96 protein-coding genes are annotated in these 110,021 nt (G+C 68.5%); 53 read left to right on the top strand and 43 right to left on the bottom strand.

The genetic code is table 11. From position 1 onward, the window contains the following. The first annotated feature begins 1,044 nt into the window (after positions 1-1,044). From VF106_RS14425 to VF106_RS14435, 3 genes are all read left to right on the top strand, one after another. On the top strand, positions 1,045-1,806 hold the full coding sequence (locus VF106_RS14425) for an FkbM family methyltransferase (protein ID WP_330840191.1): 762 nt from the start codon (positions 1,045-1,047) through the stop codon (positions 1,804-1,806). A 78-nt stretch (positions 1,807-1,884) separates the two neighbouring features. Continuing rightward, on the top strand, positions 1,885-2,112 hold the full coding sequence (locus VF106_RS14430) for an RNA-binding S4 domain-containing protein (protein ID WP_330840192.1): 228 nt from the start codon (positions 1,885-1,887) through the stop codon (positions 2,110-2,112). Between the two features lie 129 nt (positions 2,113-2,241). After that, positions 2,242-2,688 carry a hypothetical protein gene (locus tag VF106_RS14435; protein ID WP_330840193.1) on the top strand — a complete coding sequence of 149 codons (447 nt, stop codon included), beginning with the start codon at positions 2,242-2,244 and terminating at the stop codon, positions 2,686-2,688. A 370-nt stretch (positions 2,689-3,058) separates the two neighbouring features. Here the strand turns inward: VF106_RS14435 and VF106_RS14440 are convergent, their stop codons facing one another. Then, positions 3,059-3,409, bottom strand: coding sequence for a VOC family protein (locus tag VF106_RS14440; protein ID WP_330840194.1), 351 nt, complete (start codon positions 3,407-3,409; stop codon positions 3,059-3,061). Positions 3,410-3,470: 61 nt separating this feature from the next. Between VF106_RS14440 and VF106_RS14445 the strand changes: the two genes are divergently transcribed. The 5 genes from VF106_RS14445 to VF106_RS51175 all read left to right on the top strand — a co-directional run bounded on the left by VF106_RS14445 (position 3,471) and on the right by VF106_RS51175 (position 6,861). Continuing rightward, positions 3,471-4,001 carry a TetR/AcrR family transcriptional regulator gene (locus VF106_RS14445; RefSeq protein WP_330840195.1) on the top strand — a complete coding sequence of 177 codons (531 nt, stop codon included), beginning with the start codon at positions 3,471-3,473 and terminating at the stop codon, positions 3,999-4,001. 180 nt (positions 4,002-4,181) lie between these two features. Continuing rightward, complete coding sequence (locus VF106_RS14450; RefSeq protein WP_330840196.1) at positions 4,182-4,331, top strand: hypothetical protein; 150 nt, start codon at positions 4,182-4,184, stop codon at positions 4,329-4,331. A 76-nt stretch (positions 4,332-4,407) separates the two neighbouring features. Beyond that, positions 4,408-5,469, top strand: coding sequence for a class I SAM-dependent methyltransferase (locus VF106_RS14455; RefSeq protein ID WP_330840197.1), 1,062 nt, complete (start codon positions 4,408-4,410; stop codon positions 5,467-5,469). 122 nt (positions 5,470-5,591) lie between these two features. Then, positions 5,592-5,783: a hypothetical protein gene (locus tag VF106_RS14460; protein ID WP_330840198.1), complete on the top strand. Its 192-nt coding sequence runs from the start codon at positions 5,592-5,594 to the stop codon at positions 5,781-5,783. 88 nt (positions 5,784-5,871) lie between these two features. Further along, positions 5,872-6,861: a S8 family serine peptidase gene (locus VF106_RS51175; protein WP_330840199.1), complete on the top strand. Its 990-nt coding sequence runs from the start codon at positions 5,872-5,874 to the stop codon at positions 6,859-6,861. Here VF106_RS51175 and VF106_RS14470 read toward each other — a convergent pair. Further along, positions 6,836-7,963, bottom strand: a complete 1,128-nt coding sequence (locus tag VF106_RS14470) for an alcohol dehydrogenase catalytic domain-containing protein (RefSeq protein WP_330840200.1) — start codon at positions 7,961-7,963, stop codon at positions 6,836-6,838. The two genes, VF106_RS51175 and VF106_RS14470, sit on opposite strands and share 26 nt — an antisense overlap. Before the next feature lie 7 nt (positions 7,964-7,970). Then, complete coding sequence (locus VF106_RS14475; protein WP_330840201.1) at positions 7,971-8,219, bottom strand: 2Fe-2S iron-sulfur cluster-binding protein; 249 nt, start codon at positions 8,217-8,219, stop codon at positions 7,971-7,973. 719 nt (positions 8,220-8,938) lie between these two features. Between VF106_RS14475 and VF106_RS14480 the strand changes: the two genes are divergently transcribed. Beyond that, positions 8,939-10,588, top strand: a complete 1,650-nt coding sequence (locus VF106_RS14480) for a peroxidase family protein (protein ID WP_330840202.1) — start codon at positions 8,939-8,941, stop codon at positions 10,586-10,588. 88 nt (positions 10,589-10,676) lie between these two features. Here the strand turns inward: VF106_RS14480 and VF106_RS14485 are convergent, their stop codons facing one another. Beyond that, positions 10,677-11,024, bottom strand: coding sequence for an MmyB family transcriptional regulator (locus VF106_RS14485; RefSeq protein ID WP_330840203.1), 348 nt, complete (start codon positions 11,022-11,024; stop codon positions 10,677-10,679). Between the two features lie 15 nt (positions 11,025-11,039). Then, positions 11,040-12,104, bottom strand: a complete 1,065-nt coding sequence (locus VF106_RS14490) for a Gfo/Idh/MocA family oxidoreductase (RefSeq protein WP_330840204.1) — start codon at positions 12,102-12,104, stop codon at positions 11,040-11,042. Positions 12,105-12,159: 55 nt separating this feature from the next. Between VF106_RS14490 and VF106_RS14495 the strand changes: the two genes are divergently transcribed. The 3 genes from VF106_RS14495 to VF106_RS14505 all read left to right on the top strand — a co-directional run bounded on the left by VF106_RS14495 (position 12,160) and on the right by VF106_RS14505 (position 16,767). Then, positions 12,160-13,263: an ROK family transcriptional regulator gene (locus VF106_RS14495; protein ID WP_330840205.1), complete on the top strand. Its 1,104-nt coding sequence runs from the start codon at positions 12,160-12,162 to the stop codon at positions 13,261-13,263. Positions 13,264-13,518: 255 nt separating this feature from the next. Further along, entirely contained in the window at positions 13,519-13,977 is a 459-nt protein-coding gene (locus VF106_RS14500; RefSeq protein ID WP_330840206.1) for a hypothetical protein, read from the top strand. 30 nt (positions 13,978-14,007) lie between these two features. Then, a complete protein-coding gene (locus tag VF106_RS14505; protein ID WP_330840207.1) occupies positions 14,008-16,767 on the top strand; it encodes a helix-turn-helix transcriptional regulator in 2,760 nt (919 codons plus the stop codon). A gap of 31 nt (positions 16,768-16,798) precedes the next feature. Here VF106_RS14505 and VF106_RS14510 read toward each other — a convergent pair whose 3' ends face one another. The 6 genes from VF106_RS14510 to VF106_RS14535 all read right to left on the bottom strand — a co-directional run bounded on the left by VF106_RS14510 (position 16,799) and on the right by VF106_RS14535 (position 24,632). After that, positions 16,799-17,410, bottom strand: a complete 612-nt coding sequence (locus VF106_RS14510; protein WP_330840208.1) for a CGNR zinc finger domain-containing protein — start codon at positions 17,408-17,410, stop codon at positions 16,799-16,801. Between the two features lie 73 nt (positions 17,411-17,483). Continuing rightward, complete coding sequence (locus tag VF106_RS14515; protein ID WP_330840209.1) at positions 17,484-18,785, bottom strand: MFS transporter; 1,302 nt, start codon at positions 18,783-18,785, stop codon at positions 17,484-17,486. Positions 18,786-18,935: 150 nt separating this feature from the next. Beyond that, the gene (locus tag VF106_RS14520) at positions 18,936-19,361 is read right to left on the bottom strand and encodes a cupin domain-containing protein (RefSeq protein ID WP_330840210.1); all 426 of its coding nucleotides are present in this window, start codon (positions 19,359-19,361) and stop codon (positions 18,936-18,938) included. Positions 19,362-19,409: 48 nt separating this feature from the next. Beyond that, entirely contained in the window at positions 19,410-21,128 is a 1,719-nt protein-coding gene (locus VF106_RS14525) for an AMP-binding protein (protein ID WP_330840211.1), read from the bottom strand. Between the two features lie 23 nt (positions 21,129-21,151). Beyond that, a complete protein-coding gene (locus tag VF106_RS14530; RefSeq protein WP_330840212.1) occupies positions 21,152-23,110 on the bottom strand; it encodes an FAD/NAD(P)-binding protein in 1,959 nt (652 codons plus the stop codon). A gap of 901 nt (positions 23,111-24,011) precedes the next feature. Further along, entirely contained in the window at positions 24,012-24,632 is a 621-nt protein-coding gene (locus VF106_RS14535) for a hypothetical protein (RefSeq protein ID WP_330840213.1), read from the bottom strand. A 118-nt stretch (positions 24,633-24,750) separates the two neighbouring features. Between VF106_RS14535 and VF106_RS14540 the strand changes: the two genes are divergently transcribed. Together VF106_RS14540 and VF106_RS14545 are read left to right on the top strand one after the other, a co-directional pair. Further along, a complete protein-coding gene (locus VF106_RS14540) occupies positions 24,751-25,245 on the top strand; it encodes a hypothetical protein (protein ID WP_330840214.1) in 495 nt (164 codons plus the stop codon). A gap of 16 nt (positions 25,246-25,261) precedes the next feature. Next, positions 25,262-29,308: an FtsK/SpoIIIE domain-containing protein gene (locus tag VF106_RS14545; RefSeq protein ID WP_330840215.1), complete on the top strand. Its 4,047-nt coding sequence runs from the start codon at positions 25,262-25,264 to the stop codon at positions 29,306-29,308. Between the two features lie 43 nt (positions 29,309-29,351). Here VF106_RS14545 and VF106_RS14550 read toward each other — a convergent pair whose 3' ends face one another. Genes VF106_RS14550 through VF106_RS14560 form a run of 3 tightly spaced genes read right to left on the bottom strand, consistent with a single transcriptional unit; the run spans position 29,352 to position 33,849 of the window. After that, positions 29,352-29,849 (bottom strand): hypothetical protein, encoded by a 498-nt coding sequence (locus VF106_RS14550; protein WP_330840216.1) that lies wholly within the window; start codon positions 29,847-29,849, stop codon positions 29,352-29,354. A gap of 15 nt (positions 29,850-29,864) precedes the next feature. After that, on the bottom strand, positions 29,865-33,410 hold the full coding sequence (locus VF106_RS14555; RefSeq protein ID WP_330840217.1) for a hypothetical protein: 3,546 nt from the start codon (positions 33,408-33,410) through the stop codon (positions 29,865-29,867). Between the two features lie 22 nt (positions 33,411-33,432). Then, positions 33,433-33,849 carry a hypothetical protein gene (locus VF106_RS14560; RefSeq protein WP_330840218.1) on the bottom strand — a complete coding sequence of 139 codons (417 nt, stop codon included), beginning with the start codon at positions 33,847-33,849 and terminating at the stop codon, positions 33,433-33,435. 99 nt (positions 33,850-33,948) lie between these two features. On the opposite strand from VF106_RS14560, the gene VF106_RS14565 reads away from it, so the two are divergent. The 4 genes from VF106_RS14565 to VF106_RS14580 all read left to right on the top strand — a co-directional run bounded on the left by VF106_RS14565 (position 33,949) and on the right by VF106_RS14580 (position 36,819). Then, positions 33,949-34,521 carry an RNA polymerase sigma factor gene (locus VF106_RS14565; RefSeq protein WP_330840219.1) on the top strand — a complete coding sequence of 191 codons (573 nt, stop codon included), beginning with the start codon at positions 33,949-33,951 and terminating at the stop codon, positions 34,519-34,521. Positions 34,522-34,540: 19 nt separating this feature from the next. Next, the gene (locus tag VF106_RS14570; protein ID WP_330840220.1) at positions 34,541-35,194 is read left to right on the top strand and encodes an anti-sigma factor domain-containing protein; all 654 of its coding nucleotides are present in this window, start codon (positions 34,541-34,543) and stop codon (positions 35,192-35,194) included. A gap of 40 nt (positions 35,195-35,234) precedes the next feature. Beyond that, positions 35,235-35,510: a hypothetical protein gene (locus VF106_RS14575; RefSeq protein WP_330840221.1), complete on the top strand. Its 276-nt coding sequence runs from the start codon at positions 35,235-35,237 to the stop codon at positions 35,508-35,510. A gap of 97 nt (positions 35,511-35,607) precedes the next feature. Continuing rightward, the gene (locus tag VF106_RS14580; protein ID WP_330840222.1) at positions 35,608-36,819 is read left to right on the top strand and encodes a cytochrome P450; all 1,212 of its coding nucleotides are present in this window, start codon (positions 35,608-35,610) and stop codon (positions 36,817-36,819) included. 105 nt (positions 36,820-36,924) lie between these two features. On the opposite strand, the gene VF106_RS14585 is transcribed toward VF106_RS14580, so the two are convergent. From VF106_RS14585 to VF106_RS14600, 4 genes are all read right to left on the bottom strand, one after another. After that, positions 36,925-37,893: a peptidoglycan recognition protein family protein gene (locus VF106_RS14585; protein WP_330840223.1), complete on the bottom strand. Its 969-nt coding sequence runs from the start codon at positions 37,891-37,893 to the stop codon at positions 36,925-36,927. Then, entirely contained in the window at positions 37,890-38,159 is a 270-nt protein-coding gene (locus VF106_RS14590; protein WP_330840224.1) for a hypothetical protein, read from the bottom strand. Before VF106_RS14590 ends, VF106_RS14585 begins: the two co-directional genes overlap by 4 nt. Positions 38,160-38,181: 22 nt before the next feature. Further along, positions 38,182-38,907: an AfsR/SARP family transcriptional regulator gene (locus tag VF106_RS14595; RefSeq protein ID WP_330840225.1), complete on the bottom strand. Its 726-nt coding sequence runs from the start codon at positions 38,905-38,907 to the stop codon at positions 38,182-38,184. A 124-nt stretch (positions 38,908-39,031) separates the two neighbouring features. Further along, positions 39,032-39,229 (bottom strand): hypothetical protein, encoded by a 198-nt coding sequence (locus VF106_RS14600; protein ID WP_330840226.1) that lies wholly within the window; start codon positions 39,227-39,229, stop codon positions 39,032-39,034. A gap of 183 nt (positions 39,230-39,412) precedes the next feature. Here VF106_RS14600 and VF106_RS14605 point away from each other — a divergent pair, with 183 nt between their 5' ends. The 21 genes from VF106_RS14605 (at position 39,413) to VF106_RS14705 (ending at position 63,316) form a co-directional block, all read left to right on the top strand. Then, a complete protein-coding gene (locus VF106_RS14605) occupies positions 39,413-39,988 on the top strand; it encodes a Pvc16 family protein (RefSeq protein WP_330840227.1) in 576 nt (191 codons plus the stop codon). Then, a complete protein-coding gene (locus VF106_RS14610) occupies positions 39,985-40,704 on the top strand; it encodes a carboxypeptidase regulatory-like domain-containing protein (RefSeq protein ID WP_330840228.1) in 720 nt (239 codons plus the stop codon). Before VF106_RS14605 ends, VF106_RS14610 begins: the two co-directional genes overlap by 4 nt. A gap of 21 nt (positions 40,705-40,725) precedes the next feature. Continuing rightward, positions 40,726-42,972, top strand: a complete 2,247-nt coding sequence (locus tag VF106_RS14615; protein ID WP_330840229.1) for a phage tail sheath C-terminal domain-containing protein — start codon at positions 40,726-40,728, stop codon at positions 42,970-42,972. Positions 42,973-43,004: 32 nt separating this feature from the next. After that, positions 43,005-43,463, top strand: coding sequence for a phage tail protein (locus VF106_RS14620; protein WP_330840230.1), 459 nt, complete (start codon positions 43,005-43,007; stop codon positions 43,461-43,463). Positions 43,464-43,470: 7 nt separating this feature from the next. Next, positions 43,471-44,937, top strand: a complete 1,467-nt coding sequence (locus VF106_RS14625; RefSeq protein ID WP_330840231.1) for a phage tail sheath C-terminal domain-containing protein — start codon at positions 43,471-43,473, stop codon at positions 44,935-44,937. Positions 44,938-44,998: 61 nt separating this feature from the next. Beyond that, positions 44,999-45,469 carry a phage tail protein gene (locus VF106_RS14630; protein WP_330840232.1) on the top strand — a complete coding sequence of 157 codons (471 nt, stop codon included), beginning with the start codon at positions 44,999-45,001 and terminating at the stop codon, positions 45,467-45,469. Positions 45,470-45,478: 9 nt separating this feature from the next. Further along, positions 45,479-45,667, top strand: coding sequence for a putative phage tail protein (locus VF106_RS14635; RefSeq protein WP_330840233.1), 189 nt, complete (start codon positions 45,479-45,481; stop codon positions 45,665-45,667). Beyond that, positions 45,664-46,332, top strand: a complete 669-nt coding sequence (locus VF106_RS14640; RefSeq protein WP_330840234.1) for a CIS tube protein — start codon at positions 45,664-45,666, stop codon at positions 46,330-46,332. The genes VF106_RS14635 and VF106_RS14640 overlap by 4 nt, the downstream gene beginning before the upstream one ends. 10 nt (positions 46,333-46,342) lie before the next feature. Beyond that, positions 46,343-47,536, top strand: a complete 1,194-nt coding sequence (locus tag VF106_RS14645; RefSeq protein ID WP_330840235.1) for a phage late control D family protein — start codon at positions 46,343-46,345, stop codon at positions 47,534-47,536. Further along, positions 47,533-48,177: a phage baseplate assembly protein V gene (locus VF106_RS14650; RefSeq protein WP_330840236.1), complete on the top strand. Its 645-nt coding sequence runs from the start codon at positions 47,533-47,535 to the stop codon at positions 48,175-48,177. The genes VF106_RS14645 and VF106_RS14650 overlap by 4 nt, the downstream gene beginning before the upstream one ends. After that, on the top strand, positions 48,174-48,578 hold the full coding sequence (locus VF106_RS14655; RefSeq protein ID WP_330840237.1) for a gp25 family contractile injection system sheath assembly initiator: 405 nt from the start codon (positions 48,174-48,176) through the stop codon (positions 48,576-48,578). The genes VF106_RS14650 and VF106_RS14655 overlap by 4 nt, the downstream gene beginning before the upstream one ends. Further along, the gene (locus VF106_RS14660; RefSeq protein ID WP_330840238.1) at positions 48,575-50,455 is read left to right on the top strand and encodes a baseplate J/gp47 family protein; all 1,881 of its coding nucleotides are present in this window, start codon (positions 48,575-48,577) and stop codon (positions 50,453-50,455) included. The genes VF106_RS14655 and VF106_RS14660 overlap by 4 nt, the downstream gene beginning before the upstream one ends. Beyond that, the gene (locus VF106_RS14665) at positions 50,452-52,491 is read left to right on the top strand and encodes a putative baseplate assembly protein (protein WP_330840239.1); all 2,040 of its coding nucleotides are present in this window, start codon (positions 50,452-50,454) and stop codon (positions 52,489-52,491) included. The genes VF106_RS14660 and VF106_RS14665 overlap by 4 nt, the downstream gene beginning before the upstream one ends. Next, positions 52,488-54,407, top strand: a complete 1,920-nt coding sequence (locus VF106_RS14670) for a phage tail protein (RefSeq protein ID WP_330840240.1) — start codon at positions 52,488-52,490, stop codon at positions 54,405-54,407. The genes VF106_RS14665 and VF106_RS14670 overlap by 4 nt, the downstream gene beginning before the upstream one ends. Positions 54,408-54,420: 13 nt before the next feature. Further along, complete coding sequence (locus VF106_RS14675) at positions 54,421-55,668, top strand: hypothetical protein (RefSeq protein ID WP_330840241.1); 1,248 nt, start codon at positions 54,421-54,423, stop codon at positions 55,666-55,668. Continuing rightward, positions 55,665-57,650, top strand: coding sequence for a hypothetical protein (locus VF106_RS14680; protein ID WP_330840242.1), 1,986 nt, complete (start codon positions 55,665-55,667; stop codon positions 57,648-57,650). The genes VF106_RS14675 and VF106_RS14680 overlap by 4 nt, the downstream gene beginning before the upstream one ends. Continuing rightward, positions 57,647-58,777, top strand: a complete 1,131-nt coding sequence (locus tag VF106_RS14685; protein WP_330840243.1) for a hypothetical protein — start codon at positions 57,647-57,649, stop codon at positions 58,775-58,777. Before VF106_RS14680 ends, VF106_RS14685 begins: the two co-directional genes overlap by 4 nt. 2 nt (positions 58,778-58,779) lie before the next feature. Continuing rightward, entirely contained in the window at positions 58,780-59,319 is a 540-nt protein-coding gene (locus VF106_RS14690; protein ID WP_330840244.1) for a hypothetical protein, read from the top strand. Next, a complete protein-coding gene (locus VF106_RS14695) occupies positions 59,316-60,959 on the top strand; it encodes a hypothetical protein (RefSeq protein ID WP_330840245.1) in 1,644 nt (547 codons plus the stop codon). The genes VF106_RS14690 and VF106_RS14695 overlap by 4 nt, the downstream gene beginning before the upstream one ends. Positions 60,960-60,967: 8 nt before the next feature. Further along, positions 60,968-63,013, top strand: coding sequence for an ATP-binding protein (locus VF106_RS14700; protein ID WP_330840246.1), 2,046 nt, complete (start codon positions 60,968-60,970; stop codon positions 63,011-63,013). 6 nt (positions 63,014-63,019) lie between these two features. Beyond that, positions 63,020-63,316: a hypothetical protein gene (locus VF106_RS14705; protein ID WP_330840247.1), complete on the top strand. Its 297-nt coding sequence runs from the start codon at positions 63,020-63,022 to the stop codon at positions 63,314-63,316. A 100-nt stretch (positions 63,317-63,416) separates the two neighbouring features. On the opposite strand, the gene VF106_RS14710 is transcribed toward VF106_RS14705, so the two are convergent. The 3 genes from VF106_RS14710 to VF106_RS14720 form a co-directional block, all read right to left on the bottom strand. Next, positions 63,417-64,196, bottom strand: coding sequence for a transposase family protein (locus VF106_RS14710; protein WP_330840248.1), 780 nt, complete (start codon positions 64,194-64,196; stop codon positions 63,417-63,419). Positions 64,197-64,376: 180 nt separating this feature from the next. Beyond that, positions 64,377-64,964, bottom strand: coding sequence for a HEAT repeat domain-containing protein (locus VF106_RS14715; RefSeq protein WP_330840249.1), 588 nt, complete (start codon positions 64,962-64,964; stop codon positions 64,377-64,379). After that, positions 64,961-69,058: a hypothetical protein gene (locus tag VF106_RS14720; protein WP_330840250.1), complete on the bottom strand. Its 4,098-nt coding sequence runs from the start codon at positions 69,056-69,058 to the stop codon at positions 64,961-64,963. The genes VF106_RS14715 and VF106_RS14720 overlap by 4 nt, the downstream gene beginning before the upstream one ends. 134 nt (positions 69,059-69,192) lie before the next feature. On the opposite strand from VF106_RS14720, the gene VF106_RS14725 reads away from it, so the two are divergent. Further along, positions 69,193-69,636, top strand: a complete 444-nt coding sequence (locus VF106_RS14725) for a hypothetical protein (protein WP_330840251.1) — start codon at positions 69,193-69,195, stop codon at positions 69,634-69,636. 74 nt (positions 69,637-69,710) lie between these two features. On the opposite strand, the gene VF106_RS14730 is transcribed toward VF106_RS14725, so the two are convergent. The 9 genes from VF106_RS14730 to VF106_RS14770 form a co-directional block, all read right to left on the bottom strand. After that, entirely contained in the window at positions 69,711-72,461 is a 2,751-nt protein-coding gene (locus VF106_RS14730; protein WP_330840252.1) for an ATP-binding cassette domain-containing protein, read from the bottom strand. Then, positions 72,461-73,657, bottom strand: a complete 1,197-nt coding sequence (locus tag VF106_RS14735) for an OmpA family protein (RefSeq protein ID WP_330840253.1) — start codon at positions 73,655-73,657, stop codon at positions 72,461-72,463. Before VF106_RS14735 ends, VF106_RS14730 begins: the two co-directional genes overlap by 1 nt. Next, positions 73,654-75,027 (bottom strand): hypothetical protein, encoded by a 1,374-nt coding sequence (locus VF106_RS14740; RefSeq protein ID WP_330840254.1) that lies wholly within the window; start codon positions 75,025-75,027, stop codon positions 73,654-73,656. The genes VF106_RS14735 and VF106_RS14740 overlap by 4 nt, the downstream gene beginning before the upstream one ends. Continuing rightward, positions 74,978-75,856 carry a hypothetical protein gene (locus VF106_RS14745; RefSeq protein WP_330840255.1) on the bottom strand — a complete coding sequence of 293 codons (879 nt, stop codon included), beginning with the start codon at positions 75,854-75,856 and terminating at the stop codon, positions 74,978-74,980. The genes VF106_RS14740 and VF106_RS14745 overlap by 50 nt, the downstream gene beginning before the upstream one ends. A 74-nt stretch (positions 75,857-75,930) precedes the next feature. Next, positions 75,931-77,418 (bottom strand): protein kinase family protein, encoded by a 1,488-nt coding sequence (locus tag VF106_RS14750; protein WP_330840256.1) that lies wholly within the window; start codon positions 77,416-77,418, stop codon positions 75,931-75,933. A 385-nt stretch (positions 77,419-77,803) separates the two neighbouring features. Continuing rightward, the gene (locus VF106_RS14755) at positions 77,804-78,616 is read right to left on the bottom strand and encodes a toll/interleukin-1 receptor domain-containing protein (protein ID WP_330840257.1); all 813 of its coding nucleotides are present in this window, start codon (positions 78,614-78,616) and stop codon (positions 77,804-77,806) included. Continuing rightward, positions 78,613-81,174 carry a CHAT domain-containing protein gene (locus VF106_RS14760; protein WP_330840258.1) on the bottom strand — a complete coding sequence of 854 codons (2,562 nt, stop codon included), beginning with the start codon at positions 81,172-81,174 and terminating at the stop codon, positions 78,613-78,615. Before VF106_RS14760 ends, VF106_RS14755 begins: the two co-directional genes overlap by 4 nt. After that, positions 81,171-84,398: a hypothetical protein gene (locus VF106_RS14765; RefSeq protein ID WP_330840259.1), complete on the bottom strand. Its 3,228-nt coding sequence runs from the start codon at positions 84,396-84,398 to the stop codon at positions 81,171-81,173. Before VF106_RS14765 ends, VF106_RS14760 begins: the two co-directional genes overlap by 4 nt. Positions 84,399-84,466: 68 nt before the next feature. Continuing rightward, on the bottom strand, positions 84,467-85,900 hold the full coding sequence (locus tag VF106_RS14770) for a TIR domain-containing protein (protein ID WP_330840260.1): 1,434 nt from the start codon (positions 85,898-85,900) through the stop codon (positions 84,467-84,469). Between the two features lie 234 nt (positions 85,901-86,134). Between VF106_RS14770 and VF106_RS14775 the strand changes: the two genes are divergently transcribed. Continuing rightward, complete coding sequence (locus tag VF106_RS14775; protein ID WP_330840261.1) at positions 86,135-87,022, top strand: helix-turn-helix domain-containing protein; 888 nt, start codon at positions 86,135-86,137, stop codon at positions 87,020-87,022. Here the strand turns inward: VF106_RS14775 and VF106_RS14780 are convergent. Continuing rightward, positions 86,985-87,428: a DUF397 domain-containing protein gene (locus VF106_RS14780; RefSeq protein WP_330840262.1), complete on the bottom strand. Its 444-nt coding sequence runs from the start codon at positions 87,426-87,428 to the stop codon at positions 86,985-86,987. The two genes, VF106_RS14775 and VF106_RS14780, sit on opposite strands and share 38 nt — an antisense overlap. Between VF106_RS14780 and VF106_RS14785 the strand changes: the two genes are divergently transcribed. Genes VF106_RS14785 through VF106_RS14795 form a run of 3 tightly spaced genes read left to right on the top strand, consistent with a single transcriptional unit; the run spans position 87,337 to position 90,460 of the window. Further along, on the top strand, positions 87,337-87,951 hold the full coding sequence (locus VF106_RS14785) for a DUF4230 domain-containing protein (protein ID WP_330840263.1): 615 nt from the start codon (positions 87,337-87,339) through the stop codon (positions 87,949-87,951). The two genes, VF106_RS14780 and VF106_RS14785, sit on opposite strands and share 92 nt — an antisense overlap. After that, a complete protein-coding gene (locus VF106_RS14790) occupies positions 87,935-88,564 on the top strand; it encodes a PASTA domain-containing protein (RefSeq protein ID WP_330840264.1) in 630 nt (209 codons plus the stop codon). Before VF106_RS14785 ends, VF106_RS14790 begins: the two co-directional genes overlap by 17 nt. Positions 88,565-88,567: 3 nt before the next feature. Further along, positions 88,568-90,460 (top strand): 5'-methylthioadenosine/S-adenosylhomocysteine nucleosidase family protein, encoded by a 1,893-nt coding sequence (locus tag VF106_RS14795; protein ID WP_330840265.1) that lies wholly within the window; start codon positions 88,568-88,570, stop codon positions 90,458-90,460. On the opposite strand, the gene VF106_RS14800 is transcribed toward VF106_RS14795, so the two are convergent. The 7 genes from VF106_RS14800 to ppk2 all read right to left on the bottom strand — a co-directional run bounded on the left by VF106_RS14800 (position 90,457) and on the right by ppk2 (position 98,568). Next, entirely contained in the window at positions 90,457-91,653 is a 1,197-nt protein-coding gene (locus VF106_RS14800) for a nucleotidyl cyclase domain-containing protein (protein ID WP_330840266.1), read from the bottom strand. The genes VF106_RS14795 and VF106_RS14800 overlap by 4 nt on opposite strands. Positions 91,654-91,796: 143 nt before the next feature. Further along, positions 91,797-92,180, bottom strand: a complete 384-nt coding sequence (locus VF106_RS14805) for an iron-containing alcohol dehydrogenase (RefSeq protein ID WP_330840284.1) — start codon at positions 92,178-92,180, stop codon at positions 91,797-91,799. Continuing rightward, a complete protein-coding gene (locus VF106_RS14810; RefSeq protein WP_330840267.1) occupies positions 92,063-92,419 on the bottom strand; it encodes a Rieske (2Fe-2S) protein in 357 nt (118 codons plus the stop codon). Before VF106_RS14810 ends, VF106_RS14805 begins: the two co-directional genes overlap by 118 nt. Then, positions 92,416-94,917 (bottom strand): nitrite reductase large subunit NirB, encoded by a 2,502-nt coding sequence (nirB, locus tag VF106_RS14815; protein ID WP_330840268.1) that lies wholly within the window; start codon positions 94,915-94,917, stop codon positions 92,416-92,418. The genes VF106_RS14810 and nirB overlap by 4 nt, the downstream gene beginning before the upstream one ends. Beyond that, the gene (locus VF106_RS14820; protein WP_330840269.1) at positions 94,917-95,273 is read right to left on the bottom strand and encodes a molybdopterin oxidoreductase; all 357 of its coding nucleotides are present in this window, start codon (positions 95,271-95,273) and stop codon (positions 94,917-94,919) included. Before VF106_RS14820 ends, nirB begins: the two co-directional genes overlap by 1 nt. Then, positions 95,273-97,390: a molybdopterin oxidoreductase family protein gene (locus tag VF106_RS14825; protein WP_330840270.1), complete on the bottom strand. Its 2,118-nt coding sequence runs from the start codon at positions 97,388-97,390 to the stop codon at positions 95,273-95,275. The genes VF106_RS14820 and VF106_RS14825 overlap by 1 nt, the downstream gene beginning before the upstream one ends. Positions 97,391-97,578: 188 nt before the next feature. Beyond that, the gene (gene ppk2 / locus VF106_RS14830; RefSeq protein WP_330840271.1) at positions 97,579-98,568 is read right to left on the bottom strand and encodes a polyphosphate kinase 2; all 990 of its coding nucleotides are present in this window, start codon (positions 98,566-98,568) and stop codon (positions 97,579-97,581) included. A gap of 251 nt (positions 98,569-98,819) precedes the next feature. Between ppk2 and VF106_RS14835 the strand changes: the two genes are divergently transcribed. Then, positions 98,820-100,055 (top strand): acyl-CoA dehydrogenase family protein, encoded by a 1,236-nt coding sequence (locus tag VF106_RS14835; protein ID WP_330840272.1) that lies wholly within the window; start codon positions 98,820-98,822, stop codon positions 100,053-100,055. 38 nt (positions 100,056-100,093) lie between these two features. On the opposite strand, the gene VF106_RS14840 is transcribed toward VF106_RS14835, so the two are convergent. Both VF106_RS14840 and VF106_RS14845 read right to left on the bottom strand, forming a co-directional pair. Continuing rightward, positions 100,094-100,642 (bottom strand): AAA family ATPase, encoded by a 549-nt coding sequence (locus tag VF106_RS14840; RefSeq protein WP_330840273.1) that lies wholly within the window; start codon positions 100,640-100,642, stop codon positions 100,094-100,096. A gap of 70 nt (positions 100,643-100,712) precedes the next feature. Then, on the bottom strand, positions 100,713-101,381 hold the full coding sequence (locus tag VF106_RS14845; protein ID WP_330840274.1) for a SanA/YdcF family protein: 669 nt from the start codon (positions 101,379-101,381) through the stop codon (positions 100,713-100,715). A 122-nt stretch (positions 101,382-101,503) separates the two neighbouring features. On the opposite strand from VF106_RS14845, the gene VF106_RS14850 reads away from it, so the two are divergent. Next, a complete protein-coding gene (locus VF106_RS14850; RefSeq protein WP_330840275.1) occupies positions 101,504-101,962 on the top strand; it encodes a hypothetical protein in 459 nt (152 codons plus the stop codon). 90 nt (positions 101,963-102,052) lie between these two features. Further along, positions 102,053-102,721 carry a DedA family protein gene (locus tag VF106_RS14855; RefSeq protein WP_330840276.1) on the top strand — a complete coding sequence of 223 codons (669 nt, stop codon included), beginning with the start codon at positions 102,053-102,055 and terminating at the stop codon, positions 102,719-102,721. Here VF106_RS14855 and VF106_RS14860 read toward each other — a convergent pair. Both VF106_RS14860 and VF106_RS51180 read right to left on the bottom strand, forming a co-directional pair. Beyond that, the gene (locus VF106_RS14860; RefSeq protein WP_330840277.1) at positions 102,718-103,251 is read right to left on the bottom strand and encodes a PadR family transcriptional regulator; all 534 of its coding nucleotides are present in this window, start codon (positions 103,249-103,251) and stop codon (positions 102,718-102,720) included. The two genes, VF106_RS14855 and VF106_RS14860, sit on opposite strands and share 4 nt — an antisense overlap. A 134-nt stretch (positions 103,252-103,385) precedes the next feature. Then, a complete protein-coding gene (locus tag VF106_RS51180; RefSeq protein WP_524535855.1) occupies positions 103,386-103,637 on the bottom strand; it encodes a hypothetical protein in 252 nt (83 codons plus the stop codon). A gap of 105 nt (positions 103,638-103,742) precedes the next feature. Between VF106_RS51180 and VF106_RS14870 the strand changes: the two genes are divergently transcribed. The 6 genes from VF106_RS14870 (at position 103,743) to VF106_RS14895 (ending at position 108,885) form a co-directional block, all read left to right on the top strand. Beyond that, positions 103,743-104,378: a TetR/AcrR family transcriptional regulator gene (locus tag VF106_RS14870; protein ID WP_330840285.1), complete on the top strand. Its 636-nt coding sequence runs from the start codon at positions 103,743-103,745 to the stop codon at positions 104,376-104,378. 101 nt (positions 104,379-104,479) lie between these two features. After that, positions 104,480-104,677, top strand: coding sequence for a ferredoxin (locus tag VF106_RS14875; protein WP_330840278.1), 198 nt, complete (start codon positions 104,480-104,482; stop codon positions 104,675-104,677). Positions 104,678-104,682: 5 nt separating this feature from the next. Next, positions 104,683-105,870 carry a cytochrome P450 gene (locus tag VF106_RS14880; RefSeq protein ID WP_330840279.1) on the top strand — a complete coding sequence of 396 codons (1,188 nt, stop codon included), beginning with the start codon at positions 104,683-104,685 and terminating at the stop codon, positions 105,868-105,870. Positions 105,871-105,873: 3 nt separating this feature from the next. Then, positions 105,874-107,064, top strand: a complete 1,191-nt coding sequence (locus tag VF106_RS14885; protein WP_330840280.1) for a cytochrome P450 — start codon at positions 105,874-105,876, stop codon at positions 107,062-107,064. After that, on the top strand, positions 107,061-108,236 hold the full coding sequence (locus tag VF106_RS14890) for an NAD(P)/FAD-dependent oxidoreductase (RefSeq protein ID WP_330840281.1): 1,176 nt from the start codon (positions 107,061-107,063) through the stop codon (positions 108,234-108,236). The genes VF106_RS14885 and VF106_RS14890 overlap by 4 nt, the downstream gene beginning before the upstream one ends. A 46-nt stretch (positions 108,237-108,282) precedes the next feature. Beyond that, the gene (locus VF106_RS14895) at positions 108,283-108,885 is read left to right on the top strand and encodes a MerR family transcriptional regulator (protein WP_330840282.1); all 603 of its coding nucleotides are present in this window, start codon (positions 108,283-108,285) and stop codon (positions 108,883-108,885) included. 848 nt (positions 108,886-109,733) lie between these two features. Here VF106_RS14895 and VF106_RS14900 read toward each other — a convergent pair. Further along, the coding region (locus VF106_RS14900) for a CHAT domain-containing protein (RefSeq protein WP_330840283.1) at positions 109,734-110,021 on the bottom strand (288 nt) is incomplete at its 5' end.

Consider the following 110,021-nt stretch of genomic DNA (forward strand, 5'->3'; position numbering starts at 1 on the left):
CATCCAGCCACGGGCCCCCGCACACCGAACTCCGGCACCGCCTGGCCTGGTCCCACTGGCGGCGCAGGCATCACAGCGCAGGCATCAAACCATGGCCCGGAACCATCACCGCCAGCGCAGCCACGCCCGCGCTACCGCACACCCGCCACCTCCGGCGTCCCAGCAAACTGCCACAAAGTCAGCGACCTACGACTGAAGGTTTAGTTAGTACTCCAGCGACACTTTGGACCCTGACGGCTGGAGGGTCACTTTCAACGACCTGCTGGGCCGGATCGCCGGCCGGTTCGGCCGCATCGAGCGACGGCGTTCGCGCGGCGGCAGCAGCGGGCGTCGCGCCGACCACCGCCATGCCGCAGAGCATGAGGGACGCGATCCCGACTCGCAGCAAGGAGGAGCAAGAGGCATTCATGGACATGAGCCTGCCTTTCTCGACGGTGACAATGGCGAAGTACGGGGCATCTCACTCGGGGTGGCTTCGCGATGCGCTCCGGATGTCCACGGTTCGTGTCTCTCTCCCGCCGCTCCGCACCCTGGAACAGAGGCGACGAACGGACGATGGCATCAGCGGAAGGGGTAGTCGGCTCTTCAGGACTGGGTGGCGGACGGCGATACTGTCACCGTCGTCGGGGGGCGGCGGGCAGATCTCCCAGCCCGCCACGAGCGCGTCGATGACGAGGGCCTCGGCTGTCGCGGAGTCACCCACCCGCGACGCCCGAACGAGCGCGCGATGGCTCCCGTAACGATCCGGGAGGACACGGTGCTCGACATCGTCCGGGACCCGGGCCTTGATCCAGTACACACAGCTCTGCCTCCCACAACCGAGTTAGCCGAGGCAACAGTCGGCGCGGTCACGGCCAACCTATTTGGACAGTCAAAAGGGACTCCCCTGATCCGACGACAGCTGTCACACGAATGGCTACGTTCAGTTCCAGTAGTCCTCGGTTGCGCCTCCCACTGGATAGTTTGAGTCGTTGGGCCGGGGCTGAGGTTCAGGGTCTCGGCGACACATGTCAGGCGTTCCGTTCCGCGCGGCAGGGTGAGTGGATGTTTGCTCGTGTCCGGGGGATCGTGCGCTCCCTGGTCATCTACTACGGCGTGCCGGGCAGGCGCCGGCGGGAGTTGCGCCTCTATCGCGAGTTCCTCCAACCGGGAGATCTTGCTTTCGACATCGGCGCCCACGTGGGCAGCCGGGTTCGCACGTGGCGGCGCCTGGGGGCGAAGGTGATCGCGGTCGAGCCGCAGCCTGACTGTCTGAGCGTCCTGAGGCTGTTCTTCGGGCGCGACCGAGGAGTGACCATCGTGCCGAAGGCCGTCGGTGCACGGCCGGGGCGGGCGCGGCTGGCCGTGTCCACGGCGACGCCGACGGTCTCGTCGATGTCGCCCGAGTGGATCGAGTCGGTGACGACGGACCGCGGCTTCGCCAGAGTACGGTGGGACCGCTCCGTCGTGGTGGAGGTGTCCACTCTCGACGAACTGGTCGCGGTGCACGGTGAACCGGCCTTCTGCAAGATCGATGTCGAGGGCTTCGAGGCCGACGTGCTGGCAGGGCTCACTCGACCCATCCGCGCGTTGTCGTTCGAGTATGTGCCGTCGGCGCACGATGCCGCCCTGGTCACGCTGGACAAAGTGGAGCGACTCGGTGGCTACGTCTACAACTACTCGCGTGCCGAAACGATGCGGCTCGCGAGCGAGCGCTGGCTGGACAGGGCTGACCTGGTTCGGCGACTCGAACACGTCCGCCCGCAGGGGCGCTCCGGCGACATCTACGCCCGCCTGCGGCGAACCGACGATGAGCGGCCGGCGTAGCGGCCTTCGCACCAGAGGTCGCAAGCCGCGAGTGAAGGATCGTAGCTCGAGCGGTGTGTTACCTGGGAGGATCGGCTCGTGACACGATCACCGATCCAGGACATTCCCGTTGCCGAGTTGCCGATTCGGCTGGGTCAGTTTCTCAAGCTGGCCGGCCTCGCCGAGCATGGTGCACACGCGCGGGAACTCATCGAGACCGATCAGGTGCAGGTGAACGGTCAGGTTGAGGTGCGAAGGGGAGCGCAGCTGCACGCCGGGGACGTGATCACGGTCGCGGGTCAGCGGGTCCGTCCGGTTGCGGAGTGATCCGGTCCGGACGGAAGGTCCGGACCGCGCCCTGCTGCGCGACCGGCGGTCCAGCATCGCCGGGAGCGGTCCTGCCGGGGCGATCCGTAGCGGGACCGGTCCCCGGGGTGCGGAGCTAGCTTTCGCGGCATGAACCCACTTCGTAATCCTCGGCCGTGGGTGCGGCTGCTGTCCGTCGCCGCACTCGGGTTTGGGCTGTGGCTGCTGCTCGTCCCGCGGATCGTCATGTACTACGTGGACGACGGCGGCGCGCCCTACGAAGTCGACGTCAAATATGCGTGGGGCAAGGGCACCAGCGACCAGACGATGATCCTGCCGCCCGAGTTCTTCGCCGAGACCGACCCGGAGATGGGCAGTGGCGGGACAGACGGGCTGATCACCAGCGTCCGGCTCAACTGCGGTCTCGTCTTCACCGCCGGGGACAATGAGGCGGACACGACCAGCGGCCCTGCGGCGTGCTCGGAGGTCGAGACGCCGCGGTTGATCGGTGGTATCGGGCTCGTCGTGCTCTCCGTCGCCGGTTTCGTGGTCGCCCGCCGGTTGGGGAGGCGCGTGGACAGCGTCCTCGAGACCTGACGACCCGCGGGTGTCGTGATAGCCCGCCTGCTCACATGACGTGGTCGCGCATTCGCTGGCAGTGGTGATCGCGCAGCCCGATGGCGGACGGTATGCCGGAACGCCGGAGGCCTGGACTGACCGCGATCAGCGACCACGCGAGGCGCGCCCTGCGGGGTCGCCCCGGATGCCGGCCCGGTCGCCCGCAGCCGCGTCGACGCCTACCTGATAGGTCCAGGGCAGGAAGAAGCGTGCCCGGTCGGTGGCAGCGTCGCGCACAGCCCGCTCGTCGGCATGGTCGGGCACCGACCGCCGTGTCCGGCAGGGTCGAGGCGCCACCCGGTGGCGCGGAGGGTAATCGAACGTTTCCCGATCAAACCATCCGTCGCTATTACGGAGCGGTCTGGTCTGTCGACTGGTCCATGACGTAGATGGTGCCCCCGCCCGGGTCCTGGTAGGTGGCCAGGAAGCCGCCGGGGATCTCCGATGGCTCCGCGACGACCACGAGTGCCTCCGGGCGCGCGGTGTGGAAGTCCTTGACGCTGTCGACGACGAACAGCGGCCCGACCGGGGCGTCGGGGTCGTTGGCGTCGAGCATGAGCTGCACGTCGGTGCCTGGCATGGCGAGGGCGACGGTCGTGTCGCCTTCGCGCCACATCTCGGTGAAGCCGAGACTGTCGCGGTAGAGGGCGAGGGAGCCCTTCAGGTCGGAGGTGGGGGCGAACAGAAATTCGAGCTTCATGGCCACACGTCCATCCGTCTCGTAACTGGACTACGGCTGAGCATAATCGCATTATGTACGTGTGCGCGAGTGGATCCCGGTATCGACCTCACCGAAGGGCAGGCTCGCGCTCGTCGCGGTCAGGGAGTTCGGTGCGCGCCCTTTCGACGAGGTCACGGTCGCCGAGTTGGCGTCCGCGGCGGACGTCACCACCGGTGCGCTCTACCACCACTTCGGCAACAAGCTCGGGCTCTACACCTTCGTGCGTGAGGACGTCGAGCGGCGCCTGCTGGACCGGATGGAAGGAGCGGTCGCGGCATCGGGGCCGCGGTCGGGTCGAGCGGCAGCAGTGATGTCCGCGTTGCTGGTTGGGCTGGACTTCGCCGTAAGCGAGGGTTTCCTTCGAATCCTGGGCGCCCCGCCCGCCGGTACGGACCACGACCGGCTGGCCGAGATGCTCAGCGGGAGCGTTGTCCCGGCGGCACCGCTTCTCGGCCGGGTGCTCGCGGCGGCCTGGCGTGCGGCATTGGCAGCGATCGCCGAAGGCGCGGAGCCGGAGCACGCCCGCGCCGCCATCGCGGCCCTCGGACTCCACCTGCCTGACGGCGAATGAATCCTCGGCGGTGGCTTCGGCGAACACGCGGTGCCGGACGAGACCTCAGGGTGCGTGTTCTGGTCGTGATCGCATGGGGTGACGAGGTCCTCACTCCGGGTTCGTGCAACCCGTCCGGCTAGGCTCCCCGCGTTCGCGATTGATCACAGCGCGGAGATCACGTATCCGCCCGCGCTCGATGTGGACCTGCTCACCGTGGTCGGGCACAAGATGTACGCGCCCAAAGGCATCGCCGCCCTCCGACTATCAGTGGGCCGCTGGAGCACCGCGGACGAGATCGACCGAGCCGCCGACCACATCGCCGCAGCCGCCCAGCAACTCCGGCTGTGATGTGTTCCCCCTCGGCGTATCGGGTGGGCCCGTGCCAATGTCCCTGGAACCCTGACCTCACTAGTATCCGGCGGATATGGACGCGAATGCGCTGGCTGACCGGCTGTTCCGGAATGCGACCGGGACGCTCGAACTGTATGCGGTCTATCTCGGCGAACGGCTCGGGCTTTACCGCATGCTCGCCGACGGGGAGGCGGTGACCTCCGGCGAGTTGGCCGCGCGGACAGGGGTTGCCGAGCGGTATGTGCGGGAGTGGCTCGAGCAGCAGGCTGTGACCGGGCTGGTCGAGGTCGACGACCCGCGGGCGGACGCGCTGGCGCGGCGCTACCGGTTGCCAGCCGAGCACGTGCCGGTACTCGCCGACGAGGACGACCTGCGCTACGGCACCCCGCTGAGCATTGACCTGGTGCGGACCGCGCGTCGTCTCGCAGCCCTGGTGGACGCCTACCGGGACGGTAGTGCACCGCCGCCGATCCCGTGGGAGCCGGAGGGGCGGGTGACCGTCAACCGCACGCGGTTCGTCAACCTGCTCGGCACCCGGTGGCTCCCGGCGGTGCCCGACGTCGACGCGCGGCTGCGGGCGGACCCGCCGGCCAGGGTCGCCGACATCGCCTGCGGCACCGGCTGGTCGAGCATCGCGATGGCGCAGGCCTACCCGAAGATCGTCGTCGACGGTGTTGACCTCGACGAGGACGCCATCGCCGCCGCGCGGGGCAGTGCCGAGCAGGTCGGCGTCGCCGACCGGGTGCGCTTCTCGGCCACCGACGCCGCGCTGCTGCCGTCGGCGAACCGGTACGACCTGGTGACGATCTTCGAGGCGCTGCACGACATGAGCCGGCCGGTGGCCACACTCCGCACGGCGCGGGACCTGCTGACCGACGGCGGAACGGTGCTCGTCGCCGACACCCGGACCGCCGAGGAGTTCACCGTGCCGGCATCCGAGCATGAGCGCCAGGCATACGGCTGGAGCCTGGTCAACTGCCTGCCCGGCGCGATGGACGACCCCGACACCGCGGCGACCGGCACGATCATGCGCCCGGCCACGCTGCGCCGCTACGCCACCGAAGCCGGCTTCACCGAGGTGCGGGTGCTGCCGATCGACACCGACTACTGGCGGTTCTACCAGCTGGTTCGGTGACCGAGGACAGACTCGGGGTGATGACGTCGAATCGGCGGCCGCTGTCGGTGTAGCCGGCGCTGCTGGCCACGACCCATCCACGCCGTCCGCTCGTGGGGTGTCGCGTATACCGAGCTCGCGGCGTGAGCACGCCGACCATCCGCGTTCTCTCGCTCGGTGCCGGCACGCAGTCGACAACGCTTGCGCTGCTCGCCGTGGTGCTCGCGGCCGGGGTGGTCGGGGCGCCCGGTGGTGGGGCGGCGCCGGCGGGCACGACCGGGCAACCGACCTGGGTCACGTTGATCACCGGGACCGGGTGGCGGTGCGGACCGTGAGCGGGCGGACCACGCTGGCTGTGACACTCGCGCCGAGAGCGAAGCCGGCGCCGTTCCAGAGTTCACCCAGGACGGGGACCGGTACGTCATGCCGGCCGACGCGGCGGCGCTGGTGCGGTCCGGCCGGTTGGACGACAAGTTGTTCAACGTCACCGGGTTGGTGCGGCAGGGGTACGACGACGCGCGCACGCCGAACATCCCGTTGCTGGTGAAGTCCTCCGCGCCGCCGGCCGGTGTGGGCAGGGTCGCGCGCACGCTACCCGCCCTCGGCATCACCGCACTGGAGGAGCTGAAGTCCGACACTTCCCGGTTCTGGCGCGAGCTGGCCGGAGGGCGGCAACGAGCGGCCGGTGTGGAGAAGGTGTGGTTGAACGCCAGGGTGCACGCCAGCCTCGACGAGAGCGTGCCGCGGATCGGCACGCCGGCGGCGTGGCAGGCCGGGCTCACCGGCCAGGGTGTGCGGGTGGCGGTGCTGGACACGGGCATCGACACCGATCACCCGGACCTGGCCGGCAAGGTCAGTGACAGCAAGGACTTCTCCGGGAAGGGGTCGGTCGAGGACGGCGACGGGGCACGGCACGCACGTGGCCTCGACGATCACCGGGTCGGGCGCGGCGTCGAGCGGCAGATACCGCGGCGTGGCCCGGACGCCACGCTCGCCGTCGGCAAGGTGCTCGACGACAACGGCGACGGCACGCTGGACGGCGTCCTCGCCGGGATGGAGTGGGGCCGCGGTCGGCCCATCGGGCTTCCACTCGCACATGTTGCTCGGGACGTCGTCCGCGCCTACATCGCCTTCTGTCCCGAAGGAAACCGCCAAACGGCACCTGCAGGACCTGAGGGCCGCGGTGCAGGAGATCGAGCAGCAGACCGCACAACCGCCCCGCGCCGGCGCGGGGGACGGTCCGGTTTCGGCGCAGTCGTGAGGACGCAGGTCGGTGTGGCAGACACCGCAGGCCTGAACGTCGAAGACGGTCTCGACGCCGACCGGTGTTCCCTTGCCGAGGGTGACGACGCCGCTCACTTCGTACGGCTTGGACAGTCCCTTTCGGTCAGATCTCGACGAGGTAGCTCGTGAAGCCGCCTTCACCGCTGGCGACACCGGAGATCGCGATGTTGATCTCGTCGAGTGGCCAGTTCTTTGGCTGGAGCACGGAAATGTCGATGACTCCGCTGCCCAGCAGCCCGGCGAGTTCGATGCCGTCGGCGGTGGTGAACCAGACCGAGCCGATGAGCTCCATCTGCTCGTCCATCCACCACGTCACGTCTACGCCGAGTACACCGGCCGTGCCGCTGATGTTGACGATGCGGCCGCCGCGTCGTACGCCGCGCATGGCGTCGCTCAGTGAGTCGAGTGAGGCGACGGCGCCCAGCGTGTCGACCATGAGGTCCGCGCCGCGGCCGGCGGTGTGTGACTTCACCCAGGACTCCGTGCTGCCGTCGTGGTTCGAGAAGATCTCGATCCGTTCCGGCGCGAGTGCGCGCAGCCGCTCCAGCAGCGGCACACCGCGAGCGACGGCGAAGACGCGGGAGACGCCGAGGGCCAGGGCTACGAGGGTGACGCCGACGCCGAGCGTGCCCGTCGCACCGTTGATGATCAGCGACTTGCCCGCGAGTTGGCCCAGTTTCTTGACCGCGGCGTAGGCGGTCCCGAGGTAGCCCAGCCGGGTCGCCTGCCGGAACTCGAGGTTGTCGGGGATCGGCACGAGTGCGCCCTGCGGGGCGAGCATGTACTCGCAGAACCCGCCGTACGGGTAGCGTTCGAACATCTCGAGGCTGTTGGGGTTGTAGCCGAAGTAGCCGCCCAACATCCAGTAGTCGCATTTCTGCGGCGCGCCTGACGTGCAGGCGTGGCATGCCCCGCACGAGCGGCCCGGGTTCACGTGGACGCGGTCCCCCGGCCGGACGTTCACGACCTGCTCGCCGACCTCGTGCACGACGCCGACCGGGTCGAGTCCGAAGACCGCCGGGCGTGGCGGCAGCGGCATCTGGGGATACCACGTCTCCCAGTTCGCGAGCACGTTGGCCAGGTTGGGCACCATGCCGCAGCCCTTCACGGCCACCACGACGTCCGTGCCGGCGGCACTCGGCCGTGGCACGTCCTCGACAAGCATCTTGTCGCCGACGGCGTGCAGCCGCGCGGCGCGCATCAGTTCACCCATCATCCTTCTCTCGGTCAAGGGGGGTTCAGTCCTCGGGCGCGATGGTCACGCGCACGCCGTCGAGGGCGGGGCCGAAGACGAGCTGGCAGGACAGGCGGGAGTTCTCTTCGAGGTGGTCGGACGCGTCGAGCAGGTCCTCCTCGTCCCGCGACCTGGGTGGGAGCTCGGCGCCGGCGGGCACGTCATCGATGTAGACGTGGCACGTGGCGCAGGACAGCGAGCCGCCGCAGATGGCCTGGACTTCCTCGGTCCCCGCGTTGCGGATGTTCTGCATGAGCGAGACTCTTCCTGAGCCAGTGGGAAGAAATCGGCAAGCTCCTGATAAGCAAGCTCCCTGGGCCACGTCCCCGGAGTCACCGCCCTCGACATCGGCGGGGTCGTGCTAGAACTCACCTACGGCGGCATATCGAGCTTCCTCCGCGCCAACACCGCGGGACAGATGATCCGACAGGTGCTCACCGCGTTCCGGCACTCCGCGCCACCAGCCCACCGAAAGTGACCACCCTTTCACCGACGACCTGACCAAGACCATCACTGGATGAAAATGACTCATTTCGACGGTTTATCGACGTGAACACATTGCGCATCCACGAAATGGACTTCCATGAGTAACTCAACAAGCCTCCTTGCCTTCAGGGAGTCGTCAACAGCTACCACACCGTAACCATCGACGCGGATCAAGCTCGGGACCTAGCACCGCGTAACGGCGGACATGAAGTGCGTTGATGCGCATGAATCAAGGAACCTCGGCCTCGTAGGGTTTATCCCGCTCGATCACGCAGCAACGGACTCCCGCGGGGACCATCATTCGGTATTGCCACCGATCCGGGCGTACGAGGTTCACATGGAGTGTTCGCACAGATACGGATCAGGAAAATCTCAGATTTTGGTCGTATGGTCGGAGTTTCTGGTACTACTGGAAGCAGGCACGCAGGGGGCGAGCCGTCTGGTTCTGTTCAACGGGACCGGTTCAGAATCTTTTGGGGGATACGCATGAAACGCCATGCTCGTGACAGCTTCTTCGTCGTCGGTGAGGGAGTCCTCGAGTTCGACCGGAACGATGTGGCGACGGCCCGCGAACCGTTGACTGTCGAGGAGTTACGCAGGTTCCGGTTCTCTCGGCTCGGCCCCAAGGGCGTGCAGATCGACGAGGCCACCAGGATCGCGCTGGCTACGGCGATGACAGACCCGCAAGCCATCCAACCCGACTCGGTGGATCCGTCCATCCCGGCTGGCTTCACTTACCTCGGCCAGTTCGTCGACCATGACCTGACCCTGGACCGGACCGAGGCGCAGCTGGGCGAGGACGTCAACCTCGACGAGTTGGTTCAGGGCCGGTCGCCGGCGCTGGACCTGGACTCGGTATACGGTCGTGGGCCAGCCGACCGGGACGACCGAAAGTTCTACAACGAGGACGGTGTGACGCTCAAGCTGGGCAGGACCACAGCGGCGCCCTTCCCCCCGAACGACCAGGGGGTGAGCGTCGAGTTGGACGGGTTCGACCTGCCTCGGGTCGGTGGCACCGAGGGGACGTTGGCGGACCGCCGGCTGCCGCTCATTCCGGACACCCGCAACGACGAGAACCTCGTGATCGCACAGACCCACCTGGCGTTCATCAGATTCCACAACCAGGCCGTCGAGGAGCTCGCCCTCAAAGGGCTGTCCGGGCGGCGACTGTTCAACGCGGCGCGCGAGCAGGTCGTCCGACACTACCAATGGATGCTGCGCACCGATTTCCTGCCGCGCATCGTCGACCCGGCGATCGTGACTGACGTGTTCACGAATGGTCGCCGGTTCTTCGAAGCACGGGGTCGCCAGGGGATTCGGCCGACGATGCCACTCGAGTTCGCGGTCGCGGCCTACCGCCTCGGCCACAGCATGGTCCGCGGTGCCTACGAATGGAACCGGGTGTTCAACAGCGGCGGCCCCGGCCCACTCGGCACACTCGAGCTGCTGTTCACCTTCACCGGCGTCGCCGGCAATTTCGGGGGTGGCGACCTGGACGACCCCAACTCGGGAATCGTCGACCGGCTGCCGACCAACTGGATCGCGGACTTCCGCCGGCTCTATGACTTCAGTGCGGCCGGCCGGCCGGACCTGGCGCCTCCGGCCACGACCGGTGGCAACGTCACCAAGCGCATCGACACCCTGCTGGTCGACCCGCTCAGGAACCTGCCGGCAGGCACGTTCGGTGGCCGGGGCACACAGTTCCCCGAGATCCAGCGCAACCTCGCGTTCCGCAACCTCACCCGCGCGAACATGGTGGACCTCGCCAGCGGTCAACAGATGGCGAAACGGTTCGGTGTCGCACCACTGTCCAGCGAACAGATCCTGCGGGGCAACCAGGGCGCGAGCCTCGACACACTCACCGATGAACAGAAATCCGTCGTCACCACCGCGACCCCGCTGTGGTTCTACATTCTGCGCGAGGCGGAGTTCAACGCCGGGCGACTCGGTGCCGTCGGCGGCCGAATCGTCGCCGAGGTGTTCCACCGTTCCATGGAGGGCAGCCGAATCTCCATCGTTCGCGACCCGTCCTGGCGGCCGATCTTCGGCCCGGACAACAACACCTTCCGCATGACCGACCTGATGCTGTTCGCCTTCGAGGGCAAGCCCGACCTGCTCAACCCCCTCGCCGACTGATCACTACTCCGCCCAACCGATCGGGGTGCCTCGGGACATCTCTCGAGACACCCGATCGGTTCAACTTCCGCCAGTGAGCCAGCTGGGTCTATCTCATCATGGGATAGACCCCGGTCTCCGGTGCGTCGTGGTCCGTTTCGGCCTGAGTGCCGGTGTCGGGCGAGGTCGCGGCCCAGGAGGCGAGGAGGGTGAGGGCATGGGCGGTCGGTAAGTCGGGTTCGGCGGCGTACATCGTCATGGTGAGATCGGGTTCGGCCCGCAGGTCGAGGCTTTCGTAGGCGAGGATGAGATCACCGACGACGTGGTGATGGAAGTGTTTGACACCGGTGCCGTGGGTGCGGACGTTGTGGGCGGCCCAGCGGCGGCGGAAGTCGTCGCTGCGCGTAGACAGTTCGCCGACGAGGTCGTGCAGACCCTTGTCGCCGTGCCGCCGCAACCGGCCCCTGACCTGTCACGCGTCGGTGTTCAGTTGTACAACCCGACGTTCCCGGCCGGAAAGATGGGCAGCCTCGATGACCCGCATCGTCTGGATGGCGTCGGCCGGATCGACCGGATACGGTGCCTCGTCCCGTAGCGCGTGCAGAACCTGGGCGTAGAAGTCCTGGTAACGACCAACCTCGGTGGGCACGGATTCGAGATCCTCGTTCACGCCAAGTGTTCCGGAGTCGGCGGCCGGCTCGACGCCCCATCCCGGGTCACCGGGACGCAGGCCGGCGATGATCTGCGGTTCCTGAACGTCCAACCCGTACTTGGTGAACGTGGCGCGGTCGCCGAGAACCCGGAAGCGGGGATTGCGGGTCCCGGCCAGGGCGGATGCCCACAGGTGGGAGCGGACGCCGGTGACATGCCGCAGCGCGACGAAGACATCGTCGTCGACCTGGACACCGGCCCGGCGCCGATCAAGCTCGGCGTAGACCTCGGCGACCGGGCCGAACAACCGCAGCGCCTGGTCGACGATGTGCGCACCGAGGTCGTAGAGCAGCCCACCGGCCTCGGCCGTATCACCGAGTTCCCGCCAGTTGTCCCTCGGCGTGGGCACCCACCGGTCGTAGCGGGACTCGAACCGGAAGACCTCGCCGAGCCGGCCGGAGTCCAGCACCTTGCGCACGGTCAGAAAATCCGAGTCCCACCGACGATTCTGGAACACGGTGAGCCCGACACCGGCCGCCCGTGCCGCGGCCGTGATCCGCTCGGCCTCGATGACGGTCGGCGCGAACGGCTTGTCCACCACCAGCGGCTTGCCCAGCTCGATCGCCCGCATCGCCAGCGGGACGTGCGTGCGGTTCGGTGTGCTGACCACTACCAGGTCCAGCTCGCCGGCCCGGTCGAACAGGTCCTCCGACCGCGACACGACCTCCGCCTCCGGGTAGTCAGCCCGAGCCGCCGCCGCGCGTTCGGCGTTGCCGGTGACGATCACCGCAGGCGTCAGCCCGGGTGTCGCCGCGACCAGCGGCGCGTGGAACACGCGCCCACCAATGCCATACCCCAGGATCCCGACCCGTGCGTCATCAGCCACGGACCGATTAAACAACAGAGTTGTTAAATTGGCGAGCCGTGCCAGGATCACGGACATGCCGGACACCGGGGTGAACCTGCGCGGGATGCGTCAGCACAACCGCGCCCTGCTACTGACCCACATCCTGCGCGCGGGAGAGTGCAGCCGCGGCGAGCTCGCCGCGCGCACCGGGCTGACCCAGCAGGCCGTGTCCAAGATCCTTCCCAGGCTGATCGACGCGGGCCTGCTCGACGAACACCGGCAGCCCGCCACCAGCGTTGGGAAGCCACGCACCCTGCTGCGCATCCGGGCAGGCGCCCGGCACGCGCTCGGCGCCCGGCTCGACCGCGACGAGTTCCATGTGCTGCGCACCGATCTGACCGGGCACATCGAGGCGTCCACCGGCGGTCCGCTGCCGCGCGGGTTCACCCCCGAACAGGCCGTCGACGCGATAGCCGACGCGGCACGACGACTCGCCACTGGAGCCGAGGGCCTGCTCGGCCTGTGCGTCGGCGCGGTCGGCCCGCTCGATCACCACTCCGGTGTGGTCCGCGACGCGACCGACATGCCCGGCTGGCACGACGTGCCGCTGCGCGAGTTACTGGCCGCGCGGACCGGGCTGCCGGTGATCCTGGACAAGAACACCAACGCGGCCGCCTTCACCCGGCTCTGGCCACACCACTCCCCCAGGGCCACCGCGGTCGTGCTGGTGGGTACCGGCATCGGGGTTGGCCTGATCGTCGACGGCCGCCTCTACCGCGGCCCACGCACCAACGCCGGCGAGTTCGGCCACACGACCCTCGACCACGCCGGACCACGCTGCGCCTGCGGACGCCGCGGCTGTGTGGAGATCCTGCACGACAGCGCACCGGACCCACACACCGCGGCGGGCCTGCTCGGCATCGGACTGGCCGATCTGGTGCAGGTGCTGGACCTGGAACGGATCGTGCTCGCCGGCCGCGCCGTGCGCGCGGCACCGGAGACCTACCGCGAGACCGTCCGAGCCCGGCTGGCCGAGCAGCTGCCCGCGTCCCGCTGGCAACCCGTCGACATCGAGGTCGACGAACTCGGCGAGGACATCGTCTCACTCGGCGCGGCAACCGAAATCCTGGCGCGGTTCTTCACGAACCCGAGCGGGGACATCGAATCGACCGGTCCGCGCGCGCGGCGGCCGGGCTAGCAATCCGCGCTGTTCATACAAACGCAGGCACGCGGCGTCGACCCACAGCGGCGTCCCGATCCCATCAGTCCTCCCGCCTGTTACAGGACGGTCCCCCACCTGGACTCCACTGATCACCTCCTGCAACGCGCGCACGGCGCGATCGATGCCTACACACATGTGTTCCCCGGCGGGCCCCGACGAGGACACGATGATGACCCAAGCGCAGCAACGCGGCATCGCCGACGGGAAGCGGCGGCTCAAGCCGAGACCGAGATGATCTCCGGGTGCGCCGGCCGCCGTGACCGCACGATCCGGTCCGGTGTGGAACGTCGGAGCCTCATCACATGCCCGGCCGCCACGTCGTCCGGGCCGCCGCGCCGAGGGGCACAGGACGCCGTCCCGGTTGAGCCCGTTCGCGATCGCCTGTACTTCTACGCCGCCGAACCGGGCACCGTGGTCGACGTGGCCGGCGCCCAATGGAGCATCAGCGCGATCAACGAGACCATGATGACGATCAACATCTTCACCGTCGTCGCGGTCGCCTTCCTCTCGCGGGTCGTGATGAAGCGTCCTTTCACCGCGTGGCCGCCGGGCTCGGTCGGGCGTGCGTCGGGCGCTGGGCGTCGACACGCTCGCCACGTCGATCATGACGTCCACGCCGCGTGGCGTGTCCGAAGTAGGCGACTGTCCGTACCCCGACCCCGCAGTGCATCATGGGACAACCCGAGTTGATCAGGGCTCCTTTGACCTGCGGAGTTGTGGATGTCGAGCAATGCTCCTCGGCGCAGGCTGCGTGGCCGGCGCAGCGAGTGCGAGACGCTGGATCGGCTGGTCGCGGACGCCCAGGCGGGTCAGAGCCAGGTGCTGGTGCTGCGCGGCGAGCCGGGCGTCGGCAAGTCCGCACTGCTGGAGCACGTGATGGGGCGCACGGCAGGATGGCGGTTACTGCGGGCTGCCGGCGTCGAGTCGGAGATGGAACTGGCGTTCGCCGGGCTGCACCAACTGTGCCTGCCGGTCACGGGGTATCTCGATCGCCTGCCCGGCCCGCAGCGTGACGCCCTCGCCACCGCGTTCGGACTGCGCACGGGGAGCGCGCCGGACCGTTTCCTCGTCGGGTTGGCGGTGCTCAGCCTGCTGGCCGAGGTGGCAGAGGAACAGGAGCTCGTCTGCGTGGTGGACGACGCCCAATGGCTCGACCGGGTGTCCGCGCAGACCCTCGCGTTCGTCGCGCGGCGGCTGCTCGCGGAGCGGGTGGCGGTGGTGTTCGCGGTGCGCACCTCGACGCCCAACTCGGGCGACGACCTGGGGGGACTGCGAGAGCTGGTGGTCCGAGGGCTGCGCGACGCCGATGCGCGTGCTCTTCTGGACTCGGTGGTCCCCGGCCGGCTGGACGAGCGGGTCAGGGACCGGATCATCGCCGAAACCAGCGGCAACCCTCTGGCCCTGCTGGAACTGACGCACGGGTTGACGGTGACGGAGCTGGCCGGTGGGTTCGGCCGACCGGACGCGCGACCGCTGGCGGGACAGATCGAGCAGAGTTACCTGCGGCGTGTCAGGTCGCTTCCGGGTGAGGCACAGCGGCTGCTGCTGGCCGCGGCCGCCGAGCCGGTCGGCGACGTGTCGTTGCTGAGGCGGGCGGCCGAGCGGCTCGGCATCGGGCCGGACGCCGCCGCGGCGGCCGAGGCGGCGGACCTGATCGAGTTGGGTGCGTGGGTGCGTTTCCGTCATCCGCTGGTGCGCTCGGCGGCCTACCGGGCGGCGGACCCCGCCGAACGCCGGGACGTGCACCGCGCGCTGGCCGAGGCGACTGACCCCGGCGCCAACCCGGATCGCCGGGCCTGGCATCGCGCCCACGCCGCGGTCGGACCCGACGAGGCCGTGGCCGGCGAGCTGGAGCGTTGTGCTGATCAAGCCCAGGCCCGCGGCGGTGTCGCGGCCGCTGCCGCGTTCCTGCGGCGGGCCACCGAGCTGACGCCAGATCGGGCCGCACGAGGGGCCAGGGCGGTGGCCGCGGCGCGGATCACCTTCGAGGCCGGGGCTCCCGAGGCGGCGCTCGAGCTCCTCGCCACCGTGGAGCCAGGCCCGCTGGACGAGCTCCAGCACGGGCGGCTCACCCGGCTGCGTGGCCAGATCCTCGTCGCCCGCAGGCGCGGCGGCGACGCCCTGCCGTTGCTGCTCGACGCGGCCCGCCGGCTGGAACGAGTCGACAGCGGGCAGGCGCGGGAGACGTACCTCGAAGCGATCGGAGCGGCGGTCTTCACCGGCCGCCTCACCGGACACGGCGGGGTGAGGGCGGTGGCCGAGGCCGCCCGCACCGCGCCGCGCGGACCGCAACCGCCACGGTTGGTGGACGCCCTGCTCGACGGCCTGGCGACCCGGTACGCCGAGGGCTACGTCGAGGGCGCGCCACTGCTGATGCGCGCCCTGCGAGCGGTCCGGCAGGACGCCGGACGCGACGCGGACGCCAGCATGCGCTGGCTGTGGCTGACCTGGCTGATCGCCGGTGACATGTGGGACGACGAGGCATGGCACGAGCTGACCACGCACGCGGTCAGGGCCGCCCGGCAGGCCGGCGCACTCAACTTCCTTCCCCTGGCCCTCACCTACCGCGCCGCCGTACACGTGCACGGCGGCGCGTTCGACCTGGCCTCGGAGTTGCTCGAGGAGTCCGACACCCTCATGGACGTGACCGGTCACTCGACCCTCGGGGTCGCGAAGCTGCTGCTCGTCGCCTGGCGCGGCCAGGATGCCCGGGCACCGGAGCTGATCCGGGCCGGCATCCAGCACGCGACGAGTTGGGGCGAAGGGCGAGCGATCGGCCTGGGCAACTACCTGCTCGCGCTGCTGCAGAACGGCCTCGGCCAGTACCAGGACGCCCTGGCCAACGCCGTACGGGCCGGCGAACACGACGACCTGGCAAGCCACGGCTTCTCCCTCCCCGAACTCGTCGAGGCGGCCGCTCGCACGGATGCCCGCGACGCGGCCGCGCCGGCCATGCGACGTCTCGAGGAGCGTGCCGCCGCCAGCGGCACGGACTGGGCGCTGGGCGTCCTGGCGAGGTCGCGGGCGCTGCTCAGCGACGGCCAGGCCGCCGACCTGCTGTACCGCGAGGCCATCGAGCACCTCGGACGCACCCGGATAGCCGTTCAGCTCGCTCGCACCCACCTGGTCTACGGCGAGTGGCTGCGCCGCGAGAACCGGCGCCGCGACGCACGCGAGCACCTGCGTACCGCGTACGAGATGCTGGCGGGCTTCGGCGCCACCGCCTTCGCCGAGCGGGCCCGCCGCGAACTGCTCGCCACCGGCGAGACGGTACGCCAACGCACGGCCGACATACCCAAGGCGCTCACCGCGCAGGAGACGCAGATCGCCCGGCTCGCCGCGGAGGGGAAGACGAACTCCGAGATCGGTGCCGAGCTGTTCATCAGCCCTCGCACTGTCGAATGGCACCTGGGCAAGGTGTTCACCAAGCTCGACGTGAGCTCGCGGACCAAGCTCCGCGGAGCGCTGGCCGGCGCCTGACCACCAAGAGGTCGCCGTCCGGCCGAACTCGTCACGCTCGGTTCCGATCCCGGAACGCGGCGACACGCTCGCGATTGCCACACGACGCTGAGGAGCACCAGCGGCGCTGCCTGCCGCGGGACGAGTCCAGGTAGAACGACCCGCACGTGTCGGCCTGGCACTGGTGCAGTCGCTCGGCGTCCGGGCCCGTGAGCAGGTCGACGGCGTCGCGCGCCACCGTGGTCAGCACCTGGCTGACCGTCGGCGGGACGGTCTGGGCGGTCAGGTGGACACCACCGGATGAGTCGGACTGTGCGATCAGCTGCACGAGGTGGATGTCGCCTCGCGCGTGCTTGTTCACCAGTGCCACGGCGTTCTCCAGGGCCGACTCCGGCCCGCCTCCGGCTGCCGACACCAGGCGGAAGATGGCCTCCCGCAGCCCCTGGAAGTCCGCGACATCCGCGTCGCGCGGCGGGGACGCCGTGACCAGATCCTTGGCGGTCAGCCAGTCGGCGAGCCCGGCCTGGTCGGCGAGGTCGTCCTCGGGAAGTTCGCTGAACCTGCCGTGTACCGTCGCGATCAGCTCGAGGCAGATCCGGCCGGTACTGACCGGACGCCGTCTGGTCTTGGCCGACATCGCACTCCCCGCCGTCGGTAATGCCACAAGCCTATTATGGCCAGATTGGCAAACCGGTCGCCCGCGGGTTGGGGTTCGCGGGCGACCGTCAGCCGTCGTTTCAGCCAACCTTCCGCTCGCGGGGCATCAGCACCGCTGAGATCGCCGCGGGCGCGGCGCCGATCGCCAGCATCACCAACGGCCACGACGAGGTGAGGTCCAGCGTGGCCGCGATCAGCAGCGGGGCCGCGAAGGCGCCGCCGAACACCATGGTGTTCTCCAAGCCGAGTGCCGTGCCGGAGCGTTCGGCGCCGGCCATCGTGGCGATCTCGGCGTAGTGCACGCCATGCCAGCCGCACGCGAGGACACCGGCCACCACGAACAGAGTGGCGATCGCCCACGCCGGGACCGTGGCGTACATCGCGATGACGCCGAACGCGATCGCGATCAGCCAACTGTAGGCCCGCACGATCGTCCTGCGGTGCCGCCCGCCCTGCAGGTCGGTCCACTTGCCGCCGACCACACGTGACACGCCACCGAGTACCTGCACGATGATCAGGAGAACCACGATGGTGCCCAGGGACAGGCCGACCACGCTGTGCAGGAACACCGAGCCGAAGGTGAGGACGGTGAACTGAGGCAGGTCGAGCAGGAACGCGACGATGCCCACCCGCCAGATGTCCCATCGCCGCAACGGGTTGCGCAATGTCGTGGCGGCCTGACCACCGACGGCCTTGGTGCGGGCCAGTGGCGGCTCGTCCAGCCACAGGACCACCGCGATCGTGGCCGCCAGCGAGAAGACGGTGAGGAAGCCGAAAACCCACGTGAATCCCGCGTTCAGGGCCAGCACTGGGAGAACCGCGGCCCCGATCGCGCCACCGGCCGGCACGGCGGCCACCCGCAGGCTGATGGCGAAGCCACGCTTGTTGGGCGGGAACCAGCCCATCACGGCACGCCCGCTGGCGCCGTTCACACAGCCGCCAAGCGCGCCGGCCAGCAACAGGACGAACGCGAGCATCCAGTGCGAGGGCACCGAGTTCCCGCTCGGGGTCAGGAAAAGGGTCACCACACCCAGCGCGAGCGTGGTCCCGCCCATGCCGGTGATCAGCACCTTTCGTTCACCGATGCGGTCGGAAAGGATGCCCCAGAACACGTCCGAGGCGAAGATGCCGAAGGTCACCGCGGCCAGCACGATGGCGAGCTGACCGGTGTTCAGGTGGTAGGCCAGCGCGAGGAACGAGCCGGCCGTGGGGATTCCTTGGAACGCCGCGCTGAACGCGGCTTGGGCGCCGATACCGATCCCGAGGACACCCCACTTGTACCGCGGCGAGTGGGCTTTCCCGGATCGTCCGACCTGAGGCTCTGGTGGCTCGGCGACCGGCGGCGCCGTGGCTCGGCTCGGTATGGCCTGGGTGTCGGTCATTACTGCTCTCCTGAGGGGTTTGCGGCGAAGCGAGCGATGCCAGCCAAGTAATGCCTTTAATACATTACATGCTGGAGGCAGAGCATGCCGGAGTCCCGAGGGCGGCGAGCGCCCTCGGGACTGCCGAACGGGCTCCGCGATGAGTGCGGGTCAGCTGTCGCCCTGTTCGGCGGCGGCCGCGGTGGTCTTCTCGAAGTCGGCCGCGGTGACCGGCCGGGTGCCCTTCTCCCGGATCACCAGCGCGACACAGCCGGTCGGGCTGGAGACCTGGTGCACGCTGGTGGGGGTCTCGACGAACAGCGTGCCGGCCGGATAGCGGTCACCGTTGTCGTTGTGCAGCTCACCCTCCAGGATGAGCAGCACCTCGTAGCCCAGGTGCTCGTGCAGGTCGCCGTACGAACCAGGGCGGAAGTGCGCGATGTAGGCCTCCGCGCCGGTCGGGCCGGTCTGCTCGGCGGTGTACAGCCACTCCACGTCGACTGCGGAACGGCCCGGCTGCACGTACGGGGTCCACTTGATCTGGCCGTTGTGCAGGCCGTCGCCGAACAGGTCGCTGTAAATCTTGATGTCACGCATGATTCGTGGTTCCTCTCGATTCATTTTCTTTTCCGATGGCGGGGAGTCTCAGCCGAGACCGGGGGCGCTCGGGCCGGTGGCGCCGAGCAACTCCTCCGCCAGGTACTCGGTGCCTTCGGTGCCTTCGCGGTCGCGGGCACGCAACTCGGCGCGCCGGATTTTTCCGGAGGTGGTCTTCGGCAGAGCCGCGAACTCGAGCCGCCGGATCCACTTGTGTGGCGCCAGGTTGTCGCGGCAATGGGTCAGGATCGACTTCGCCGTGGCGACGGACGGTTCTCCGTCGCGGGTCAGCGACACATAGGCCTTGGGCACGAACATGCCGATCGGGTCCGGCGCGGGGATCACCGCCGCCTCGGCCACCGACTCGTGTTCCAGCAGCACACTTTCCAGTTCGAACGGTGAGACGCGGTGGTCGTAGGACTTGAAAACGTCGTCGGTGCGACCGACGTAGAAGATGTAGCCGTCCGAGTCGCGGTGCCCGATGTCGCCGGTGTGGTAGTAGCCACCCGCGAAGGTCTTCGCGTTCTTCTCGGGATCGTCAAGATATCCGGGCATCACGCCCAGCGACCGTTCGGAAAGCCTGACGCAGATCTCACCCTCGTCGGCCGGCTCGCCCGTGTTCGGGTCGACCAGCACGATGTCGTAGCCGGGCAACGGTTTACCCATGGAGCCCGGTTTGACCGGCAGGCCGGGCGTGTTGCCGATCTGGGCCGTCGTCTCGGTCTGCCCGTAGCCGTCTCGTACGGTGATGCCCCAGGCCTGGCGCACCTGCTCGACCACTTCGGGGTTGAGCGGTTCGCCGACACTGCCCGCCTCTCGAAGAGTGACCGGCCACTGCCCCAGGTCGTGCTGGATCAGCATCCGCCACACCGTCGGCGGCGCGCAGAACGTGGACACGTCCTGCTTGACGAGTTGGTCGAGCAGATCAGTGGGGCCGGCGTTGTTCAGCGACACCACCGTCGCCTCCGCGTTGAGCGGCACGAAGAAGCTGCTCCACGCGTGCTTCGCCCAGCCGGGCGCGGACACGTTCAGGTGCACGTCGCCGGGCCGCACACCGTTCCAGTACATTCCGGACAGATGACCGACCGGGTAGCTGACGTGTGTGTGTTGCACGAGCTTGGGGCGTGAGGTCGTGCCCGACGTGAAGTACAGGAACAACGGGTCGTCCGCCATGGTCGGGGCGTCCGGCGTGAACAGCGCCGGTTCGAGGTAGGCCTCGTCGTAGCGCAGCCAACCCGCCACCCGCTCGCCGACACAGATGCGGGTGACGTGGCCCGGCAGTTCGGCGAACGAGTCGGTGAAGAGGTCCATCGTGATGACGTGTTTCACCGCCCCGCGCCGTACGCGGTCGGCCAGGTCGTCGGCGGAGACTGTCGTGAACGTGGGGATGACGACCGCGCCGATCTTCATCGCGGCCAGCACCGCCTCCCACACGGTCACGTCGTTGTCCAACATCATCAGCACCCGGTCACCACGCTGGATTCCGTTGGCACGCAACCAGTTGGCGACGCGGCTCGACCGTTCGGACAGCTCGGCGTAGCTGACGGTCCGGTCCGCCTCCTTGCCGACAACGCGCAACGCGGGCTGGTTGTTGTCCCGTGCCACGTGGTCGAGCCAGTCCAGTGCCCAGTTGAACTCGCTCAGCTGTGGCCATTCGAAGCGAGCGCGGGCCGCCTCGTGGTCGCCCCGCAGGTCCAGTAGAAGGTCGCGAGCTTGCCGGAACCGCTCGGTCGCGGTCCGCGCCGCGATGGGATGCGTGATCGTCATGGCGAACTTTCCTTGTCCTTTGGCTAGCTGGCGACGGAAACGTCGTTCTGGTGCGGTTCGGCGTCCGCGCTCCGCGCGGGGACCGTGCGACAGGCGGCGACGCCGAGCACGTCACGTGCTATCGCGTCGGCGTCGGCGTGGAAGCCGGTCAGCGGCCCGGGCCTGCCGTTGCCGATCTGGGTGAACCAGCGGGCGTTCTCCGTCGGCACGCCGAGCGCGTAGAGGTGCGGATCGGGACTGCCACCGGCGCCGATGACCCGGAACGGCGCGCGGCTGACCGCGACGGCGCCGGTGTTGAATCGGGTGGACGTCACCGGGTCGACGTTCACGTACTCGGAGATCAGGCCGTCCGCGAGCAGTTGTTCGATCAGCGGGTCGGCATCGCGATCGAGTTGCGGCCGGGGAATACGCGCGTCGATCAACGTGCTCACGGCGTGGCGCCCACCGCGTACCTGCGGCGACCACAGGACGAACCGGCCGCCGCGACGCTCGCAGCTGATCCGCATGTCCGGGCCGGCGACGGTCAGCGTTCCGGATTCGATCAGCGCGCACGCCTGCGCCACCCGGATCCCCGGCGGGCCCGCCGACACCATGGTGTTGATCGGGTTGAACCAGCTCAGGAAGTCGTCCCGGTGGGAGTCCGCTCGCAGGCCACCGAAATCCACCGCTTGACGGACGGATGCGCGGATGTCGCGCAGGATGTCCAGCGCGGCTTTCAGCGGGCTGTCCAGGTTGCCCTGTTCGGCCTCGGCGATGTCCTCGCGCAGCAGGGAGATCAGCCGATCGTGGAACGCGCCCTGGTCGCGGAACTGCTCGTCCCGGAACGGCCGAGCCAGTCGCGCCAGATCGATCGACGGCACGTCGGCGACACCGAACTCGGTGAGCAGCTTGTCCACCGCCGCCTGCTCGCCTGTGCCCGCTGTCTGGCGGTGCCGCGCGGCGAACTCCTCGGCCGCCTGCTCGCCCCGCCGCCTGCGCACGTGCGTGGTGTAGTAAACGTGCTGCGCTTCCAGCTCCAACAGCGGCAGGACATCCCGCAGGAAGTCCAGCTGCGCGGATCCGTCGGTGCGCTGCGCCCGGCGCCTTGCCGAGGCGATCGCGAACTCGGTGGCGAACCGCGGTTGATAGCGGTACCCCGGTGACTTCTGGTTGCGCCCGCGCGCCGGCATCACGAGGCCGCTGCGTGAGCCCGCGACGATACGTGGCTCCAAACCGCTGCGCCGGTACCGCATGCCGCCGTCCTCGAGCTCCTCGAACTGCCCGCCGCGGCCGATCGTGAGCGCCATCAGCACGTCGAGGAACGTCAGACCGAGACCGACGATGCCGACGTCCTCACCCGGCTTGATGCCGTCGAGGTCCAGATCGGCCGCGGAGTCGCCAGGCAGGTAACGCGAACCCGGGTTGCGCTCGGCGAACCGGATGAGCCGTTGCTCGCCCGTGCCGGGCCGGATGCGGGGATGGCCGGTGGTCAGCACCACTTTGTCCACGGTGAGGGAGTAGTCACTGCCCTCGGTGCGTAATATCCGCTTCGGACCACTTCGGTCGATGCGATCGACCCGCGCGGTAACCGGCCGCACCTTCACGTTGGACGGCGCGTTCGCCACGAGGCAGTCGAAAGCGTTCCGCAGATACTCGCCATAGACCGACCGGGGCGCGTAGTCGTTCGGGCCGAGAGCGGCCCAGCGCGGGTCGGGATGCCGCTGAAGCCATTCCGCCAGGCTCGGACCCGCACCGGCACGCCATTCACCGCCGTCCGGGCCACCGGAATACACGCTGACCTCACCGGCCGTGGTGTTCATCATGAACCACTCCGGTTGCGTGGTCCGCCAGATCCGGCCGGCCCCCTGTTCGCCGGGGTCGAAGGTCCAGATCCGGACCTGGCCAGACACTGGCTGCTCGGCGAGCCTGACGAGCAGTCGTTCCAGCACGGACAGGCCGCGCGGCCCCATACCGACAATGGCCACGTCCAGGCCAGCTGGCATGGCCTGTATGTTTTCGGACACATTATGCCTTTCCGGAATGGACCGATTTCAATCCTTTGGCATTGCCCGGTCGCGCCATTGCGCCGACCGATTCCCCGCCTGCGGCACCCACACCAAAGGGGATGCGACTAATTTACGAGGGATGACCGCGCGATACAAGGACCCGACAAAAACTCTCGTCAATGACGCGATGGCGGAATGCTATTGCCGCTACTTTGTTGATGGCGCCATCAAGGGTGACTATCCGACCGCAGGTTGATCGTATTTCACAACCGGTCACCGTTAGTTTCATAGCACAGGCTCGGCAGGTTGCGCGAGTGCCCGCGGGGATGAAAAGTGACGCAGGTTACCTGGTCAGGACGTCTCGCTTCGCCCGCCGATCACCGGCATCGCTTCAATTCCGTACGACAACACGGAATGTTGGACACGATGTCCCGACGGGCATTTAAACCCTGGGGCTCCGGCGCCTCGTCGCTTTTGAGGCCGCCGCTCGGTCTGCGGCCGGACCGGTGTCGCGACAGGTCCGACTATTCCCGGTCGGCTGCGAAAGCGCTGATCAAGTCATGGGAATCCAGCTGCGGTGACAGTGACCGCAGCATTGACCCAGCAGGTTTCCCAAACGGTTCGCGACCGCGCACCTGTCCCGAATGGGACATACGGGACAGGGAACCCAGATCTCGCGGGATGCGGTGTCATGAACGGCGACCGATTTCAACCCGTCGTTGTCCGCCCTTGATGAGGACCGAGGCCTCCACGGGCGTGAGCATTCCAGGTGCGCCTCGAAGACGGTCGCGCGCCGCAGGTGCGGACCGGCGAGTACTGGAGCTTCGACGGCGGAACCGACCTGTACACGGCGAGGAGTGACTCGCATGGCCGCACTCGATGTTCAGTTCGCTTCTGGTCAGGCGGTTCGTTCGACGTGCCAGCTGGTGTGATCGGTAGGCCGGTAACCGAGCGGTACCGGTGGGAGTGGCTGCCAGGGTTGTTCAGGGTCTTCGAGGTTCTGGTGGCGGGTGGTGGCCAGTGCCACTCCGGCCGACACCACGAGTGCCCGTAGCGGAACGGTGGCCCGGATCTGTTGGGGGAGGCGGAGTCCGGCGAGCGGGTCGCTGGCGAGAAGCAGTGGGGTCAGATGTGTGGCGGTCACGTCGAGTCCGCCGTCCTCGACCGCGCGCACGCTGGCGAGCATGACCGAGGCCAGGGTGGCGACGGTGTGGCCAGAGCGCACGCGTGTGGTCCAGCGCATGAGCAGGTCCGGTCCGCTGGGTATGGTGCGCTCGTTGATCGCGACCGCGGTGAGGAACGGTTGCAGGTCGGTCAGTTCGTCGGCGACCGCCGCCACCGCTTCAGCCACGGGGTCGCGCCGTGCCGGCACACCAGCACGAACCGCGCCATCGGGCAACGGCGCGTTCACGTACCGGATCAGCCTGTCCGGCTTGCCAGGCTTGACGACCGCGGCGTGCACGGCTTGGTCGTCGAGTTCGAACCCGACCACCGGCCGGCTGGATCGCTTCTCTGCCATGCCCTTCCTCCGTCCAGCGTTGGGATCCGGTTCGCGCGAACCGGATCCCGACGCGGGACGGAAAGGCTGGTGTCGATGCCGTCGCGACCCGCGGCGGCGGGAGTAGGAGGAGAACGTCATGCCATTGATCGGAGCCGAACTCGAAGGTCTCGACAATCTGGCCGCCCAGCTGGACCAGGCCGGCACCACCATCGGCACGACTCGCGCGAACGCCACCCAGACCGGTGCGACGGTGGTACAGCAGGTGCAGGACGCGTCGGCACAGGCGAGTGCCCGGATCCTCGGCGAGATGGCGGCCCTGCGCGACGGTGTCATGAACGCGCGCAACGCCGCCGAGTCGACCCAGTGGACCGGATCGAACGCCGAGGTGTTCCGGGGTGCGCACGCCGAGTTCACCACGGCCATGCAGCAGGCCGAGGCCACCACCAACCAGATCTTCAGCGACTTCCAGCAGGCCATCAACCAGATGTCGCAGTCGTTGCAGGAGAACGTCAGCCAGCTCGAGACGGCGATGGCCCAGGCCGAGGAGTCGTCGCGGAGCATGGGCCAGGCCGTACGCGGCCAGCGCGAGAACCTGGACCAGGCGATGAACACCGGCTGGACCGTGAGCTGAGCGGAGGGCCGAGCCGATGTCTGAGCTGGTTCCGGTGACCGGACGGACCGACCTGCTGGTCGGCCCGGTCCACGAGCACACCACGGTCGGCGAGGTGGCCAGGGCGGCGGGGGTGCCCGCTCCCCGGGGTCGTCTCGTTCTCGTGGACGGTCAGCCGGTGCCCGAGTGGACACCGGCCGACCAGGTGCCGTTGATGGCGGGATCGGTGCTGTCAGCGTTCGATCCCGCCGCCGAACCCGGAGCCGTCGGGGAGTCGCCGGTCGCGGACCTGGTGCAGGTCACCGGGCTCGCGGCGGGCGGCCGGGTTCGCTTGCCGGAGGGGAACTACGACGTCGGGCCCGGGCTGCCCACCGGTGAGCCCGCCAAGGCGGGGTGGGTGGTCAGGGCCGCGTTCCGGATCACGGTCGGCCCGCAGCGGTGCGTGGTTTCCGGGCAGCTCACGGTGGACGGCCGCCCGGTGTCCGGCGACCTGCCGGTGCGGGACACCAGCGTGATTCGCGCGGGTGGTGGCCTGTTCCGGGTCGAGTCGTGTGGCCGGGCGCCGCGTCGGGGACGCACGGGGGCCCGCGTCGCGCTGAGCAGGCCACCCCGTCCGCCGCTGGCGCAGGCGGTCGATGTGCCGGAGTGGCCGGACCGCCCCCGCGAGCCAGGGGGAGCCACGCACCTGTCGTGGATCCCGATGCTCATCCCGCTTCCGGTCGCGGTGGTCATGGCGATCGTGTTCAGCCCGACCTTCGCGTTCCTCGCGGTGATGAGCCCACTGGTGCTGCTGGGCCAGTGGCTGGACGGCCGCCGACGCCGGCGCAAGGAACGCCGCGCACACGCCGGGGAGATCACCCAACTCGTCGATGACTACCTGGTCACCGCGCAGGCCGCGGCCGAACAGGAGGCGGGCCGGCGCCGGATGGCGCAGCCCGATGTCGCCGAGTGCTGCCGGCGGGCAACCGCCGGCGACCCCCGGCTGTGGGAACGCCGGCCGGCGCACGAGGACTTCCTGCACGTCACCGTCGGCTTCGCCGACCTGACCTGGCTGAGCTCGGACGCGGCCACGTTCCCCGAACTGTCCGAGCGGGCGGCCGAGGAGGTGGTCCTGCACTCGGTCCCGGTGACGGTGCCGCTGGCGCAGCGGTCCGCGCTGGGTGTCGTGGGTGAACGCGAGCCGGCGCTGGCGGTCGCCCGTGCCGTGCTGGCCGACCTGCTGGCCAACCAGGGGCCTGCCGATCTCGCGCTCGCCGTGGTCACCACGGCGGAGCGGGCACCCGCGTGGGAGTGGCTCAAGTGGGTGCCGCACCTGCGGGATTCCGCCGTGGCGACCGGCCAGGACGATGTGCCGCGGCTACTGTCCGCATTCGGCTCGGCAGGCCCGGTGTGGCTGATCGTCATCGACGGCACGGTGCATCTGTCGGGGAAGGGCAACAGCTTGCGGGCAGCGCTGAGCGACCCGGACATCCCCTGCCGGGGCCTGGTGCTCGCGGACACGATCTCCCAGCTGCCGGCCGCGTGCGACGCGGTGCTCACCGTGGCCACCGGCGACTCACTGAGTCTCGACGACCACGGCGCTGGCGTCGTGCTCGACGGTGTATCACCCGTTGGGCTGGCGTACCCGACCGTGACCGAGTTCGCCAGGGGACTGAGTCGCTTCGAGGATCCTGAGATGGTGTCCGCCGGCACGAACCTGCCCGGCCGGTTGACGCTTGCCGAACTGCTGGACGCCACGCCCGTCGCGGAGCGTTGGTCGAGGAGTGCGGGGCTGGCCGCGCCGGTCGGGACGGGCGAGTCCGGCCCACTCCGGCTCGACCTCGTGGCCGACGGCCCCCACGCCCTGGTCGCCGGCACCACCGGGTCCGGCAAGAGCGAGTTGCTGCGCACCTGGGTCACCGCCATGGCCTGCCACGTCCGTCCCGAGCTGCTGGCCTTCGTGCTGGTCGACTTCAAGGGCGGCGGCGGGCTGGACGTGTGCCGGCCGCTGCCGCACGTGTCGGCCGTCGTCACCGACCTCGACGAGCACCTCGCCGCACGGGCACTCACCTGCCTGCGCGCGGAACTACGGCGGCGTGAACGGATGCTGCGCACCGCGGAGGTCTCCGACATCGACGCCTACCAGGCGGGGAACCCGGCCGAGCCGATGCCCCGGCTGGTGGTCGTGGTCGACGAGTTCGCCACGCTGGTCGCCGAACTGCCCGGCTTCGTCGGCTCACTGGTCGACATCGCGCAACGCGGACGCAGCCTCGGCATCCACCTCGTGTTGGCCACACAACGCCCGACCGGGGTACTGGACGCGAAGATCCGCGCGAACATGAACCTGCGGATCGCGTTGCGGGTGCAGGACGCCCACGACTCGATGGACGTGCTCGGCGTTCCCGCCGCAGCCGAACTGCGCCGGGACCAGGTCGGCCGCGCCTACGCGCGGCTCGGCGCGAGTGAGATCGTGCCGTTCCAGACCGCGCTGGTCTCCGCCCACACCGCGACGGGCGACGTCGCACCGCTGTCGGCCGTGCCGTTCCGCCTGCTGCCCTGGGAGGGCGCCGCCCCGGCCGAAGCCGCCGGCCCCACCGATCTGGATCGCCTGGTCATCGCCACCGCCGACGCGGTCGCGCGGACCCGCGCCCGCATCCCCCAACCACCATGGCCCGAGCCGCTACCACCCACCGTCCCCGCCGAGGCCCTGGCCGGGGTCGGCCGCCAGCACGCGCTGCCCCTCGGCGTGGCCGATCTGCCCGACGAGCAGCGGCAGGACACCTACTGGTGGGACACCCGAGGCAACCTGCTGGTGTACGGGGTCAACTCCGGGTGCACGACCGCCGCGCTCGCCACGGCTGGTCTCATGCTCGCCACCCGGCACAACGCCAACCAGGTCCACCTGTACGTGCTCGACTTCCAGTCCGGCGACCTCGCGGCACTGGCCGCGCTGCCGCACGTCGGCGGCTATGTCGCGGCCGGCGACGACGAGCGGGTCGTCCGCCTGTTCGATCTCCTCGACGAGGAACTGGCCAACCGTCGTGCCACCGGCGGCCGGCAGGCCGGCCAGCCGTTGCTCGTCGTCCTGGTCAACAACGTCGAGGGTCTCGCCGAGACCGGTGACCGCACCGATCTCGTGGTCCGCCTGACCCGCGTGGTGCGCGACGGGCCGCCGCTTGGCGTGCTCGTCGTGGCCACCGGCGCGCACGAACGCGCCATCCCCATGAAGATCGCCAGCCACGTCGAGCAGCGCCTGGTGCTTCGCCTGGCCGACCCGGCCGGCTACACCACGTTCGGGCTGCGGCCGGCGGACGTGCCCGCGATGGGACCGAGTCGTGCGGTCGAGGCTGGTACCGGACTCGAGGTGCAACTGGCCCGGTACACCGATATCGCCGCCACCGCGCGCGATCTCGCCGCCGCGACCCCGCCACCCACGGCCAAGCCGCGCCCGGTCCGCACCCTGCCCACCGAACTCGACCTGACCGATCTTCCCGCCACCGGCCGCTGCACACCCGACGGCTGGGAGCTGGTCATCGGCATGTCCGCCGAAACTCTCGCCCCCGCCGTGCTCACCCTGGCCGCCGGCGAGCACGCCATCATCACCGGCGCCAACGGCTCAGGAAAGAGCACCGTGCTCTGTACCCTCGCGGCCGCCCTGCGCCGGCTGAACCCGGACGCGACGGTGCTCGCCGTGACACCACGCCGATCCCCACTCACCGCCGTGGCCGACCGCGTGGTGCGCTCCGCCGCCGAACTGTCCGATGTAGACGGTCCGGTCCTCGTGCTGGTGGACGACGCCGACACCGTGCCGGAAGAACTCGCCGGCGCTCTCAAACAACTGGCCACCGAACGCCGCGACGACCGCCACATCGTGGCCGCCGGCCGCTCGGAACTGTTCCGCGCCTTCCAGTCCTGGCCACAGGAACTGCGCTCGTCACGGACCGGTCTCGCGCTACGTCCCGGCCCCCAGGACGGCGACGCCTTCCGCGCCACGCTTCCGTTGCGCGGACAGGAACGTTTCCCCGCCGGCCGCGCCTGTCTCATCAACGCCGGCTTCAGCGACCTCGTCCAGGTCGCCCGCCCGCCGGCACCGGTATCCGCCTGACGCGACCGGCGGCGGGGCGATCACAGGGAGGCCGGCCCGGAGGTCAGGGCTGTCGCGGCTCTGGCCGCACGGAGGCGACGAACTGCTGGAAGTCGCCGATGACGTCGTCGAGCTGCTCGGTGGTGGCGGTCATGGCGAGTTGCAGCACGGCACGGCGACTTCGGTCGTGCACGTCGGTCATGGACAGGTACACCTGGCACTGCACCAGATCCCGGACGGTGTCGCCGCTGTCGTGCCGCATCAGCACGACCTGGGTGAGGCCGGGCGCGTCGAGGGAGTCGATCTCGGTCCGGTCGGCCACAGTCACGTCCTGTGCCGCCTGCCCGAGCCGGCCGACCGACTCGTCGGCCAACTCGGCCAGGGCAGCCTGGTCGGCCCGGTACTCGCCGCTGATCGTGATGTTGGGGGTGAAGCCGGCCTGCCTGGTGTCCGGGTGCACCGCGACGAACGCCGCGCCCGGGGCACCGGCCTCGTCCGGGGGCGCCGCGTGCCAGCCGTCCGGCAGTTCGAACTCGATGGGCACCGGCAACACGGTTGCCATGTCGCGTAACTCCATTCAGTTGTCGAACGGGGTGTAGAGGTAGCTGGTGATCGCGGTACCGATCGCGTCCGCCGCCTCGTTCGCGGTGTCACTCACCTCGTCCGGGTCGATTGTGATCATAAAACCGCCCTTGCCGCCGACACCCATCCCCCCGCCAACGCTGGAGCCGAAGTGCCACCTGCCGTCCTCGCCTTTGCCGGCGCTGAACATGCCTTCGGCGCCAGCGCCGGCCCACGCCTCGCCCGTGACGGCGACACCGATACCGCCGATATCCGCTTCAAGGGTGCCACCGAACCTGAGACCGAGGAGATATTCGGCCTTGGCTTCAACGCCGTTCCCGTTGAGCGTCATCCCACCTTCCGCGAAGGCGCCCGCCGCTATCTCGGTCTCGAGTTTTGCCTCGGCCATCCCGAAGTCGGCCGTGTGCTCAGTTTTCCTCTCCACGCCCAAAGCCAGCTTGCTGCCGAACATCAACCCGTTCTGGTCGAGCTCGAACGTGTTCTCGTTCCTCAAGCCGATCCTGTTGTCCACCGTCCCGTTCACGGGATTACCGAAGATGCCGAACTCTTGCTGTTCGTTCGAGTGGAGGAGGTTGAAATGGTACTCGTCGAGGACCACGGTCACCTTCGGGTTGTTCTCCGCGGGCTTGCCGGATGGTGTGTCACCCCATGCCCACCCGCCGGGTGAGACCTCGATTTCCCCCTTTTCCTCCCGCTCTCCCTCCAGGTACGCAACGTCCCACCCGTCCTGGGCGGCCCCGTTCCCGACGGCGACCGGCGGCACTTGCTGTGGCGGTGGCGGCGGCAGGATCGGGTCACTCCCGGGCATGGCGCCCGGACCGGCCTGCGGTGGCGAGGGGTTCACCACTACCGCCGGCGGTTCCAGGTCGGGCGGCGACGGCAGGATCGGGTCGTCAACCGCACCTGGTGGCCGCGGTGGAGACGGCTGGACGATCGGGACCAGCGGACGCGGCGGGGACGGCGGGATGTTCGGGACTGGCGGGCGCGGCGGAGACGGCGGGATGATCGGAACTGGTCGGGGCTGGAGTTCCACGCCCGGAACGGGCGCCGGCCGCTCGGTCTCGGTGACCGGTGCCAGCTGGGCGCGGAACTCCTGTGTCTGCTGGGCGGTCTCGATCGTCCTCAGCTCGGTGACCAGCCCGGTGAGCTCGTACCGGAGATAGTCGCGCTCACGGGTGAGCTCGCGGCGTTCCTCGGAGTCGACGGGCCGATCGAGGCGGGCTTCGATGTCGGCGAGCCGTTCGCCGCGCGTGTTCGCCGTCGCCGCCAGGGCGTCCTTTTCCCTGTCGAGCTCGACGGCCGGCAGCTCGGCCAGCTCGTCGATTCTCGCGATGGTTTCGGGTTCGTCGCGTGCGAAGTCGTTGAGGTTCTCGACGGTACGGGTGACGAAGCCGGTGGCCGCGGAGGCCAGGCCGACGATTTCCTGGCGCAGCGCGCTGGCGATGAGGACCGGATCCTCGTCGCGAACTCCTCTGGCGGCTCTGGCGAACCGTTCGACCCGGCTCAGAGTGTCCGTGACCATGGAACCCTCGCCGGCGGCACCGAGCATCGTGCCAACCTGTCCGACGGCGCTCGCGGTGTGCTCCACCGCCCGCAGGAGGTCGCCTTCGTCGATGGCGTCGACGACGCCGACGGTCGCGATACCGGCACCGATCGCCCGTGACGTGTTCTGGAAGCCGGTGACGCCAAGGTCGCCGGCGACCGCGCCCGCGACCGCGGTGACCGCGCCCATGGTGTCGCCGGCGTCGATCGCCCGTGCGGCGATGGCGGCGCCCTGCACGGCGTAGGCGGCCCGGGCGGCGTTCACGGCGCCGCCGGCGGACGCGACGCTGGCGACGGCCCCGGCCGCGGAGATGAGCGCGCCGGTCCAGTCGTCGTTGGCCGCCGCCTGTATGGCCTGCATGGCACCGCCGATCACCGCGGCCGGTGGGAAGAACACACCGACCACGCCGAGGCCGGCCAAGACGTAGCCAAAGCCAGCGGACGGTCGGTGCTCCATCTGGACCTGCACGCCCCTGCCCAGGCTGTCGTTGGTCAGGTGCAGCCGGTACGCGTCGGTGAGTTTGATCTTTTCGTAGCCGGGGACGCCGAGATACTTCACGACCTTGTTCAGCCGGTCCGCATCGCCCATGAAGTCGTCCAGTTCCTTGGGCAGGTCGGGGTGGAACTCGGCGAACGCCTTGTGCTGCTCGGATTTGGTCATCATGGCGGGACCGGCCAGTGCGTGGCTCCGCCAGGACAGCAGGACGCTGAGCATCCGCTCGCGCTGCTCGGCCAGACTGCCCGCCTGGTGCACCCAGCTGTACGCGGCGGTGCGCCGCCTGGCCCCGGACGGCTCGTAGTCGGCGATGTGGCCAACCTCCGCCATCACGGCCCGGTCGAACGCGGCCCGGCTCATCTTCGTCGGCGGCCCCTGCATCACCTCGGGGGTGAGGAACTGCTCCCGCAGCGGGCCGAAGGCCGTGTCGGCGCGTTTCGCGGCGTTGGCGATGGCCCCGTCGGTGATCGCACCTCGGGCGGCGCCGTAGCGGATCTGGGCGGTGATCGCGGTGGAGGAGAAGACCGGCCGTTCCGTGCCCTCCACCACCGTGTTCGCCAGGAGCGTCGTGCCACGCAGGTAGGTCATCGCCTTCTTCGCCAGCAAGGCCAAAGCTTCCCGTGACTCGTCGCGCAGGTCCTTCGCCGTCAGCTTGCTCCCATAGTCGTCATCTCGTCTGTATCCATAGCGCATGGCGAGCTTGACGAACTCGAGCACCGCGACAGGCCGCAACGGCACCTCGGCACGGCCGGCCAGTGCGGCGGGCAACCAGTCGAGGTCGGTGGTGTCTTCGGAGTCGTAGTCCTCCGGGAGCAGATCCGCGATGTCGGGCAGCAGGCCGTACTCGAAGAACCGGCGATCCGCCTCGACCCGCTCTGCCAGCAACTCGACGCCGGCGCCGAAACTGAAGATGAACTCATGGCGGTCGCCTTCCTCCTCCCTGACCATCAACTCCTCCTTGCCGACGTTCAGCATCCCGAGCAGCAGGAGCAGGTCCTCCTTCTCCTGCTCCCCCCGTTCCCCGCGACCACGTTCCCCCTTCAGAACGGGCAGCAGCCAGGTGTCCAGTCGCGCCAACGCCGCTCTGACCTTCGGGTCGGTGGTGGGAATGCCGATGATCAGGTCGGTGATCGAGGTGGGCTCCGGCAACCGGTACACCAGGCTGAAGTTCGCCAGTGCGGCGTCGATGTCGGTGAGTTCCTCGCCCACCGTCGCGGCGGCGGGGCCGAGCGCGAGCGCCCACAGGCCGCGTGCCATGGCGGCCTCCGTGCCCGGATCGAGCCGGTGACGCGACACCACCCCGGCACTGGTCGCGATCACGTCGCTCGCGATGGTCAGCTCCCCCACGATCTCCATCAGTTGAACGGGGACCGGGCTGGACAGCCCGGCCAGCGCCAACGCCTGCCGCGTGATCGCGGCCTGCTCGTCGGCACCGGCCGCCGCCGTGCGCATCTCGGTGGCCAGTTCGGTGGCCAGCTGTGGATCCAGTCCCATGAAAGGCATTGCCACGTCTCCTCAGGCGAGGTCAGAACTCGACCCATGCGGGCGGCGCCGGTGGGGCGCCAGGGGCGGTCGGTGGTTGTCCTGGCACCGGGAACGTGGCCGGATCGGCCGCGTGGCGGTCCTGCCGTTCCTGGAACAGCCGCTGGTTCTCCTGATAGGTGGTCTGCGCGGCCTGGTAGCCGGCGAAGGCGGCTTCCGCCTGGCGGCACACCTCGGCCCGCTGCCGGCACACCGCCGCCAGCTGACGCAACGCCGCGGCGGCTCGCCCGCAGACCTGCTCGGACCGTGAGACCACCAGTTCGGCCGCCTCGGCGAGGGTGCCGCCGACGATGGCCTGTGGGCCCAGCGAACCCCTGACGGGCGGCAGCAACGCCGCCACCTCTTCCGCGGCCGTGTCCAGTTGGACGGCGGCCGCGTCGAACTCCTCCGCGAACGGCATGGCTCCTCCTTTCCCCGCCCTCTATTCCGGCGCACGGGCGATTCCGGTTCGCCAAATCGCCACTACCATCGGTGAAATCCATGGGGACGGGGAGTACACGTGGACGACCTGGAGATGGCTCGTTCGTTCGCCGCTGATGGGGAGAAAGCGTTCAACGCGTTACACGCGGCGTTTCGCGGGCCCGTGTTCGGCATCGCACTGCACGTGCTCGCCGACCCCGGCCTCGCGGAGGAGGCCACGCAGATGGCGTTCCTCGGTCTCTGGCGCAGCCGGGACCGGTACGACCCGGAACGCAGCCTGCCTGCGTGGATATTCGGCATCACCCGCAAGGCCGCGATCGACATCTACCGGAGAGAACGCCGCAGACCTCCCACGGCCGAGCAGGTACTGGAGCCGGCTGTGGACGGGCATTCCATCGAGCGGCTGTGGGAAGCTTGGGAAGTGCGGCGGGCGGTCGAGCGTCTGCCGGAGGAGGAGGCGGTGGTCGCCAGGCTCGCGCATTATTACCAGATGACCCATAGCGAGATCGCCGAGCACCTCGGAATCCCTGTCGGCACAGTGAAGTCGCGGTCCTATCGCGCGCACCGCCGGCTCGCCGAGGCGCTCCAGCACCTGTTCGACACAGCTGATGTGACCAATCAGCCAGAACCGGGCAGCATGCCTGCTACGTAGTTGCTAGCGGAGGCAACGCATGAGTGAAGACGTGGCAGAGCGCAGAGCCGCCGCACTGGAATCCACGGGGCCCTTGGACTCCGCGACGACCGCGGATGACCCCGCCGAGCGGGAAACGGTCGACCGTGTGCTTGCCCTGCTCGCCCACCCGGCGACCTGGGCGACACCACCCGACATCGAGTTACCGCACCACGAACCGGTAGCCGAACCCGAGATGAGACCGGTAGGCGACCTCGCTCGCCGACGCCGGCTCCGCCGACCCGTGTCCTGGGCGGCGGCCGCCGCCGCGGCCGCACTGGTCATGTCGCTGTTGTTCTGGCCGAACAACGAGCCCACTCCAGAGACGATCCGGCTGGACCTCGCCGGCACTGGCCAGGCCGCCGCCGCACACGCTTCGGTGATGGCCGCCAAACTCGACGCAGGCTGGGAGTTCACGCTCACCGTCACCGATCTGCCCGGCGCTCCCCAGGGCACCTACTACCAGGGCTGGGTCATCCGCGGCGACACCGTTGTCCCGCTGGGCACCTTCCACATGCGCAAACCCGGCGACGTGCGGCTGTGGGCCGGCGTCGCCGTCGACGAGTTCACCCGCATGGAAATCACCCTGCAGCAAGTCGGCGCCACAGCAGGCCGCGGCGACCTGGTGCTGACCGGCCCGATTCCCCACGGCTGACACGCGAACCGGTTCGCACCTCGGCGACGGACTGCCTGGCATGGCACCCCGATCAATGCGAACGTTCCTGGAAACCGCGCTGCTGGACTACCAACCTCAGGACAACCCGTCGAGCAGACCCGCCGGCGGCCCCCCGCCGGCGCTGCCGGCAACCAGCCCACCACGCGGCGCGGTGCTGGTCGTGCCCGCCCGACGCCGCCGCCTACCGCTCTGGGTGTGGCGAACGGTCACAGTCACCGTTGTCGCGCTGACCCTGTCCGCTGCCGTGACCCTGCTCTCCATGATCGCGATACGTGCCACGGCAGCATTGATCTGATCCCGTCTCCTTCTTTCCGCGGGTTTTGATCGCCGTGCGCGTAAGGGAAACCGCCGGTGATCATCCAACTCGCTGAGAATTGGGCACACTGGAGACCATGGGGAATCCAGCCATCACACTTCCGTCCTATGACGTGCTCGACGCGGGCGACCCACTCGAGCGCCTCCTTCGGATCAGCGCCGACACCACACTGAGCTGGCTGCCGGAGCTCGGCGGGTACCTGGTCACCGGCTACGAGGACGTCCTGTCGGCGATGAAGCATCCCGGGATGCGGTCTGCCGTCGCGACCCGGGTGTTCGCCCGACTGCCCGAGGCCGACCAGGAGGCGCTGCGGCGGTTGCGCCTGTCCATCGACATGTGGATGGGCCACGCCACCGAGGAAGGCCACCACCGGTTCCAGAAACTGCTCAAGCGCTACTTCACGCCGGCCATCATCAACGGACTTCGACCACGGGTGCGTGAACTGACCGGTGAACTGCTCGACGCGGTGGCCGCCGACGGCCGGATGGACGTCGTACCGGATCTGGCCTTTCCGTTGCCCGCCAACGTCATCGCGGACATGCTCGGCATGCCCACGAGTGACCGCGACCGGCTACGCGAATGGTCGCGGCATATCATGGCGGTCTTCCAGCACGCGGACGTCGAGAAGTTGATGGCCAGCCAGGACAGCGTCCTGGAGATGCAGGACTACCTGCGGGAGATCGTGGCCGACCGCCGGGTGAGTCCCCGGGATGACCTGATCAGCATGTTCGCCGCCGCCGAACGGGAAGGCGTGGTGAACGAGGACGAGATCGTCGCCAACTGCGTCCTGCTGTTGTTCGCCGGCCACGAGACCACGGCCACCCTGATCTCGCGCGGGCTGCAGCTGCTGATGGCCAACCCGGACCAGCTGGAGCTGCTCGTCTCTCGGCCCGAGCTCAACCGGTCGGCCATCGAGGAGATGATGCGGCACGGCGGACCGGCCACCTCCGTCATACGGGAGACGATCGAACCGGTGACCATCGCCGGACACGACATTCCCGCCGGCGAACACATCTACCTTGCCATCCACACCGCCAACCACGACCCGACCGTGTTCGCGGACCCGATGCGGTTCGACATCACCCGGAAGAACAACCGGCACCTCGGTTTCGGCATGGGCTCGTACTACTGCCTGGGAGCGGCGCTGGCCAGGGTGGAGTCGGACGAGTGCTTCCGGCTGCTGCTCAGCCGGTACCCGAACATCCGCCCTGCCACCGACCAGGCGCCGGTCGACGTCCCACTCCCACCGTTCGGTCGACGCCTGGATTCCCTGCCGGTGGAGTTCTGATCAGATCTCCAGCGACCGGGCCTCGATGGTGACCGGCGCGATCGTGCCGGTGGACGGCGCGCCGGTGCCTGAAAGGCCCACACCTCGATCTTTTCAGCGGAGGTCCTACCCCTGGGTTCGGCTGAGTGCCGCACGCAGCTTCGTTTCGAACTGGTCCACGAGTTCGGCCGGCAGTTTCTCGGCGATCGCCTCGGCGAGTTGCTCGATCCGTTCCGGTGTGACCACCTGGTCGTCGGCCTTGATGGCCTCCTCCAGTCGTTGCACGGCGGCGAGGATCTTCGTCTCGTCGTCGGAGGTCGGCGAGATCTGGCGGACGATGAAGTTCCCGTCAAGGGAGTCCAGCACGTGAGCGGGTGTCGCGCCCGGGGCGTCGGCCCCGACCTCGTGAATCACGCCAGGGTCTTTGGTATCCCGCACGAAGTAACGCTGCGGCAGGATGCCAGCGACCCGGTCGTGGAGGAACTTCAGCATTCTGTGCTCGTCGGGAGTCAAGTCGCCCTCCGGTGTAGTCAGTGCCGCGGCGCGGAACGCCGTCATGTTGATGGTTCTGCCAGGCGCCTCGCCCGGATCCCACTTGCCGGTGACGCTGGTCTCGGCGTGTGCCCGGACTCGTTGCATGTCGCCGTTTCCGCACACCTGCGCGACGATCCGCGACCACACGAGGGCCGAACGGAACTGCGCCTCCCGCATCGGTGCGGTGCCCGGGTAGACGATCTCCAGCCCCAGCACACGTTTGTTGAACAGGTTCGTGACCGGCAGCGGCCCCATCGACCGGCCGCCGGACGCGCCGGCGTGGTTGGCCGGGTGCGCGGCGACCACCGTGATCGAGCCGTCGGCGTTGCCGGCGTAGTTGCACAGCGGACCACGCAGGTCCGGCCTGCCGTTGATGAGCAGGTTCCCCACGCCGCTGCCGGACAGCGCGTTGCCGAAGGCGGTCGCTGTGTGGTGGACCAGACCACCTTCGTACGCCGAGGACTGGCCGTTGCCTCGGGACTGCCACCCGGGCACCTCGTGCACCGTGATCCCCGCCGTGCGGAGCCGATTGTTTATCTCCTGGGCACGTGCGACGCTCACGACACCTCCTCGACGACAGAGGTCAGGGGGTTCGCCGCGACGTCGTCCTCCGGCGTGAAACCGCGGCGCAGGTAGGGCGCGTCCGGCTCGGCGTCCAGGTCACCGATGACGAGGACGCCGTCGTTGACGTCCTCGTAGCTGATCCGGACCTGGTCGGCGTGTGTGGTGGGACTGTCGTTCGGGTCGGCGACGGAGGACAGGTGCGCACGAACGTGTGCTTCCACGGCCGGCACCACCTCACTCGGCGACCATCTCGAGTAGCGCATGTCGATATCCGTCCGCTCGGGCTCACCGCAGTGCGGTGTGTGACAGGAGGTGCCGGAGCGACTTGGTCGGCTCCAGGCCCAGCTCGTCGAGCAGTACGCGGCGGCACTGTTCGTACTGGTGTTGCGCCGCGGCCCGGTTCCCCGCGGCGAGATGTGCGTCGATGAGCACGCGGTGCGCGCTTTCCCGCAGCGGCTCGGCCCGTACGGCGGCGAGCGCGGCGGCGACGGCCTCGCCATGACGTCCCGCCGCGGTCAGCCGTCTCGCCATCGCCTCCAACGCGTACAGCCGAAGTTGGTGGTACTGCTCCTGTTCCATCAACACCCACTCGTTCTCCGACCACTCCGGCAGCAGGTCCGCGGAGAGCTCGTCACGCGTCTGCCAGTTCAGGATGTCGTCGCAGGAACTGGACCGGTCGAGCAACCGGTGGGCACGCCCCACCGCCTCACGGAGGTCGACACAGATGCCGGTGGCCAGCGCCATCTCGTGTGCCGACGCGTCGATGACCCGGTTCTCCGTACGCAGTGCCCGCCACAACGACGACCTCAGGTTGGCGTTGGCACGTGCCGTCGTCGCCTCCGGCCACAACGTCCTGGCCACATAGGTTCTTGTACGGGGTCTGTCCTGCAGGGCGAGGAACGCGAGCAGCCGTTGGGCGCTCGACGCCATCGTGATCCGTTTCTCCCCTGCGAACAGCGCGAACCCCTTGAGCAGTCGCAACGTCACGGCCTGCTGTATTTCTGTGCGCATCAATCCCCCAGCGCCGCCTTCGTATTGATCGAAATGCCTCGACCTGGTTCCGCATTTACGACAATACCCCCGAGCAATGCATCAAAGATTAACAATCGACCGTTAGCCAGGCGTCACCGAAACGTCATCGGGCCTGGTCCGCCAGGTTTTCGAGCCAGGCCTGCACGGCCGCGAGGACGGCGCCCGCCGAGCTCGCCGACAGCGGCTTCGCCTGCTGCGACCCGATTGTGGAGAAGATGCGCACCCGGAGGCGGTCCGGCTGCCCATCTTCCAGCCACGCACGCAAGACCATACTGCCGCTGCGTTCTTCGGATGGCTCCACGGTGGGAAGAATGCCCCATCGGATGTCACCGCGGCGTCGCCGCGGCGTGTGCGCACCTGTCAACGCGCTCGGGCGGCGACAGACCGGTGACGTCTCGGCGACGGTTGAATCGCGGCCCTGCCACGCCGGTGCTGGTAATCCTGCCAACGGCACCTTTCGCAACGGCGCCACGGGAGGACTGGCATGGGGGATTTCGGTGTTGTCGCCGACGTTTCGTCGATCATTGTCGACCGGCTGAACCAGGCATTGGAGGTCGTGGAGCCCGGACAGGCCGTCGCGCAACTGAATGATCTTTCCGAGAATCCCCAGTTCTCTCAGCCGACGCTCACGGTATTCCTGTACGAGATCGCCGAAGACCCGACGTCGCGCAACCGGCCCCCGGTCCGTTCCCTGCCACCGGACCCTCCCACCACCCGCAAACCTCCCATGGCGCTGCTGCTGCGCTATCTCATCACTCCGTGGGCCGGCAACCAGATAACCCAGCACCAGATGATCGGCTGCGCCCTCCAGACGTTCTACGACGACGCGATCATCGACGGCGAGGAACTGAGGGGCAGCCTTGCGGCGACAACGGACGTGCTGCAGGTGACCCTGACCCCGCTCACGCTGGACCAGAAGTCATGGGTCTGGTACGCGATCCAGAAGCCGTACCGGCTGTCCCTGAACTACGAGGTCAGGGTGGTGAACCTGGACTCCCAGGACGTGTCGGCGATCCGGGCGGTACGGAGCCGGACCATCAACGGGACGCCGCTGCCATGACCGACTTCGTCCTCATCGAAAGGTCGGTGTTGTTCAGCCCGGCCTGGTTCGTGCCGTACGACGAACACAACCAGCGCGTGCGTGCCACCGGCGTGACGGCATTGCTGGACCGCTTCGACGACGACGAGAACGTCTGGCTGCCGCAGGAGGACGTCGCGGCCGTCCGCACGCCGAGTGCCGCGATCGTCTACCCGGGGCTGGGCAGACGCGAGCCGCAACCACGCCGTCACCGCGTGCGTTTCGAGGCACGCGGCTACCAGGTGCTGTACCCGGCCGACGGGGAGCCCTTCTCCGCCGACGCCGTGGGCATCGAGTTCCTGACCTTCCCGTACAACGACACGCAACCACCAGCCGCGCCGGCCGAGGCGCGGCTGGTCCGGCTACTGCCGAGCGTCGCTTTCCCCTACATGCCGGGCGTACGCACGGTGTACGGCGTCGTCGTCGACGGGTCCACCCGCGCACCCGTGGCGAACGCGCTGGTCGAAGCGCGGGGCACCACGTCCCAGGACGGCGCGGAGTGGCTCGAACGAACCCTGTCGGACGCGCGTGGGGCCTTCCGACTCGCCCTGCGGTGGGAGGGCGAGCGCACGGCCCCCGCCCCCGCCGAGACGTTCCGCCTGCGGGCCACCGAACGACCGGGCCGAACCGGAGAGCTGGTCATCCGGCTGCCCGAGGACCGCGACCGCCAGCAGGTCATCGAGATTGTCGAGCAGTAAGACGAAAGCGAGGAACCAGCCATGCCCGAGTACCTGAGCCCCGGCGTCTACATCGAGGAGGTCGACGCGGGGCCAAGGCCGATCGCGGGGGTGAGCACCAGCACGGCGGGCATGGTCGGGGTCACTCAACGCGGTCCGACCACCGGAAAACCCAAGCTGGTCACCAACTTCCTGGAGTTCCAGACCACCTTCGGCGGCTTCCTCCCCGAGCCCGATACGTCGGTGCGTGACGCCTGGGCGAACGACCCGGCCGAGGGCGGCCGCTGGTGGCTGTTCCCGTTGGCGGTCAAGGGTTTCTTCGACAACGGCGGCCAGCGCCTCTACGTCAAGCGAGTCGTCGGCGGGGACGCGCGGCCGGCTGCCGGCGCGCTCGTCGGTGGCCTGGTGAGCCAGATCGTCCGCGATGTCGCCGCCGGCGCGACCACACTCGAGCTGAGCCACCTGATCGGTTTCAAGGGCAATGACCCCATCACGATCTTCCGCGGCGACGGCGTCAGGCTCCACGACACGACGATCACCGGCTACGACGCCACCACCCGTCGCATCCAGCTCGACACCGCGCTTCCCGAAGAGGTCAGGACGGCACGCGGCGACTATGTCCAGGTCGGCGACCGCACAGGAGTGACCACGGTGGAATTCACCGCGGCAACCCCCGGTGCCTGGGCACAGGCGGTCCAGGTCCAGGTCACGCCAATGGTCGCGGCCACGCTCCCGGTGCTGCCTCCGGAAGGGGCGGACGACCTGTTCGTCACCCGGCTCGCCGAAGACGCCGACGCGAACAGCACGACGATCGTGGTCAATCCAGCGCGCGGCCTGGACGGCCTGGCAGCACCGTTCTCGATTCTCATCAACAACCGGCGGTTCAACGTGACCGCGGTCAGCGAGACGACGGAGGGCCGGCGGGAGCTGAGTCTCGAGAACCCGAGCCCCGTCGCGTGGTCAGAAGGGCTCACGGTGCGCCGGGTGCGCTCGGCGAACACCGACGATGACGCGAAGCTGCGGATCGGTGGTGCGAGCCGGTTGTACCCGAAGGCGATCACGCAGCTCGACGCCAACGGCTCCCTCACCACCCTGCACGTCCAGTCGGTCACGGCGAACGAAGTCATCTTCGACGAGCCAGTGCCGGCAACGGTCTTCGAGAACGACCGGCTCTACCTGATCGAGGCCAGAGTGGACACTCGCTTCGCCGACCCGGGTGGCGAGGTGACGGAGTCGTTCACGAACCTCCGGCTCACCCGCGACGACCCGGCCGGCATCGCTGCCAGCCTGGCCAGCCGCTCGCAACTGGTGCGCGCCAACCTCGTCGCCGACATCACCGACCTCGCTCAGTTCCCCACCCCGACGTCCGGCTCCTTCCTGGCCCTGGCCGACGGCTCGGACGGTTACGAGTCGTTGAGCCCGCAGGACTTCGTCGGCACCGACGGCGGCAGCGGTAAGCGCACCGGAATCGTGGCGCTGGAGGACATCGACGAGATATCGATCTGTGCGGTGCCCGGGGTGTGGTCCGGGACGGTGGAGTCCGCGCTGATCACGCACTGCGAACTGCTGAAGGACCGGTTCGCCATCCTCGACCCGCAGGACGGGCTGGACATCGAGGGCATCCAGACGTTCCGCGAACCCTTCGACACCAAGTACGCCGCGCTCTACTACCCCTGGCTGGTGGCGAACGACCCGTCGACCAGTCTCGACGTCGAGGTGCCGCCGTCCGGTCACCTGGCGGGCATCTACGCCCGTGTCGACAACGAGCGCGGGGTGCACAAGGCGCCCGCCAACGTCGTCATCCGGGGCATCCGGCTGGTCGACGGGATCGCGCAGGACGTCACCAAGCGGCACCAGGACCTGTTGAACCCCAAGGGGATCAACGCGATCCGGTTCTTCCCCGGGCTCGGTCAGCGGGTGTGGGGCGCACGCACGCTGTCCTCGGACACCTCGTGGAAGTACATCAACGTCCGGCGGCTCTTCCTGTTCCTCGAGGAGTCGATCGACGAGGGCACGCAGTGGGTGGTGTTCGAGCCGAACGACGAGTCGCTGTGGGCGCTCGTGCGGCAGACGGTCTCGAACTTCCTCACCACGGTCTGGCGCAGCGGCGCGCTTGCCGGCACCACCGCGGACGAGGCGTTCTTCGTCACCTGTGACCGCTCCACGATGACCGAGGACGACATCGCCAACGGCCGGCTCATCTGCGTGATCGGCGTCGCGCCCGTGTTCCCGGCCGAGTTCGTGATCTTCCGGATCCAGCAGAAGACACGCGAGCCACAGCTCGCCTGAGCGGACATCGACTTTCGAGAGAGGCAACAGCAATGCCACCTGTGACGCGGGAAGACCCGTACGCCGCCTATAACTTCCTCGTCATCGTGACCAACGTCAGTGACGACGGTGTGGCGGTAAGCGGCTCCTTCACCGAGGCCAGCGGGCTGGACGTGGAGATCCCCGTTATCGAGTACCGCACCGGCAGCGAGGACATCACGGTCCGCAAGCTCACCGGGCTGAGGAAGGCGCCGAGCGCACTCACGTTCAAGCGCGGCGTCACCGGCCACGTCGGCTTCTGGAACTGGGTGAAGGAGGCGCTCGACGGCCGGGTGCGGCGCACGTCCGGCTCGATCGTGATGCTCGACGAGAACCGCCAGGAGGTCATGCGCTGGAACTTCGACCGGGCCTGGCCGACGAAGTACACCGGCCCGTCGTTCAACGCCACCAAGAACGAGATCGCCATGGAGACGCTCGTGCTGGCGGTCGAGAGCTTCGTGATCGACGCGTGAGACCGAGATGACCAGTGCAGCGCTTCCCGGCGTGTCCCTGACCGTCGTGCCACGCGGCTCCGACACCGAGCCGTTGCGCACGGACGTCGCGGTGTTCCTCGGCCGCACCCGGCGCGGCCCGGTGGGGACACCGGTCCGGGTCGAGAGTTGGAACGACGTCGTCGGTGCCCTCGGGCCGCCGGACGGCTCGTCCGCCACGCCGTTCGCGTTGCGCGGCTTCTTCGAGAACGGTGGTCGCACCGCGTGGGTGCTGCGGATCTCCGGACCGGCGGAGACCGCGAGCGCACCGTGGACGGACGGGTACCTGGTGGTGGCGACGAGTCCGGGCACCTGGGCGAACGGCGGCCGGGTCACCATCCGCTACCAGGCGAGCACCGTCGCCGGGCCGCCGACGGTCACCGTGCGGGTGCTGGTGCCCGGTGAGCCGGCGGAGATCTTCGCCGGGATGCCGCCCGGCGAGGTCGTCGACCGGCTGACCGCGTCCCGGCTGATCCGGTTGGTGCCGGACGGACCGCTACCCGTACCGACCGGTCAGCTCTCGATGACGTGGAACGTCACGCTCACGGGCGGCTCGGACGCCGAGCCGGGGCGGGAGGAGTACGCGAGCGCCGTGCGCACACAGGCCGACCTGCCGGAGCCGGCACTGGTGGCACTGCCGGACCTCGGCACGGACCTCACGGACCCGGCACGCACGGAAGTGGTGTTGGAACTGCTCCGGTCGGCCGCGGACCTTCTCGACAGGCTCGTCGTGCTCGACGTCCCACTCGGACTGTCCGCAGTCGACGACGTGGTGGCCTGGGCAGACTCGTTGGCAAACCTCGGGGACGACGCCTTGCTCGGTGCGGCGGCGGTCTACCACCCGCCGTTGCGGGCACCGGCGCTCATCGGTCCCGGGCTGCGGACCGTTCCCGCTTCCGGCCACGTCGTCGGGCTGGTCGCGCGGCTGGACGGTGAGCGGGGCGCTCACCACACCCCGGCCAACGCCGTGCTCCTCGACGCGGTGGACCTGGCGATCGAGAACCCGGAGCCGCAGCTCGTCCGGTTGTTCAACGCGAACATCGACCTGGTCCGGTGCGTGCGTGGCCGCGGGCTGCTGGTGTGGGGTGGGCGAACACTGTCCCGCAACCCCCGCACCCGGTACGTGGCGCACCGCCGACTCGTCCACCTGCTGGTGCGGGCCATCCGTCGGGTCACGAACCCGCTGGTGTTCGACGTGAACTCGCCGGAGCTACGACTGACGCTGGTCCGCGCGTTGACTTCCGTGCTGCTGGAGGCGTTCCGGACCGGCGCGCTCGCCGGCGCCCGACCTGAGCAGGCGTTCCGGGTGGTGTGCGACGAGACGAACAACCCACCGGAACAGGATCCGGGAATGCTCGTCTGCGAGCTGGAGTTCGCGCCCGCGGCACCGATGGAGTTCATCAAGCTGCGCCTCGTGCTCGGCCAGGACCGCGGGCTCGAGGTGATCGAGTCGTGAGCGGAGCTTGCGGAGCGAACCATCAGGCGCTGCGGCGCCACGGAGCGGGCGAGGAGGCGTCATGACCGATCCTCTGCTCAAGTATCGCTTCATCGTCACGCTCGATCCCGGCGACGCGTACCTGCCGCCCGCGCAGGCGTTGCTGTTGCCGCTGGTGGCGGCCGGCGCCTTCCAGGAGGTCACCGGGCTGGGTGCGCAACTGGAGGTCGTGAACTACGCCGAGGGCGGTCGCAACGACTCCGTGCACCAGCTGCCGTTGCGTCACTCGTGGAACCGGCTCACGTTGAAGCGCGGTGTGTCGCGTGACCGTCTGCTGTGGTCGTGGTACCAGGCGGGGCTCGCCGAGTCGCTCGGCGCGCGCCGCGACGGCGCCGTGATCGTGCTCGGCACGGACGGCGTGCCCGCGATGGCGTGGGCGTTCCACGGCGGGCTGGCGGCCAAGTGGAGCGGTCCTGACCTGCACGCGGAGCAGAACGCGGTCGCGATCGAGTCGCTGGAGATCGCGCACGAGGGTTTGACCAACGTCCTCTAGGAGAAGAGCGTGCCCAAGAACCTGATCATCCACAACCTCGAGGTGCGGTTCCAGGTGGACGGTGACGACGGCGCCGTCTTCCAGCGCCTGTTCAACAAGCACATCCAGGCGTGGGCACGGTTGTACGAGCAGGAGTGCGCGCGGGCCAAGCACACCGAGACCGAACGCAAGCTCGGTGACCACGGGAGCCAGACGTGAGTATCACCCCCGTCTCCTTCGCCAGCCAGGGAGCCCTGGCCCGGCTGGAGATCATCCGCCCGGTGATCGCCGACGAGCGGCAGCGGCGGATCCCGTTGCGGTTCAACCCGACCGACTACAAGCTGAGCAAGAGCAACACGTTCGCGGAGATCACCATCCCCGGGCTCGAGACGCCGCCGCTGCAGTACGTCCGCGGCGGCAGCGAGACGCTCAGCCTGCAGGCGCTCGTCGACACGTCCGACACGCTGGAGAACGTCCGGACGACCTATGTGGACGGTCTGCGTAACCTGATGCGCCCGGACAGCAGGGAACACGCTCCACCGATCGTGCGCTTCGTTTGGGACGAGGCCGTGTTCACCGGTGTCCTGGAGAAGCTGGACGTGAACTACGTGCTGTTCAAGCCGGACGGGGTGCCATTGCGCGCGCAGCTCGACGTCACGCTGAAGGAGTTCCGCCCCGCGGCACAACAGGTCGCGGACACCCCTCGTTCCTCGCCGACCGTGGAGAAGAGCTACGTGGTGCGGCGCGGTGACACGTTGTCGAGCATCTCCGCCGCGGTGTACCGGCGACCGGACGCGTGGCGTGAACTGGCGCGTGCCAACGGGATCACGGACCCACGCGACCTGCGACCGGGTCGGGTGCTGACGGTGCCGAGGCTGCCGTGAGAGGGACGCGATGACCATTCCTTTCGCGGTGGCCCCGGAAGTGGCCGATCCGGACCGTTACGCCCCCGAGTTCGACGTGCGCATCGAAGGCGTGGAGCTGGATCCCACGACCAAGAACGACATACTCGACATCAAGGTGCACCGCGACATCGACGAGATGTCCGGTTTCGACCTCGAGCTGAACAACTGGGACGACGTGAACCTGAAGTTCAAGCACAGCGACTCACGCGCATTCCGCCTCGGCTCCCGGGTCTCGGTCCGGCTCGGCTATGCCGGCAAGCTGCTGACCGTCGCCACGGGCACGATCAGCACGCTGTCCCCCAAGTTCCCGGACGGCGCGTCGCCGACCGTGTCGGTGAGCGGGGTGGACGGGATGCTGAAGCTCAAGGACCGCAAGCCGGCGGAGAACGAGGAGAAGATCTACCGCAACATGCCGGACTGGCGGATCGCCGAGCAGGTGGCCCAGCGCAACAAGCTGCGGATCGTGACGACGCAGGAGGGTCCGACGCACGACCGCGTCGTGCAGAAGAACCAGGACGACGCGAGTTTCCTGATGGAGCGGGCGAAACGGCTGGACTTCGACTGTTTCCTCCTGCCGGACCCGAACACCGGCGAGGAGACGCTGTACTTCATCAGGCCCACCGACGGCCGCGACGGCCGGCCGATCCGCCTGTACCGGCTGACCTACCAGCCGGGGCTCACCACCGGTCCGACCGCGCAGCCGGAGGGGCTGGTGCCGAACCTGCTGGACTTCACCCCGACGCTCACGGTTTCCCAGCAGGTAAGCAAGTTGACCGTGCGTGGCTGGGATCCCCGCACCAAGCAACAGATCGCGTTCACCGCGACCGCGGAGAACCTGCCGGCGGGCCAGAACTCGGCCGACGGGGAGAACGGTCCGCAGGCGGCGGACTCGGCGGCGGGCGGGCGTCAGGAGGTGCTCGTCGACGCGCCGGTCACCAGCGACCAGGAGGCACGGGAGCTGGCGATCGCACTGCTGCGCGAGCGATCGTACGAGTTCATCACCGCCACGGGCCGGGTGGCCGGTCTGCCCGAGCTGCGGCCGGGCGACAACGTGGAGGTTTTCGGGCTCGGCATGCGGTTCTCCGGCACGTACTTCGTCAAGCGGGTCGAGCACACGTTGGGCAGCAGCGGGTTCTTCACCACCTTCACCGGCAGGCGGATCCACCAGGGAGACACCCCATGACCAGGACCGTGCCGAGGGCGCGCAGCACCGACAAGCGTTACTACGGCGTCGTCGAGGCGCTGGTGGTGGAGAACGTCGGCGACGACGAGGGCCGGATCAAGGTCAAGTTCCCGTGGTTCGACGGCGGCGCGACGGTCACCGAGTGGTGCCGGGTCAGCCAGCTGTACGCGGGCGGCGGCTACGGCTCGGTGTTCGTCCCGGAGATCGGTGACGAGGTGCTGGTCGCGTTCGTGCACGGGGACATGCGGTTCCCGATCGTCCTCGGTGGACTGTACAACGGCGTGGACAAACCACCGACCGCCCGCACCGACGGCCGCGACCAGAAGATCATCCGCACCAAGGCGGGCCACGAGGTCCTCCTCGACGACGGCGCCAAGGAAATCCGGATCACCACAGCCGAGGGCGGGAACGTGACCGTGACCGCCACCGGAGAGATCAAGCTGAAGGCACAGAAGGTGACCGTCGAGGCGGACAGCATCGACCTCGGCGGCGGCGCGACTCAGAAAGCCGTGCTCGGCGACCTCCTGAAGACCGCGTTCGAGGCGCACATCCACACGTCCGCGTCGCCCGGCACGCCGACCAGCCCGCCCACGCTGCCCCTCCCGAACAACGTCCTGTCGTCGAAGGTGACAGTGGAATGAGTGAGCCCTTTCTCGGTACCGGTTGGCGGTTCCCGATCCTGCCCGACGAGGCCGGGCGGCTGGGGTACGCCGTCGGTGAGCAGAGCATCGAGCACTGCCTGCGGGCGCTGCTGCTCACCGGCGTCGGTGAACGGGTCATGCGGCCGGACTTCGGCACCCGCGCGCAGGAGTCCGTGTTCGCGCCGGGCAGTGTGCAGAACCTGCGAGAGCTGGAGCGCTCGATCGCCGAGGCCGTCCGCACCTACGAGCCGAGGGTCGAGCTCGACGGCGTCCGCGCGGAGGCCGACCTCACCGACGAGTCCCGGGTCACCGTGTCGGTCGAGTACCGCGTCCGGCGCACCAACACCAAGGCCAACCTGGTGTTCCCGTTCTACCTCGGCCTGACGGGGAGCACGCCATGACCCTGCCCGCGCCGAAGCTGGACGACCTCACCTGGGCCGACATGATGGCGGCCATCCGCCGTCGCATCCCGGCCGAGTCGGACGGTGCCTGGACGCTGCACGCACCCGTCGACCCCGGGGTCACCCTCCTGGAACTGTTCGCGTACCTGCTGGAGCAACGCCTCTACTGGCTCGACCAGGTACCGGACGCGCTGGTGGTCGCGATCCTGCGCCTGCTCGGCCTCGAAACGCCCCGGCCCGCGGTGCCGGCGGCCACCGTGCTGCAACTGACCGCCGCCCACCTTCAGTTTGTCCCCGCGGGCACGGTCATGACACGGGATCCGTTCGGGCGCATCAGATTCACCCTCCTCGACGAGGTCACCGTGTTCCCGCTCAACGGCGCGGTGACGGTGTCGACAGACCGCGACCGCACCGCCGACCTGAGCGCCCGGCGCGGTGTTCCGCTGCTGGCCACCGAGAACACCGTCCGGTTCACGGTGCCGCTCACTGGCTCGAAGCCGGCGTCTGGCTGGCTGACGCTGCTCGTCGAGCTGGACGCGCCGGTCGAGTCGCCGCCCTCGTGGTCACCGCGTGCCGTCGAGAAGGTGCGGCCGCCCGCCGAGCTGACCTGGTCCTGGTTCCGGCCCGACAGCACGGTTTCCGGCTCCTTCGACGAGGTCGAGGACGGCACCGCCGGCCTCCGCCGGTCCGGGGTGGTCCGGCTGCGGCTGCCGGACGGCTGGACCACCGCGAACCGAGGACTGCTGGTGTCCACCGAGGCAACCACCTTCTCCTCGCCACCACGTCTTCTCCAGTTGGCGGTCAACGTCTCCGCCGCACGGCACCGGGAAAGCCGTACGGTGACCGACTTCGCGGACCAGACCGTCGCGTGGCTGAAGCTGCCCGGTCAGCGACTCGTGCTGCCGGACGCGGCGGGCACGCTGCTCGACGCGACGTTGCGGCTGGCCGAAGACGAGTGGACATCGGTGGTGGACTTCACCTACGGCGCGTCTCGCGATCGGATCTTCGTGCTGGACCGCGATGAGGGCGCGCTGGTGTTCGGTGACGGGCTCACCGGGCGCATTCCGCGCCCGACCAAGGACATAGAGGTCCGGCACAACATCGGCGGCGGCCGCGCCGGCAACGGCGGCATTACGGACAACTGGCTGCCCATCGAGGACATCGCGATACGCGGGACCAACCTGGTCCTGGCCGAGGGTGGCGCGGACCCGGAGACCGTGGCCGACGCACGGGCCCGTGCGGCCGGGGCCCTGCTGGAGGTGACCCGCGCCGTCACCGCCGAGGACTACGTCACGCTGGCCACGACCACGCCCGGGGTCGCGGTCGGGCGGGCCTACGCGTCGGTCGGTGAGCATCCCGGCTACCCGTGCGCCACGGTCCCGGGCGCGGTGACCGTCCACATCGTTCCGTCGGTGCCCGCGGATGTGCCGGCGCCACAACCGGATCCGGGCATGATCTGCGAGGTGGCCGACCGTCTCGAGGCGGCACGGCTGCTCACGTCCGAGGTGTTCGTCCGCGCACCGGCCTACCGCACGGTCAGGTTGCGTGTCGACCTGTCGGGCAGCCCAGCGAACCGCGCCCGAGTGTCGACAGTGGCCAGTGACGCACTGCGCCGCTACCTCCACCCGCTGGTCGGCGGTGACGAGGAGACCGGGTGGCCGTTCGGTGAACCGCTACGGCCGTCGGCGCTGCTGCGTGCCGCGCAGCAGGCACTCGGTGACCTCGCGGACGTCGCCGGTGTGGCGATCGGCCTCGACGGCGACGAACCCGACGAGGCATGCCGCGACACAGCCTTGCGCGCGGGCGAACTTCCCGAGGTCCGGGAGATCCGGACCCGGGTCGTGCCCGCGGTCGAGCCTGGGGAGGGGCTCACATGAGTACGGTGTGGTGGGAGCGCGACGCGGACGGCGAGGCACGGATCGTACCCGGCCCTGGCCCGTCCGGTGTCCAACCCGAACTGGTCGACGCCACCCGGGAGGCGGTCCGCGCGGCCGTGCGGGACCGGATCCCCGGGTACACGCCGGACTGGACCAACCCCGACCGCCAGGACGCCGGCGTCGCGCTCGTCCGCCTGTTCGGCACACAGGTCGAACCTGTGCTCACCAGGGTGAACCGGCTGCCGGAGAAGGTGCTGGCCGAACACCTCCAGACCGCGGGCGTGCGGCGCAGACCGGCAAGCGCGGCGGCCACCCTGTTGGAGTTCACCGTGACCCCACCGGACGGCGCCTCGGTGCTGGTCCCGGCCGGGTTCCAGGCAGCCGCGTCCAGCCCGGCCGGGCAGGTGATCTACGAGACGGACCAGGACCTGTACGCTACCCCGGCCACCATCGGCGCGATCGCCGTGCAGCGGGCCGGGACGGTGGAGCCGATCCCACTGGGGCCGTCGGGGCCCGGTCGTGCCTTCCCGCCGTTCGGCCTCGATCCGCATCCGGGCAACGCGCTCTGGCTCGGCCTCGCCGGTGACGCCAGCCCGTTCCCGTTGCTGTCGCTCGGTTTCGTGGTCGACGCGGCGCCACCCACGCCGGCGGCGTCCGGCGGGCTCGCGCCGCTGCCGCTGCCGCTGCCACCGGCACCACTGCTCCGCTGGGACGTGCTGGACGGCGGCCGGTTCGTGACCGCGGAAGTGGTGCGGGACGGGACCGGTGGGCTGCGGGCGAGCGGCACGGTGGAGCTGCGCCTGCCACGCACGTGGGCACCCGGCAACCCGTCCGCCGCACGGCCCGGGCCGCCGATGCGGTGGCTCCGGCTGCAGATCGCGAACGGCTCGTTCGCCCCTCCCCCACCCGTGCTTTCCGGGCTGCGACTGAACGTGGTGCCTGCCACGGCCGCCCGCACGTTCCTCGACGAGCCGCTCGAGCCGATCCTGGACCCGTCCACGACCACGGCCCGCCGACGGATGCGACTGAGCCAGGTGCCGATCCTCGCGGGCAGCGTGGTGATCGAGGTCGACGACGACCCGGGCACGGATCTCTTCGGCACCACGGCAAGCGGCGCCTCACGCTGGCAGGAGGTCGACAGCCTCGCCGGGTTCGGTCCGGACGACCGGGTGTTCGTCGTGGACTACGCGACCGGCGAGGTCACCTTCGGCGACGGGGTCGACGGCGCGGCCGTGCCGCCGGGTTTCCGCAACGTGCGTGCCGTGCGGTACCGGATCGGCGGCGGCTCGGTGGGCGCGGTACGGGCCGGCGCCGTCAACAGCGTGGTCACCGCGCTGCCGTTCGTGACCCGCGTGACCAACCCGTTCCCCGCGACGGGTGGCACGGATCCCGAACCGGACGCGGACGTGATGCGCCGTGGCGTCGGGGAGCTACGATCCCGCGGCCGGGCCGTCGCGCCCGCCGACTACGGCCTGCTGGCCACCCGCGCGCCGGGCGCCGAGATCGCCCGCGCCCACGGCGTGCCCGGCCTGCACCCGGAGTATCCGGGCAAACCCATACCTGGGGTCGTCGGCGTGCTGGTCGTGCCTCCCGTCGACGACTCCGGCACGCCACCGGCGACGTCGGCGGCGACGTTGCGTGCGGTGTCGGACTTCCTCACCCGCGAGGTCGCGCCCGCCGGCATCACCGTCGTCGCCGCGGGCGCCCGGTTCCAGCGAGTCGTGGTGGAGGCCCGGGTCGCGCTCGACCCGGACCAGGAGCGGTCCGCCGTGCTGACCAGGGCCATCGACGCGGTCACCACGTTCCTGGATCCGGTGCGTGGCGGGGAGAACGGCGCCGGCTGGCCGTTCGGCGGCGCGGTGCGGCACACCCCGCTCGTGCGGCGAATCCTCGCCGTCGACGGAGTCCGCGCCGTGTCCGGGCTTTCCCTGACCGTGGACGGGTTGCGGCTGCCGCCGTGCGCCGACCACGTCGTGCCACCGAACACGCTGGTCTGGCCGGAGCGCCCGCTGCTGATCCCGGTGGAGGACTCATGACGTGCGCGCCGACAGCCGCGACCTTTCGCCTGCTCGACGACGTCGTCGGGTGGGACGAGGACAAGGACACGGTGCACGACCTGGTCGGGTTCACCGATCCGGACGGCGTCCGGCTGGCCAACAGCGGCTCCGATCCGCAGGGGCCGAGGAGGAGCGAACTGCTCCCCTGGTTCCCCGATCCCCGGCTGGCGCCCGGATGCCAGGCGTGCGCGTGGTACCTGATCTCCGGGAAACGGTTGCTGCGCCGGGACACCTGCACGGGTGGCTGGCTGCCGGTCTGGTCCCGCGACTGCGATCCCCACCTGCTGCGCGAACCGGTTGCCGTCGCCGCGCGGGGACATCGGCTCGCGGTGGTGGACTCCGGCCGGGTTCTGGTGTGGCGCAACGAGGGCGAGCAGCTCGCCGGGGTGATCGAGCTCGCCGGTGCGAGCCTTGTCGCGCTGGCGCAGGACGACCAGGTGCTGGTGACCGACGACAGCACCGAACTGCGGTGGTACAGCTCGGACGGGCGGCTCGTCGAAACCGTCCAGACCACGGTCATCGGTGAGATCGTCGGCGTGCGCGCCGGGCCGGGCAGGACGATCTGGTTGCTCACCCAGGACGGCGACCGGTTGCGGATCTACCGGAACGGCGAGGATTCCACAGTAGACGAGCTGCGGAAGGCGCTGCCGGCGAGCACGCTCGTCTCCGCCAACGACGACGGGTTCTGCCTGCTGGAGAACGGCCCGGACGGCGCCGTGACCAACTGCTACACCTGGCGGGGCAAACCATGGACCGCGCCCGCCCCGGAGCCCGGCCAGTTCAAGAACACCGGCACGTTCACGACATGCCGGATCGACAGCGGCATCTCGCGCTGCCGATGGCACCGCGTGCGCGTGGACGCGGACGTGCCGCCCGGCACGGCGGTCTCGGTGGCGATAGTGGTGTCGGAGGGCGGCCAGTTCGCGGCCACCGACTGGCAGACGGCGCCGCCGGGTGTCACCGACTTCCTGGTCGACCAGCCACCCGGCCGCTACCTCACCGCCCGTGTGACACTGTCCGGCGACACCTCGACCACCCCGGTCCTGCACCGGATCCGGTTGGATTTCCCGAGAACCACGAGCGCGGACCTGCTGCCACCCGCGTTCCGCCAGGACCCTGCCGCCGATGACTTCACCGAGCGCTTCCTGTCGCTGTTCGACGCCACGCTCGCCGAGATCGACCAGGTGATCGAGCGCTACCCCGCACTGCTCGATCCGGCCGGCGTCCCGGATCGAGCCCTGCCGTGGCTCGCCGGGCTGCTCGGCCTGTCGTTCGAGTCCGGCTGGAACGCGGAGACCCGGCGTGCCCTGCTGGCCGCCGCGCCGGAGTTGTACCGGCGCCGCGGCACGCCGTGGGCGCTGACACAGGCCATCAAGATCGTCTTCGGTGTCCAACCGGTGATCGACGAACTGGCCGACGACCGTCGCTGGGCGCAGGTCCGTGCCGCGGCAAGCCCGTCGCACGCGGCGGGCCTCGGCTCGGTCCGGTTGTTCGGCCGGTCCTCGACGCGGTTCCGCCTTGACGGCTCCGCACTGGGCGCCACCCCGATACGTGCGTTCGGCGACCCGGACTCCGACCCGCTCACCGAGCACGCGCACCGGTTCCGGGTGCTGCTGCCCGCGGGATCGGCGAGCGGGGAGGCGTTGCGACGACTGGTCGAACGGCAGGCGCCCGCGCACACACGGGGTTCGGCACGCACCGGCGGTGAGGGCTTCGTGGTCGGCACACGGTCGACGGTCGGGGTGGACACGACCTTCGTCCCCCTGCCGCCACCCGTGCTCGGCGGTACGCGGCTCAACCACGACGGGGTACTGCGGCCGGGCCCGCGAGGCGCACGCCACGGGGTGAGCGTCGGCATTGTCTCCGCTGTCGGTGTCCACACGCGAATGTCTTGAGAGGACGGAGAAGATGACCGAGGTATCGACACAGACGAACACGGGGTTCGACGTGCCGCCGTTCCGGCGGTTGCGTTACTTCCACGGCCAGCAGCTCACCGCGCGGGACTTCCAGCGCGAGCAGGAGTACTTCCGCGAGAAGCTGAAGCTACGCATGCGTTGCCTGCTCGGCTACGGCGTGGTCTGCGGGCTGTACGTGGAACCGGTCGCGCCCGACCACGATGACGACAAGGACGATGACAAGCCGAAAGGAAAGAACGACGAACGGCGCCGCAAGGCGAAGGTGAAGATCACCTCTGGGCTCGGCGTGGACTGCGACGGCAACGAACTCGTGGTCCGCGGCAGCTGCGTGGTCGACCTGTGGGAGGCACTGCAGTCCGACGAACGCACCGGCAACACCGTCTGGGTCGGCATCGAGTACCACGAACGAGCCGTCGAGCCCACGCGTACCGTCCACAACAGCAACTGCGCGGACAACTCCGACTGCCAGCACGGCTGGACCGAGGAGAGCTACGTCGTGCGGGTGACCGGGCGCGAGCCACCTGAGGACGAGCGCTGCGACACCTGCTGTTCACGGTGCGAGCACAAGGTGTTGTGGCTGGCCAGGATCGACGACGTGGACTGGTTCGAGCCGGTGCGCGACAACCAGATCCACATGGAGATCCGGCGGCCGTTCAGCAAGTACGTGCCCACGGTGATCACCGGGATCAACTGGCGCCACGGTTACACCTACACCATTGACGAGGTCAAGCAACTCCTCGGCACGCAGAAGGACAGCGGCGGGCTCATCGTCCAGTTCTCCGACGAGATCCGGGTGGACAGCCTCCAGCGCGGCGTCGTGGAGATCCAAGTGATCGAGGGCGGTTCCGGCCGCAACGCCAGCACCTGGTACATGGGCGGGGAGTTCAAGGAGCCCACCGGAGGCGAGTTCACCAGGCACTTCCGCTTCCGCCAGACGACTCGCGAGTCACTGCAGGACGGCGACCGCGTGATGATCACGGTGCGCGGGGCGTTCATCCTCGACCGCTGCTGCCGGCCCGTCGACGGAACCCACGTCGGCGGCAAGGTGCCCTTCATCCGGCGCAGGAGAGACGAGTCCGGCGCTGACGTGGCCGGCGACTGGCCGGACCCCGGCACGGGGCCCGACACGGAGGTCGGCTGTGCGGTCCCGCCGTCCGGCATCGGGCCGTGGACCTCGGGCACCGGCGCGGGCGGAGACGTCTTCGAGAGCTGGTTCTTCGTGACGGAGGAGCGTAAATGACAGCGTCGACAACCCGGACAGACTGCGGGTGTGGTTGCGGCGGAGCCTCCGCCTGGCCGTCCGCGTTCGTCCGGCCGAGGTTCTTCGCGGGCCAACTGCTCACCGAGGACGATCTCGAACTGCTCGTGGGCTACGTGACCGGCAAACACCGGCTGTACAACCGGATGTTGTCCGGGCCGGGGGTCGTCTGCGGCCTTGAGGTCGGCTGTGACCCCTGTGGCGACGGCAACGTCGTCGTACAACCGGGTCACGCGCTGGACTGCTGCGGCAACGACATCGTGCTGTCCTGCAAGGAGAAGGTGGACGTGCAGGCACTCGTGCGTGAGCTGCGGGTCAGCTCGCTCGGCGTGGACTGCGGTGAGCCGTGCGAGGACGACGGACCGCGTCGCTACGGGCTCTTCGTCCGCTACGAGGAGTCCCCTGTGGACCCGGTGGCGCCGTACTCCACGGAGGAGCCGTGCCCGACGCCGGGCTGCGTGCCGTCGCGGATCCGGGAGAGCCTGCGGTTCCTGGTCAAGCGCGACGAGACCGACGACCACCGGTACAACCCGGGCAGCCGGCTGCTGGCGAGCATCGGTGACGAGCGGAGGTTCGCGCACCTCCAGCGGGTCGGGCAGCGGCTCGGTTTCTACCTGGACGCGCTGTTCTTCGCGTGGCACGGATCCGGCAGGACCATCCGGTTCGACGCGACGGACGCCGGCCGGTTCGAGCGGAGCCTCACGTGGCTGCGGGAGAGCGGCGAGGGAACCCCGGCCGCGTCGGTCGCCGTCCAGATGACCGAACACGTGCGTGCGCTGGCCAGCGCGATCGCCCGGTACGACACCCACGACCGCGACGGACAACAGCAGCTCGAGCGGGAGCACACCGTCCTCAGCCAGGTCGCCGAGGCCCGGCAGGTGCTCGGCGTGGCCTGCACCCGGCTGGAGAAGACCGATCCGGAGCAGGTGTGGCCGAACGAGCTGCGCCGCGAGCTGGCCGCCGCGGTGGTCGCCGAGACCAAGGCGCGGGTGGTGCGGGGCCCTGCGGACGCGGAGTCGGCGAGGGAGGCACGCCTGCTGGCACACGGCACGCCGATGGACAACGTGCTGCAGGTGCGGTTCCGGTCGGACCTCGGCGAGCTGCGGGAATGGCTGCTCGGACGCATGGAGCGGTCGCCCGGGGTGGCCGACTGCTCGTTGCGCGGCGCGGTGCGCTCGATCAACCTCCCACCGCTGTTGCCCAGACCGGACCCGGACCCGGAACAGCGGATCGCGGACTCCGACGCCGGTGTGCTCGCGGAGGCCGTGCGGGACGTGATCCTTGCCCAGCGCCGTTTCGTCACCGACGCGGCGTGCTCGACGCTGAACCCGCCGTGCACCGACTGCACGGACACCGACGTGCTGCTCGCGCACGTCGAGCTGGACGGCTGCGACGTCGTCCGGGTGTGCTCCGCGACGCGGGAACAGGTGCTGCCCGGCGGGTCGATGTACGGGGAGTGGCTGCCGAAGCTCTTCCCGCTGCGTGAGCTCGCCGGCCGACTGTGCTGCGAGCCGGTGCCGGGGTACACGCCACCGCAGCTGCCGTCGACGGGCCCGGTGCGCCGGCCCTACGTGGAGGGACTTCTGGAGGAGTGGCCGCGAACCGGTGACCTGGAAAACATGCTGGGCCTGCTGCTGACGCCCGGGCAGGGCGAGACACCGCCGAAAGCCTTGCACGAACAGCTCTACCGGGTGCCGACCGAGGTGACGGACAGCCTGCACGAGCTGGGCATGCTGCGGTCGCAGGTGGGTGCCCTGACCGCGACCGTGGAAGCGTTGCGCGGGCAGCTGGACACGGCACGCGAGCAGGTGAGCCAGGTGCGTGAGGAGCTGCCGGAGCGACTCGGTTCTCGGTTGGAGGAGCTGGAAAGCACGCCACGAGGTGAGGCCGAAGCCAAGCCGCCCGCTCGGCGCACCCGGTCGACGGGTCGCACCCAGAAACCCCGGTCAGGTGAGTCGTCATGACGGCCCCGCTGCGCCCCGCGTTTCACGAGGGGCAGGTGCTCTCCGCCGCGGACCTGGCGGCGACCGTCGGGTACGGACGTGACGTGGCCGCACGGCACGCGCGTCACCTGCACGACTGGGGTATCGCCGAAGGGCTCGAACTGGTCACCGAGGCCCGGACGGACCCGGCCACCAACGCCCGGTACGTCGAGGTGAGCGTGTCCGCGGGGCTGGCGATCGACGGCACGGGCCGGGAGATCGTGGTCCCGGCGTCCGCGGTGCTGTCCGAGGCCTCCTTCGCGGAGGTCAACGGTGCGGACCAGGCGACGCTGGAGCCGTACCCGGTGTTCCTCACCACGATCGACCGGGCGCAGTCGGCCACGGGCCCGGTGTCGTGCGGCACGGCGGCCGCGCCGACCAGGGTCGAGGAGTCGTACCAGATCCTTTTTGGACGCAGAGGTGACGAGCTGCTGGCCGAGGACCAGCAGCCGCCGCCCGTCAGTGCGGCCCTGGCGGATCCGCCGACCCGGTGGCTGGTCCTGCTGGGCTTCGTCCAGTGGACCGACGGGCATTTCACCAGGGTGTTCCCCAGCGCCCGTGGCGTCGAGCCGCGGTACGCGGGTGTGCGCGCGGACACGGTGTCCGCCCGCGCCGGCGAGCTCACGCTGCGGACGCGGCCCACCGTTCAGGAGGGCCAGCCGGCGCTGGTGCTGTCCGGTGAGGATCCGCCGAGCCTGGTCTTCGGGCTGTACCAGGGAAGCGGCACGGTCAACCCGCTGATGACCGTGGCGGCGAACGGAAACCTGACAGTGGCGGGGAGTTTCTCCGGCCGCATCTCGGCGGGCAGCGTGCTGGCGACGTCCGGGACGGCAACCGACGGCATGCTTCTGCCGTTGCCGGCCGGGGTGAGCAAGCAGGAGGTCGACGACGGCCGGGTGGAACTGCACGTGCACGTCACTCCTCGGGTGCCGCCGGCGACGACCGCGTCGACCCTGCACAGTCCCGTGGAGGCCACTGTGGATGGTGAGTTGCGGGTGCGGTGCCGGGTGCGGTCCTACGACCCGCTCGGCGTTCCGGAGGTCGTCACCGAGCAACCCGGGGCGGTCGAATTCCTGGTAATGGCAACGGTCGCGGCGGCAGGTGGCTGAGGATGACTCTTTACGTGGTGTACGTGAAGGACACTGGTCATGTGGTCGGCGCGGTGAACGCGGCGGGTGACGCCCCGCCCGGCGAGGGCGATGTCGGCGCGCTCGTCGGGGATGCGCTGCCGATGCGTGTCTCCGTCGACGGCAAGGTGGTGAGGCTTCCGCTGCCAGCCGAGCGACTCGCGTTGCACACGGCCGACGACGAGCCACGCGTGTTCGACAACCCGCTGGCCTACGGCGTGGAGTTGGCTGGTGGTCAACCGAAACCGACACTGGTCGAGCTGAGGCCGGAGTCCCCGGAACTGGCGTTCTCGAACAACAGCCTGGTGGTCACGGTGCAGCCCGACGACCCGATCAACGACACTCCCGTGCTGGCGCTGGTCTCCGACGGCGAGAAGGTCCACGTGCGCCCCTGGGCGATACCGGCGGGGGGCGACTCCGTGGAGATCCCGGTGACCGTGTCCGAGGGCAACCACGGCGTACTGGTCCTGGTGGCCGGATGGATCGGCATCCTCGCGACCGAGATCAAGGCGGCCAGGTCGTGAGCCCATCCACCGCGAGCGAGATCACCGTGCACCGGTGCGTGGTGCACGTGGTCCGGCGCGGTGGATGGAGCTGGGGCCCGGATCCTCGGCGCCTGCTGCAGCCGATCCTGGACTCGTTGCCGGCCCTGATCGCCGAACGGTTCGAGGAACAGCTCGAGGGCGACGGCCCGGACGTGGTGATCACCGAACCGGTACGCGTCACCGTTCGATTGGAACACCTCCGGGCCCGTGGGCTGGCACCCACGAACATCGTGGTCGAACCGGCGCCGGCCGCCGTCCACACGACCACCCCCACTCCCTCTCACTCCCCCGACCCGCCGTCCATCACGACACCCCACCCCGACTCGTGGATGGCGCCAACGCCGGCAACACTCTTCGCCGAGCTTGCCGAACGCGGCGAGTTGGAGCCGTTACTGGCCCTGCTCCCGGACGACACGCTGCGGACCTACCTGCTCGCGTTGCTCGAGGACATCCCGGCAGGGTCACCGATCGACGAGACCACGGCGGCAGGCCGCATGGTCGCCGAACTCACCCGACGCCTGCCGTCGTCGTCCACCCCGATGCCACGGACTGTCGACGGTCTCGCCCAACTGCTGGTGGCCTGGCCCACCGACCGGCCCTCACCGGCGCCCGAGATGTCCTCACCCGGCGCGTCCGCCAACGCCGCCCCGGAAGCTACCGGGGAGCGACACGTCTCGTCCGTGCTCCCGTTCCTGTTGGCAGGCCCGCTCGCCCGTATTGGCTACCTCGACGCCATCGGCCCCGCACTGGAGGCCGTCGACCTGGTGGCGGAGGCCCCCCTGTTCGCCGCCGCCCTGGCGTACAAGGTCCTGGGCGGGGTGGAGCGAGGCTGGCGCAGAACGGCGGAGGACAACATCGCGGCGGCCACCTTCGCGGGGTTGGAATCGGTGCCCGATCTCAGTGGCTTCGCCCGACGCGTGCGGCCGGCACTCCCGGTGTTGGACGGTGTGTTGGCGTTGTCCCTGTGCCGAGGCCATGATCCCGCCGAACCGCTGCTGATCACCGGCGTGGACGGAGGGCTGCTGCTGGTGGACGCGCAGGGCCTGTTCCCGATCGCCTGGGCCACCGATGTCGTGCCGTACTGGGAGGCGTGCGGCAGACCGCCTGTGGCCGTCTGTGACAGCCCACTCCCGCCGAACTGCCTGAGAGAACTGGCGGCGGCAGGCGTGTCGTTCATCACCGACGTCCGCCCACTACGCGACGACCCGGTGACGCGCCTGCCATGGCGCACTCCACTGTGGACATCTGGTGAGCCGCCGTTGCGGCTCGCCGCGGACCTCCCCACTCACACGGCGCGACTCGCCGAGCTGGTGCAGGCTCTGACAGTCGCCCGTAGGGCCGTGCCCCTGGCCGAGGACGGCGCTCTGGAACGCAGCGCCACGCTGGCCGCGTCACTCGGCCTGGGCGCCATCGCGTGGACGCTGTGGCGCGCCGACCCGGTGCTGGCGCTGACAAGGTTCGCCGACCTGGAGGCAACGGTCCATTTCGCACCGGATGCCGTGCGAGTGCGGATCCCCCTGGGCCGGCGCCACGCGGACCTCTTGCGCAGCGGCGCACTGACAGATGTCCATGACGTGGTCTGGCTGGCGGGCCGGACCCTGACCTTCTCCGGCGGGTGACCAAGTCCATGAGTGGTCTGGCGGTCGAACACCTCCGCGTTCGCTTGGCGGAACTACACCAGGCTCTGCGGGTCGCCGTCGACCGCCAGTCACAGGCCGCCGCGTTGCTGACCCGACCGGACCTGACCCCGTTCTGCGTCACCGACGAGCAGGTGGGCGCACTGCTGGACCGGGTGGACGCGTTCACGGAGGCCATGACAGAGCCGCCGGAACCGCCCAAACCGGACCCGGAGTCGGAACAACACCTCAGACGCATGGCAGCGGCGAGGGGCGTGACACTGCCGCTGGACGCACTAGCTACTCGCTTCGGCCTGACCCGTGTCGAACAGAACGCACTGCTGCTGGTGGCGGCGCCCGAGCTGGACCCCGGCTACGAACGGATCTATGCGTACATCGTCGACAACCTGAACCGCCGAGCCCCATCAGTGGAGTTGCTGGTCACGGTGGGCGCCGAAACCCCAGCGGGACGCTTGTCCCTACGCCGAGCCCTTGCCCCGACAGGCCGCCTACGCCGCTTCGGCCTGCTGACCGCACAGGGCGACGAGTTGGCGTTGGGCACCGGTGTCTTCGAGTTCCTGCTGGGCTGGGGCGGCGATGTCAACCTCCTGGGCCACGACCCAGGCGAGGTCGCGGCCACACAGGCGACCTCGCCGCACCTGTCCTCTTCCCGACTCGCAAAACTGGGCCACGCGCTGGCAGCAGGTGACGTGGACGTCGTAGGCCTGTGGGGCTGCCCACCAGACAGCCAACTGGACGCCGCGCAAGCACTGGCAACAGCGGCAGGAAGACCATTACGCCGCCTGACGGCCGACCCGCTGACCGACCTGCGCACTGCAGCCGCACTGAACGCGATGCTGTGGCTCCCCACCGACAACACCCCACCCCACCCCGACGAGGTGTTGTTGAGATCGCGGGTTCCACTGTGTCTGACAGGCATCAACCCGTGGCGCCCACCAGGCCTACTGGCAGCACGAACCTACGCCGAGCTGACGGTGCCCACACCAGGTTTCCCAGAACGCCGAGCCATGTGGTCGGCCGCGTTCCCGGTACTGGCCGCGGATGCGCTGGAAGACCTGGCCGCCCGCTACCGCATGACCGTCGGAGAGCTACGAGCCGTGGTGTCCGTGGCAGACACGAACGCCCGCCTGGCGGGAAACGGCCACACCGCGGCGCACATAGAACCAGCGATAGCCACGGTGACACGGGGCCGCAACAGCGGGGCGGTGCAGTCGATCACCCCACGCCGAACGGCGTCGGACCTGGTGCTACCCGAAGCCCAGATGAACCAGATAACAGAGATAGCCTCAGCCTTCCGAGCGTGGCCAAGGGTGGCGGAAAAATGGGGCTTCGCAAAACGAACCAACCACGGCGGAGTAAAAGCACTGTTCACCGGAGAACCGGGAACAGGCAAAACCCTGTCGGCAGAAGTGATCACCGGAATACTGGGCCTGGAGCTACTGAAGGTAGACCTGGCACAGGTAGTCTCGAAATGGGTAGGCGAAACCGAAAAGAACATGGAGGAGGTCTTCCAACAGGCAGAAGACAGCCACGCGGTACTACTCTTCGACGAGGCCGACGCCCTGTTCGGCAAACGCGGAGAGGTGAAGCACGGAACCGACCGCTACGCCAACCTGGAGGTCGGCTATCTGCTACAACGACTCGAGGCGAGCGAGGGCCTGATAATCCTGACAAGCAACCTCAAGGAGAACATGGACCCAGCGTTCACCCGACGCTTCCACTTCGTCGTCCACTTCCCCCGCCCAGGCGCGGCCGAGCGCCGCAAACTCTGGCGCCTGGCCTTCCCTCCAGAGGCCCCACTGGCGCCCGACGTGGACCTGGACACACTGAGCCGCCTGGACATGACAGGAGCGGGCATCATGGCGGTGGCCCGCACGGCGGCCCTGGCAGCAGCGGACACCGACAGCCCGACAATAGGCATGCGCCACGTGGTGAGAGGCGTCTCCCGCCAGTTCCAGCGCGAGGCGCGGTTGTTCCGGCCCGCCGAGTTGGGCCGCTATGCTGAACTACTAGCCGAAAACGGAACCCCGGGGTGACCGCCGATGCCTGAGATCCTGCCCCCGAAGCACCAGCCAGCCATGCCCGTCACCGCGCAGGAACTCCGCACGGCCGCAGCCGCCGACCGAGGCAAGAAGTCACTGGTCCTGGTTCCAGCCGTCATCGGCAACGCCCAAGCAGCCAAGACCGCGATGGACTCCCAGTCGAAGTCACTGCCCTCCCACGTGGCCTCGACGTTCGCCGCCGGCCAGGACCGCGTCGGCAACGCGGCTGTCGCTGGTGCGGCGATGCGTGTGATCCCGATGGCAGTCCCGAAAAACGAAGGCAGCCCAAGCAGATAGGAGTGTCCATCAGAAACGAACTGGAGGCCAGCCTGACCGTCGGTGCAATCTGTACCGAAAGTTGAGTTCTAAGCCCGGCTTATCGTACACTGAGCCTTTTTCAACCTGCGGTGATCTCGTAGTTCTGTAGCACATGGATGGCTTTGGCGAGGCGGCCAGCGCGGTGCGGGCTGCACCGGAGCTTGTGCAGAATGCGCCAGTACTTGAGTTGGGCGTTGGCGCGTTCACCCGGGCCGCGCAACCGCGCGTGGGCCCGGTTGGCGTCTTTCTGGGACTGTGGCTTCTTCCGTCCCTTATACGGGGTGATCACCTGCTGACCGGACTCGTCATAGCCGTGGTAGCCCTTGTCGCCCAATGCGATCAGCCCGGCGTCGCGGAGTGCGGCCAGGATGTTCCAGATCCGAGCGGCGGCGGTGTCGTGCGTGCTGCCCGGCAGTTGGCCGGACACCCACAGGATCTCCCCATCCGGGGAAGCGATGACCTGCAGGTTCACCCCATGGCGTTTGTGCTTGCCGGAATAGAAGGGCCGGTCGGCGGCGATCCGGTCGATCGGGATCAGCGTGCCGTCGATGATCACGTAGGTCATCCTCTGTCGCTTCGCCTTCCGCAACGCCTCTCGCAACTTCGGAGCACGCTGCGCGAGCAGCTCCACCGTTTCGTTGACATACCGCCAGCACGTGGTGGTCGAGACGTCGAACCCGGCGCCGACCTGCGCGAACGGTTCACCCTTGCGCAAGTAGACCAGCACCAACATGGCTTCCTGGCCCGGGTTGAGCTTGCGCCATATCGAACCCACGTCCCGTCGGTGGGTTCGGATGATGTCGGACACGAAGGTCAGGGTCTGACGTGACAACGGCAGGACGGCACGGTAGAACAGCATGCGAAGCCTTCGGTGATGGACTGCTCTTGGTCGACAGCCCTCCTACCGGAGGCTTCATCTCGTTGTCACACCGACACGCCGACGCTCATCGACACGCGATCTGCATCCCTTGCCCACCAACACATCCAGACCAGGATGAAACAGCTCACTTGTTCAAAACGATCGGATTCCAGAACTCGGTCACCCTTTCGCGCCGTCTAGCAACTGCCGCGCCTTTGCAGCGTGCGATCGTACTTCGGGGTCAGGGTCGTGTCGCGCCAATTCGTCCAGATCGGCGCCGAGGGTCTGCCATCGCGTCAGGCTGGCGGCTTCGATGGCTGTGTTCTTCACTTTCGGGTCACTGCTAGCCAGGGCCTCGCGGATGAGAGCGCACGCGCGGTCACTCGGGTCATGTCCCCCGGCGGCCAGCGCCAGCCGCACGAGGGCGCCGGGGTCCTTTCCCCGGGTACGTTGCGCTCTCTCCTCTAGTTCGGCGAACGGAACTGGCTTGAGCCAGCGGGTTAACCGTTCGACGAGATAATCGAGATGGTCGTCGCTCTCGAGCTGGATATAGCACACCGGCGTCCGGAAGTCGTCTACGATAACGATTTGGTCGTCGCTGCTCAGTTCGATGTAGACGTGTTTGGTCAAATCGATACCCTCGACGGTTTCCTCATAGTCGAAATTGAGCTCCGTAGCGGTATATATTGCGTTGAGTGCCGGTGACAGCCGTTCAAGGACTGAGGCATCACCCGGAGGGATATCAAGAACGAGAATTCTGCTGCTCATCGTGTCTTTCCGTCGTAGTCGCCAAGGAATGCTACCAGTTGGGACCGCAACTTCTGGCTGGCCGCCGCCTGGGTCGACGCGTCACCGACGCCGGCCAGGTGTTCACGGATCCATCCCTTGATGGCCTGGACTAGCGGTTCCAGATTATACCCGGTGGCAGAGATGAAGGGTCTGTTGCCGCTCGCCGCGGCCTTTGCGGCCGCGATGAAGTCGTCAATGATCTGACCGACCCGTTGGTCTCTGAGAATCTTGGCCCGCTCGGCGTAGGTCGTGTAGCGGTCCGCGCGTTCGGCAACGGGCAATTTCCTCGGATCTTTCGCAAAACTCGCCGCGCCTTTCTCAGCCATAGGGGCATGTTTGCCTGCGAGAAAATCGCTCAGCGAGCTCTCGCCCATTCCTAGCATGACGGAGGAGAGCGCTGTCGCAGTGGGGATGCCCCGCTTTCGCGCCGGCTCGATCGCGTGGGCGAGCAACGAGATACGCTTCAGCTTCGCCGCGTACCGGTCCAGCGCCAGTTTCTTGGTTTTTGTCTGGTTGCCGGCTGCCGCGGCGAGTCGGGCAACCAGTTGATCGATAGCCCTAGGACCACCGTCCGCGATAGCCTGATTGATTTCACGCTCGGTGGCGCCGAGTCGCTTGCCCATGTCGATGGCGCTTTGCGCCATCTTGGGATAGGCGGACGGACTCAGGCCCTTCAGCTCTCCAATTACGGTGCCGAGTAGCGGATCCGAGATCCATTCGCGGTTCTTCGGCAGCCGGATGGTTTGCTCGGGTCCGGTGTCCGCGTAGATGTGGGCGTCGCGTCCGGTGCGCCCCGTAGCGCTCCCTGGTTCGGCGTGCCGCAGCGCTTCCTGTTGTTCCATGCGGGTCAGGCCGGACAGCGACTTCGCGCGTTCGTTTTCGATGTCTTCCTTTGCTTTTTCGATCAGTGGCCTGCCCTGCGCGTCGACGCTGGTGATCCTGAGGGTTTTCACGTACGTCTGCTCGGCGTCGTGGAACACCTCTCTCATGACCCTACCGAGGACCTCCAGGTCGATTTTCACACCCTTGGGATCGTCCAGCACCATTTCGGGGTTGACCTTGGCGACGAACGAACCGCCCGCGCCGAGACGCAGGTCCGTAAGCTTGTACTGGCGCCGCCATGCCTTGAGCCTTCGCTTCAGCTGGGCGGAACTGATACCGGCGCGCAACGCGGCGGCTAGCTTCGGCTTGATCGCAGCTGTTGCCCGCTTGAGCAACGCATCCTTCCCTGTAGGCGTCTTTTGATGGTCTGGACGCCGTTTGTCTCTAGCGGGCTTCCTGTCAGGTTTTTTGCGGAACTTGGATTTGAGTTTGTTCCAGAGCTTCTTGACCAGGTCGGCCATCTTCTTGGTGACCGCGTCGATGGCGCGGTTTACTGGGCGGGCGATCTTCTGGAAGATCTGCTTGACCTTGCCGGCGATGCCGCCGATGCCCAGGAGTGCTGCCAGCAAGCCGATCAGGACGGGGATTGCTCGGACCAGGGCACGTTCGATCAGTGCGGGTACGCCGCCAGTCCCACCGCGGGCGATGGCGATCACGGCATCAAGGACCGCGTTGACGAACTCGAAGATCTGACGCGCGTTGGTGACGATGAAGCGGATGATGTCGATGATCATTTTGCAGGCTCGGATGAAGGCCGAGGCTGGGTTGAACAGCGACACGATCCAGGTGACGCCCGCGATGATGATGGTCGGTAGCAGGTAGGACACCAGGTTGCTGATCAGGTTCTTCTTCAGGTCGCCGACGCGGGACTTGAGGTCGTCCCACATGCCGGCCACGCCTCGGCGTTTGACCTGGGAGACCAGGGGGACGGCGGTTTCGGCGGCGACAACCGCCTTCTCCGGAACCCGTCGGACCAGGCGGGAGCGGATGTTCGCCCAGGAGATACCCAACAGCGCGGCGATCAGGGTCAGGATGCCCAGGATGTCGAACGTCTTCGGCAGTTCCAGGCCGACCGACGCGCCGGTGCCCAGCAGCCATGCCAGAACACCCTGTTGCAGGTGCCGGCCGGCGTTCTTCATGAACAGTTTCAGGCCGCCGCCGACGCCGGTGACCAGGTTGCCCAGGAAGCCGATGGGATCGCGGAGGATCAGGCCGATCGCGGACGCGGCCTTGCGGAGAACGTTCATCAGCATGCGACCGAGTTCCTTGATTGTCTCGATCACGTCGCCGATCGCTTCTGCGGCCTTGGTGACCAGGCCCTTGTTCTTTTCCTTCTCCTTCGCTATTTCCGCGTCCACCGACTTGACCGCTTCGGTGTACTTGGTGGCCAGGGTGTCGACCAGCTCGGTTCCCTTGTCGTTGACGGTGTCTTTGAGCTCGTCGAACTTTCCTTCGAAGTCGGAAACGGCTTCTCGGCCTATTGCCTGCAAGTCCTTCGGGAGCTTGTCGACCGCCTCCTTGAGTTCCTTGCGGCCGGCAGCTATTCGGTCCTTGGCACGGTTCAGTTCTCGCTCTACGGTGCCGGCGATGGTCGTGATGACCTGGTCCATCTCGACGAGGTAGTTGTCCCTCGCCCCCTCGTAGATCCGGTTGGCCTCTTCCGGCAGGTCGAACAGCTTGTCCTTGGCCCACAGGAACCCACCGCCTGGACCGCCGTAACGCTCCGCCTTGTAGCGGCGCATTCCGTCTTCGTGTTCCCTGGTGAAGCGGTCTCTCGCGCGCTTCTCGCCATCGGTGAACTGGCGGTCTACTGCCTTGTCCAGGTCGGACAATATCTTCTCAACGTCGCACTTTGTCTGGTCGAAGACCTTTTGCAGGATCGCCGTTACCTGGGTTCGTTTTTCCTCGTCGCGGCTCTTCGTGCCTTCCTTGCCCGTGCCGACCTGCTTGCCGGTCGTCACGCGGGTGGCGTGGATGGCCGTCATGGCGGCCGTGCCCTTGCCGGCGGCCGCGGTCTTGACCTGCTTGAGTTCCTTGGCCTCGCCGGCGCGCAGCTCGCCCGGCGCCTCGGCCGAGTGCGTGTCCATCTCCTTCTTGTCCTGGACCGCCTTGTCGAACGACGGCTCTCGGGAGTTCTCGAGCGACAGTTGCTTCTCGGTCACCTGGGCCGCGGCCATCTGGTCGTTGACCTGCGCCGGGCCGGCCGACATATCGGTGGCCGACGGGGGCAGCGCGTCCGGAGCGGCCTGGTTCGGGTTGGGTGCGCCTGGTTTGCCCGGGACCTGGTCCGGGGCCATCGGCACGACTTCCTTGGCGTCCGGGGCCGGCTGTGGCGCTTCGGCGGTCGTGTCGGCGATCTCCTTCGCCGACGCGTCCTTGCCCTCGCCTACCTTGCCCTGGACCTCTGTCTTGACCTCTTCTGCCTTGCCTGACTCGCCGAACTCGTCCGCCTGTTCGAGGTTCTTCGGCGCGCGGTCCGCGATCGCCTTCTTCACCGCGTCGGCGAACGCCTTCTTGTCGAACGTCTTGGGCTCGGCGGCATCCATGTTCTCGGCGTGCGCTGCCTTGCCGCGGGCCTCCTGGTCATCGGCCGGCGGTACCGCGGCACCCTGTGCCGCACCTGCTTCAGCCACGGGCGGTGGGTGGCTCGTGCCCACCTTTCTCTTCTTGGCGTTGACGTCCTTCTTCAGCGCCTGAAACTTCGGGTCGGCGGCAGGCGAGCGCGCTGGGCCGGCCTCAGCCTTCTTCTCCTCCTTGCCTGGGCGCTCCGCCGCCGGCTTGTCCTTCACCTCGGGTTTGGGCGCCGGTGGCGGGACGGCCTTTGGCTTGGTCCCGCCCGGCTTGGGCTTCGGCGGTTCGGGCTTCTTCTGACCAGGCGGTGCGGGCGCTACCGCCGGCGCAGTGGGGATGACAGTCGATGAGATGGCGGCCGCGCCGGCGACCGCTTGGTTTCCGACAAGGTCTTGCCCTGCCAGCATCATCTGCGCGGTCCACGCGGACGGACGCGCGCCTCGCGGCAGACCATCCAGCGCCGCCGTCATCGCCGTGTTGCCCAGCTGCGACCGGGCGTGCACCATCTCGGCCGGTCCGTGCGCCATCGCGGACCGCGTGCCCGGCCGGTCCAGCTTCGTGGAAGCCGGAGTCGTCACCGCGGGCCGCTTCGCGCGGGCAGCCATCGGTGGCGGTGGCATCGGACGGCACTCCTCCCGCTGCGAAATCCAGCGGTAAGAGTCCCAGTTCAGCCGTCACAGGCCCGTCGCAGAAACGTTGTCAGGCAAGGGCATCCACGCGCCGGACCGCGCCGGCTGGACATCGGTCGGGAGAAGTGGCTGGGCGGCGAACGGACCGGTATCGCGCGTGCGTCATCTGGACCTCGCTGCTCGTCGCGGTACTCGTCATGGGTATCGCGGCTTTGCTCGGCGCGGTCAGTGCCCTGCGCCCGAGAGTGGGTCTGTTCGTCGAACGTTCGGGCGGACGTGCTGATGTTGCTCCCGACCGCACTCGGGATCCTGCTGATAGCCCTGTCGTGGCCGGCAGCCGGCTCGCGGTCATCACGGTGGCCGTGCTGATGGGGGTGCCGTACGCGGTCCGCTTCACCGCCGGCGCGGCGGCCCCGGTCGCGGCCACCGGCCATGTCGAGGCTGCGGCGGCCGGCGGCGAACGGCCGTGGCACCTGGTCGTGCTTCACCGGCCGAGCCGATCGCTCCGTCTCCCGCACGGTCCAGCCCACCGGAAGCCTTGGGCGAGGCAACAACTGAGCCAGCGTTAAGTATTCTGCCGAGGTGATCTCCGGATGCAGGCTTCCGTGACCGGACAATGCGGTCCCGAGATGCCAGCCGAGTACTACCGGCGGTACTTCCGGAGGGACCTACGCAGGAGGAACACGGCTGCCGCCGTGTAACCAAGGGTCAAGGTACCCAGCATCACCATATTGACGGTCCATTGTCCGGTGTGGTGATGCCAGAGTGCGTCCGAGGCAACTCCGGGGGATATCGCCGTCAGGTCCACAGAAGCGGCGGATGTGCTGAACCCCCAGCGTGCCGGGAGGAGCCAGGCCAATGCTTGCTGGAAACGATCTCCATCCAACGAGGTCAGACCACCACTCAGGGCCACCTGGGCGATCGCGGCGGCGGTCGCCAACGTCACGGCTTGTTCCAGGCGCTTGGCCACGACGGAGATGAACAAACCGGCGGACATCGCAGTCACACCGGTCGCCGTCAGGTCCACAGCGAGTTCCACCCGCGGCGACACCACCAGGGCGTGCTGCGGACTCGAGGTGGCCATGGTGAAGGTCGCGGCCACGAGGATGCCCTGCACCACAGCCAGTGCGGCGAAGACCACCCACTTGGACAGCACGACGGCCACCGGCAGGACGCCGGTCCGGTGTTCTCGGTGGATCACCGGGTACTCGGACACGATGTCGCTGTAGGTGAGTGCCTGTCCGCCGAGCATGGTCAGGGTGACCAGGAGGCTGAGGGCGGTCTGCGCCGTGGTCGTCGGCGGGCCGCCCGGGGTCGCACCCCACGGGTCGTCGCCAACCACCAGGCCGGTGAGCAGTGCGCCCAGGACCGCCACGAACACCGGCATCAGCACGGCTCCGACGGCCTTCGTCCAGTCCTTGCCGCCCTGGACGTCGTGGAACGGCGCCCTGGTCACCAGCACGAACTGCCGGTGTACGAGCACGGGCAGCTGCCGCAGCAGCGCCGGGAGCAGCCTGGGGCGCCTGGCGTTCCTCGGCGGCTTGGCCTGCTGTTCCTCCCGGAGTGACTCCGCCGCGTTCTTGGCGTTCTGGAAGGTGCGGCTGCGCTGGTAGGCCAGGACGGCCAGCTCGGGATCCTTCTGCAGGCTCGCCATGAGCGCCGTGTAACCACCGTCGCCCGCGCCGAGGTCGGTCAGGACGGTCCCGGGTGGGCCGAGGTGCACCGGGCGCCCACGGCTGACCACGACGAGCACGTCATCGGCCAGGTCGAGATGCTCGGTGTTGTGGGTGATGGTGATGACGCTCTTGCCCTTCCGCGCGTAGGCACGCAGCAACCGCATCACCTCCTGGTCCTTGGCGGCGTCCAGTCCCGAGGTCGGCTCGTCGAGCATCAGCAGGTTGGGCTCGGCCAGGACCTCGAGCGCGATCGACACCCTTTTGCGTTCGCCCCCGGACAGTGAGGCGACCGAGTTGTCGAGCAGCATGTCCAGCCCGAGCTCTACGCACACCTTTCTGATGCGCTCCGCCCGGCCCCTCCTGCGGTCCCTCGGGCTTCTCAGTCGGTCGGAGAACCTGAGCAGCTGCCGGACCGTGAGGCGCTGGTGCATGGTGCCGTCGCTCTGGGGGACGAAACCGATCGAGTTCCTGATCACGCCGGGGTGCGTCCGCAGGTCGTGGCCCTGGAGGTAGCGTTCGCCGCTGTCGAGCGGCAGCTCACCGAGCAGGGCGCTGAAGAGCGTGCTCTTGCCCGCGCCGGAGGGACCGAGCACCGCCATCAGCGTCCTCGGGCGCTGGGTGAACGTCATGTCGGTCAGCAGCTTCTTGTTGTGCTTGCCACGCGCGGTCAGGCCGAGCACGACGAGCTCGTGCTGACCGAGGAAGCGCACCTCGAGCTCGTCGACGCCGCGGATCAGCAGCTCGTACTCACCGATCTCGAACGTGTCGCCCACCTCGAGGTCGACCCGGCCCACCTGCCGTCCGGCCCGGTACGTTCCGCCGCCGCGCCCATGGTCCTGCAGGCGGAAGCCCGCACCCCGGCGGGTGAGGGTGGCGTGGTGTGCGGCGATCCCGTACCCGGCGAGAACGACGTGCGCGTCGCCGGCCGGTCTTCTCTGCTGTTCGGACCCGATGGTGGTCACCGCCCCGATCGCCACGAGTTCGGGCTCCGGTTGCGGCAGGCGCCAGTCGCCGAGTTCCTCCGGCTCGTCCAGCGTGTCGAGGTCCATCAGCTCGGTCTCGTCGAACCCCGTCACCGCCCACCCTGGGATGGCCGGGGCGCGGCTGTCCATCGCCACGTTGACCCAGTCACCCTCGGGGTGGCTGCGGACCAGCCGCCTGCGGTACGCCGAAAGCCTGCGGTGGGCGTGTTCGTGGACGCGCCGCACCCGAACACCTGCCACGACAGCCTCACGTTCCGCCGCTTCCACGGCGGCGGCGAGTTCGGACGCGACCGCGTTCGCCGCCCGGTCCCGGGACTCGACCAGCTGCTCGGCGGTCCGGACCGCGCGTGCGTGTTCACGCAGCCTGCGCAGCCGCACGACCGCGGTCGTGCGGTGCTCCTCGCCTGGTCGCCGCCGCTCGAGTTCGGCCGGGGAAGGCGGTCCGTCCAGTTCGGCCAGTGCCGCACGCGCCGCAGTCACCGCGTCGACCGCGTGTCCTAGGCGCACCTGGATCGCCGCGATCCGTTCGAGCTTGTCCGCCCTGCGGGCCTCGAACTCGAGCCGTTCCCGCTCGAAGGAGTCCTGGGTCCTGCGGATCAGCACCTCCCTGTGCGCGGTGGTGGCGATGCCCCTCCTCGGCACCGGCACCCCGGCCACACCGTCCCGCCAGCCCTGGTACCAGTCGGACAGCCGGGCGAAGGGCCCGTACCGGATGGGGGCCGAGTCGTCGCGCATCAGTCCGTGCACACCAGACGGACGATGACCTTGCGGTTGTTCGCGGCCGGGCCCGGCAACAGCTCACCACCGGGCCCGTGGTCCTGCTGGTAGCCGTCGAACCGGCTGCCCTGTCCGGTCGTCGTCAGCCGGCCCTCGGCGATGCCGAGGTCGACGAGCACCCGCTGGACCGCCGCCGCCCGCCGCTTCGACAACGCCACCTGCCCGTCGTACCCGCCGACGTTCGCGGTCGTCCCGATCAGCTCCGCCCGTTGACGCCCGTCCCGCATGACGTCGGCCACCTGCCCGATCGTCTTCCTCGCGGCGCCCTCGTCGACGAACACGTCCTCGTCCGGCCGGAAGCCGACGTCGTTGCGGTCGTTGAGCACCGTTTCCCCGCAGGGCCGGGGCGCCGGCGGGGGCTCCGGCACCGGCACTGGGGTGACGGCGGGCACGCCGGGGACAGGCTTGGCGACATCTGCCGGTGTGTCGACCACCTCGACACACGCCGCGCCGCCCGCCTCGGCGATCTCGCTCCAGATGTCGATCACCCGTTGGTGCAACCGCTGGTCGAGTGGCTCCTGCGGTGCGACGACGTTGCCCAGCCCGACGAGCATGACGTTCCTGCCCTCGAGGTCCGGCAGGAGCTCGAGGGCGCGCAAGTGCTCGACGACCTCCTTCGGGTCGGCGTTGAGAAGCGCGCCGTCGTCGTCCTGGAACCGCAGTGGCGCGACGGTCTGCAGACCGGAGTCGAGGAGCACGACGTTGCCACCGTGGGGTGTGGACCGCCCCGCGAGGGTCAGCGCGGTGAGCGGGTCGGCCTCGGCCGTCTTGGCCTTGGACGCCTCCGCGAACGCCTGCCCCAGGTCGCCGACGAACCGGCGGAAGTCCTTGTCGGTGGCGACGGAGTTCTTCGCGGTGGTGGTGAACGCCCGCGCGAAGCTGACCTCGGGCTTCCCGTCGGCGCGGATCAGGGTGATCTTCTCACCGGCACGGCCGGTGCGGTCGATGAGCGTGTTGACCTCCGCCGGCATCTCGGGGGCCGGGTTGTTGGCACGTGCGCCGACCGCGGCGACGAAGGGAAGGTCCGAGTTCACCAGGCATTCCGGCGTCGGCGTCGGCGACGTCTCCGCCGTGGTGCAGGCGGTGGCCGCGATACCGGCGGACAGCACCGCGGTGACGATCCTCGCGCGGAGGTGTGCTGGTCGGTGGGTCATTCTCGTGCTCCGGGGGATGTGTTGCCGTTGACCTGAGAGGTGTTCCCGTTGCCTTTCCGGAACTCCGGGTAGGGCAGCCGGTCCTGCGTGAACAGCGCGTCGGAGAACGCCGGGTCCTGGACGTGGTCGGCCATCAGTAGCCGGGCGTGCTGCTTGAGCTCCTCGGCGAAGTGCCTGCGGCGCCTGCGTTCCCGGTCACGGAGCCGGCGCGCCTTGACCAGAGCCTTCTTGAAGTGCCGCAGACGCTTCAGTACAGCCGTGCGCACCCCGGCCATCTCACCCGCGAGCGCCGAGGAGGACTGGTGTTTGGACCTGACGGTCCGGTACTCACCGGCCCTCGGGTTGTGGGTCACGTACGCGCCGATGGCCGCGACGAGGCCGGATCCGATGAACAGCGCGAGGAACAGCACCGCGGCGGGCATTGCCGTCGCGTCCACCGGGTCCGATGTGGACGGCTGGTCGACCGTCGACAGGCCCACCTGTGGCGCCTGGACGTCGGCCTCGGTGATCACCAGGCGAACCCAGAACGCGACCGCGCCGATCGACGCCCAGCCGAGCGTGGCGAGCACGACCCACGTCCACCGCGCGGCACCAATGCCGGCGATCCGGTCCCGGACCATCGTGCCCACGCTGTGCGCGAGGTAGAGCACGGTGACCGTGAGGCCGATGACGACGGCGAAGGAGACGATCCCCGGCTGGTTCGCCATGACCAGCTGGACGACCTGGGCGAAGGCGCCGACGTCCGCGATCGCGGCGACCAGGAGGACCGCCACGTGCGCGAAGATCCCGGCCGGTCGCCCGGCCACCAGGCTCGGTGCGCGGTACCCCTGGTCCGGACGACGTCGTGCGGACCGCGGCTGCTGCGGCGGGTCGGGTGTGGCGCCCGGGTCAGAGCCACCCTCGTCCGGCTCCGGACCGGACGCGTTAGCGAGGGACTGCCCGTTGGCGGTCCCTGGCTGAGCCGGGGCGGCGTTCAGTTCGTCGAACGCGTTGCGCCGCGCGGTGGAGAGCTCGCCGAGCCGGCGCGTTTCCGCGTCGTGCAGCCGGTCCAGCTCGGCGAGTGCGGCCTCGGCGAGACCGATCTCGCGCCGCACCTGGTGGCGGTAGGTGTCGAACTCGCCGTCGACCTCGTCGATCCACTGATCGGCCCAGGAGTTGATGAGGTTCATCGGCACGTGCCCGGTGGCCTCGTCGAAGGCGTTCGGGAGCAGTCCGGACACCACCTTCCCCACCTTGTCGCGTGCGGCCTGCTCGTCCACCTGGGTGGGTGTGAACTCCGGGGGGTCCGGGTACGGCCAGCCGGTGCCGACCGGCTGGCCGTCAGGCGCGGCTATCCGGCGCAGTCTGTGGCGCCGTGACCTGAGGATCACCGTGGCCTCCTTTCTCGTCTCGCCCGGACGACGTCGCGTCCGTGTCGTTGTCACCAGGCAGGGTTTCGCGGACGGGCACCGGGCTCGGTGCGTCGTCGCGGGCCCAGTCGGGAAGGTCGGGGCCCACTCGGGCCAGCGCGCCGTTGAGCAGGTCGCCCTGCGGATGTGACCGGACGAGCTGTCGCCAGTACACGTTGGCGCGGCGGTGGGCGTGTTCGTGCAGCCGGTGCACCCTGACGAGGGTGAGGCGCCACCTGCCGCGCACCGTCCTGTCGATCTTGTCGAACGCGGCTCTCGCCGTCGCGGCCGCCTCCTCCGCGGCGGTGAGGCGTTCCTCGACCTGGCGGAGACGGCGCTGGTGCTCCCCCAGCCTGCGCCGCCGCACCAGTTCGTCGGACAGGTCGCTCTCGGCGATCCGGCGGACGGCGAGCGCGGACGCCGATGGCGGCTCGCCTGCGGTGGCGCGCTCGTGGCGCAGCGCGGCCACCTTGACCTCGGCCCCCCGCATCTGTTCTTCCGCCTCGGTCTGCCGGCCGTACAGGTCGTCGCAGAACGCCAGGAAGGCACTGCGCTCGCCTTCCATGCGACCGTGGTGATGGTGCCGGATCTGTTCGAGCCGATGGGTGCTGAACTCCGCGGCGGTCTCCGCCTCCGCGTGTCCGGGACCGACGCCGACGTCCAGCACTTCGGCCGGCACGGACGGGATGCCGAGCAGGCCGTCGCGGCGGCCGGTGAGCCAGTCGGCCAGTCGCTCGACGATCGAGTACCGGATCGCGCGGGCAGGCGGCGCGAGCCAGGGATGCCCGTCGTCCCTTCTCAGCGACCACATGGCTGGTCCTCCTGTGGAATGGTTCGGGTGGTCGTCACCCCGGAGGGCGGCGCTGTTCGGTGGTGTGTGAGCACTCATCGGGCCAGGAGCTCACTCGCTTCCCGCGGTGTGAGGCCCATGTCGGTCAGGGCGCGGGCCGGGTCGTCGACCGCGAGGTCCGTGTGCGCGACCTCCGCCGTGGGCTGCTCGGTGAACAGGTAGACCTGGTCGGCCGCGCCGACGACGCAGTGCTTTTCGGCGCAGGCCACCCAGTCCGGTACGAGGAAGGAACCATCGAGGTAGGCGTGGAACGCCGGCGAGCCGTCGTTCGCGTCGACCGGCCACCCGGCACCGACGTCGGTGGACGCCGGTTCGTCGCTCAACGAGGTCGGCGTGGCAGCCGTGGACGTGGCGGGTGTCGTCGGACCGGGTGTGGGCTCGCTCGTGGGCACCTCGACGGCCAGCGTGCTGCTCGGCGTTGCGGGCCCACCGTCCGGGTTGGCAGGGACGAAGATCGGGAGCACGGCGGCCAGAACGACCGACGCCAGTCCCGCGACGGCGGTACGCGTCGCCATGCGTGGCACCGGTTTGGCAGCCGGCCGCGGCGGGTCCGGCCGCGGCGGCTGCCAGCCGAACTCACGGCCCACGACACGCAGCCGCTCGACGAGTGCCGTCGAGTCCGGCCGGTCAGCGGGTTCGCCGGCCAGTGCCGCGGCCAGGATCTCGCGAAGCCGGTGCGGGCACGACTTCAGGTCGGGCGCCGACTCGAACGCGCGACCGGTGGCGGCGAAGAACACCGTGCACGCCCATGTGAACACGTCCGCCTTGGCGCTGCCGGAGTCGTCCCCGAGTGGCTGTTCCGGCGCCAGGTAGTCATCACCACCCTGGTGGTTCACCAGGGGGTCGAACGCGAGCAGCGCGACACGGGAGTCGCTCACCACCACCTGGTCCGGCCACACCCGGCCGTGCACGGCGTCGCGAGCGTGGATCTCCCTGAGCGCCAACGCTGTGCCGATCGCGACGTGGAACAGGGCGGTGCCGTCCAGAGGTCCCAGTCGCAGGACCCGTGCCGCGAGCGGCTCGCTCCGGTCCAGCTCCGTGACGACGTACTCGAACTGTCCTGCGCGGCCGATATCCATGGGCTGCGCGAGGTAGCTCGATCCGATCTCCGCGAGCGGGTGCGGCACCCGCCTGGCCTGCCGACGGGAATCCTTGTACGCCAGGGCGAGCACGGTGAGCCTGCCGCGGTCGTCACCGCGCCGTACCTCGTACTCGACGGTGTGGCCGAAGCCTGTGCGCAGCCGGCCGACCACCGTCCAGCCCGCGAACCGGTCGCCGGACCGGAACGGCCTGCGGTGCGGCACACCCATGGCGCCTGCGCGAATCTCGGCGGTGACCAGGAATCCGACCACCACGAGGGCGAAACCCGCCCCAATGGCCACCCCTCCCAGCAGGTTGTCGTGGCTCAGCACGCCCACCAGGGCGCCGACCGCGGCGCCGACCGGTAACCCGATCACGAGGGGCCCACGCACGACCTCGACGAACGTCCGCCGTCCCGGCCTCGTGCCGTTACTTGTGGTCATCACGGTCGTGGATCGCCGCGGCGCCAAGGGGGTTGGCCGGTACCGCGGTCGTCGACGAACATCCCAACCATGCAGATGGCTCCCTTTCCGAGAAAAAACGCTCAGCCCACTGGCCTCCTCAATCGGCGGCCGATATTCGGCTGCTACATGAGCTCCGTCCGCGTGCTACATCGTGACCCGGACAGGAGGCATCGCGACACCAGAGGGGAGTCACTGTGTCCGGTGGCTGTGGACCAAACCTTGATCGGACATGTATTCGCTGGCCAGCAGCCTGTTCATCGTGCGTGGAACACAAGGAGCACGTCGTGCGACGATGTCAACCAATCCCCCGCGCGGGTGATCCGACTTCATTTCTCCCGTTCACTTCGCCCCCAATTTCTCCCGCTCACTTCGCTCCCATTTCAGATTTCAGGTGACCGAAGGCCTCGTGGACCAGCCGCCGCTTCATACTCCCGTTCAGCACGCCGCTCTCGTGCCGGTACTCATCGGCTCCGCCTGTCCACTGAGGACCAAACCATTCCGTCCGCACGACGAGGTCGACCACCTGGCCGGGCTCGGCCAGTGGGACCGGCAGCGGTGTGTTGTCGGGCAGCGGCCTGCCGTCGTACTCGAGCCGGTAGAAGAACCGGGCACCGACCTGTCCGCCGAACGCCGCGACCTGGTTCTTCAGGCCGAGTTCGGCTCGTACGGCGTCCATCAGACCGCGTCCCGTGATCTCGGGCGGCACGGTCACCACGTAGGTGACCGCGAGTGCCTCGTTGTGCACGTGGATGTCCACCCCACACGGCGGGTCCTCTCGCCGGTCTCGTCGCCACGTGGCCAGTAGGCGGTCGACGACCACCGACCAGTCCCCTTCGAACTGGACGAAGCTGCTCGCCTGGAGCATGACGGGCAACGTGCTCTTGTCCAAGGTGACCACGATGAGGAACGGGCGGGGCTTCCCCACGCCACGCATGAACGCGGAGGTCCATTCCGCCGTGGCGAAATGGTTGGTCGAGGTGTGGTGTGACCACAGGAGCACGAACCAGTCGGCTTCGCTGATCGCGTCGTTGATCGTGCTCACGATGTTCTGCCCTGGCGCGATGTCCCGCTCATCGAGGAAGGCCACGACATCGCGTGCGCGGAGGTGCTTGCGGAAAGTCTCCGCCGTCGGCCGGTCCGCGCCCGCGAACGACAGGAACACCGATGGACTACTCACGGCACGCGCCTCCACAAGTTCGGCACCCGGCACAGCAGGCGCGTGATCGCGCCGGCGCGGGTCTGATGATCGGGGTTTCCGTACAGCACCCAGCAGGCCCAACGGGCCGGGTGCCGGTGGAACGACACGTCGGCCGGCATGCCCCGGGCCACCTCACACGTGTCGGCCTGCGCTCGTTGGAGTGCGACGTCCCGGGGCCAGGCACGCAGGTAGCGCAGAAAGCGATCGAGTAGCGCGGCGGTCGTGGCGTCGTGCGCCACCCATCGCGCCGCCACCACCGCTGAGGCGCCCGCGTCCATCGCGGACCGCGCGAACCCCGTACGCGCCTCTCTCCCCCGGTGCTCTTCCCGGCCGGACTCGCACGCTCCCAGCACGACCGTTCCGCATCCACGCAGGTCCAGCCGCGCCAGCCCTTCGGGAGTGAGTCGTCCTGCCGCGCCCTCCGGTGCCAGTTGCAGCCACGACTGACTGGTGGGATCGGCTTCGTCGTACCGGCCGTGCGTGTCGATCCGGAGCAGGTGGTGATCCCGGTTCGCCAACTCCGTGCTCAGACCGCTGACCGTCGCCGCTCGCCCTGCCAGCAGCGTGCGCCCACTATCGTGCGCCACGGCCGTGTCCCTCCCCGGCCGGACACACAGCTGCCGCTGACCGCGTTGACCTCGCGCACGCTCACGCAGGTGGTGCCGGACCGAAAGCGAGGGCAGGTCGGAGAACGCGAAGCGGTGCACGAACCGCTCGTCGGTCCCTGGGAGCACGACCGCGGGCAGTGGGATGTCCGCGAGTTCCCTCGCCACCACGACCGCGACCCGCCGGATGCGCGAAGGAAGTTCCTTCGCCACACCATGGAGACCCGCCAGCGCGGCCACCTGAGCGAGGGAGTTCTCGAACTCCCCGGTGACCAAGCTGATCTCCAGCACCTGGGGGTTGCTCCAACAACCGCGGTGCCGGTCCACCGCGGCGGTGAGCTCCTCGATCCGGAGCGGGAACGAGATGTGCCGTAGCAGATCGCGGGCCACGACGGCGTGGTGGACGCGCTCAGGTGTCACGTGCGTGAACCAGACAGCCTGCCGGCGGGACAGCGTGCTGGTCACCTCGCTCACCCACTGACGGCACGCCACGAGGTCGAGGGGACTGGGGAGGGGTCGGTCGCCCGCCGGGGCCGGCCCGAGCCGGCCCCGGGCGATCTCCATCGCGACGACGACGGCCGCCGTCGCCGCGTCGTCCTCGGTGCGCGCCGCCGCGGCTCCCGCGGCTGTGACCATGCTGTCGTGTTCGGTGGCGGCCTCGGTCACGATGCCGAGACGCACCTCTTCGGACTCCTGCCGCTCAGCGATGCGCTCTTCCAGCGCGTACGCCTCGGACCAGCACTCGGCGGCCCGGTCCCCGTCACCGCGCTGGTAGGCGGTCTCGCCCGCCAGTCGCAACGCCTGTACGCGGATCTCGGTCAGTGCCAGCGGCGCGGCCACGCGGATCGCGGTGTCGAGGTGTTCGACGGCCGCGCTCAGGATCGGCTGCTCTCCGGTGTGCCAGGAAAGGGCGACCCTGGCGGACAGGAGGTGCCACGTCGCTGTGTCACGATCCGAGTGGAGGTCCGGGTACACCTCACGGAGCAACGCGCCTGCTTCGGGGAAGCGCTGCCGCCTGACGAGTTCGGCGACACACTCGAGTCGCCGGCCGGGCCGAAGGAAGTGGGACGGGCCGGGGACGTCCCCGGCCGACAGGCAGGCGAGCACGGCGAGAAGTTCCCGATCACCCGACGACGCCGCCTCCTCGCGCAGCCGCGGCAGCAGTCGTGCGGCCGCGTCGTGCTGCCGGGTCAGGCGGAGCAGTTGGTAGCACTCGTACAGCACCGGGGGCCGGAGGCCGGGATCGAACTCCTCGTCGTCCAGGACGCCGCGGACGATCGCAAGGGCGCTTTCGTAGCGCAGCTGCTCCCGGCACGCGGCGGCAAGCGCCAGCCGGCCGGCCACGGTGGATGGGAGGTGGTCACCGGCAGCGCGCGGGGCGTGCCCGATCGTGCGCCGGTCACCGTCCACATAGGCCACTCCGCCGCTGTTGTCGGTCGAACGGAACGCCTCGCGTGCCTCTCCCAGCAAGGCGTCGGCCTCGTCGACGTCGCCCTGGGCGGCGGCCCAGTACGCCTCCACCCTTGCCAGACGGGCGCGTTCGTCGTGGCTGAGCGGTCGCCTTCTGGCCCGCGACACCTCGGCCGTCGTCCTGCTCTCCTCCGCCGCCTCGGCGAACCTGCCCGACGAGCTGAGGATCTCCGCCCGGAGCGACCGGAACTCGACCTCACCAGTGGTGAACTCGCGCAGGTAGCTGTCGCATCTACGCAACGCCTTGGTGGAATCGAGCAGCCACAACCGGGCGACGTGGTCGAACGCCAGTGCCTGCCGCAGCTCAGGCTCGTCGCCCGCGAAGCCGACCGCGCGTTCGTACTCGGCGTCCACGCCGTCGGCGTCCCGCAGGGCGAACATGTCGGCCGCTCGTTGAACCGCCTTGCCGACGTCCGAGTCGGACCTCATCGCGAACGAACGGAGCGGGTGTTCCTCGGTCACTGTCCACACCCTTGGTACTCGTCCTGCTCCTCTTGCTCGTCTTCTGCGGTGTCGACGGGGCAGACGAGCCGGATGATCGGCCCTCCGCCACCCCTGCCCGCACCGCTGCCATCGCCCCCGCCTGGCCCGCCGCCACTCCCGCCACCCGCCGGAGGAGTGCCCGTGCCAGTCGGTCCCGGTCCGATCCGGTGCCAGAGAGCGCCGCGGTAGTGCACGATCGCGGGCACGCGTGGCCCGGTCTCCGAACGGATGGTGACCACGTTCACCTTGCGGTCGCGGGGAATCTTCTCCGGCACGACAACCCCGTTGTCCACAGGCATTGACCGCGCCATGTCCCTGTGCATGTACACCTGCGCACCGGAGCCGTCGTCCGCGAGCAGGTCCGCGAGGTTCACGTCGTTCTCCCGCGCCTCCACGCGTGCGCTGTCGCTGATCTTCGCGATGTGCTCGAACCTCCCGCCCTCCAGCTCGAAGATCGGCGGCGACCGTCCACTGTGCACACTCTGCGCGTGGGCCACGAGCGCGTACACCGGATCGCCACTGCCGAACAGGACAAGGTTGTCGCGGCCGATCAGCACCGCCCCGTCCGGGCCGAGCAGCACGCCGCGGTAGAACGAGTCGGCGGACTCACGCAGGTCCGCGAGGACCGGCGCGACCGCGCTGTCGAAGGTCCGCAGGAGCGCGGCGCCCGGCACCGTGCCATTGATGCCCAGGTAGCGGTCGTCGCTGGGCACCACGGCCGTGTCGCCGTCGACGAACAACGCGGAGTGCTCACCATCCGCCATCGTCACGGTGATCCGCGTCGCATGCGTGCCCGGCGGGTTGGCGGGCCGAACGACGGGCAGGCCGCCGCCGGCGGCGGGAACGCTCATCCACGGCGCCACCGGACTCGGTGGCGGCACGAGCTTCCCGTTCCCGAGCACCGGCTTCGAGGTCGTGGGATCGACGTAGCCGTACCGGAAGGCCGGACCACCTGCCGAGGAGTCCACCACGTCGGTCGACAGCCATCGCTCGCCGGTCCGGTACAGCATGCGGCCGTCCGCCAGTTCGACGGCGAGAAGGACGTCGCGAGGCTCCGGCCGTCCCGACTTTCCCTTCTGGATCGACTCGAGCACGGCGCGCACGCGGCTCATCGATCCGCGTGCCCACCACAGGAGCACCTGCGTGCGGGACGTCTTCGTGCTCACCAGCTCGCCGACCGGCTCGCCCTGGTAGGCGAACGCCTGGTGCAGTGTCCCGTTCTCCGCGTGGAGCTCGTTCCGCAGCTCGCGCGGGCCGTTCGCGCCGGTCAGGTCCTTCAACGCACCGAACGACGCGTTGCGGCTCTTCGGCGCGACGACGTCGGTGACGGCGTGCCCGTCCTCGGTACGCGACAAGGTGCGGTCCACGAGGTTGCCGAAGGCACGCGCCTCGTCGACCGAACCCTGAACGATGTGCCCCGTACCGCTCGCCGGATCGAACGCCGACCCCTCGTCGAAGGCACCCGCGCGAGCGACGGAGTCGGGGAGGTCGGCGCGCAACGTGCGGTCGCCGCGGCGGTTGAGCGAGTCGGCCAGCGACACGCCGCCGACCAGCCACGGCTCCCCACAGTCCACAAAGAACGCGGACGGCGCGGTGCGGACCGCCTCGTGCTCCACGGACGGGGACGTGACGAACGCGATCGGCTCCGTCTCCCGCAACTCGTTGTTCGCGTACCAGTCGTCGAAGCGATGGGTAGCCGTCACACGGTCGTGGTCGGGGCGGGGCAGATTGGCGCCGGCCCGCATGACGAGCCATTCGAGCGCGCCGCTCCACCGCATGATCTCCTCGAGGCGGCGATACTGTGGCTCGTAGTCCCCGATGACCTCGTAGTGCTGGTCCCACCAGCGCAGTCCCCTGGACATCAGATAGCTCGACTCGGCCTCGGTGCCGCTGGTGGACACCGAGAACAGCTGGGTCGCCCTGGCGCCGAGGCTGACCTGCTCGTCGGTGAAACGGAACCCCGTGTCCCGCTGCCCGAACCACAGCCTGGTGGACTCGTTGGCCTCGGTGGCCTTGTCGCAGAAAGCTGGTGGCGTCGGCGACCTGGTGTTGGCGGCGAACCCGCCGACGGTCGCGGGTGGCACACCCCTACCGACGCCGGTCAACCAGCTCTTTGCCACGAAATCCGTGTAGAACAACGTCATACCGACCGCGGTGCCCGCGAGCCACCCGTCGTAGCGCGCCGTGCTGAAGACAGGCCCACCGCGGAGGGCGAGCCTCATGCTCCAGAGTTGGGAGCGGTCGGCGGGCAGGCCGGAGGTCGGCCGTGACTCACCCTCGCTCTCATCGTCCAGGGCCTTGTCGATGTCGAGCAGGAGATCCTGCTCCGACGCGTAACCCGAACCCGCCCAGTCGCCGGTCGAGATGCCACTGACCAGTTCGGGGGACACATCCGGCAGAGCGGCCGCCAGGTCCTCCTCGGACCTGGTCACGACCGGGTCGAGGGAGAACCCCGGCAAGCCGTCGGAAGGGTCTTCGTACCCTCGCTGCACGGCCCAGACGTCCTCGACGTCGAGGCGAGCGCCCGCACCGTCCGGCCAACTCCAGCCGCCCGCCCACGTCTCCGAACCCCGCGTCCGCACCCAGGACAGGCGCCGGCTCCTGGCCAGGAAGTCAGTCAGCCCGTCGAGCTGGTCCACCCTGGCGATGAAGTACCCGTTGTCCGCCCGCACCTTCGCCGCGGTTTCTTCTCGACCGGCCCACAGACCGATGGTCTGGGTCGCGCGATCGATCCGGTATTCGTGCACCTGGACCCGCTGCGGATCCGCACCGGCGTCCGTTCGGTACTGGTCCAGCTCCGTACCGATGGACCTTGCCCGGAACTGGTCGTCATGCGGCACGAGGATGTGCAGCACACCCCTGCCGTCGAACACGGACCGACCGGCACCGACGGGTTGACGAGCGATGTCACCGAATGCCGCGTCCCGCACAGGGAACGTGTCGTAGAAGGCGTCCCGCAACCTGGCGGTGTCCATTTCCAGGTGTGACGCGAGCCCGAAACGGGCCCAGTCCCGTATCTGTTCGGCAGCCTCGGACTCGTCGAGACCGGCCAGTCCGGCACTCGCCCCCGCGTACGAGATCTCGACATACTGCCCGTCCTGGACCGGCTGACCAGGGACGTTCGCTGGCTTCGAGCTCGTACACGCGGTCGACAGCAGGCCACCGATCAGCACGACCGCCAGCACCGACCGCAGCCTGCGCATCAAGATGTCCTGCGACAACAATTCGTGCACATCCCCTGCCTGTGACTCGCTGCCGACGCTGCTACCGCTCACTCACCGCGCGAGTCCCACGGCGGCGGCGACGTCAAACGCACCAGTTTCTTCTCGAATACCGCGACGTTCTTGGTGATCTCCTTGGCGAGGTCCAGCCGCCAGCGGCGTTGCCGGCGGTATCCGAACTCGACGGTCATGACGAGCGCGAGGCACATGACGACGAAGACGAAGCCCAGGAACAGCCAAAGCGGGCGGGTGTCCGTCCCCGCACGGAGCTCCGGAACCATCGAGGCGACAAGGAAGCCGGTGGTAGCGCTGCACCAGAGTGCGTAACCGGAGAGGCCCCAGCGGTGGTCGCCGAACAGCCAGCGCGATCGTCCCCGCGCGGCCTCGGCACTGAGTTTCCTGGTGGCGTCGGTGAGCTCGCCGATCATCCAGGTGGCCTTGTCCTCTTGTTCGCGGGACAGCTTGCGGTGCCAGGTGGTGAGCCGACGGTCGAGGCGGACCATGGCGCGGCGCACCGCGGGCGCGCGGAGGGGGCGGCCAAGAGTGTGTGGCCAGCGGTCGTCGAGATCCCGGTCCTTGCGCTCGTTACGCAGCGCGATCACCGAAGCCCACAGTGTGGCGACGAACAGGCTGACCAAGACGACGCTCTGCCCGGCGTAGGTCATGTCCGCGCGGATCGTGAGCCAGACCAGGATCGCCATGAACATCCCGACCGACAGCAGGACCATCCGGTTGTAGCGAGCCGTCGGGGCGCGGTGGACCTCCCGCTCCCACGAGCCGATGACCTTCCCGAATGGCACGTGGACGACCCAGAACACGATCGGGACGACGAGCATCGCGGCCGTGAACAGTCCGGCGGTCGGAACGAGGGGCGGCAGTTTGCCGGGTGCGGCAGGCGAGTCGTCACGCACGAGGACCGGCGACCCGACGAGCGCGAGCAACGAGAGCAGACCTGTGAGGTAGGCGAGCCACCAGCCTGGACGCCGCGGCCCGGTGTCGCCACCGTCGCTCGGCGTCCAGGTCGGGGCCACTTTGGACTTGAGCCACTCGATGAGCCTGTCCACGTCGGTGGCGGCTGACTCACCGCGGACCCGATGGGACTGGTTGCCCCGGATCGAGAGGATGGATGCCGGGAGGTTGGCGTCCGCACGCCAGTCGGCATCGTCGAGAAGGACGGGAATGATCGTCTTTCCGGAACTCAGGCCGATCTCGATCTCCTCGCGTACCCAGTCACGCTCGCGGTCGAGCAGCCGCGTCCCGTCATCGTCCCGTTCGGTGAGCCATTCCCGGTGCACCAGGACGAGCAGGACATCGACGTCCGGCAGTCTGTTGTGGATGACTTCCCAGTAGGTACTCCCCAGGGCGATGGACTCCCGGTCGAGGAAGACCTGCTCCTTGCCGAAGTAGTCGCGAAGACACTCGTAGATCCCGTCGACCAGCTCGTCCGGGGCGTTTCGCCGGTAGTTGACGAAGATTCCGCCCATCAGCCGGAGCGTCCGACCAGACGGAGTTCGCCGCACACGCCTGGCCGGGGAACCGTCGACAAGGTGTTGACCAACACCGTCCTCCATGATCAACTGCAATTGCAGATGGAACATTCCGCTCGCACTATCGGGCGAGCGTACACTCCACCATGGAGTGACACTCACTCCCACCACTACAACCAGCGTTCGATGCAGTTGAGCTGCAGATATGCGATCGCGGGAAGGAAAGCACCAGTGGCTGACGGTGACAGCCCCGTCGTTCAAGGCAGACGTTTGGCCAAGGAGCTTCGGCAGCTCCGCACCGACACCGGGCTGACCGTGCAGGAGGTAGCAAGCAGGCTCGAGTGCTCCCCTGGCAAGATCAGTCGCATCGAGACCGCATCCGTGGGCGCCAGGATCGGCGACGTGCGAGATCTGCTCGACATCTACGACGTCGACGGCGAGCGACGGGAACGGATACTGCAGCTGGTGCGCCTGTCGCACCGGCGAAGCTCCTGGTGGCACGAGTACGCGGGCGCGCTTCCCCAGGAAGCGATGCGCTTCATCGGCATGGAGGACGGCGCCGCGGCGATCGACGACTACAGCGGCAACCTGATCCCCGGCCTGTTGCAGGATGACGGTTACAGCCACGCCCTCATCAGCACAGCACGGGACCGGACGACAACGCAGCTCAACGACGCGCTCACTGTCGAGCGAAGAACAAGCTTGCGTCGTCGACGGCAGAACCTCCTCACCCGAAAGGGAGCGCCAACCGTCCGATTCGTGCTCAACGAGGCGGCGCTCGCGGTGCGATTCGGCGGCGCCGAGAACATGGCAAGGCAACTCGACCGATTGTTGACGGTCGGCGGCCAGCCCAACGTGACGATCAGAGTCCTGCCCTTGACCACGGAGGCCTTCGCCGCGGCGGGCGGCATGTTCACCATCTTCCGTTTTGCCGATCAGGCCGTGGATCCACCCATTGTCTACTACGACACCAGGACCAGAGGTCACTTCTGTGACATACCGGCAGAGGTGAACGTATACGAAGCGGACTTCGACGAAGTGCTGAGTAAGGCACTGTCGCCAAGAAAGTCCCGAGACGTGATCAAGCATTGGGCGGCACAACACCGCGACGCTGCTTGAGTCCGTCGAGGACGTCGCCCACGAACATCCGCCAGGCCACCGAAGTGAATCCGAGAACGGGACCAACCGCGAACTTCGAGTCGCGAACCAACGCGCGCTCGGCGCCGACGGAAACCTCGACGCACATCGCGTTCCCGCCGCTGCTATAGCTGCTCTTGCGCCAAATCGTCGACCTGGAATTCGTCATGATCCACCCTTCACGTCGTCCATGCTTTGCCTGTCGAGCCCGAACTGAACGAAGGATGGAACGAGCGCATGGATTACATGTGGATAAATCCTGCAGGGCGACGACGGACGGGACGAGGTGTGGTGAAATGAAACGCATCGCGAAACGGGGTCTCGGCGCGGTCGCGGGTGTGGTGGTGGTCGCGGCCGTGTTACAGGTGTCCGGACTGCTGCCGAGCATCGTGGACGTGATCGACCGCAGTCCGCCGCCCGTGCTGGCCGCGGTGCGTGACCTGAGCCGTTACCAGGCCGCTGCCGGGGACTACGAGCTGGTCATCGACATCGAGAAGGACGTGCGCTGGGTGCCGGGTTTCCTCGCGGGCGAGCGCACGTTGTTCGTCGCGGCGGGGACCGTCACCGCGTACGTCGACTTCGGCGGTTTCCCGGATGAGGCGCTCGCCGTGTCGGAGAACCAGAAGCGGGTCGACATCCACCTGCCGCCTGCCGTGCTCGACGAGCCGAACCTGAACCAGGAACGATGTTATGTGGTCATGCGCGAGACGGGACTGAAGGAAAAAGTGGCGAACGCGTTCGGCGAGGATGGCGATGACCAGGAGTTCTACTTGCTCGCGGAGCAGAAGATCGCGGCCGCGGCGGACAAGTCCGAGTTGCGCGACCGCGCGACCCTCAACACGAAACACATGCTCCGCGGCCTGTTCCAGGCACTCGGATATCAGGTCACGTTCGATGGCGCGGACCTGTAGCCGCGTGGTGGCGGCGCTGGGCTGCCTCATTCTGCTGCTGGCCGGGTGCACCACCGGATCCGGTGAGGCTCCCCCACGCGCGTCGGCCACGGAGGCTGCCCCCGTCACGTCGGTCGCCGAGAAGCCGACGGCGCCCGACCTCGTCGGCATGCGGTTGCTCGAGGCGCGGGAGACGTTGCGGACAGACGGATACGCGGTCGGCGCGGAAGTCGCGGAAGGTGATGAGAACCGGCCGATCGTGGAGCCGGCGAACTGGGTCGTGACCGCCCAGGACCCGGCGGCGGGCACGCAGGTCGAGGCGGGCACGCGATTCTCGCTGACGGTGGCGAAACCGACCGACGACACCAGCGCTGGCCAGGTTGCGGAGGGTGTCGTGCCGGAGGTGGTGTGCCTGGACCTCCAGAAGGCACAGGACGCGTTGCGAGCGGCGGGTTTCTACGTCCTCACCTCCAGCGACGCAACCGGTCAGGGACGCCAGCAACTCGTGGACCGAAACTGGGTGGTCGTCACCCAGTCCGAGCCGGCTGGCAGCTCACCCGAACCGACCACCCAAATCGACCTCGGCACAGTGAAGTTCGGCGAACCCACCGGCGCGTCGGGCTGCCCGAGCTGATCCATGTCAGACGCATCCATCAGTTTCACCGAGTGCCGAGCCGCAGCCAGGTCGATCCGAACCGCAGAACACGGCAAACAGGCGTACGACACGGTGCGGCCGCGTGGCGTGAGCGGGATCGTCAGGTCCGTCGGGCCGTTGTCCCTGCTGCTCTACGTCGCCGATCACGAGGGGCGGATCGTGTGGCATGCCCCCACACGGCTCGGGCTGTTGGCACCACCAGCGGTGCAGAACCAGCGCCGCCCGGGCGTCGGCGCGCGGCTGGCACTGCTGCGGTTCGTCTGCCAACGATGGGAGATGTTGTTCTGGGCCGCTCCGCCTGTCGTCGCGCTGGGTGTCGCATGCGCGTTCCTGCCGTTCCGCCCGTTGTGGCCGGCAGCGATCGTCTTGCTACTGCTGACGATGCTGTACACGTGCGGGCTCATGGTCGCCGGTGTGGTCACCGGGTTGGTCTGGTTCCGCGTGACGTTCGGTCGCCGCCGGCGCGTCGGCGAGGAGTCGGCCGAATCAGAGCCCGCCTACCACTGGACTCTGCAGTTGTGCCACTGCCTCGACACCGCGACGGCTGACGACCTGTTGCGGAGGATCAGGACCAGACTGGGTCGTCTGATCGACGTCCGGGCGACGTCCGCCGCGATAGAAGAGGGTGGAAAGGTGCGGAACGTGGGCGTCGTCGAGTCCTTGGTCTGCCTCATCCGCGGGGTGACCACCTCGGCCATGCGAAACCATCTGGCCGACGCCGACGGGGTGGTCTGGCCGCATGGGCGCGGCGCCGACATCGCTCTGGTCGTGCCTCCTGACCGGGGTGTGCCCCCGGATCGGCGTACGTCAACGGCCTGGTTCTTCTTCTGGTACGTCGGGGGCCTGGTCGCGACGCTCGGTGGATGCGCGTGGATCGTGGCCCACCTGGAAAGCTCGGTGTGTGGCAACGCGTGCGACGGACGACCGGCCACCTACTTCGGTGCGCTCGCCTGGTTGGTCGGCGCCGCTGACCACCTGGTCTCGCACGCCGCGGGTGTGTGGGTGTTCAGCGTGCTGACGACTGCCATGCTGTGGATGACCGTGCCGGTTGGTGGGGTGGCGATCTGGCAGAAGTGGCAGGCGAGCGGCCGCGAACGTAAGCGGTTTGCCGAGGAACGCGAGAAGGTCATGAGCCGACCGCTTCTCCTGCTGTTCGTCGTGACCGACGTGGAGGAGCAGGCCGTGCTGGCCGTCGCGGGAGAGGTGAAGCCGGGAGGGCGTGCTCTGGCCGATCACCGATCTGAACACACCGTGCTGCGATTGGGTGAGTTCGGGGGTTGTGATGTCGTTCTCGCCCGCTCAGGCCCTGGGCCGTACTCGCCACGTGGGTTGATGCTCACCGCGGACGCCCTCATTCGTGACCTCGAACCGGAATTCGTGCTGCTGACCGGCATCTGTTTTGGCCTCAAGGAGGACGAGCAAGCCCTCGGCCACGTGGTGATCGCGACCCAGACCAGGGACCTGGACCACCGCAAGTTCAACGAAGAGGCCGGCATCGTGGTGGAGCAACCGCGAGGGGATCGCGCAGGGCCCACCGCGACGTTCTACAGCCGGGTCTCATCAGGTGCGGCGTTGTGGGACGGAGTGGCGGTCCACGCCGGTCCCATGGTGGCATCCGGCACGCTGTTCAACTCGCCGATCCGACGGGGTGAGGTCAAGGCCGCCCATCCCGATGCGGTAGCGGGCGATATGGAGTCCCATGTCTTCGCCTCCGTGGCCCAACGCCGCAAGGTCGAATGGTGCGTAGTCAGGGGGATCTCAGACCTCGGTATGGACAAGGTCGACGACTACCAGCAGCAAGCCGCACAGAACGCGGCCAGGCTCGTCTTCTTCGTGGTGTGCTCCGGCGCGCTCGAGAACCCTTCTCAGGCTTAGAGGACGCGCCTGGCCGAGGCCAGCGCGGACAGCACGGTATCTGCTCCGTTCGTGAACAGCGCTCCCGTCAAGCGGCTCAGCAGGTAATGCGGCATGTCGGCCCGTTGCTCATGCTCGACATCCGGCCCGATTGGAGACAAGTAGGGCGAGTACAGCAGCAGTGCCTGCGGCTCGTGGATGTCCACGGTGAACGCCGCCATAGCCGGATATGTCTGCGTGAGGCTGATCTCGAGCCGCTCGGCACGACCGACATGCGCTTCCTTGAAGCGGGTGAACATCGACAACGACTCGGTGATCTTCGCAGGCAAGTCCTCACCGCGCTGACGACCAACCAGCTCCGCGGCCGGCGACGCGGGATCGACGAGCACGCAGCGGTAGGTGCCGCCTCGATCGAGGAAGTCCAGGACCGCTTGCCGATACCGAGCAGGTCGTTCCCTGGTGACCAGGTAGTTGGCACACGTGTGCAGGGCGGAGCCGATCTCGACGATCTCGCTGTGGGCGGCGTCGACCAGCCGTGCCTTCTCGTGCTGGCTGGGCCGCTCATGGTAGGCGAGCACCTGCGTCCCGCCGGCCAGGCCGTTCGTGGCGAGCCAGGACCGGACGGCTGTTCCCTCGCCGATGGTCAGCACATAGACGTCCGTCCCCTCGAACGCGCCGACCAGTTCGAACCCGTCGACGTACTCGCCCCCGGCACGGTGAACGTCCGCGGAAATCGCCACGGAGTCGGGTGGGGTCGCCTTCTCCAGGTGCGCAGCGAGGTTGATCGCCGGACCGTAGAGCAGCTCGCGGTACTTCGGCCCCCGATACCGCAGCGCCCCTTTGTGCACCGCGATTCGAAGGTGCAGCATTCCTTTGATGCCGAGATGCGTGAACTCGTCCCGTAGGTGTTCGAGATCCGTTTCGAGTAGGCACCGTGCGACTTGGAGAGCGGTCGCCACACTGACACTCTCCCGGTCGTCGTGCACGATCAGGAATCCCCCGTCGCCGGCCCAGTGCCACACCTGCGCCGTGGCGCAGCCGTTGTTCTTGGCCGTCCGTTCGAGGCGCAGATCCGTCCGTTCCTTCAGCAGGTCGAACCCGTCAGCGGCGCGGTCACGGGGATTGTTTCTGATGATCGTGGAATGCCCCGCGGCGTCGATGAAGATGAAGTAGGCGTTGTCGTACGTGCCGACGTCGGGTCCGTCACTTTCCAAGGCTCAACCACTCTCGCGCCGCTGTCGACGTCCAGACTACCCGTGTGGCGGCGCCTCTCCGCCAGAGCAGGCGGGCGCGAGATCGGCCGGTTTCGAACTGAGCCCGGTCGAGAACGACGTCCGCAAGTGAAACGACTCGCTGATTATGGTCCGATGACCGGACCGATGAGCCGAAGGAGGATCTCCACCGCACCCAGGGCCGCCATCTCAGTGGGGAGCGACCCTGTCGCGTTCGGGTCGAGCACGACCGTGGCGGGAAGCAGGGCAGGCGAGACGAGCAGCCGGCTCTTCTCCTCCCGCAATGGCAGCCTGGCAACCGCGCTCGCCTCCGAACCGGTGCCCAGGGTCGTGGGGACAGCGACCACCGGCACTCGACGGCGGGTCGCCGTGTCGGGGCAAGGTCGCGGTGCTATGTCTGGTGGGGTCCGGGTGTGTTCTGCTTGGTGACCACTGTGGACACGACGATGTGGCCGGTGTCGTCCACGCGGACCGGATAGGTACGCAGCGGTGGTTGTCCGGTGCGACAGATGCCGGTGTCAAGTTCGTAGATGTGTTGGTGTAGTGGGCAGATGACGATGTTGGCGTCGATCTGGCCGTCGGCGATCGGGCCCCCGGCGTGTGGACAGATCGCGGACAGGGCGCGCAGTCGGCCGTCGCGTAGACGGAAGACGGCGATCTGGTCGTCGCCGATCGCGTAGGCTCGGCCTTCGCCGGTCGGGATCTCGTCGGCCGGGCCCAGGCGGTGTTCCGTCAGTGACGTGGTCATGACGCCGAACCATTTCTTTGAGCGGAGCGAGCCGTTCGGGCCGGCACCTCGGGCACCGGGATCAGTGGTAGCGCGGGGCGGAACTGTCCGGGTGTCGCGGGATCCTCACCTTCCAACCAGGGATCGCGGTAGGCGTCGACGGACTGTTGCATGGCGGTGTCGAGCCGTCCGGCGATGCCGTCGCTGTCCTCGACGACGACCGCGCGAATGCGATCGATGCCGACGCGTGGCACGAAGGCGTAGGTGCGTTCCAGCCAGTTGGCGTTTTCCCGGTAGTACTGCAGGAACCGGCCGGTCAGTGTGATCACCTCGGCCGGTGTGTCCACTGTGGTCAGCAGGTCACCCTTGCGGATGTGCGCGCCGGCGGCGCCACCGACATAGATCTCCCACCGGCCACCTTCCACGGCGACGACGCCGAGGTCCTTCACGTAGGCTTCGGCACAGTTGCGGGGACACCCCGTGACCGCGAGTTTCAGCTTGGCGGGGCTCTCCAAGCCCTGGAACCTGGTTTCGATCGCGATGCCCAAACTGGTCGAGTCGCCGAGGCCGAAGCGGCAGAAGTCGCTACCGACACAGGTTTTCACGGTGCGGAAGCTCTTGCCGTACGCGTAGCCGGACGGCATGCCGAGGTCGGCCCACACCTTGGGCAGGTCCTCCTTGCGGATGCCGAGCAGGTCGATGCGCTGCCCACCGGTGAGCTTGACCAGTGGCACGTCGTACTTCTCGGCCACGTCGGCGATGGTGCGCAGCTGCCGCGGGGTGGTGCAGCCACCCTTCATCTGGGGCACGACGGAGAACGTGCCGTCCTTCTGGATGTTGGCGTGCACCCGGTCGTTGATGAAGCGCGCGTCCCGCTCGTCGACGTACTCGTCGTTCCACATGGTCCGCAACAGGGAGGTCAGGCCCATCTTGCTCCTGGCATCCTCCATGCCGTCCGGGGCCAGCGCGGCGAAGACCGAGGACACCGACCGGAGCCGCTGTTGCAGGATGGCGGCCATGAGTTCCGGTTTCGCCAGGGGAATGCCGGGCACGTACCAGTTGGCGGACGCGTCCTCCTCGACCTCCCCGCCGGCGGCCCATTCGACGATCTGCGCGGTGAGTCCCTTGCACGAGCCGCAGCCCTTGCCGGCCCGGGTGGCGTCCATGACGCCGGTCACCGTCCGCACACCGCCCTTGACCGTGTCCACGATCGACTTCTTGCTGACCCCGTTGCAGTTACACACCTGCGCGTCGTCACTCAACTCCGCCACCGTCGTCTCGGCGGGCGGTGCGCCGAGGTCGAACAGCAGCCGGATCCGTTCCTCCGGCAGGGGCAGTCCCCGGTCGAAGGCCTGCATGAGGAAGGCGACCTTGCCGACGTCGCCCAGCAGAGTGGCGCCGACCAGTCGGTTCTCGCGGACGACGACGCTCTTGTACACACCGCGGTTCGGTTCGGCGAACACCAGGAACTCGTCGTCGTCGCGTTCGGGGCCCTGTACACCCATCGACGCCACGTCCACCCCGGCGACCTTGAGTTTGGTTGCAGTACGCGAACCGTGGTAGGCGGCCTTGGGGTCGGCGCCGGTGATGTGGTCGGCCAGCACCCGAGCCTGTTCCCACAGCGGCGCGACCAGGCCGTACACCTGGTCGCGGTGCTGGACGCACTCGCCGACGGCGTAGATGTCCGGCTCGTCCATGACCCGTAGCTGGTCGTCGACCACGATGCCCCGCTCGACGGGCAGGTCGCTGATCGCGGCGAGCTGGGTGTTGGCGCGGATACCGGCGGCCACCACCACCATGTCGCAGGGGATCTCCCGCTTGTCACTCAGTGCGATGCCGCGCACCGAGTCCTTGCCGAGGATCGCCGTGGTCCTGGCGTTCAGGACCACCTCGATGCCCAGCTTCTCCACGCTACGCAGCAGGATCGCGCCGGCCTGGGCGTCCAGCTGCTGGTTCATCAGGTGCGATCCGGCGTGCACGAGCGTCACCTTCACGCCGTGGCCCTGCAGGCCGCGCGCGGCTTCCAGGCCGAGCAGACCGCCGCCGATGACCACGGCGCGCTCGTGGTCCCGCGCGTAGCTGATCATGGTGCGGGTGTCGTCGATCGTGCGGAACCGGAAGACGCCCTGGTGGAAGCCCCGACCGCGGACGTGCATGCCGGGGATGTCCGGCACGTACGGTTGGCTGCCGGTCGCGATGATGAGTTTGTCGTACGGTGTCGCGGTGCCGTTCCTGGCGTGGACGCGCTTCGCGAAGCGGTCGATGCGCTCGACGCGCATGCCGGCGTGCAGGACGATGTCGTTCTCCTCGTACCAGGCGAGGCTGTTGAGGAAGATCTCGGCCTCGTCCTCGACCCCACTGAGCACATTGGACAGCAGGATGCGGTTGTAGTTGCCGTACGGCTCTTCCCCGAACATCGTGATGTCGAACCGCTGCCCGCCGCCGCGTTCGAGGATCTCCTCAACGGCGCGGGCTCCTGCCATCCCGTTACCGATCACCACCAGCCGTGCTCGCGTCATCATCCCTCCTGGACCTCGACCAGACCGAGATCGACCACCGCGGTACCGGTGATTCCCTCCGGCGCCGCCAGGTGCAGTTCGAGCGTTGTGCCGCTGTCGAGGTCCTCGACCACGCGCAGTGGCACGTGCACGTCGCCTTTGGCGGCGATCGGGAAGTACCGCATCGGCCTGCCGTCGCACACGAGCACCACGCAGATCAACTCGCCGGAGGAGTTGCCACCGCGGAAGTACACCGGCTGGGTGATCACCCCTGGCGGCACCACGTAGCCGAGCAGGCCGTCGAGCAGGAATGGCTGGCCAAGACCCTTGCCCTCGAAGGGAAAGATGCCTTGTAGGAAACGAGGTGTCGAGTGCACTAGTTCTCCTCCGGGGCAGGCGACGGGACAGGATCGGCCGGGCCGCCGGCGCGGCTGACGACGACCGCGCACACCTTGAACGCGGGCATCCCGGACCGCCGGTCGAGGGCCGGGTTGGTCAGGACGTTGGCGCCGCCCCAGTGGAACGGAACGAACAAGGTGTCCGGGCGCAGGTGGTCGGTCAGCCGGGCCCGGAACACGGCTTTGCCACGCCGCGTGCGCAGCTCCACCAGGTCACCGTCGCCGATGCCGTGCAGCCGCGCGAGGTCCGGGTGCAGCTCGACGTACGGCTCGGGCACCGCCGCCACCAGCGTCGGCGACCGGCGCGTCTGGGTGCCGCTCTGGTAGTGCTGCATCGACCGCCCGGTGGTCAGCACGTACGGGTACTCACCGTCGGGCACCTCGGCCGGGTTGCGGTGCTCGACGCGGACGAAACGGGCACGGCCGTCCGGCGTCGGAAACCCGTCATCGAACAGCCGTGGCGTGCCGGGATGGCCGGGCGCAGGGCAGGGCCAGAAGACACCCTGCTCGGCGTCGATGCGGTCGTAGGTGATACCCGAGTAGTCGGCGACGCCGCCCGCGCTGGCCCGCCGCAACTCGTCGAAGACCCGACGCGGGTCCGCGTCGAACAAGCGGCCACGGCCCAACCGTCGCGCCAGCTCGGTGAGGATCCACAGGTCGTCCCGCACCCCCGCCGGCGGCGGCAACGCCCGACGACGCCGGATGACCCGGCCCTCGACGTTGGTCAGCGTGCCGTCCTCCTCGGCCCACTGCGTCGTGGGCAGGACGACGTCGGCCTCGGCGGCGGTCTCGGACAGGAAGATGTCGGTCACCACAAGGAAGTCCAGCGCGCGCAACCGGTTGAGCACCCGGCTGGTGTTGGGGGCGGACACGATCACGTTGGAGCCGAAGACCAGCAGTGCCCGCACACCGCCGTCACTACCTATATGGTCGAGCATCTCGTACGCCGACCGGCCCGGCCACGGCAGATCGGCCGGGTCGACACCCCACACCTTCGCGATGTGCGCACGTGCGGCCGGGTCGTCGAGGCGTCGGTAGCCGGGCAGCTGGTCGGCCTTCAGGCCGTGTTCCCTACCGCCCTGGCCGTTGCCCTGGCCGGTCACGGTGCCGTAACCGGAGCTTGGCCGGCCAGGCAGCCCGAGGGCCAACGCGAGGTTGACGAACGCCTGCGCGGTGTCCGTGCCGTTGCTGTGCTGTTCGGCGCCCCGTGCGGTCAGGACCATCGCCGATTCGGCCTCGCCGAGGATACGGACCGCCTGCCGGATCAGGTCCGCGGGAACGCCGGTGATCCGCTCGACGCGATCCGGCCAGTAACCCGCGACCGCCGAGCGCACAGCGTCGAAACCCGTAGTCAGGCGCGCCACGTACTCGGTGTCGACGTAGCCCGCACGGAGCGCGATGTGCAGCATTCCGTTGGCCAGCGCCAAATCGGTGCCCGGAGCAGGCTGCAGGTGCAGGTCGGCGCGGGCGGCGGTCGCAGTGCGACGCGGGTCGACGACGATGTGCCGAGCCCCGCTTGCCCGGCCCTGCTCCAGGTACCGCACCACCGGAGGCATCGTCTCGGCCGGGTTCGCCCCCACCAGCATCAGAGCCCGCGTGTCAGCCAGGTCCGCCAACGGAAACGGTAGCCCACGGTCGACGCCGAACGCGCGGTTACCTGCGGTAGCGGCCGACGCCATACAGAACCGTCCATTGTAGTCGATCGCGGACGACCGCAGGCCAACCCGAGCGAACTTGCCGAGCAGGTACGCCTTCTCGTTGGTCAACCCGCCGCCGCCGAAGCACCCCACACTGTCCGGGCCATGTCGTCGCTGGCTGCGGCGGACCGCGGCGACGACACGGTCGAACGCCTCGTCCCACGTGCTCGGTCGCAGCGGACTGTCCCGGTCACCGGCCCGTTCCCGAACCAGCGGCGACAACAACCGGTCGGGATGCCCGAGCAGTTCCGACGCGGCCCAGCCCTTCACGCACAGACCACCCCGGTTGGTGGGAAAATCATCCGCCAGGACGCCCGGCTCGGCACCACCGGTGAGCCGGATGCCGCACTGCAACGAGCAGTACGGACAATGCGATGCGACACCCGCGGCCCGGCTCACTCCTTCGATGATGCGCCGCCCCTGTTTCCCATGGACGGCACGTGTGTTACGTCGGGCTGACGAACAGTTCAGCGGGGGAAGCGGGTCCAGCTCGGCCCACGCCCGGCCTCGGTGAACTCACCGACGGTGGTCCCCGGTCTGTCCACTACGAACGAACTCATGACGGCGCCACACCGGTGGGCGGCGGGTCAACGTCGAGTGGTCGGGTGATGGCCGGGGCCGGGGAGGGCGTCGGTGGGCTTTGAGGCGATGGGAGTGGGGCTGAGCGAGGTGTCGTCCTCGCCGGGTTCCAGCAGGGTCGCGGCCGAGCCGACGATGCGCGGGTCTGGTTCGCCGACGATCCCGGGGTCTTTGTCGTCGTAGTCGAACCTGGCCAGGACGCTGCGCATCGCCTCGGTGCGGGCGCGCTTCTTGTCGTTGCTCTTGACCACTGTCCACGGGGCACTGTCGGTGTCGGTCGCCCGGAACATGGCGACTTTGGCCGTGGTGTAGGCGTCCCAGCGGTCCAGCGCCTTGATGTCGTTGGGGCTGAGTTTCCACCGCCGTACCGGGTCGATCTGGCGGATCAGGAACCGGGTCCGCTGCTCGGCCTGGGATACCGAGAACCACAGCTTCACCAACAGCACACCGTCGTCGACGAGCATCTCCTCGAACGCGGGCGCCTGGTGCACGAACCGCTCGTACTGCTCATCGGAACAGAAGCCCATCACCCGCTCCACCCCGGCGCGGTTGTACCAGGACCGGTCGAACAGCACCATCTCGCCGGCCGCCGGCAGATGCTGGACGTAGCGCTGGAAGAACCACTCGCTCTCTTCCCGCTCAGTGGGCTTGCCGAGCGCGACCACCCGAGCACCGCGCGGGTCCAGGTGCTCGGTGAACCGTTTGATGGTGCCGCCCTTGCCGGCCGCGTCCCGACCCTCGAACACGATCACCATCCGCTGCCGTGTCGCGGACACCCAGTGCTGAAGTTTCAACAACTCGATCTGCAGCAGTCGCTTCGTCCGGTCGTACTCCGCCCGGCTCATCCGCCACCGGTACGGATAGTTGTCCCGCCATGTGTCCACTTCGGAGCCATCCGGCCACCGCAGTACCGGCTCGTCCTCGTCGCTGTAGTCGGCGCTGATGCCCTCACTCAGCTCGGGGAACGCCGCCGCGACCTCCGGTGAGTTGTCGATCACGCGTTTGAGGGTACCCGCCGAACCCATCGACAAACTGACCAAACGCCGCGAGGGTTCACACCGCCGACACCACGCTGTCGCGGGTACGTTGAACAACGTCAGGGTCGATGGGACCCAGCGCAGCGGGAAGGCGGTCCTGCTCAGGTCGTGCGTAGCGGCGGACCAGAGTGCGCGCGAAACCTCGGGACGACGCGCCACTCCGGGTGATGCTGGCTGACACGACCGTAACGTCGGCCAGAGGGGTCGCACCAATGACCGTTTCATTCCTCCTTACCCCGGAGCAAGAACAGCTCAAGGCCGCGGCGCGTGGCTTCGCCCAGGAACAGCTGCGGGATCTCGCCGCGGCGACGCGTGCGGAGCCCGACCCTCGGACGCGGGCACTGCTACAGCGGCCGACGTTCGAGAAGGCTGTCGCGGCGGGGTTCCTCAAGGGCCTGATCCCGGTGCCGTTCGGCGGGGCGGCAACCAACGGTGTCGACGCCGCCATCTTCATCGAGGAGTGGGCAGCCGAGAATCCCGACTTCGTCATCTCGATGGCCGGCCCGCTGATCGCGCTGGCGCCCGTCTACCAGGTGGGTACCCCAGAACAGATCGAGCGCTTCGTACGGCCTTTCCTGACCGACTCCGGCGCACCGCTGGCTGCCATGGCCTTCAGCGAACCAGAGGGCAGCGCGAACTTCGACACCGAGGGACCCGGCCAGGGAATACGCACCACCGCGGTCCTCGACGGCGACGCGTGGGTCATCAACGGTCGCAAAGCCTGGGCATCACACCTGTGCGGCTGGGACGGCGACGGCCCGGACGTCATGACCGTCGTCTGCCGAACCGCGGGGGGCATCTCGCTCATCGTCGCCGAACGAGAACACCTGGCCGGCAACATCGACGTCGAGGAGTACTACGACCTGCCCGGGCTCAAAGGCTGCCTGACCACCCGAGTCCGACTCACCGACGTGCGCGTTCCGCGCGGCAACCTGCTCGGCGCGGAAGGCCAGGGGGCGGACCTCACGCGTGACGCGTTCCTCCCCAGCGGCGCGTCGATCGGCATCTTCGCCACCGCCGCGATGCGACAAGCCTTCGACATCGCCTACCGCTTCGCGCTCACCGAGAGACGCGGCGGCCCGGTGCCGATCATCGAGTACCAAGCCGTGTCCGACATCCTGGCCGACGCCAAAGGAAAGATCGAAGCCGTCCGGTTGCTCGCCTGGCGCGCACTGGACGCCGTGATGTCGATGCATCCCAGCGGACCGGAACTCGCCATGCACGCCAAGGTCTTCGGCGCCGAGACCGGCGTCGAGGTCATCAACGAGCTCATCAAGCTCATCGGCGTGACCGCCTACGACGAGAAGTTCCCGATCATCCGCTACCTGATGGACACCCTGGCCTACCCGATCATCGAAGGAAGCAACGTCGGCGTGCGCCGCAGGCAGTTGCAGGCACTGTTCCGCACTCCGGGCTACGACCCGCTCTCCGCCTCCGGCATGGCCTGAACGCTGACGCCAGCGGTGTGACGGGACGTTGGGCACGATCACCGTCGCAGCTGGTCGATGGTCTGCTGGATCACCGCGACGCGGTCGGCCAGCGGACCGGCAGGCACGTCGACGAGCCGGAAGCCGAGATCGCGGTAGGCCTGTTCGTGGAACCGTTCGAAGACCAGTGACTCCTCGAAGCTGATTCGTCTGGCCGTGGTGGCTTCGACGAAGCCCTGGTTGCGGATGAAGAAGACCGTTGTCTCGTACACGCCCTCCTCCACCACTCGATCGACCTCACGGACGAGCGCACGGGACGCCGGCAAGCCCAGGTAGCGGCTCAGCGCCAGCGTGCATACCGGTGAGCGATCGAAGAAGACGGTGGAACTCTCCGCTGTTCGAACAGACCGTTGTCTCCGCCGTTGCAGGCTGACGATCTCGTCGATGAAGGCAGGATCGTGTCGCGGTTGCCCGTGACCAAGAGCATGAGCGAGGGCGATGACGTCGGTAGCCGCTTCTTCCACCACGACATGACCTTTGATCTCCAACAGGCGGAGAACGGCCGTCTTCCCGGCCCCTGGAGCACCGGTAAGGACATACCGCGTCATGACGACCACCCTTTTATGGACCAGCAGCACCAGGCTGTCCTGGCGCGACGGACTGAAGTGGGGTGTCGGTCTACGGCCTGCGCAGCGCCTCGTCGACGCCGGTCTCGTACCTGCCGAGGAATGTGGGACTGGCGCCGACGACCACGTCGACCGTCGCCTTGATCGCCGCGGGCACTTCCCGCACCTGATAGCGGGTGTCGTCGTCCGGGGCGGGCGAGCCGATGCCGACGGCGTCGATGCCGGCCTCTCGGCACAGGAACACCGCGCGCCGCACGTGGAACTCCTGCGTGACGACCAGCGCTGCGCGCACGCCGAAGATCTCGTGCGCCCGCACGCAGGAGTCGTAGGTGTCGAACCCGGCGTGGTCAGCGACCACCTTGCCGGCTGGCACGCCATGATCGACCAGCCACGAGGTCATCGCGGCGACCTCGTCGTAGCCGACCTGACCATGATCACCCGAGACCAGGATGGCGCGGACCTTGCCATCTTCGAACAGCCGCAGCGTGTCTTCCAGCCGAACCCTCAAGTAGGGCTTGGGTGAGCCGTTCGCGTGGAGTCCGGCGCCCAGGACGATAGCCACCGGAGCGGTTGGCGCGTCAGCTACCGTGTGGATCTTCCCCATGGTCGCGAACCGGATCCACAAGTACGGGCCGGCACCGACCAGCAGGGCCAACCCGAGCAGCACGCCCAAGCCGATCTTCACCCACCGTCTGCCGAAGAGCTGGCGAACGCGTGTCACCGGTTCTCCTCCTCGCCGGTCGTTCGTCGATGACAGTACGACGCCCAGAACCAGGCGACCGTTGCAGGAGAGGACGCGGAACAATCCGCTGGGGTTGCCCAAGCGAGTAGATCGCGGCCGGCATGGCCGTGTTCACACAGATCACCGCCGGTTCGTCGTACGTGCTGCTGCTGTCGGCGCTGTTCGTGCTCGGCATGGGGATGGGCATGACGATGACGCCGATCATGTCCGCCGCCCTGGCCACGCTGCGGGACCACCAGATCGCCCGCGGTTCCACGTTGATGAACATCATCCAGCAGGCGGCCGGTTCGATCGGCACAGCGGTCATGCCGGTCGTCCTCGCCAACCAGGTGCTGGCGAACCAGAACGCGACGATCTACGGCGGGGTCATCCAGGATGCGATACCGGCGGACCAGGTTCCGCCGCAGGTCTTGGACGCGGGCCGCTCCGCCTACGCCGACGCGTTCGGCCACACCTACATCGTCAGCCTGGTGCTCGTCGTGCTGTGCCTGGTGCCGACGTCCTTCCTGCCCAGAAAGCCGATCGTCAGCGACGCCCCGATGGTGGCCACTAGTCACTGAAATCCGCCACTCTCAGCGATTCCTCAGCGCCACATAGGTTACGGTGACATAGGTTCTCGTAATCGTCCCGTGATGCCCTGGAGGAAGCGGATGGAGCTCCATGTCGCCCAGGCCGCCGATGTACCAACAGGCGGCTTGGCCGGCTGGGTCGTGGACCTGGTCGACACGCTGGGCGGACCCGGGCTGGCGTTGATGTCCGGTGTGGACAGCATGGTCTCGGTCGTGCCAGCCGACGTGGTGATGCCGCTGGTCGGGTTCTCCGCCACACAAGGCGCCATCAACCTCGGCGTCGCCATCGCCTGGACCACGGCTGGATCGGTGGTGGGTGCGCTCGTCCTCTACACCCTCGGGGTGCTGCTCGGCCGTGAGCGTGCCCGGGCACTGCTGACCAGGATCCCGGGGGTCAGGCCGAAACACCTCGATCATGCCGAGGCATGGTTTGGCCGGCACGGCACCAAAGCGGTGCTGTTCGGCCGGTTGTTGCCCGGTGTCCGTGCGCTGATCTCGCTACCGGCGGGGATCGAACGGATGCCGCTGCCGAAGTTCGTGGTGCTCACCGCGATCGGCAGCATGATGTGGAACTCCACATTGCTCGTCGCCGGCTACCTGCTTGGCGCGAACTGGCACCTGATGGCCGACATCGTCGGCATCCTCATCTACGTCCTCATCGGTGCCGCGGCCCTGGCCGTCGGCTACCTCGTCGTCCGGCGCAGGCGCGCGAAACGCGCCACATCGCCACTCGCGGAACAGAAGCCTTAGCGTTGCTTTCCGCGTGACCGTTTGCCCTTGGCCTGGATCTCGTCGCGGAGGTCGGCTAGCCAGGCCAGTTCGATGTCGAACTTGCCGCAGATGTGGTCGAGCACCTTCCGCTGCCACGGGTCGGCCTGGGTCGCGGCGATCGTGCCGAGCCGTTCCCGCGAGTGGGACACCGCGCGTTCACGTACGTCGAGCACCTGAAGTTGTTCCTCGGGGCGCAGCCAGGCGAAGTTGGCCACCCTGGCGAGGAACTCCGAGTCGTTGCGGGCCAGTTCCTCGGGGAGGTCGGCGAGCAGGTCGTGGAATAGCTCCCTGCCCACGTCGGTGATCGTGTAGACGTGGCGGGGCGGTTTGGCCTCCTGCATCTCCGCACTGCGGGTCACCGCACCGGACTCCACGAACCGCCGCAGCGCCGGGTACAGCGAGTTGTTCGACAACGCGTGCCCGGTGGACGCCTCGATGTCCTTACGCAACTCGTAACCGTGCGCCGGCCCTTGCGACAGCTTCGACAACAACATGACCTCGATCCACATATCGGTTATGATAACTTAGGTTTCTGTGACCCTCGACCTCGCACAGGCCGCTGAGGAGCCGGCCGGTGGGCTGGCCGGCTGGTCGGTCGACCTGATCGACGTGCTCGGCGGTCACCGCGGGATCCGTGGTGGGTTCACTTGTCCTGTACCTGCTCGGGATGGCGCTGGGGCGTGACCGCGCACGGGCGTTGCTGATCAGGATCCCGGGTGTCAAAGGAAAGAGCGTCGACCGCGCCGAGGCGTGGTTCGGCCGGCATGGGGCCAAAGCGGTCCTGTTCGGGCGGATGCTGCCGGGATTCCGCACGATCATCTCCCTGGGTGGAGCGGATGTCGCTGATGAAGTTCGTGGTACTCACCGCGATCGGCAGTCTGATGCGGAACTCCACGTTGCTGGTCGCCGGTTACTTGCTCGGCCTCATTGGCTAAGTCAACCAGCGTTTACACGTTGCCGAGAACGCTCTAAGCTGCTGGTCAACCCCGGAAGGACCGTGATGACCGCAAGCCCTCCGCCAACCAGCACCCAGGTCCCGAGCCCGACTCGACGCCGGGACTCGGCCAGGACACGCCAGCGACTCCTCGACGCCGCCCGGCGCCACTTCGCCCGGAACGGCTACGCGGGCACGCCAGTTAGGGAGATCGCCGACGAGGCGGGAGTCAACGTGTCCCTGGTCAACCGGTACTTCGGCTCCAAGGAGGGCTTGTTCGCCGCTTGCCTGACCGAGGCCATCGACGGGTTGCGACACACCACCGCCGACGCACCGCCGGACATGCTGCCGAGCATCATCGCCAGCGAGGTCGCCGACCCGGGTCACTACGAGCACCTTCTACTCCTGGTGCGTTCCTCAGGTGACGAACGCGCCGACCAGATCCGGATCGAGGTCCTCCGCAACTACGGCGAGGCACTGGCAGCACGCGCCGGCTGGCAACCGGACGTCCCCGACGGCGAGGACCTACTGCTGCGCGCCCAACTCGTCCTGAGCACCGCCATCGGCATGGTGCTCCTGCGCTCCGCGGGCTTGCACCCCCTCGCCTCGACCTCGGAACAGAGCCTCGTCGCCCCGCTCCGAGACCTGGTGAACGCGGTGCTACCCCCTGAACAGAAAGGCGAACGACCGAACGGAGTGTAACCACGCACACCCTCTCCGCATGTAAACAGTCTTTGACAACCGGGACAACTCTCTCTACCCTCGGCTATGTCAATGACTGTTTACATTGTTCGGGAGTCGGGATGAAAGTGACGGTCAACGCCGACAAGTGCGTCGCCGCGGGGCAGTGCGTGCTGCTCGCGCCGGAGGTCTTCGACCAGCGCGAAGAGGACGGCATCGTGGTGCTGCTGGACGACGCGCCACCGTCGGAGCTGCACGCCACGGCGCGGGAGTCCGCCATGGTCTGCCCCGCTTCCGCCATCGACACGGTGGAGGAATGACCGCGATGAGCACCGAAACGACCGATCTGCCCCCGTTCCCAGGGGCGCACAACGCCCGCTGCCCCTTCGATCCGCCCACGGAGTACACGGACTGGCGGAAGTCGGCCGGGTTGCGGCGGGCGGTGTGGAAGGACATTCCAGTCTGGGTGGTCAGCCGCCACGAGGACATCAGGACCGCGCTGGCCGACCCGCGGATCAGCGCCGACATGGGTGAGCTGCAGTCGTTCGTCGGGTTCGACAACCCGCCGCCGATGTTCCCGCGCATGGACGACCCCGAGCACGCCCGGCTTCGCCGCATGCTCACCAAGGACTTCACCGTCAAGCGGATCAACGCCATGCGCCCAGAAATCCAGAAGATGGCGCACGAGTTCATCGACCAGATGATCAGCAAGGGCCAGCCCGCGGACCTCGTGCGTGACTACGCACTGCCCATCCCCTCGCTGGTGATCTCGCTGATGCTCGGCGTGCCGTATGCCGACCACGAGTTCTTCCAGCAGCACAGCACGACCATGTCCACCACCAACGCCACCAAGGAAGAGAGGGGCAAGGCCACCCTCGCCCAGTTCGGCTACCTGCAGGAGTTGGTGGCACGCAAGGAAACCGAACCCGGCGACGACCTGATCAGCCGTGTCCTCCGCGAGCATGTCGAGACTGGTGAACTCGACCGGATGACCCTGGTGATCAACGGCATCCTGCTGCTGTTCGCCGGACACGAGACCACCGCCAACTCGATCGCGCTGGGCACTCTCGCCCTGCTCCGCAACCCTGACCAGGCCGCCCGGATCCGCGAGACCGACGATCCCGCCGCCGCCGTCGAAGAACTGTTGCGGTACCTGACGATCGTGCACGCGCTGGTCGCCCGCGTCGCCAAGGAGGATGTCGAGATCGCCGGGCAACGCATCCGCGCCGGCGAGGTCCTGCTGATGAACCTGCCCGCTGGTAACCGTGACAAAGCGTTCGTCAGCGACCCCGACACCCTGGACCTCGACCGCAACGCCCGGGGACACGTCGCGTTCGGCTACGGCATCCACCAGTGCCTCGGCCAAACCCTGGCCCGCGCGGAAATGGAGATCGCGCTATCCGTGCTGTTGCGTCGGCTTCCCGACCTGCGGCTCGCCGTCCCGTTCGAGGAACTGAACTTCCGGCACGACATGAACATCTACGGCGTCCATGAGCTCCCGGTCGCGTGGTGACTGATGACCGACACGATGAGGTACCCGTTCGGCGCCGACAAGCTGACCGTCGACCCCAGCTATGCCGCACTACGCGAAGGGCCGCCGTGCCGGGTCCAGCTCCCCTACGGCGAACCGGCCTGGCTGGCGACCCGCTATGAGGATGTGAAGATGGTCCTGTCCGACCCTCGTTTCAGCCGGGCCGCCGCCGTGGGCCGGGACGAACCCCGCACCCGACCGCATGCGACCGGCCCCAACACGATCATGAGCTACGACCCGCCCGAGCACAGCCGGCTGCGCAGGCTGGTGACCCAGGCGTTCACGGTCCGCCGCGTCGAAGCACTCCGGGCCCGCGCCCAACAGATCGCCGACGACCTAGTAGACGCGATGCTCGCCAAAGGACCGCCGGCCGACCTGTTCGCCGACTTCGGGCTGCCGCTGCCCACCATGGTGATCTGCGAACTCCTCGGCGTCCCGGTGCAGGACCGCGCCAACTTCCGGACCTGGGCCGACGCCTTCCTGGCCACCACCAAGTACACCCCGGAACAAGTCCGGACCTACGTCGGCCAACTGTCCGGCTACATGGCGAGCCTCATCGCGCAGCGCCGCACCACCCCACGCAACGACCTGCTCACCGCACTGGTCTCCGCCCGCGACAACGACGATCGGCTCTCCGAGGAGGAACTGCTGATCATGGCGCAGTCACTCCTCATCGCCGGCCACGAAACCACCGCCTCCCAGATCCCCAACCTCGTCTACCAACTACTCACCCACCCCGACCAACTCACAACCCTCCGCGCCGACCTGGACCTGATACCGCGTGCGGTGGAAGAACTCCTGCGCTTCACCCCACTCGGCGCCGGAGGCGGCCAACCCCGCTACGCACTCGAGGACATCGACCTCGGCGACGTCACCGTCGCCGCCGGCGAACCCGTCATCGTCGCCGTCCACTCGGCCAACCGGGACGAGACCGTGTTCACCCGCCCCGACGAACTCGACCTGACGCGGCAGGGGGCGTCTCACGTCGCTTTCGGCCACGGCGCCCACCACTGCCTCGGCGCGCCACTGGCCCGCATGGAACTCCAGGTCACCCTCCACACCCTGCTCACCCGCCTACCCGGCCTGCGACTCACCGCCGAAGACGACATCGTGTGGAAGACCGGCCTGTCCACCCGCGGCCCCGAACGGATGCCCATCACCTGGGACCAGCCATGACCGTGCTGGTGGTTGGCGCCTCCGCCGCCGGACTGTCCACGGTGGAGGCTTTGCGACGCAAGGGATACACCAGCCGGATCACCGTGCTCGGCGACGAGCCGCACGCCCCGTACGACCGGCCGCCGCTGTCCAAACAGGTGCTCTCCGGCGCGTGGGAGCCAACCCGCACGGCACTGCGAACCGACATCGTTCTGTCCGGTTTGGACACAGACTTCATCCTGGGTGACGCGGCGGTCGCGCTGGATCCGGTCAACCGGACCGTCCGCACGGCATCCGGCCGCGACCTGCACGCCGACACGATCGTCATCGCCACCGGAGCGCGGCCCCGTGCCCTGCCCGGCCAGGACGGCGTGGCCGGTGTCCATGTGCTGCGCACACTCGACGACTCACTGGCCCTGCGCAAGGACCTCCTGTCCTGCACACGGCTGGTAGTGGTCGGCGAAGGTGTCCTCGGCGCCGAGATCGCGGCCACCGCCCGAACCCTCGGCGTGGACGTGACGATCACCGGTCCACTCCAGGCGCCACTCGCACTCCAGGTAGGCCCGCTGGTGTCCGGACTGCTGGCCGACCTGCACGAGGAGCGGGGTGTCCGGATACGGCTGGGCACCCCGGTCACGGGCCTGGTGGAGGAGGACGGACGGGTCACCGGGGTGCGACTGGGCACCGGCGAGGTGCTGCCGGCCGACGTCGTGGTGGTCGCCATCGGCGCCACCCCAGCCACCGACTGGCTCACCGGCAGCGGACTGCGTCTCGACAACGGTGTCGTGTGCGACTCCCACTGCCGTGCCGCGGAAGGGATCTACGCCGTGGGTGACGTAGCGCGCTGGCACCACGAACACCAGGGCCGCCTGATCCGCCTGGAAAACCGCACCAACGCCACCGAACAAGCCGCCGCGGTAGCAGCCACCATCCTCGGTGACGACCGCCCCTACACACCCGTGCCCTACTTCTGGACCGACCAGTACGACGTGAAGATCCAGGTACACGGCCAGATCACCCCGGAGTCCGAAGTGGACATAATCGAGGGAGACCCGGCAACCCGGCGCTTCGTCGCCCGCTACCGCGACGACGGCACCGTCACCGCCGTCCTCGGCTGGAACATGCCCAAACAAACCCGCCTGCACCGGCAGGAAATCCACAACATCGCGCCGATCTCTCCACCACCCACCTGAAACCGGGACTTGACCTTGTCGCGATGTCAGGGTTTTTACTTGATAGATGCAGATCGGTGAGCTCGCCGCCATGGTCGGGCTGTCCACGAGGGCCATACGCCACTACCACCGCCGAGGGCTGCTGCCCGAACCCTCCCGGCGACCGAACGGCTACCGCGACTACGGACTACGCGACATCATCGTGCTGGCGCGCATCCGTCGCCTGACCGAACTCGGCCTGAGCCTCGACGAGGTCCAAGACACCCTTTCCGACGACCACGGACGCGAACTGCACGAGATCCTCGTCGAACTCGACGAGGATCTCGCCCGGCAGGAAGCACGGATTCGCGACCGCCGAGCGCACCTGGCGACGCTGATCGAACGTGCCGAGCGCGGCAGACTCCACGCCGACGACGCCGTCTCACCCGACATGGCCGACATCCTCAGCAATCTCACGGAAGCGACCAGTGGTTTGCCCGCATCGCCGATGGCCGCCACCGAACGCCGACTGCTCGCCCTGATGGACACCACGGCAGAACCGGTCGAGCGGGAACGCATCCTCCCAGCGCTTCGCGCACAGGCTGACGATCCCGCGGCGGTGTCGCGAGGACACGAGATCCACAGGAGACTCGACGAGCTGTCGAATGCGCTGCTGGACGACCCCGCGTAACGCCACTCGCCATCGAACTGGCCGACAGCCTGCCGCCAGAGCTGCTGGCCACCCTCACACCGGCCGCAGGAGTCGCCGACCTCGATACGGACCATCCATTCAGTGTTGCCTTGCTGGACGCGCTGGCCCCAGCTCAGGCCGAGGTCATCCGCCAGGCCATACGACTCATCGCGGATGGCGGCAACGACGCTGACACCGACGAGCGGATCGCACCGTGAACGACCCGGTCCGGCGTTTGGTGATGCACCAGGCACGCACGATGGCAAGTCTGTGGTCATGGATCCGTCGCCGTCGGCAAGATGTCGGACCCGGCGACCTCGCACTGGGCTACGCACGCGAACAGACACCGATGCTCATCGCGTTGGCTGGCATACTGTGCCTCGAGACTGCGATCGTGGGCTTGCTCGTGCCCTGGCCTGTGGTACACGTGCTCGACGTACTCGCCGTGCTCCAGGTCCTCGGCATCGCGGCGACAGCAGTGGCCAGGCCCCACTACCTCCACGATGGCGCGCTGATACTGCGCGAAGGCCCTCTCTTCGAGGTGCGCGTGCCGCTGGCATCAGTGGAAGCGATCCAGGCCGAGCGGAAGTATCACAGTGGACGGACACTGCTGCTGACAAACCAACAAGACTCAACGGGTATACCGGAGCTGAGCGTCGTGATCGGCAACCAGACCGATGTACTCGTCATACTGTCCGAGCCTGTGACCGTGACCGAACCCAACGGCACCGTCGGCAAGGCCAAGATACTGCGATTCCGTGCTGACGAACCAACCATGGCGGTCTCCGCGATCAAAGCCGCCATAGCCCGGTCCCAGTTCGCGGCAGTGCCCACCGGCGAGTTCGGAGCTACGGGCCGAAATGTACGAACGGGATCCACCTGTCCGGCTGGTAGGGATGCCGGGCACGCAACATGGCCACCACCGCCGACAGCGCTTCCGGCACCCGCGACGCCTCGATCTCACCGTCCGCATCCGTCAGCCGCCGGTACAGCTGCTCGGTGACCTCGTACGCCGTCTCGTCGCCGATGGACCAGAGTGTGGACACGACATGGCGGAAGCCGGCCAGTTGCAGGGCCGCCGCGAGGTGGATGGACTCGTCCGGTAGCCCGGTCCCGCCGACGGCGGTGCGGCACGC

The sequence above is a fragment of the Actinophytocola sp. genome (genome assembly GCF_036378875.1).
Lineage (GTDB): Bacteria > Actinomycetota > Actinomycetes > Mycobacteriales > Pseudonocardiaceae > Actinophytocola.

Bases quoted from the DNA above. Each gene is read 5' to 3' on its own strand.
- VF106_RS14425 (WP_330840191.1), top strand. From the start codon at position 1,045: ATGTTTGCTCGTGTCCGGGGGATCGTGCGCTCCCTGGTCATCTACTAC.
- VF106_RS14435 (WP_330840193.1), top strand. From the start codon at position 2,242: ATGAACCCACTTCGTAATCCTCGGCCGTGGGTGCGGCTGCTGTCCGTC.
- VF106_RS14440 (WP_330840194.1), bottom strand. From the start codon at position 3,409: ATGAAGCTCGAATTTCTGTTCGCCCCCACCTCCGACCTGAAGGGCTCC.
- VF106_RS14455 (WP_330840197.1), top strand. From the start codon at position 4,408: ATGGACGCGAATGCGCTGGCTGACCGGCTGTTCCGGAATGCGACCGGG.
- VF106_RS51175 (WP_330840199.1), top strand. From the start codon at position 5,872: ATGCCGGCCGACGCGGCGGCGCTGGTGCGGTCCGGCCGGTTGGACGAC.
- VF106_RS14475 (WP_330840201.1), bottom strand. From the start codon at position 8,219: ATGCAGAACATCCGCAACGCGGGGACCGAGGAAGTCCAGGCCATCTGC.
- VF106_RS14480 (WP_330840202.1), top strand. From the start codon at position 8,939: ATGAAACGCCATGCTCGTGACAGCTTCTTCGTCGTCGGTGAGGGAGTC.
- VF106_RS14495 (WP_330840205.1), top strand. From the start codon at position 12,160: ATGCCGGACACCGGGGTGAACCTGCGCGGGATGCGTCAGCACAACCGC.
- VF106_RS14500 (WP_330840206.1), top strand. From the start codon at position 13,519: ATGATCTCCGGGTGCGCCGGCCGCCGTGACCGCACGATCCGGTCCGGT.
- VF106_RS14505 (WP_330840207.1), top strand. From the start codon at position 14,008: ATGTCGAGCAATGCTCCTCGGCGCAGGCTGCGTGGCCGGCGCAGCGAG.
- VF106_RS14515 (WP_330840209.1), bottom strand. From the start codon at position 18,785: ATGACCGACACCCAGGCCATACCGAGCCGAGCCACGGCGCCGCCGGTC.
- VF106_RS14520 (WP_330840210.1), bottom strand. From the start codon at position 19,361: ATGCGTGACATCAAGATTTACAGCGACCTGTTCGGCGACGGCCTGCAC.
- VF106_RS14525 (WP_330840211.1), bottom strand. From the start codon at position 21,128: ATGACGATCACGCATCCCATCGCGGCGCGGACCGCGACCGAGCGGTTC.
- VF106_RS14530 (WP_330840212.1), bottom strand. From the start codon at position 23,110: ATGCCAGCTGGCCTGGACGTGGCCATTGTCGGTATGGGGCCGCGCGGC.
- VF106_RS14535 (WP_330840213.1), bottom strand. From the start codon at position 24,632: ATGGCAGAGAAGCGATCCAGCCGGCCGGTGGTCGGGTTCGAACTCGAC.
- VF106_RS14540 (WP_330840214.1), top strand. From the start codon at position 24,751: ATGCCATTGATCGGAGCCGAACTCGAAGGTCTCGACAATCTGGCCGCC.
- VF106_RS14545 (WP_330840215.1), top strand. From the start codon at position 25,262: ATGTCTGAGCTGGTTCCGGTGACCGGACGGACCGACCTGCTGGTCGGC.
- VF106_RS14550 (WP_330840216.1), bottom strand. From the start codon at position 29,849: ATGGCAACCGTGTTGCCGGTGCCCATCGAGTTCGAACTGCCGGACGGC.
- VF106_RS14555 (WP_330840217.1), bottom strand. From the start codon at position 33,410: ATGCCTTTCATGGGACTGGATCCACAGCTGGCCACCGAACTGGCCACC.
- VF106_RS14560 (WP_330840218.1), bottom strand. From the start codon at position 33,849: ATGCCGTTCGCGGAGGAGTTCGACGCGGCCGCCGTCCAACTGGACACG.
- VF106_RS14570 (WP_330840220.1), top strand. From the start codon at position 34,541: ATGAGTGAAGACGTGGCAGAGCGCAGAGCCGCCGCACTGGAATCCACG.
- VF106_RS14575 (WP_330840221.1), top strand. From the start codon at position 35,235: ATGGCACCCCGATCAATGCGAACGTTCCTGGAAACCGCGCTGCTGGAC.
- VF106_RS14580 (WP_330840222.1), top strand. From the start codon at position 35,608: ATGGGGAATCCAGCCATCACACTTCCGTCCTATGACGTGCTCGACGCG.
- VF106_RS14590 (WP_330840224.1), bottom strand. From the start codon at position 38,159: ATGCGCTACTCGAGATGGTCGCCGAGTGAGGTGGTGCCGGCCGTGGAA.
- VF106_RS14595 (WP_330840225.1), bottom strand. From the start codon at position 38,907: ATGCGCACAGAAATACAGCAGGCCGTGACGTTGCGACTGCTCAAGGGG.
- VF106_RS14605 (WP_330840227.1), top strand. From the start codon at position 39,413: ATGGGGGATTTCGGTGTTGTCGCCGACGTTTCGTCGATCATTGTCGAC.
- VF106_RS14610 (WP_330840228.1), top strand. From the start codon at position 39,985: ATGACCGACTTCGTCCTCATCGAAAGGTCGGTGTTGTTCAGCCCGGCC.
- VF106_RS14615 (WP_330840229.1), top strand. From the start codon at position 40,726: ATGCCCGAGTACCTGAGCCCCGGCGTCTACATCGAGGAGGTCGACGCG.
- VF106_RS14620 (WP_330840230.1), top strand. From the start codon at position 43,005: ATGCCACCTGTGACGCGGGAAGACCCGTACGCCGCCTATAACTTCCTC.
- VF106_RS14625 (WP_330840231.1), top strand. From the start codon at position 43,471: ATGACCAGTGCAGCGCTTCCCGGCGTGTCCCTGACCGTCGTGCCACGC.
- VF106_RS14630 (WP_330840232.1), top strand. From the start codon at position 44,999: ATGACCGATCCTCTGCTCAAGTATCGCTTCATCGTCACGCTCGATCCC.
- VF106_RS14645 (WP_330840235.1), top strand. From the start codon at position 46,343: ATGACCATTCCTTTCGCGGTGGCCCCGGAAGTGGCCGATCCGGACCGT.
- VF106_RS14650 (WP_330840236.1), top strand. From the start codon at position 47,533: ATGACCAGGACCGTGCCGAGGGCGCGCAGCACCGACAAGCGTTACTAC.
- VF106_RS14655 (WP_330840237.1), top strand. From the start codon at position 48,174: ATGAGTGAGCCCTTTCTCGGTACCGGTTGGCGGTTCCCGATCCTGCCC.
- VF106_RS14660 (WP_330840238.1), top strand. From the start codon at position 48,575: ATGACCCTGCCCGCGCCGAAGCTGGACGACCTCACCTGGGCCGACATG.
- VF106_RS14665 (WP_330840239.1), top strand. From the start codon at position 50,452: ATGAGTACGGTGTGGTGGGAGCGCGACGCGGACGGCGAGGCACGGATC.
- VF106_RS14670 (WP_330840240.1), top strand. From the start codon at position 52,488: ATGACGTGCGCGCCGACAGCCGCGACCTTTCGCCTGCTCGACGACGTC.
- VF106_RS14675 (WP_330840241.1), top strand. From the start codon at position 54,421: ATGACCGAGGTATCGACACAGACGAACACGGGGTTCGACGTGCCGCCG.
- VF106_RS14680 (WP_330840242.1), top strand. From the start codon at position 55,665: ATGACAGCGTCGACAACCCGGACAGACTGCGGGTGTGGTTGCGGCGGA.
- VF106_RS14685 (WP_330840243.1), top strand. From the start codon at position 57,647: ATGACGGCCCCGCTGCGCCCCGCGTTTCACGAGGGGCAGGTGCTCTCC.
- VF106_RS14690 (WP_330840244.1), top strand. From the start codon at position 58,780: ATGACTCTTTACGTGGTGTACGTGAAGGACACTGGTCATGTGGTCGGC.
- VF106_RS14700 (WP_330840246.1), top strand. From the start codon at position 60,968: ATGAGTGGTCTGGCGGTCGAACACCTCCGCGTTCGCTTGGCGGAACTA.
- VF106_RS14705 (WP_330840247.1), top strand. From the start codon at position 63,020: ATGCCTGAGATCCTGCCCCCGAAGCACCAGCCAGCCATGCCCGTCACC.
- VF106_RS14710 (WP_330840248.1), bottom strand. From the start codon at position 64,196: ATGCTGTTCTACCGTGCCGTCCTGCCGTTGTCACGTCAGACCCTGACC.
- VF106_RS14715 (WP_330840249.1), bottom strand. From the start codon at position 64,964: ATGAGCAGCAGAATTCTCGTTCTTGATATCCCTCCGGGTGATGCCTCA.
- VF106_RS14720 (WP_330840250.1), bottom strand. From the start codon at position 69,058: ATGCCACCGCCACCGATGGCTGCCCGCGCGAAGCGGCCCGCGGTGACG.
- VF106_RS14730 (WP_330840252.1), bottom strand. From the start codon at position 72,461: ATGCGCGACGACTCGGCCCCCATCCGGTACGGGCCCTTCGCCCGGCTG.
- VF106_RS14735 (WP_330840253.1), bottom strand. From the start codon at position 73,657: ATGACCCACCGACCAGCACACCTCCGCGCGAGGATCGTCACCGCGGTG.
- VF106_RS14745 (WP_330840255.1), bottom strand. From the start codon at position 75,856: ATGTGGTCGCTGAGAAGGGACGACGGGCATCCCTGGCTCGCGCCGCCT.
- VF106_RS14750 (WP_330840256.1), bottom strand. From the start codon at position 77,418: ATGACCACAAGTAACGGCACGAGGCCGGGACGGCGGACGTTCGTCGAG.
- VF106_RS14765 (WP_330840259.1), bottom strand. From the start codon at position 84,398: ATGCGCAGGCTGCGGTCGGTGCTGGCGGTCGTGCTGATCGGTGGCCTG.
- VF106_RS14770 (WP_330840260.1), bottom strand. From the start codon at position 85,900: ATGGGCGGAATCTTCGTCAACTACCGGCGAAACGCCCCGGACGAGCTG.
- VF106_RS14785 (WP_330840263.1), top strand. From the start codon at position 87,337: ATGAAACGCATCGCGAAACGGGGTCTCGGCGCGGTCGCGGGTGTGGTG.
- VF106_RS14780 (WP_330840262.1), bottom strand. From the start codon at position 87,428: ATGCTCGGCAGCAGTCCGGACACCTGTAACACGGCCGCGACCACCACC.
- VF106_RS14790 (WP_330840264.1), top strand. From the start codon at position 87,935: ATGGCGCGGACCTGTAGCCGCGTGGTGGCGGCGCTGGGCTGCCTCATT.
- VF106_RS14795 (WP_330840265.1), top strand. From the start codon at position 88,568: ATGTCAGACGCATCCATCAGTTTCACCGAGTGCCGAGCCGCAGCCAGG.
- VF106_RS14810 (WP_330840267.1), bottom strand. From the start codon at position 92,419: ATGACCACGTCACTGACGGAACACCGCCTGGGCCCGGCCGACGAGATC.
- nirB (WP_330840268.1), bottom strand. From the start codon at position 94,917: ATGACGCGAGCACGGCTGGTGGTGATCGGTAACGGGATGGCAGGAGCC.
- VF106_RS14835 (WP_330840272.1), top strand. From the start codon at position 98,820: ATGACCGTTTCATTCCTCCTTACCCCGGAGCAAGAACAGCTCAAGGCC.
- VF106_RS14840 (WP_330840273.1), bottom strand. From the start codon at position 100,642: ATGACGCGGTATGTCCTTACCGGTGCTCCAGGGGCCGGGAAGACGGCC.
- VF106_RS14850 (WP_330840275.1), top strand. From the start codon at position 101,504: ATGGCCGTGTTCACACAGATCACCGCCGGTTCGTCGTACGTGCTGCTG.
- VF106_RS14855 (WP_330840276.1), top strand. From the start codon at position 102,053: ATGGAGCTCCATGTCGCCCAGGCCGCCGATGTACCAACAGGCGGCTTG.
- VF106_RS14860 (WP_330840277.1), bottom strand. From the start codon at position 103,251: ATGTGGATCGAGGTCATGTTGTTGTCGAAGCTGTCGCAAGGGCCGGCG.
- VF106_RS14870 (WP_330840285.1), top strand. From the start codon at position 103,743: ATGACCGCAAGCCCTCCGCCAACCAGCACCCAGGTCCCGAGCCCGACT.
- VF106_RS14875 (WP_330840278.1), top strand. From the start codon at position 104,480: ATGAAAGTGACGGTCAACGCCGACAAGTGCGTCGCCGCGGGGCAGTGC.
- VF106_RS14880 (WP_330840279.1), top strand. From the start codon at position 104,683: ATGAGCACCGAAACGACCGATCTGCCCCCGTTCCCAGGGGCGCACAAC.
- VF106_RS14885 (WP_330840280.1), top strand. From the start codon at position 105,874: ATGACCGACACGATGAGGTACCCGTTCGGCGCCGACAAGCTGACCGTC.
- VF106_RS14890 (WP_330840281.1), top strand. From the start codon at position 107,061: ATGACCGTGCTGGTGGTTGGCGCCTCCGCCGCCGGACTGTCCACGGTG.
- VF106_RS14895 (WP_330840282.1), top strand. From the start codon at position 108,283: ATGCAGATCGGTGAGCTCGCCGCCATGGTCGGGCTGTCCACGAGGGCC.